The organism is Thermoflavimicrobium daqui (assembly GCF_003313465.1).
GTDB classification, from domain to species: domain Bacteria; phylum Bacillota; class Bacilli; order Thermoactinomycetales; family Thermoactinomycetaceae; genus Thermoflavimicrobium; species Thermoflavimicrobium daqui.
In genome coordinates this window covers 230,687-346,029 of record NZ_KZ845665.1, presented here as the reverse complement: position 1 = coordinate 346,029, position 115,343 = coordinate 230,687, and the positions used below count along the sequence as shown (strand labels likewise).

The window sequence follows — 115,343 nt, the reverse complement described above, 5'->3', positions numbered from 1 at the left end:
AAATGCATCTTCAAATAAACTTTACCATTGTCGACGCGCTGGTGCAAAACTTTTTCCTCTAATATTCTGCCATCTAGTCCTAATTTTAACCTCAGTTCTTCTCTAGCTCTTTGCTTCGCTAATTCAACAGCTTCAGCTAAGCTACGTCGATGCTTAATAAAGCGCATTTCGAGTCTTTCCTCATCAACTAAACCAAAAGGGAGTTTAATCCCTCCTAAGAAAAAAGAGCGAATCGTTTCGATTGTTTCATACTGATGAAATCGTGGTGCTCTCTGAAAGGGATTTCTTAAGGTTTTTGTTCCCACAAAAAAATGGGTAACTTGATCTCTTAAACCAGTATACTCTTTTTTCTGTTCTAATAAAGGTAAAGACACTTCAGAGTGATACCATACCTCTCCTATTACTTTACCCTTTGCGCCAATAAATTTTTCCGTCTCTGGCTGCTCAGGATCTCCATATTTTCCGGAAACTAATAACTGGCCTTTTTTTACAATATCATGGATCTCTACCATCGGCTTACCACGCTCTACACGCATGTCCACGATCATGGCATGTTTATTTGCAACTAAATCCACTGGTCCAGTTGACTTTACATCTTCATGATTACGTTCCACTTTTTTTTTCGTTACAATCGTAACAATAGCTCTTGTACCTTCCAATCGAAAGCCCACCCAAGCTGCTTGTGGGATCCGTTCTCTCAGTCTCTCTTGCAGCCTTTTATAACTGGGTAACCGATATTTTATTTGTCCTAAATAAATTCCTTCTTCTTTTAAAATCATTTGTACTTGTGGGATAGGTATCTCATTAGTACCCTCTATATCAATTTGCCAAATAAATGATGATAATGCGAATAAACATAATAAAAAGAAAATTGATCCGAAATAAAGCATTTTTCTTTTCCTTAACTTTTGTAGAAAAAAAGGAACACCTTTTTTCTCTAGGATTCGAAAGCGTACTCGATACTTGCGTAACAGAGGGACAATGCGAAAAAAGTCTGGTACCATCATCTTTAGCTCAATTTGATTCTTGTCCAACCAATAAATATCATCTACTTTTACCCCTACTTGCACAAGCTCATTTAACCAATTGGTTAACTCTTTACCTGTACAAGCTAATTTAATCGTTCCTTGAAATACTCTTGGCCATTCGATTTTTCTCTCCCCCTATTCCATATATATCAAATCAGTAATCGTTCCTTCAACCCATGCCATTTCAGCTGTCATCGACTTAATCTTTAATTTCTTACCGTTTATATTTAACTTTCCTTGATCTAAACGAAATTGTAATTTTTCTGAACTAAAAAAGAGAAGCCCTCGATGATTTTCAATTTGTAAAAACGATGACCCGATCATTTCAATGCGAGGGACTTCTTCAACCATATCTGGTGGTAAATCCAGCCATTTAGATAGCCGTTTTCGCATTTTTACATTTTTAAAAATTCCCATCATCTGTCCCTCCGTCCCTGTATAACAAATATGCACAAAGCATCTTGTTTATGAGACTGAAAATCGCAAATATATATCACCTTATATCACTCTATTTCGGAAAAATATTACAGCATTACTCTTATAATATAGTCTTAAAACTTCACAGAAGACCTATTCGAGATGCGGATATAGATTCATTGACAAAATAATGTATTCATTTTATAATCAGTTAATATTATCAGGTACTAATACTAAGTATTAAATATTATATAAAAGGGAGATTAGCATATGATTCCATCTCTGGCACGTATGACAGCAATTGGAACTTATGTTCCTAAGTCAACTCTTACAAATTACGACTTCGAAAAAATGATTGAAACTTCTGACGCATGGATTGTACAACGAACGGGAATTCGCGAACGAAGAGTGGCTGCTAAAGATGAATATACAAGTGATTTATGTATCGCGGCAATTAAAAACTTGTTAGAGCGTTATCCGGTCTCTATTGAAGATGTTGATTTTATTATCGTATCTACAACAACTCCCGACTTTCCTTTTCCAAGTGTAGCTTGCCAAATCCAAAAAGCCTTTGGAATTCAATCTACTGGAGCCATCGACATCTCCGCAGCCTGTGCAGGTTTTGTGTATGGACTTCAACTAGCCAATGCTTTAATTACATCAGGAATGAATCGTAAGATTTTAGTTTTAGGGAGTGAAGTATTATCCAAGGTCACAGATTACTCAGATCGATCCACATGTATTTTATTTGGCGATGGTGCTGGGGTTGCCTTGGTGGAAAAATGCGAGGAAGAATCCAGCTTTCTGTATGCAACTTCAGGAACAGATGGTAAAGGAGGCATTCATCTATATCGTACTGGTTTATCAAGTCAAATCGATACTACCACACTTTCTGGCAACACAAAAATAGTACAAAATGGTCGAGAAGTATTTAAGTTTGCTGTAAATACACTTACCAGAGAAGTACCTAAAATCATTCATCAAGCTGGATTTTCATTGGAACAATTGGATTGGTTTGTTCCACATAGTGCAAATCAACGGATTATCGATGCAGTTTGTGACCGGATTAACTTCCCGAAAGAAAAAACCTTGTTTAGTGGTGAATACTTTGGAAATACGTCTTCTGCGTCTATTCCCCTAGCACTCCAATTAGGGATGGATGCAGGGAAACTTAAGAAAGGAGATCTTATTTTACTTTCGGGATTTGGCGGTGGTCTCACCCATGCCCATTTACTTATGAAATGGACGGTATAATATCTATACCGTCCTTTTTATTTACAATAGATATATTTATTTCAGATCTTGCTGTGCTTGTGCAACCAATCTTTTCGTAATCTCTCCACCGACAGATCCGTTTCCACGTGAAGTGGTATCAGAACCTAATTTCACCCCAAATTCGGCTGCAATTTCTTCTTTAAATTGATTCAGAACTGCTGCTGCTCCTGGAACTAATAAACGGTTCGTATTTCGAGCCATAGCTTTTCCCTCCTCTACAAGCTAGTATGGAAAATCAATGCTAAACTATTTACCTCAATTCTTACCAATACGTGATATCATTTCTCAAATTTAAAAGTCATGTTCAACTGCTCCAATCAAATTTGCCTTTCTTCAACTTTATTGAAGACGTTTTACTTTTTTTATCACTTACTGATTTGTGAAACCCAGTCAAAAACGTTTCTCTAGACCCACAAGCCTTTTACCTGCTAAGCTAATTTTAAGAATGATGGTTGCTTAAGGAGAATGAAATGGAATCAAACTTCAAAAACTTAAATGAAAAAGCAGCTTGGTTAAGTATTGGAACTTATATTTTTCTATCTGCCGGAAAGCTCACAGTAGGCTATCTTACACATTCTAAAGCGCTTACTGCAGATGGGTTAAACAATACAACAGACATCTTTGCATCCATTGCTGTTTTGATTGGATTAAAATTTTCTAAAAAACCTGCTGACCATGACCATCCATATGGTCACCGCCGAGCAGAATCCATCGCCGCTTTGATTGCTTCTTTTATTATGATGTCAGTCGCTATTGAAGTATGTATCGGAGCTGGAAAAGCCATTTTTTATCAACAGACAGAAAAGCCCGACTGGATAGCTACTTGGATTTCTATCATCTGTGCTTTTATAATGTTTATTGTTTATCGTACCAACCTACAAATCGCTCGTAAAACCAATAGCCAAGCGGTTAAAGCGGCTGCAAAAGATAACCTTGCGGATGCACTCGTTAGCGTAGGAGCAGCAATTGGCATTGCCGGTTCACAATTTCAGTTACCTTGGCTCGACCCAGCCACAGCATTTCTCGTGGGAGGAATTATCGCAAAAACAGCTTGGGATATATTCTGCGAAGCTACCCATTTACTTACAGATGGGATTGAACACAATCTTCTGACAAAATTGAGTAAAGTAATAGCTGAAGTACATGGAGTTCGTAAAATCAAACGGATTAAAGGGCGTTTACATGGAGCAGAAATTTGGCTTGATGTGGATATTACCGTTGATCCTCAATTGAATGTGATCGATAGTCATCAGATCACTGAAGAAATTGAAAAAGAATTACAGAGTCGCTATGAAATGGTGCATGTGCAAATACATGTTGAGCCTGACGAGCATATAAACGAATCTAAGGATTAATTAATGAAATAAATTTACTTCTCTACCAAAAGACGTTTCTTTTTTACAGAATAATAATCTCTATAAAAAAGAAACGTCTTTTCATATCTATGAAAAACAGTCTCATTCAGGAAAATTAAATTCTATTAAACTCAAACTATAATAAAAAGCAGCGTAGAAATTACGCTGCTTAATTTAAATATTCTTGAACGAGGCGATTTACTAGTTTGCCATCTGCTTTTCCTTTTACTTTTGGCAAAATAGCTCCCATGACTTTACCCATGTCTTTTTTGGAAGAAACACCCATCTCTTGAATGACTGTCTGTACTATTGAGCGCAATTCTTCTTCTGATAATGGCTCTGGTAAATAAACAGACAGTATATCAATTTCAGCTTGCTCTTTATCAAATAAGTCTTTACGACCGGCTTTCTCATATTCAGCTTGCGAATCTTTACGTTGTTTTATTTCTTTTATAATGACTTCTAGCACTTCTTCATCTGATAAAGATTCTCTTTTATCAATCTCTACTTTTTTGATAGAAGCTCGAAGCATACGAATCGTAGTTACTTTTTGCTTCTCTTTATTTTTCATTGCCGTTTTCATATCTTGCTCGATTTGTTGTACCAGACTCACTGGTATCACACCTCACTAACGACGCTTTTTACGAGCTGCTTCTGCTTTTTTCTTCCGACGAACACTTGGTTTCTCATAGCGTTCACGCTTACGAATTTCAGACATGATACCTGACTTAGCACAAGAACGCTTGAAGCGACGTAACGCACTATCCAAGGATTCATTTTTACGAACGCGAGTTTCAGTCATGCATATCCCTCCCTCCATGGGTCAGCTAACCACTCGAACAAGCGGTGTAAAAACCCACACATTGAAGCAAGTAGTGGTCTGATCCCCAGAGTGAGGTGGTCAGCATCCACAACACCTTGCATACAATCTCTTGAAGCTTTGAGTAACCGTGTTAAAAATAGGACTTCCCTTCTCTAAGTGAAACTTCCACTTTTGTTCATAGGGCGCATATCCTCATTTTATATTATACAGAAATAGATTCCTCAATGTCAAAAATCAACCAGGTGGCCATGTTAACTGACGTCCGCCGATGATATGAAAGTGGATATGAAAGACGGTTTGTCCACCTTCTTCACCTATATTGTTTACTACTCGAAAACCTTTCTCATCGAGTCCTAATTGCTTAGCAATCTTTTTAATTCCTAGCAATATTTTACCTGCTAGAATTTCATCATTTTCTTCCAAATGAGTAAGAGAGGTAATATGTTTCTTTGGAATAACTAGAACATGTTCGGGTGCCACAGGATGAATATCTCGAAAAGCATATACGTAATCATCTTCATACACTTTGTTCGATGGAATTTTTCCTTCGATGATTTGGCAAAAAATACATTCGCTCATAGCTCAACCCTCCTTTTCTCATGCCTAATTATATCAAAGATAGGCAACAATCATAGAACATACACAACAAAAGCCTTGTAACATATAATGTATCACGATCTTAAAGGAGTGAAAATCCTTGGCTAAAGAAAAATCTATCGCAAGGGAGTCAAAGCTACGTAGAATGGTACGTCAGGTAGTTCGAGAAGAACTAGAAAGAATACAACATTCGCATTTTCAAGAACCCCCACCCTTTGTTCCACATCATTCCGAAGTCCCTAGACATCAGTATGAGCCCGAGATGAATCAGCGTCCACCTTGGGCTGTATTTGGTCCACCACAGCCTGCACCAACTAAACCATCCCAACGCTTACAAAAACAGAATAAAAATCAATCCACTTGGCAAGAGCCTTTTCATCCCGAATTTGAGGGATTTGATGCTCCCCCCTTTTATTCAAGACAACCCAAAAAATAATACCTGTCACGCGCCCTAAAAACTAAAGGGCGCATACTTGTCATTCTTGTCCTATACGTGCCATATAATAATTTTAAATAGGGGGGCATGTCATGGTCGAGATTCTAGGTAGCTTCACTCTTGGATTGATCGTGTTCTTATATGGTTTAAATCGAATGCGTACAGGTTTTGAAACTCTGGCAGGTAACCAATTAAAAGATATTTTGCTTCGCTTTACCAAAACTCCTTTTCGCGGATTTATTACTGGAACAATTACAACGGCTTTTCTACAAAGTAGTACGGCAGTAACTGTGCTCACGATTGGATTTGTTCATGCGGGACTCATTTCCTTTCCCCATTCAATCGGGATTATCTTAGGGACAAATATAGGGACAACGGTTACGACCCAAATACTAGCTCTGAAAATTGAGGACTTTGCCATTCCACTCATCATAACTGGAGTTATACTGCGTTTCTTACCATGGAAAATAATTCAACCGATTGGTCTAATTATTGCTGGATTTGGTTTTCTCTTTCTCGGCATCGATATATTCCAGTCTCTAATCGAGCCTCTTAAAGAACGTGGATGGATCGAATGGTTAGTCACAAGTAGTGGTCATCCGATTTGGACAGGAATTTTAGTGGGGAGCATTATCACAGCTTTGATCCATAGCAGTAGTGCAACGATTGCTATCACCATGGGCTTTTATGCTTCCAATTTGGTTACTCTTCCTTTCGCTCTCGCTGTTGTATTTGGAAGTAATATTGGAACTTGTGCTACCGGACTTATCGCTGCACTTCAAACCAACATTCATGCAAAAAGAGTCGCTGTTGCCCATTTCATTTTAAATGTTGCTGGTGTTGCCTTCTTTGCTCCATTTATACCGTTATATATAGACTGGATTCCCTATTTATCCGATCAACCTACAACCCAAATTGCACATGTACAAACTTTATTTAATATAATCTGTTCAATTATGGTATTGCCCTTTACCTCATCTTTTGCAAACATAGTAAAGCGAATCATTCCAGAACGAAAAAATATATGGAAATGGAGCGAGTTTCCTAAAAATACATAGGGAATCGGGTCAATTATTTAAAAAAGCTATACATCGCATTTTAACACGATACTAATCGGTTATCAGTAGGAACTAGTTCCCTTTTTACCTGTTACAATAGCAACCCCAGAACTAGTGCCAATTCGGGTAGCACCCACTTGAATCATTTGTTGTACTGTATTCAAGTCACGTACACCTCCAGAAGCTTTTACTCCCATCTCTTCGCCAACAGCTTGACGCATGAGTTCAACAGCATGTATAGTTGCACCACCTGCTAGAAATCCTGTAGATGTTTTAACAAAATGAGCTCCAGCTTCTTTGGATAACCTACTCGCTTGAACAATTTCTTCATCTGTAAGTAAACCGGTTTCTAAAATAACTTTAACGATATGACCTGATGCTGCTTCCACTACTGCAGCAATATCTCGTTTTACATCCTCTAAATTACCAGACTTTAAAGCTCCAATGTTGAGGACCATATCGATTTCAGTTGCACCATTTTGAACTGCTTTCTTTGTCTCAAACATTTTCACTTCTGTCAACGTTGCACCGAGTGGAAAACCTATAACCGTACATACTTTCACATCGGTTCCTTTCAAAAGTTCTGCCGCCTCTTGAACCCAATATGGATTAATACATACTGACGCAAAATGATGTGTTTTTGCTTCCTCACAAAGTTTAACAATTTGTTCTTTTGTAGCTTCAGGTTTTAGTAAAGTATGATCAATCATTGCAGCGATTTGGTTCATTTCTGTTTCTCCTTTCTCAAGACCTAAGGCTTGATACGCTAATTCCAATACGATTCGATTATTTTGATATCCATGATTCCAAAATAGTTCCCAAGCTATCTGAGGAGAATACCAACTCACTCCTTGAATTTCAGATAATTGTGGTGTTTCTTCTCCTTGGATAGCTTCTACTAGAAAGTATGAAACCTCTTTGTTGACTTTACCATACTCTGAATGATTATATGAATAATGTATCTTGTTTAATTTCTGGACTATTTTACCCGTAATTCCTGTTTCTTCTTGGATCTCTCGCAAAGCTGTTTGTGTATCGGTTTCGTCTGCCTCTTTCTTGCCTTTTGGTAGCGTATACTTACCAAAGCGATCCTTAATCAACAAAATCTCTGTTTGTTCTTTCCGCTTTCGAAAAACGACACCACCAGCTGAAATCTCTTTCACAAGTGACACCCTTTTCTTTATCTCTTATTTACACAGTTTACCTAAAAGCTAATTATATTATGATATCCATCTTTCTACAATGCCTAAGCAAATAGAACACTTACGATTGATAACAAGATTGCCTCAGTCTAGAAACAGTCCTACAATCAAAAAAGGCTTCTCTTTTGATACAGTGTATCAAAAGAGAAGCCTTTTTACATTTATTATTATCATTCATAATATGAGTCAAAATAATCACGATACAGCTTTTGCTGGACGCGGAACCTCATCAACAACTCTAACAAAAGTACCATGACAGTATTCTGAACCAGCTTGGTCTATACGAACTCGACAAACTTTTCCTACTAACTGTTCATTAGCTGCAAACACAACTTGTAAATAGTTATCCGAATATCCCATATAAAGTCCGCTATTTGGATCTTCCTTAAATGGACGTTCTGGAATAACTTCGACCACATCTCCAACAAATTTTTGGGCATATTTTAGTGTTAAGCGATTGGATAGTTCGATCATCCATTTAACACGTTCATGTTTTACTTCTTCAGGTACTTGATCTGTCATCCGAGCTGCTGGTGTACCTGTTCTTTTCGAATATGGAAAAACATGAAGCTGATACATATTTAACTCGTCAATAAATCGATAACCATTTTCGAATTGCTCATCGGTTTCTCCTGGGAAACCAACGATGACATCTGTTGTAATGGCTACATTCGGCATCGCTTCATGAAGTAACATAATTTTTTCATGATATTCCTCTACCGTATATTTTCGCCGCATTCGTTTTAATACAGCATTATCTCCGGCTTGGAGAGGAATGTGTAGATGGCGACACATTTTTTCTGAAGCATTTAGCACTTCGATAACGCGATGATCAATTTGACTTGCTTCAATTGAACTGATTCGAACACGTTTTAGCCCCTCTAGTTTATCTAAATCCCAAAGAAGATCAGCTAGCCGATAATTTTCAAAGTCTTCTCCATATCCTCCTGTATGAATTCCTGTTAATACGATCTCTTTGTAACCAGCTTCAACCAGTTGACGTGCTTGATCTAGCACACTTTCTGGTTTACGACTGCGAGAAAGTCCTTTAGCCCAAGGAATAATACAGAAGGTACAGAAGTTATTACAGCCTTCTTGAATCTTAAGGAAAGCTCGTGTTCGATCAGAAAATGCTGGTACATCAAGCTCTTCAAATTCGTGCTGCTTCATAATATTGGTGACAGCATGAATCGGCTGCCGCTCACGGCGAAACTGTTCTACGTACTCAATTAGTTTATCACGGCCAGATGTTCCGACAACGATATCTACACCTGGTATTGCCGCAACTTCTGCTGGCGAAGTTTGTGCATAACAACCGGTAACTGCAATAACTGCATCTGGATTGTGCCGAATCGCTCGGCGAATCACTTGTCTACTCTTTTTATCTCCGGTATTGGTTACCGTACAAGTATTGATTAAATAAACATCCGCTTCTTCTTCAAACTCAACACGAGTATACCCCGCATTTTTAAAGAGTTGCCACATGGCTTCTGTTTCATAGGCGTTTACCTTACAGCCTAATGTATGAAAAGCTACGCGATTCATTCTGTTTCACCTCCTAAGTCTTTTCGAGAAAATAAAATACAGGAAAGAGCCACGAGGGAAGCTGTTTCTGTTCTAAGAATCCTAGAACCTAGTGTAATCGGAATGGCTCCAACCGCTTTAGCCTCCTCGATTTCGTGTTCAGAAAATCCACCTTCTGGACCAATGACCAAAAGAATTCGCTTAGCTTCATGTGAAACGACATGCGAAAGAGGCACTCCGCCTTTTTCGTAAGCAATCAAAGCGAGCTCGGCTTTAGCAATCTCCTCAAGTAATTGCTTCCAGTTCATCGGTGCATATACTTGGGGTAGTTGACCACGATGAGATTGTTCTGCTGCTTCCTTTACAATCCGCTGCCAACGTTCCCACTTCTTCTGCCCTTTTTTCTCTTGCAGTTTAACAATTGTTCTTTCTGATGTAAAAGGGTAAAAAGAAACAGCCCCAATCTCTGTTCCTTTTTGTAAGATCATTTCAAGCTTATCTCCCTTTGGCAGTGACTGAGCAATGGCTACTTGTGTCATAGGCTCTCCCTGCGAAGGAGATGATCTGATTACTTGACAATAAATATATTGTGAATGGATCTCTATAATCTCTACCAAATAGTCGATTCCTTGACCATCACAACAAATAAATTGGTCACCGATCTGTGAGCGCATCACCGTTTTAATATGATGCACATCATCCCCTACAATTTGGATCTGATCTCCATTTATTTGTGTAGGTGAAATAAAATATCTTTGCATAAGACAGTCCTACCTAGTTTACCATTTTTTTGCGGCTATCGCTACCCAATCTTCTTGGTATTTAACTTCCAACACTTGAAGACCTACTTGTTCAATCGATTTTCGCACCAGTTCTTCCTTTTCCTTGATAATACCAGAACTAATAAAGATACCACCAGGAACAAGTACTCGAGGCAAATCGTATGTAAACTGCACAATAATTTCAGCTAAAATGTTTGCAACAACACAATCCGCTGTATGTGTTACACCTTGAAGCAAATTCCCTTGTTTTACACTAACCACCTGATCAACTTGATTTAAACAAACATTTTCCTTAGACTTTTCTACCGCAAGAGGATCTAAATCAAGGGCTAATACTTCTTTTGCCCCTAATTTTGCTGCTGCGATACTCAAAATTCCACTGCCACAACCTACATCGATAATCCGCCAGTTTGGAAAAAGATATTTCTCTAGCAGTTGTAGGCTCAACATGGTCGTTGGATGAGTTCCCGTTCCGAAAGCCATCCCAGGGTCTAACTCAATAATGTGTTCATCTAACAATACTGGCTCATATTCCTCCCATGTGGGTTTAATCACCAGCTTATCTGAAATACGTACTGGTTTATAATAGGCTTTCCACTTATCTGCCCAAGATTCTTCATCCACCATTCTCGTATGAACTATCGCTGGATCAGGGTCTAACCCAAACTGCTTTAACTGTTGTACTCGGTGTTGGATACGTGGAAGGAGCGATTCAAAATCTGTTTTCTCTGGAAAATAAGCTTTAATAACCACTCCATGTTCAGGATAATCTTCTTTCCTAAGTGCAATCAGTTCACCGAATCGATTCTCCCATTTTCGCCACAATACTTCAGGATCCTCAATGAGCGTACCATTCGCTCCTGATTCCTGTAGTATATGGCTTACAGCTTCGATAGCCTCATGACTTGTATGAACGCTAAGTTCAAGCCAATTCAAAATTTTTCCTCCTTCCAATAAAGAAAAACGGGCTAACGCCCGGACTTATAGACAAGCTTTTCATTCCCAGAATGGTTTTCCGCTTTAATCAGGTTAGGATTAGTCGCTTTTATAAACCACACTTCTGTATGACTAGTTGCTATCAGCCGCGAGCTAATTGCCCGTTCCTTTATTAAATCTGAGTCGCCAGATCATTATAACCATCTATTACTTTATTTATACCAGAAACTTTAATCTACTTTAAATGCTCGCCTCATTTTATCAAAAAAGCTATGGTTTTGCTCTTGAATATACTCTCCACATAAGCGGGAGAATTGTTTTAAGGCTTCACGCTGTTCCTCATTGAGTTGTGTTGGGGTAACTACACGTACTCTTACTCTTAGATCACCAACTACTCCCCGAGACTTAGGTATACCCTTGCCACGCAAACGGAATTCAGAGCCAGTTTGCGTTCCACTCGGAATTTTTAAATTTGCCTTTCCTTCCAAAGTTGGGACTACAACTTCTCCACCTAATGCTGCAATTCCAAAAGTAATCGGCAGTTCACAAATGATATCATGACCATCACGTGTAAAAATTTCATGTGGCTTCACAAACACATTAATAATTAAATCCCCTGGAGGTCCTCCATTTAAGCCTGCTTCACCTTCACCACGAAGACGTAATCGATCCCCATCATAAATACCTGGAGGAATTTTTACACTAATTTTACGTTTCTTCTTCACTTGACCTACTCCTGCACAAGTAGGACATTTATCTCTAATTACTTTTCCTTCTCCTTTACATGCAGGACATGTCCGTGAATGCTGAATTTTCCCCCAAGGTGTATTTTTGATATCTTCTACTTGTCCACGACCGTGACAAACATTACAAGTCTCTGCTCGACTACCTTGTTTAGCTCCACTTCCCATACATGTTGAACATGTTTCGGTCTTTGGAATTTGTAGCTCGATGGATGTACCAAAAACCGCTTCTTTAAAATCGATTTGAATTCGATACTCCAGATCAGCACCTTGCCTTGCGGCAAAAGGATTTCTCCGGGTACCTCCGAAAAACATATCAAATATATCTTCGATACCCCCAAAGCCTCCGCCACCAAAGCCTGAGCCATCAAAGCCTGTTCCAAAGCCTCCACTCGGATCTGTATGACCAAATTGATCATAGTGAGCTCTTTTTTGATCGTCACTTAATACTTCATAAGCTTCTTTAATCTCTTTAAATTTATCTTCGGCATCCGATTCTTTATTTACATCTGGATGATATTTACGTGCTAATTTTCTGTATGCCTTACGAATCTCATCAGCTGTAGCATTCCGATTAACCCCTAGCACTTCATAATAATCGCGTTTACTCACTAGATCACCTCCTCTTTCTCTCGCATCCAAGCAAAAAAAAGCCAAGCCAAGTCAAGGCGAACCCCGACATTGGCTTGACATTCTGTCGAGGAGACCTTACTCTCCCCCTTATTTTCTATCCTCTTTAATTTCTTCAAATTCTGCGTCTACTACCCGCTCTCCGCTATCGTCAGATTTTCCTGTTCCTTGAGCTTGTGCTGCTTGTTGAGCTTGTTCATAAAGTTTAATGGATAATTGTTGTAATGACTGTTCCAGACTTTCCGTTTTTTGTTTAATTAATTCGTAGTCTTCGCCTTCCAATGCTTTTTGTAATTCTTCTTTGAGTTGATTAGTTTGCTCAATCTCAGATGCGCTTACTTTATCCTCAAGCTCTTTTACGGTCTTTTCAGTTGTAAAAATAAGTTGATCTGCTTTATTACGTACTTCCACTTGCTCTTGACGTTTTTGGTCTTCTTCTGCATTAAGCTCTGCTTCACGAACCATACGTTCAATTTCTTCTTCACTTAAACCGCTCGAAGACTGAATAGTAATATTTTGGCTTTTCCCTGTAGCATTATCTTTTGCAGATACATTAACAATCCCATTCACATCGATTTTAAACGTTACTTCAATTTGAGGAACACCTCGTGGTGCTGGTGGAATATCTCGTAATTGGAAGCGACCTAGTGTTTTATTATCTCTTGCCATGGGTCGCTCACCTTGTAGTACATGAATATCTACAACTGTTTGATTATCTGCAGCTGTTGAAAATACCTGTGACTTTTCTACGGGAATGGCTGTATTTCTCTCGATTAGTTTCGTAAATACACCACCCAATGTCTCGATTCCCAAAGATAATGGTGTTACATCGACAAGTACAACATCTTTTACATCTTTAGAGATCACTCCACCTTGAATAGCAGCACCCATTGATACAACTTCATCTGGATTAACACCTTTTGAAGGTTCCTTTCCAATCAGCTTTTTAATGGCTTCTTGGACAGCAGGGATCCGAGTTGAACCACCCACAAGAATTACTTTATCAATATCTTGGGGTTTTAGTCCAGCATCTTGTAAAGCTTGACGTGTTGGTCCCATTGTTCGCTCAATTAAGTTTGCACTTAACTCTTCAAATTTTGCACGAGTTAAATTCATTTCTAAGTGTTTAGGTACTCCATCGACTTGAGTTAAGAAGGGGAGAGAAATCGTTGTAGTTAATACGCCAGATAAATCTTTTTTCGCTTTTTCAGCTGCATCTTTCAGACGCTGTACAGCCATACTATCTTTACTTAAATCTACACCATTTTCTTTCTTAAACTCTGCCACCATATAGTCGATAATCACTTGGTCAAAATCATCTCCACCCAAATGATTATCTCCGCTCGTTGCCTGAACTTGGAAAAAGCCATCTTCCATTTCCATTATAGATACGTCAAACGTACCCCCACCTAAGTCAAAAACTAAAATGGTTTGTGATTCTTCCTTACCTAGTCCATAAGCAAGAGCAGCAGCAGTCGGTTCGTTTATAATTCTTAAAACTTCTAGTCCAGCAATTCTTCCTGCATCTTTAGTTGCTTGACGTTGGCTATCATTAAAGTATGCTGGAACAGTAATTACAGCTTGTGTTACTTCTTCACCTAAGTACGCTTCAGCATCTGCTTTGAGCTTTTGTAAAATCATTGCAGAAATTTCTTGGGGAGTATACTCTTTACCATCAATATTGACTTTATGATTGGTACCAATATATCTTTTAATCGAGCCAATCGTTTTATTTGGATTAGTAATCGATTGGCGCTTCGCAGCTTCTCCAACTAAACGTTCTCCTGTTTTGGAAAAACCAACAACAGATGGAGTAGTACGCCCACCTTCTGCGTTAGGAATAACCACAGCTTCTGATCCTTCCATAAATGCCACGCAAGAGTTAGTGGTCCCTAGGTCAATACCAATAATTTTACCCATTTAAAGTTCCCTCCTACATACACTCCAGCAAGTTGTATATTCAATGTTAATTTAATAAGATTACCCTAAATTAGTCGCTTATCGTTTTTGAATTCACTCTCTGAACAATAATTCAGGTGAGAATGAATTATTCCTTATGGTACGATTCGCTTCTTTCATCTAGGTGATACAAGGTAACTTGCCTGATTCATATAACATGTTTTAATGACTTACTTTTACCATACTTGGGCGAATGACACGCTCTTTATAGCGATAGCCAGCCTGTAACTCTTCAACTACCATCCCTTGTTCATACTGATCACTTTCGACCTGCATCACTGCATTGTGTTCATGTGGATTAAATGGTTTCCCTTCTGCTTCGATCAAGGTTAAACCTGCTTGTGAAAGTACCTGTAGAAATTGACGATAGACCATTTCTACACCTTGTTTTAACCCACTTGCATCATTTGTTTGATCAGCAGCATCCAAAGCTCTTTCAAAATTATCCAATACTGGTAACAAGGATTCTATTAGCGGTACAGATGCATATTTAAGTGCATCTTCTCGATCCTTCTTGGCTCGACGTCGGAAGTTTTCCAACTCTGCATGAGACGTAAGTAATTGCTCATGTTTTTCAGCTAGTTGCTGATTGATGTTATTCATTAATTGTTCATAGTCGAGTAATTGCTGCTTAAGACTATGAATCTCTTCCTCAAGCTCATTTATTTTATCTTCACTTGATTCTACAATCACTTCACTCTGAATTTCTTCATTACTTACTTCAATGTCTTCAGCCGTTTCAACTTCTTCTGATTCACTAAACGTCTCACTACCAAAAATAGGCTGGTTTCCAAATTCATGTCCTTGCTCATCAACTAGCTCATTCATACTAGCTAAATCCTTACTTTCATCCATAGTAGGAATCTTATTCATTTGCTCATTATGTACAGCTTCTGTCTGAACAAGCTCTTCTTGCTCAATCAGCTCTTCTTGCTCAATTGCATTTTTCGTTTGTAAGCTCTCAGAGTCCAACTTAATTCGCTTTCGCTTTCTTTTTTTTGTAGTCACACAAACCTCCTCCTGTTCTTATAAATTGTTTCCACCTTTTAAATTACAATTTTGTAAAAAAGAATCCTCATAGTCTAGTCTTTATTTTAGAACCAATTGTCTGTTTTCTAACATGATAACTTCGTCTAATAAGTACCTATTCATTACGCTTGATTGATTAGTCAAAAAGCTGTCCGATACTCCAAGAGTATCGTCTTATCACCTATTATATAATCACTTGATCTTTCACTTCTATATCATCATACATAAAATCTCATTCTTTGTAAGTATTCGTCCGAAAACTCTAATGTAAAATCTCCACAAGATTGATACCATTTACTCATCTTCATACATCGAGCTCAATTGTTGTGAAAAAAATTGAGTGAGAATATCAATTAAGCTAATTACTCTTTGATAATCCATTCGTGTAGGCCCTAAAACGCCAATCGTACCAACAGGTTCACCATTTATCATATATGATGTAGTAATTATACTGCAATGATTGACTTCCTCCATATGGATTTCATCCCCAATCCGTACATGTACACCATCTGTATTTGGCTCAAGTAATTGAATGAGTCGTTGATCCTCTTCCAAGAAATTTAATAACATCTTCATCTTTGCTACATCTTGAAATTCGGGTTGCTCCAACATGCGTGTAGTGCCACTAGTATAAATACGTTCTTCGTGGTGTATATGCAAGATTTGGTCGAGCAAGTCAAGTGTCTGCTCATAGTGATCCATATATCGTTTTAGTTCATTGGTAAGTTCTTGGTGAACTGTCGCCTTTAATTTAGATAGTGAAATTCCTTTCAGGCGGTGATTTAATAGATTAATCAATCTTTCGATCGTAGAAACAGAAACATCTTCTGGAAGTGTAATCCGATGTTGCTGAACATATCCACGATCCGTTACAGCAATAGAAACCGCTGAGCGATCAGATAGCGGTACAACTTGCAAGTGATTTAACCTATCTATAAAAACTCGAGGTCCTAAGCAAATGGTCATATAATTTGTTAATTGTGAGAGAATATTAGAGGTATGCTGAATTGCAAGTTCTACTCGATCAATATTTTGTGAAAACAGTTGCTGAAAAGACAAAAGATCGGACGACGTCCACTTTTGCGGCATAAGTAAGTGATCAACATAGAAACGATATCCCTTTTGCGAAGGAATTCGTCCGGCAGATGTATGCGGTTGTTCCAAATAGCCCATCTCTTCTAAGTCAGCCATCTCATTCCGCACAGTAGCTGCACTAAATCCTACGCCCTCTTTTTTAGAAACGGTGCGCGAACCAACCGGTTCAGCGGAAACAATATAATTATTAATGATCGCCCAGAGAATACGCTTTTGCCGCTCAGTTAACATCTGCCTCCCTCCTTGTTAGCACTCATTATATGCGAGTGCTAAAATACTATATTTAAATTATCAAACGGTTGTATTGATGTCAATGTTCATATAAGAAAAGAAGCAAATACTTCATTACCATATATTAATCCTTTATCTGTTAATTTAATTCGATCATGATTTCGAACCAGTAATCCAAGTTGTACGAAATGCTCAATGACTGATCCATATACTTCTTCTAACGATTTATGATATAAAGAATGGAAACGTGCACGACTTACTCCTTTTAACAAACGTAAGCCTAAGATCATAAAGTTTTCCATATCCTCACGCTCACTTACTTGATAACTTTCCTGCATTGGACGTTTTTGCTCTTGAAGCTTTCGGATATATTCTTTTACTCCTTTGATATTCGCATAACGAACCTTATGGATATATCCATGCGCACCTGTACCTAGTCCATAATACTCTTCATTTAACCAATAGACAGTGTTATGCTTACTCTCTTTTCCTGGCTTTGCAAAATTACTAACTTCATATTGTTCATAGCCTTCTTTATAAAGTTGGTTACGAATCAAATTATACATTTGTAACTCATCATCTTCTGAAGGTAGTGGCAATTGTTCTCGCTCATAAAGGTGATGAAACAAAGTCCCTTCTTCAATTTTCAAGCTATAACATGAAAAATGATCTGGAGCTAACTTTACTGCTTCGCTTAGTGTCTCTTTCATATCATCAACAGTTTGATCAGGCAAACCAAACATCAAATCTAATGATAAATTATCAAATCCTGCCTGTCTTGCCTGTTCTACACTTTGTTCGATTTCTCTTACTCCGTGAATCCGCCCGATTTTCTGAAGGAGGTCATGACGGAACGTTTGCGCACCAAAACTAATCCGGTTAATACCACCTGCTCGCATGACTTGAAGTAACTCCATTCCTGTTGTCCCTGGATTTGCTTCTACCGTAAATTCGAGTGTAGGTGAACGATGTGGAAAAAATTTCGCAATACTTGTAAGTAATCGTTCCATTTGCTTAGGGGAAAGCACTGTTGGTGTTCCTCCACCAATAAAAATCGTATCAATTTCTTTGGGTGGTACTTCTCTTGTAATTAACTCCATTTCTTGCTCTAATGCGGTTATATAATCATCGACTGGCTGCCCATCTACAACATAGGCTGTAAAATCACAGTAATGACATTTATTTGTACAAAAAGGAATGTGAATATAAACTGCTTTGGGTGCCAAGATAGTTCCCTCCATATTTGATAAAAGCCATGAACGAAAAACGTTCACGGCCTTCATTAATCCCATGTATATTAGATGGTTTACTTTTCATCATCGACTCGTAGAACTGCCATAAACGCTTCTTGAGGAACTTCAACACTACCTACGCTCTTCATCCGCTTTTTCCCTTCTTTTTGCTTCTCAAGAAGTTTACGCTTCCGGCTAATGTCCCCTCCATAACACTTGGCGAGAACGTTTTTGCGCATGGCTTTAATCGTTTCTCGGGCGACTACTTTATTTCCAATCGCTGCTTGCACTGGTATTTCAAACATTTGCCGTGGAATTAGTTTCTTTAGCTTTTCTACTAAAGCACGTCCTCGATAATATGCCCGATCCTTGTGAACAATAAAAGAAAGAGCATCAACAACTTCACCATTAAGTAAAATATCCATTTTTACCAAATTCGATGTTTTATAACCAATTAACTCGTAATCCAGTGAAGCATAACCTTTCGTACCCGATTTTAATAAGTCGAAGAAGTCATACACAATCTCTGCTAATGGTAGTTCATAAATTAAGTTGACACGATGAGTATCTAAATATTTCATATCGATATATTGACCACGTTTGCTCTGACAAAGCTCCATCACAGCTCCCACAAAATCATTAGGTACCATGATGCTTGCTCGTACATAAGGTTCTTCTACATGATCAATCTTTTGCTGTGGGGGCATTAATGTTGGATTTTCAATCTCCAGTACAGTTTCATCGGTTAAATATACCTTATATACAACACTAGGTGCCGTTGTGATAAGCGGAATACCAAATTCCCGTTCAATCCGCTCTTGGATAATTTCCATATGAAGCAGTCCTAAAAATCCACAGCGAAAACCAAAGCCTAGTGCCGAAGAGGTTTCAGCTTCATACGTAAGCGAAGCATCATTTAGCTCTAACTTTTCCAAGGCTTCTCTTAAATCATCATAATCCGATGAATCGACAGGATAGAGTCCGCAGAATACCATTGGAGTAGTCTTTCGATAACCAGGTAAAGGCTCGCTAGCAGGACGATCCGCATCTGTGATGGTATCACCTACTCGCGTATCTTTTACATTTTTAATACTTGCTACAATGAAGCCAACTTCCCCTACAGACAACTCATCTACTAAAACGGGATGAGGTGCATATGCGCCGACCTCAGTCACTTCAAATGTTTTGCCCGTGGACATCATTTTAATTTTCATACCTTTGCGAACGCTTCCTTCAACCACTCGCATATAAACGATAACGCCCTTATATGAATCATACAGGGAGTCAAAAATCAAAGCACGAAGGGGAGCATCAGGATCTCCAGTCGGTGCAGGAACCTTTTCTACCACTTGCTCTAATATTTCTTCAATCCCAATTCCAGCTTTAGCTGAAGCCAAGACAGCTTCACTAGCATCAAGCCCAATTACATCTTCAACCTCTTGCTTAACTCTTTCTGGCTCTGCACTGGGTAAGTCAATTTTATTAATAACCGGTAGAATCTCCAGCTCATTTTCCAAGGCAAGGTACACATTCGCAAGTGTCTGCGCTTCTACACCTTGCGCTGCATCGACCACCAACAAAGCACCCTCACAAGCCTGTAAGCTACGAGAAACTTCATAAGCAAAGTCTACATGACCGGGTGTATCAATCAAGTTTAAAATATATTCTTGACCATCTTTGGCCTTATATTTGAGCCGGACTGATTGCAATTTAATCGTAATCCCACGCTCTTTTTCCAGTTCCATTTTATCCAAAAATTGATCCGTCATTTCACGTTCTGTGAGTGCCCCAGTATACTCCAAGATCCGGTCCGCCAGAGTAGATTTACCGTGATCAATATGGGCAATGATTGAAAAATTACGGATCATCTTCTGTCTTTCGCGTTTATCCATCCGTTAAATTCCTCCCGAACAAAGCAAGACTGCATTGCTTAATTATAACAGGATGGAGGAGTCCCTTCAATCTACTTATAGAAAAAGCTATTTTATGAGCCAAAACAAAAAAGAGGGGCGAAAAATCCCCTCTTTTTTTTCCGCCAATCGGTTTAGAATCAACTTTTCTCTTAAAGTGGTAAAAGCTTTTTAAAAAATACCTATCCCTAATCGTAGACGATTTTTAGGGATAGGTATTTTTTACAATCCATATTTCACATCGATTAAATAAGAGATTACGCATCTTACCTTAGTAGTTGACCAGCCCATCGATCTTAAAATTATCGCTTATCATTTAAAGTATGCGGCAAAATTCCGCATAGATAATTAGAGCGTAGTTAATGTGGGCGGGAGTTTGGGTTTTATTTTATTATTTTACCTTTTACCCATTTGAATCCTTTTAGATATTTTCTACGATGCTTAAAAAGGATCTTCCACCAATTAGGACCTCGAAAAGGGGGACGAGGAGTGCACAACATTTAACCCACCGCCATTCAATATATTATTAATATTATTTGTTGTTAAACTAATTTTAATATATAACTCATATAAAAGTCAATATTTTCTAAAAAAATATTCCTAATTATTTGACTTTATATCAAAAGGGATGACCTTTTGGACTCTAGGTAACTTATCGATCATCCCCAGCTAACGATTCAATCATCCCATCCTATTTAATTTAATATCGATCCAAGAAAAACATCCATGATAAACCGGGTCGTCACCTTTAGCCCCGAACTAATCCCATCGCCAATTTGGGAGAGCCAGCTTTGCTTTTCAGTAGATACTTGCCTAATTGTATCAACTTTTTTTGGTTTTGACTCTACCTGCTTAATAGGGTTTGTTGTTTGTAAAACTTCTCCTAAAACAGCAATCTCCACCTTTCCATTAACAGGTGTCACTTGAATCGCCCGTGGTGCACCTTCTACTCCTCTCATCTTCTGCATATTTTTCTCAGCAACATTGATGCCCAAGACGACACCTAATATAAAAAAAGTTATCACGATCCCCACTTTAAATGACCAACTCATCTTGATACCTCGCCTATTCTCCTTTTGTTGATACCGGAGTAGCTTGCTGGATCTTTTCACCTAGCACTTGTGCCAATACTTCAATTGATCGAAAGGCTTCTTTAAAATCATTGTCAACTCCGCCTACTTCTACTAACATACTATTCGGTGAGAGGGATTGATTATACTCACCATTGTTTCCATTTGCTCTTTTTTTAGTAATAACTCCACGAGATAGTCCAGGATATAATTGATTAATTTTGATGTGCATCTCGCGAGCCAATTGCCGGTTTTTCTCAAAGTTTTTACTTGCTTCTCCTACCACAAAAGCTAATCGAGCATATGTTTTACCGTTAATATCAATCGTTGTTTGAGCACGCCGTCTCGAATCACGATGAATATCGATTAGATAATGAATATCGTTATACTTTTTCATCATACTAACTGCCAAACTGCGAGAATGACTATAAGCACCCACCCAGCCAGAGCGTGGTAGCTTGTCTGCTACTATCGCGCCTACACCCATGCGATTTAAATGATTTGCCATATGCTTTCCGACACGCATAATATTGGTTTTTACACTATTGGCACGATTTGGATTTTTCTCGTTGAGTTCGGGTAAATACGATTCCCAAAAGTGTGTATGATAAATGAATATTTGTTTTAAGCGTGGCCCTTCAATCGCATCTTCTTGTTGTTTTTGATCCCATTGTGCTTGATTGACTCCACGTATAATTTCTCTTTCAAGCTCTGGAGGCGGTGGAGATTCAATCGGTATGGAAGTATAGTCAACATCCGCACTAGCCAAGTCAATTTCAGCATCAAAAAGGGTAAACAAAGGCAATTCTCTACCTAAAAAAGTACGAGGATCTCGTGGATTAATACTTGCTATCACTTCAAAAAATAACTGTGTAAAAAGATTATCTTGTTTAGCTATGTTTTCTCCTTCACGTAAATAAGGAAGTACTTGTCCCATTAATAAAATCAATGTTTTCGTTTGTATATGTGTTGTAACTCTTCCTAAACTAGAAGAGCGAATCGTTGTCTTGGCTTGAAACATAGCAAAAGTTCCTACCATCGCAAACGTTAAAGCAGTACTAATCAGAAGGAACACAAATACCTTACGGATATGCGGCTTGGATAAATTAAAAATTGTAAATCCACGAACTCGATTCCGCATTGCCAGCCTCCTCTAGTAATCTTTAATCTTACCTTATGAGGAGTTTAAGAGAGTTAGAACATAAATAACAGAAAGAGTAGATAAGGCTTTATGACTTTCTATTCATATCCCTAATAGAAGTGATAGAGTAAATTAAAATATAAAAACAATTTGTGGTATCATTTTGAGTAATCATGAATATTTCGGAGGCTAACATATGAATCATTTACTAATCATTGATCTTGAATCAACTTGCTATGAAAGAAAGAGCGAACAACCTCCTCACTTTATTTCCGAAATTATTGAAGTAGGTGCTGTTATATTAGATATCGAGAGATTAAAAATCGTCAGGGAATATCAGCGTTTTGTAAAGCCGACTCGCTTTCCTATCTTAAGTGGTTTTTGTAAACAATTAACCAGCATCTCTCAAGAGCAAGTAGATCAAGGCCAAGATTTAAAAACCGTATGTAAAGAGTTAAATCAATTACAAAACGAAACTGTATCTATCTTTTGTTCTTGGGGCTATTATGATAAAAAACAGTTTGTTCATGCTTGTACTTCCTCTCAAGTCCCATATCCTTTTCAATCAGACCATTTTAGTTTAAAACATGAACATGCTTCCTTTTATCAACTTCGCCGGCCACTCGGAATGAAAGGGGCACTAATGCATCATGATCTTCCTCTGGACGGAACCCATCATCGAGGGATTGATGATGCAAGAAATATCGCAAAAATAGCGATTCGAATGATTCAAGAGGGATGGCAAGTTCCGATGAGTCTGACCCAAAAGTAAAAGCGAAAGAGGGATTAACACGATATATATCAACGATTAATCCTCAGATAATCTGTATATCATAAAAAAAGGGATGACTCGCAACCTCTTGATTCATCCCCATGTGAGTTTAATTCATCCCATTTCGACTGATGAGATCTATTTATCCATTAATGCAAATGAGTGGTTGCATTATCTAATGAAACAGATTCATGCAATGCACAATTTATTCCATTCGCCACTAACTTAGCCATATCTTCTATAAATGAATCCACCTCTTTAGGAGTTACAATTAAATTTTGTCCAAGTGGTTGTAATACTTCTTGAATCAATTGACGCTTCTCATTTTCATCGAGTCCTCCAATTAACCCCATCATATGACTACGCTCTTGGGCAGAGACAGTATGCTTGTTAAGCTCTTTTACTGTCGCACGATTAAAAGGGTCTAATGGATTGGAACGAACTCCTTGCATCTCTCTACTTAGATGGGCTAACAAAAAATTTATGGTATCTAAGGCAATCGTTGCTGCATCCACAACGGTTGGAATACCGACCGCAAGCACTGGCACACCTAGTGTTTCCTTAGTTAAAGCTTTACGCCTATTCCCTACTCCTGATCCCGGATTAATACCTGTATCGGCAATTTGGATGGTTGTATTTACACGAGATAAAGCACGAGAAGCAAGTGAGTCAAAAGCGATCACAAAGTCGGGCTCTGACTTTTCTACAACTCCTCGAACAATTTCACTCGTTTCAATTCCTGTAATTCCGAGCACTCCTGGAGAAAGTGCACTCACTGATCGATATCCATCAGATACTTCATCTGGAGCCAATTTAAATAAATGGCGTGTAACCATCGAGTGCTGGATCACTAGCGGCCCCAGTGCATCTGCTGTCACATTCCAGTTACCTAATCCTACAAGTAAACAAGAATCATTGGGGCGAATCCCTACTTCCTCCAGAAAACGAGAAAATTGATTCGCAAAATGCTGGGCAACACGGTGCTGTAAAAACGAGTCTTTAGAGCGAAGTGCAGGGATTTCCAATGTAAGATAAGTACCGGGTACCTTTCCCATTTCCTTGGCTCCTGTCTCATCATCAATCCAAATCCAACTTGTCGTAATTCCATCTTCCTGTGTCTCATCCATTCGTACACCAGGGATTTGACTTGCTTGACCATGACGCTTCTGTGCAATTTCATGTGCCTCACGTGCCAAATCAGTTCGAATTGAAAATGGACTTAAGTCAAGTGGCCCACGCTTGATATCTGAATTCAATTCCGTGCTACTCCTTCCATTTATATTGCTCATATTTTGACTTGAATTTAGGACATTTATTCGCTATGTTGGTATTATTGCTTTTTCTGGGGCTCCATGTTAAAATGAACCGTGTTGCACACATGGATACGTTTATCGAAGTGTAGGAGGTGAAATCATGGCAAACATTAAATCCGCAATTAAACGTGCAAAAACGAATGAAAAACGTCGCGCACACCGCGCTGCACAAAAATCCGCTATGCGTACGGCTGTGAAAAAATTCTTACAAGCAGTTGACAATCAAAATAAAGAGCAAGCGGCAGAATTACTTAAAGTAGCTAACCGTACTTTAGATAAAGCTGTTACTAAAGGTCTTATTCATAAAAATGCTGCTGCACGTAAAAAATCCCGTCTCACCAAAAAATTTCAAGCATTCAATGCTTAATAAAAAACGACCCACTTTTTATGGGTCGCTTTTATTTTTTCCTTGATAAAATATCATGACCAATAAATTGCATAATCTCCCGCTTTATCTCTTTAGCCGATAAATTTACTTTTAAAGGATAAGGTCCATGCTTCTAAAGAAAAATAAAACAGGACATACATATTCTACTGATCTTACATCCTTAATTGATAGAAAAACTTTTCCTTTCCTCCAAAATAAATGAACCAAAACTTTTTAACTCAAAGTTAGTTCATTTCGCCTCCACCACTAACTGGTAGATAACTTCCTGTTATGTAACTACTATCATCACTAGCATAAAAAGCTATCGCTTTAGCAATATCATCGGGTTGGGCAATTCGCCCAAGTGGAAGAAAACTCGCTTGTTGTTGTTTAAATTCTTTAGGTATAGAGGCTGTCGCATCAGTCTCTACCATACCGGGTGAAACAACATTTGCTGTAATACCTTGACTACCTAGCTCTTGGGCAATATATTTGACAAAACTATTGAGAGCTCCTTTTGATGTGCCATGTGCAATGAAATGGGGTCCTGGATGATTACTTAAGCCACTCGATACATAAATGAGCTTTCCATAACTTTGCTTCTTCATATAAGGCAATACAACTTTTGTAGATACAAAAGCTGCTTGCAATTCATCGTTCGTTTTTTGTATAAATTCATCCCATGTCATATCTTCAAATGACTTCTGAACAAAATTCATACCAGCATTGTGAACGAGAATATCTATCCTTCCATATGTTTTTACAGTCTGATCTACAAGATTGCTCATTTCTTCCCTATTTCTAGCATCAGCTTGAATCGCGATTGCTTCTCCACCCTTTTTCCGGATCAATTCCACTACATCTTCTGCTGCAGCTGCACTTCTAGCATAATTCACGACTACTTTTGCTCCGCGTTCAGCTAAAATCCTTGCTGTTGCAGCACCAATTCCTCTACTTGCGCCTGTTACGATCGCTATTTTTCCATTCATCCCTTTTCTCATTCCTTATTTTTTTATTCTTATTCCTATATTTAAGAAATTAATAAACATACGCGATCAAATATAAACTCATTAAGAGACCTTACTTTGATAATGATCTGGTTTATGGTTAGGAATCAAAAATGTAACCAGAAAACTTAAGACGGCTAATCCAGCTAATATAACAAATACTCCATGAAGTCCAATAGAGAGAACGGCTGGCGGTGCTTGTCCTCCTACATGACCGATATGTTGATTTAAGAATGTACCTAACAAAGCAACTCCCAATGTTTGTCCTAAAGTTCGAAGAAATGTATTGGAAGATGTAGCTACTCCGCGCAGATTCCAATCTACAGCAGATTGAACAACAATAGTAAAAGTCGTCATCGATAATCCAAATCCAAGTCCAATCACAAATATGATGAAAAGGATAACCCAACTAGGTGTTGATATACTTATCGTAGTCAAAGAAAAAGTCCCAACTGTAAGCAAAAAGACTCCCATAAGAGAAATAGGTTTAGGACCAAATCGGATCAATAAGCGACTACCGATCGTAGCTCCAATTGGCCATCCAATAGACATGGGCATCAAGATTAATCCTGAAAAAGTGGCTCCCTTTAGAAGAACACCTTGAATCCATAAAGGAAGATAGGCTGTTATCCCAATTAGAATACCACTCGCTAAAAAAGCGGTCAAATTAGCAACCAGCACCTCACGATAACGAAACAACTGAATGGGTATCATAGGCTCTGGGTGTCGTATCTGAATAAGAAAAAAGATTAAAAGAAATAGAACAGCAACAGCAAATAGTAAGTAGATTATGGTAGAGTTCCAAGCGAATTCATTTCCACCAGATAGAAGCGCATAAAGTAACGCTGTTGTCCCAATCGTAAAGGTTACTGCCCCACCGTAATCAATCTTTCGTTCTCGTTTTTCAATTTTTTCGATTAAGTTCTTCCCTATAATCCATATAGATATTAGTCCAAATGGAACATTAATAAAAAAGATCCAATGCCAGCTTACATAGTCTACAAAAAATCCGCCAACTAACGGACCAAAAATACCAGCTATTCCCCAAATAGAACTAAATAATCCTTGAACTTTCGCACGCTGTTCAAATGTGAAAATATCTCCGATAATAGTAAATGTGATCGGAACAACAGCTCCAGCTCCAATTCCTTGAAGGGCACGAAACCAGATAAGCTGCATCATACTTTGAGAAAGTCCACACAATATAGATCCTAGTAAAAATAGAGAAGTACCTACCATAAAAACTTTCTTTCTGCCAAATAGATCAGCTAATTTCCCAAAAATAGGGGTTGTAACTGCTGACGTTAGAAGGTATACAGCAAAAACCCAACTAATCAGCTCCATACCCCCTAACTTTTTTACAATAGTCGGCATTGCTGTACTAATAATGGTTCCTTCTATCGCAGACAGAAAAGTAGCGATAAGTAGAGCGGCTGTTATTTTACGTTGATAGGAATTCATTTCTCCCTTTCCTCCGATATGTTTGATTAAAAATAACTTAAGTGAATTAAGTGCTGAAGTATGTCCTAGAAAAGTATATTATCTGAGCTCTCGTTTGCTCTTTTCTAATGTTTCCTCCCCCTTAGAGGTTATACAAGCACGAGTTAACTGCTTGTCCATCGCTTTCTGCTACTTTAAGTTCCATTTGTAGAAGTTTGCGTCTTGTAAGAGGGCATTTGAAGCAATGCATACTAGTTCAAGGAATCATCATCTAGGCTTTAATCGAATGATGCAACACACTCAATATACTAGCTATATTAGATAATTAATCAATTAATATATTGATTAATTATCTAAAGGAGAAGAAAACAAAAGCATTGCTTTACACGTTCCAATGTCTTTTGTTTCTTGATCATTTAAATATAGCCATTCTACAAGTATAACGAAGATCACTATTAAAATGAACAAGACTTTTCTATAGATAGGTTCGTTTTAGAAAAGTCTTGTTCATCCCATATAATATTCATTTACAATTGTATGATTCCCATTGCTTGTCGCATTTTACTTAACGTTTCATTGGCTACTTGATTGGCTTTTTCAGCACCATCTTTAAGCACTTCTTCCACATAGCCCGAATGACGAATTTCTTGGAATCGCTCTTGAATTGGACGCAAATAATCAATCGTCACTTCAATTAAGTCTTTCTTAAACTGGCCATAGCCTAGTCCTTCATACTTGCGCTCTAATTCACGAATCGATATACCACTAAAAGTACTATAGATTGTTAGCAAATTACTTACACCAGGTTTGGTTTCCAGATCATAACGCACTTGATTTTCGGAGTCTGTGACTGCACGCTTTAATTTCTTCTCAATTAATTTGGGGTCATCTAAAAGAGCAATACTATTCCATTTACTCTCTGCACTCTTACTCATCTTTTTTGTAGGCTCATCTAAAGCCATAATTTTGGCACCTACTTTTGGTACTAAAATTTCTGGTAAAGTAAATACTTCACCATAGTCTCGGTTGAAGCGTTCTGCGATATCACGTGTTAGCTCAATATGTTGTCTTTGATCTTCCCCAACAGGTACCTTTTCTGCTTGATACAATAAGATATCAGCAGCTTGCAGTATAGGATAAGTAAATAGCCCTACTCCGGCTGATTCTGCCGATCCTTTACTCTTTTCTTTAAACTGTACCATCCGACTTAATTCACCTACACGGGAAATACATTGTAATAACCATGCTGCTTCAGTGTGAGCGGGAACTTGAGATTGTACAAATAAAGTTGCCTTCTTCGGATCTAACCCAATCGCTAAATAAATTGCAGCTACATCAAGTGTTTTCTCCTTTAATTCTTGTGGGTCACGCGGGATCGTAAGGGCATGCATATTCACTACACAATAGTAACAATCTGTCTCATTTTGTAAATCGACATATTGTTTAAGTGCACCAAGGTAATTACCTAAATGAATAATCCCAGTCGGTTGTGCTCCAGAAAATACACGTACCATCTATATTCCTCCTTCAATAACACTTTTTCTTCATATAAAAAACTCGTCCCCAAAAAAGGGACGAGTCAACTTACTCGCGGTACCACCCTCGTTCATCTGTATAAATCAGATGCACTCATGGCTAACGGGCCATTCACCGGCTATTCCTAATAAGAAAAACTCTTCTGTTCAGAACGCAGCTCCAAAGTCCATTCACATAAGTTGCTGATTGGCTTGCACCTTCCGCCAATTCTCTGAAACAGCTACCCTATGCTACTCTTCTTTTTCATCACTTTGATATATACTTAATCTGGGTAAATTACCTAGCTTATATACTTCCTATTTTTTTACTCAGCGCTGAGAGTTTATGTATAATAATACTTTAGGAAGTAAAAATAGATTATATCTATTATTTTCATTTAATTGTTTGCTTCTGTCAAGTATCTTGTTACAGCACTATCAACACATCATAAGTGTTACGATATATAATAAGGAGGCATCGAAGATGGGTACTTTTCCAATTAATCTACATGTCATTATACCTATCGTCATCTTAACCATGGCTGTTACTGTTTTTGTATTTCGTTTACGAGCTACAAAAAAACCTACCTCTGCTAAGAAAATCCTTATGCCACCACTTGGAATGAGTACAGGCTTTTTAATGTTTCTTTATCCACCTACTCACATCCCAATTTGGTGGGCTTGCCTTGCTTTTCTAGCAGGTATTCTCTTTTTATCACTTCCGTTGATCAAAACATCTCAATTAGAAATCAAAAACAATCAAGTTTATTTGAAGCATTCTCGTGCTTTTGTTTTAGTATTGGTTGCTTTACTTATCTTACGCTTTACATTACATGGTTATATTGAGCAACATATTAGTATCTTTCAAACAGCCGGTATATTCTTCGTCTTAGCTTTTGGAATGATCCTTCCTTGGCGCTTAGCCATGTACTATCAATATAAAAAGCTAATGCAACAGGTTCAGACCTGTTCAACGTCTATACCATCTCCATAAAAAAGGCAAGTCACCGTTGACTTGTCTTTTTTATGGTTAATCATTTAAAACAATCCCTTATAAAAAACAAAATAAAAATGGATCAAAAGTTAGTAAAGAAGGGTAACGAAATTTATACAACCATTATATATAAGAAATCGAGTATACTTGAATTATGGGTTAAACTCCCATCATCTTAACTATCTGTGGGATGGGTGATCCAATTCGATCTCTATCTTGTTTTCTGAAATAACTTCAATTCCGTGTCGCCGAAAAAGAGCAGCAGTGACTCCCATTCCAGGTTGCTTTTTTCCTTGAAATGTACCATCGTAGATATAGTGACTACCACAAGAAGGACTCGATTCTTTAAGTATGGCTTGTTTTGCATCCATCGTTTTAGCAATGGCTAACGCTTCGTATGCTCCATGAATAAACTGTTTAGTTACATCATTACCTTGATTATCAATGACACGTGCTTTGCCGTCTAATACATCTTCTCCATTGCCACCTATGATCTCGGCAGGATTTCGTGGTGTTGATAATCCACCTAGCTGTTCTGGGCAGATGGGAATTGCTTCACCTCTTGTTACCAATTGTTGTATCTCTTTTACTAAACAATGCTTCTGATCATATCGACAGTGTATCCCAGTAAAACAAGCACTTACAACCTTACGATTCATCATTTCAGCCTCCTTTTATCTAATATGTAAAATTTTACGAAAATAATTAAATACTACTAGTTCATCGCTTATCTTGTTAAAATATATGATAGCTTTTTTTCATGCTAGGTGCATGTGATTCTTATAAGGAGTGTGTTTTCAGTGTCTGAAAAAATAGTTGTGGTGGGTGGAGGACTAGCAGGCCTGTCTGCAGCAGCTCGACTCGCGCACAATGGCTATCAAGTAACTCTATTAGAAAAGTCACCGAAGCTCGGCGGTCGAGCTATTACCATTCCTATGAAAGGATTTAATTTTAACTTTGGTGCGCATGCTATTTATGCCCGTGATATTTCTATATTATCTCGCTTAGAAAATGAGATTAACCTCAATGTTGATTGGAAAAACTTTTCTCCGTCTAAAGCTTTTTATGATATGGGTACGTTTACAACTCCAATGCCCACTACTTTAGAAGGAATGTATAAAACAAAGATTCTAGATGGAAGCAATAAAATTCGTTTCGGAATTGAAGTCATGAAAACTTTGGCCAATCTTGAACGTGGCGAAGAAGGTACACCCATTGGAAAATATCTCGACAAAGAGCCAGCTCAAGTCAAAGATATGTTTTTAACCTTAGCTTCATCCAATTTCTTTTCCAATGAACCAGAGAAAATTCCATCTCCATTATTTTTCCATTACTATAAACGCTTCTTTGGCAATATGGCAATGGGATCACATCGTAAAAGAGCTGTCTCTTATATTGGTGGTGGTTGGCAAGCTATCGTGGAAGCCTTTGCCAAAATAATTGAAAAAAATGGTGGACAAATTATACCAAAAGAAAAAGTTACTCGAGTTATCACGGAGGGAAACCGAGTAACTGCTATCCATGGAAAAGAAAATGTCTATGAAGCTGATCACTTTATTTTCTGTGTTCCACCCAAAGAATGTTACAATCTATTTAATGAAACACCATATCAGCATATTTTCGAAGAATTTACCAAGTACTCACCAACCATTGTGGTTGTATATGATATTGGTTTAAAAGAAAAAATTCGCAGTCCATTCACTTATGTTTATCAAAAAGGTGAACGTGTATTTATTACAGATATCTCTTATTATGATCCTACTTGTATTCCTGAAGGAGGCCAATTGTTACAAGCCATTGCTTATCTCAATGATGATGAAATCGCTGAAAATAAAGCTGATGAAAAAGTAGCTACCATTGAAACAGTATATGACAAGCACTTTCCAGGTTGGCGTGAGCAGCTTGTAGCTAAACGCTTATCCAAAAAAGCTATTGTTCAAGAAATCAAATGTATTAATGATCAACGTCTAATGCCAACTAAGTTTTATAGCTTATCCAATGCTCACTTTGCAGGGGATTGGTGTCAAGGGGAAGGTCAATTATCCGAGTTATCTTTTACATCCGCTTATCAAGTAACCAGTCACATCATGAAAAAAAATACAACTCAAGAGCATAACTAGATCAAAAAAGTCCCTTGTTATTTTCAAAAGCAAGGGACTTTTAGTTCATAGACAAAATTTTCTTGTATAGGATTTTTTCCTTTTCGTTTCCACTCTCATTCAAATCTTAATAGCTTAGAATATCTTATCGTATTAACTTACCAAAGCTACATAAATCGCTCCGATTGAACTCATAATGAGCACAACAATAGTAAATAAAATGGCAAATGTCATTTTTTCTTGTGCATACTCTCTGATCGTTTCCGCAGAGCTTTGATCCATCCGCCGAATATGAAACCGTAAATTCATATTACCGATATAAATCAATAAAATCCATGCAATAATAAAATACCATATAGGAATTCCGCTAATAAAAGGTGTTTGCTTTCCACGAAATAGTGCTTGAATGAACAAAACTAAGCCAACTGTAATCGGTAAAATCATACTAGGTGCAAAAAACTTTAACCAAGCATTTCCTAACTTATCTCGTTCGTATTTTTCTATCTCTCTCATTCCTGGAAAGATGGTTAAAAATAAATAAGGTCGTTTAGTAAAATAACGAATCACAGCTGATAAAATCAAAAAACCACCCAATACCAAAAATACAATAAGACTACTTACTCCACTAAAAACTAATACTAAAAACAGTATAGTGTATACCAAAAAAATGATATTCTGATAAATCCACTGCTTTTTCCTTAGCTCTTTTAGCAAACTGGCTTCCATAACTATCCTCTTCCTTTATCTATCGTTTGAATGTCCAATATCCTAGTTAAAAACGTTTCCATTATCGTGATTCATTCACTTGTAAAAAGAGACGTTCCACTGCTAAAGCCTTCTCCACTTTACCTGACTTTATATCTTGATCTGCTTGAAGTGCTTTCATTAAAAAAAGACGAAGTTGCTCCTCTGTATAAATGCCTCCTTGTTTTAATGCTAGTTTAACAGGATAGGGATGCACTTTTAAATGGGCTGCTATTTCCTTCTCACTTTTACCCTGCCTTGCTAAAACTTGAGTCTGAAGCATCAAACGAAATTGGCGAATAATCAAAGATAAGATACGAATAGGTTCTTCCCGCTGATATAATAAATCATACCATATACGAAGTGCTTCATCGATTTTCTGCTTACTTACACAGTCTGTCAGCTTAAATACATCTTGCTCCAAAGTACGCGGTACTAGCATGGACACTATATCCGAAGTGATTTGACCACCCTTACCTACATAAGTAGCTAACTTTACACATTCTTGGTTAATTAACCTCAGATCATTACCTAATAAATAAAGTAAAGAACGTAAAGCAGACTCTTCAAAAGTGATACCTAATTGCTTTTCTCTTTTCCGTACCCATTCCCACTGTTCTTTCTCAGTTAAGCGGGAAAAGACTACGACTCTCGCTTTTTTCTCTAACTCCTTAACTATTTTTTTACGTTTATCAATCTTTCCAGTAGGAACAGTTAAAATCACGATATTTCCAGGTAAAGGGTCTTTTAAATAATCCAGTAGTGATTCAGGTTGATGTTCCACCTCATTACGCTTCTTACTTCCTGTTAGAAAGGTTGCATTTTTGCCAACAATCACCCGGATATCCCCAAAAAAAGGAGGGGTTTCAGCTTCTTGAACCAAGGATTGAATAGGAACTTCATCTAAATCTAAAATAACCTTATTCCAAGCATCCCCTTCTTCATCGATCAATTGCTTGATCATCCACTCACATGTTTCCTCAATTAAAAAAGTTTCTTCACCATAAAAAAAGTACACAGGTTGTAGTTGCTTTTTTTTAATTTCTTGAAGGAGTTGCCTATCCATACTTTCACCTCGCTTCTAGTTTACCGATTCTTTTCACATAGTTCCATATCATTATTTAGCCAATCATTTTTTAATGTACCGTTTCAATTTGGTAATACATAGGTGAAAACACAATTGTAACTGCACCATGCTGATCTGTTCTCCAAATTCTTATTTTTCTCTCACGTAGACGTTGTAACACCTTCGGCGATGGATGACCATATCGATTATCTCTTCCTACCGAAATAATCGCATCCTTGGGTGATAATTGTTTAAGCCAAGCTTGGGTCGTCGAAGTATCACTTCCATGATGAGCTACTTTTAGAATGGGAACAGTAGGTAAATTATAGTGAGACAAAATTCGCTGTTCAGCCTGCTTTTCAATATCCCCAGTCATCATGATCTGATGCTGATAAATAGACATTAAGAAAACGACAGAATCGTTATTTGTCTCCCTTTGATCTCCCAATAAATCTTGCTGATCAGGATGTAAGAAATACCAGCTTATTCCTTTTTCTACCTCCCATTTACTTCCAAGAGGTGCAATATAAATAGGAATATCTTTTTGTCTTAAGAGATTGATTAGCTTTTGTTCCATGCCTACTTTTGGAGGATGGGGGTTACGAATCACCTTTTTCACAGGGAAGCGGTTAACGATCGAGGTCACTCCACCAATGTGGTCCCCATCACCATGTGTAAGAACAAGCAGATCAATCTGCTTGATTCCACGATATTTCAAAAATGGAACGACGACTTGTTTACCCATATCCATTTCTTTCCGCCTACGTTGCCAATCTTCTGTCTTTCGGTCCGTTTTCCCTCCACCATCTACTACAATTACCTTTCCTTTTGCTGTCTCTAAAACCATTGTATCCCCTTGTCCTACATCTAAGAAAGTCATCCGTGTTTTACGTAGCCATGCAGGTGAGTAATATGCATAGATAAGAAGAAGGACCAAACTAATACTTGCGATTATTTGATGTCGGCGACGAAAAAATAAGTCTCCTACCCAAGCAATCCAAAGATATACTACCATTCCACTATATAATAAAATCCATATCCATGAAGGTGGTGTCCAAGTTAATTTCGTCCATGTCCATTCACTTAACCCGTTTATCATCCATGTTGATATACCTAACATCCCTGAAACGATTTGTGCGAAAATCCAACCTAGCCCTTCGCTAACTACACTAAACACCATACTTAGCATCGTTAAGGGTATCACCAAACTCAGTACTGGTACTAGTAGCAAATTAGCCAAAAATGAGATGAAGGAGAATTCAGAAAAGTAATAGATAATCAAAGGAAAAGAAGCTACTTGTGCAATCAATGTCACAGCTAATGCTTGACTAAGCCACTTCGGTAGCCCTGTTAGTTTGTCTGTTAAAGGCTCTACCCCAATGATTAATGCAGCTGTAATAATATAAGTCAATTGAAAGCCAACTTCAAATACTTGATAAGGATTCCAAATACACTGAATAATCAATGCGAATGATAAAAATGATAGAACATCTCGTGTATAGCGTAAAATGATCGCAAGCAATACCAATCCTGCCATAATCGCTGCACGTAAAACCGGTGCCCCTGCTCCTGTTAATATCACATATAATGGTAAAATTCCCAGGATAACTCCAGCTGCTTTCTCCCTAGTAAGCCCAATCCCTTTTAATATGATATATAAACTTGTGACAATGATACCTATATGTAAACCAGAAATAGATAGTATATGAGTAAGACCTAAGGTAGCATATTGTTCTTCTAATACAGGATCAACTCGCTGTCTTTCTCCTAAAAGCATTCCACGCAATAATCCTGCATGTGACTCAGGATAAAGTAGATCAATTTGTTGTGCTAGCTTATAACGAACTTGATCCAACCATCTCCATAGATCCCACTGTGATGAAGGGATCATTTGAGTCTCTTCTGTAAAACTTCCAATTCCAGTCCAATGAATAAATTGTCGATGTAAATAAATGGAGTAATCAAACCCTCCCGGGTTACGTACCGAAATGGGTTTAGTCATCTGTAGGGGCAGTCGGATCTGTGATGATCGTTTTAATAAATGTGATTTCTTCCAAGCTAACTTACTTCTGAGATAAAGGGTTACCTTTATTTTTTCGTCGGGAATCATCCAAACTTTTTGCTGATAAATAAGTCTCCTAACCTTCATTTCCAATAAGATTCGATCCCCATCAATCACAGGATCATTGATGATTTTTCCTGTGACCATGGCCCAAATGGGCATTTTAGATAAAAAGATGGAATCAAAAGAGGATTGATTTTTGGCCTCTACATAGCCAAGGCGACTGGCTCCAATAAAGATTCCACAAAAAAGAAGTAGTAATAGAAGCCCTTTATTTTGATATAAATACTGCCATATTCCCACTAGCAAGACAATGATACAAATACCCATATATATCCAGATATGTTTTCCTACCATATCTGCTAACACAATCCCAGATAGAATACCACCTGCTATCCAAACAAGCGGACGATGCATTTTGTTCTTCACACCTTTTTCCAATACTAGATTATCTTTACTACACTTCCCGTGAAGCTCATGATTTTCCTTCCTATTTCGACAAATTCTATTTTAAACTGTCAAATATATATCTTTTGTATATCTATGAAATGTATTATATTTATGGTATTGTAATTTTGTGCTCTCGAACTCATATCAGTACATTGTAAAATCTCAAAAAATGGGGACAAGTCATAAAAAAATAATAGGCTATTTCATCTATCATATTACAAAATAGTAACTGCATTCAAAATATTAATAGTAAATCATACCTCTAACTATAAGAAAGGGGATTCAGCTTGCGTAAACGAAAACGCTTAAAAAATATCCTAGAGGATGAAACGACTATCCTGAAGGATGAAACATCTCTACGTAGAAAAAGACCCAACAAAATGAGTCGATCGATGTGGCCTATGATCGGAACAGCCCTACTCATACTCATTACAGCAGGATCGATCTATATATGGGCAACATCCGAGTCCAAACCAGACAAACCAACTGCTATGGGAAACACCCCAACTCCAAAAGCAAAGCCTGATGACAGCTCGACAATCAATGTACCAGCCACATTTCCTCAAGAATCTAAAAAGGTCCAAGAAAAACCAAAAGAAGTCATCATCCCTATAAAAAATGAACAGGCGAAGGTAAAAGTAGAAAAGTCATCTCCACCATCAGCCAAACAAAATCAAAGTACTCCGCCACCTAATAACAACCCGGAACCTGAGGAACAGGAAAACTCTCCTCCAAAACCCAACCCGGAGAACAAAGATAAAGATAATCCATCCACTATTAATGAATGGAAATCGAATAAACGGTACTTCAGAGGTGACAAAGTCACTTATCTAGGATTGGTATATGTAGCTGTACATCCTAATGTTGGAAAAGAGCCTGATCGCGCCTTTATACCAGGTGTAGGAAATTATTGGAAGGCAATCGGAAGCCCTTGATTTTGCTTAAATCAAGGGCTTCTTTTCATACTTGTGGTAAGGTAATTCCAACTTGCTGCTGATATTTACCCTGCTTGTCTCGATAAGAGACTTCACATACTTCATCACTTTCTAAGAATAAAACTTGACATAATCCTTCATTGGCATATATTTTGGCAGGTAATGGAGTCGTATTGGATATTTCTAATGTAACATACCCTTCCCAACCGGGTTCAAATGGCGTTACATTGGTAATAATTCCACAACGAGCATAAGTCGATTTTCCAACACAAACAGCTAAGACATTTTCCGGGATACGAAAATACTCCACAGAACGAGCAAGCGCAAATGAATTAGGTGGAATAATACATACATCCCCTTTAAAATCGATAAAAGAGTCTTTACTAATATTCTTTGGATCGATTACGGAGTTTAAAGCATTATGAAAAATCTTAAACTCATCAGCTACTCGTAGATCATATCCATAACTACTTAAACCAAAGCTAACTGCCTCTCCCTTTCCTACATTACGATCTATAAACGGTTCAATCATTTTGTTTTCTTGTGCCATCTTACGTATCCACTTATCTGATTTAATGGTCATCTTAATAGCTCCTTTATATACTGGATTCTCATTTTCCATTTTACATAATGCTAGAAGGGATACAATATGCCATTTTTTTGTGCTTATAAGAAGACATAACTAGCGTCAAATCTTTCATTAGCCTTAAACGGTTCTATAAAGAAAAGATGTCTCTCTACTTTTTTATTCTATCGACCCCTAAGCAAAGGATGTATGTATATACATCCACTCTTTAAGAAAGCATAGAAATGAAGGGTTTATCTTACCAATTAAATAAGGCTTTTTAAAATTTAAATATAAACTCTTCTAAATTAAATAAATTCACCCTTGCGATTAAACATGCATTTTATTGATTTCTAGCATTTTACAACTTACAATATATGTGAAGTATCAAGTAAAAAGGAGGATATATTATGTCTAAAAACCAAGCTTTAATTGAATTAACAGAAAAATATGGTGCACGAAATTATCATCCACTTCCTATTGTTTTAGCAAAAGGTGAAGGAATCTGGGTTGAAGATGCCGATGGCAATCGATATATGGATATGCTTAGTGCCTATTCCGCATTAAATCATGGACATCGCCATCCTCGTTTAATTCAAGCGTTAAAAGAACAAGCAGATCAAATTACCTTAACATCCCGGGCTTTCCATAATGATAAGCTGGGTATTTTTTATGAAAAAGTCGCAGCAATGACTGGAAAAGAAATGGTCCTTCCGATGAATACAGGTGCTGAAGCTGTCGAAACCGCTATCAAAGCAGCTCGTCGCTGGGCTTATGATATTAAAAAGGTACCTGACAATCAAGCAGAGATTATCGTATGTGAAGACAATTTCCACGGCCGAACAGTGACAGCGATTTCACTTTCTTCTAATGAAGAATATCAACGTGGTTTTGGTCCACTTACCCCTGGGTTTAAAGTGATTCCTTATGGTGATCTCGAAGCTTTAAAAAACGCAATTACGCCTAATACAGCAGCTTTCATGCTTGAACCTATCCAAGGTGAAGCTGGGGTTATTGTACCTCCAGAAGGCTATCTCCAAGCAGCTTATGAAATTTGTAAAGAAAACCAAGTACTATTTATCGCTGATGAAATTCAAACAGGATTCGGACGTACAGGGCAAACTTTTGCTTGTGATTGGGAAAATGTTAAGCCCGATATGGTAATCATGGGTAAAGCACTCGGTGGTGGTGTCATGCCAATTTCTGCTGTTGCTGCTGATAAAGAGATTCTTGGCGTGTTTGAACCAGGTTCTCATGGTTCGACTTTTGGTGGGAATCCACTTGCTTGTGCTGTAGCCATTGCTGCTCTTGACGTACTCGAAGAAGAAGAATTACCCAAACGCTCACGTGAACTCGGTGAATATTTTATCGAAGAGCTACGTAAAATCGAAAACCCTATCATTAAAGAAGTTCGCGGAAAAGGGCTATTTATTGGAATGGAACTTCACGAAGCAGCACGCTCATACTGTGAACAATTAATGGAAGAAGGACTTCTCTGTAAAGAAACACATGAAAATACCATTCGTTTTGCTCCACCACTAACCATTACCAAAGAAGAGCTCGATCTTGCATTGGACAAAGTGAAAAAAGTTCTAACGAAGTAATTTAAATACAGCAAGTAAAATGGTACCTTTCCTCTTATAGGGATGGTACCATTTTTATCTAAACTGTGATCTGTTCACGAAATCGATTTAGAGTCTTTTCACCAATCCCAGGTACGCCAGTCAAATCATCTACTGTACGAAATGGACCATGTTCTTCACGATATTTTATAATCGCTTTTGCTTTAGCTGGCCCTAGTCCTTCTAATTCTTCTAGTTCCTGGAGAGTGGCCTTATTGATATTTACTTTTTGGTCAGAATTTTGGGACGATCCTATATTAATTGCTGGAGCTTGTCCGATACTCGTTATTTCTTCTCCCTTCTTCGGTACATATATGACCATACCATCTTTGATCTCCTCTGCTAAATTAACCCGATTCAGGTCTGCAATATCTCTAGCTCCCCCAGCTTTTTGAATCGCTTGATAAGCACGAGCTGGTGAATTGAGTTCATATATTCCAGGCTTATAGACAGCACCTTTTACATCAACGATAAGCTGTGAAGATTTCGTTGAAGGTGATTTTTCTATTTTCTCCTTCACTGGACGATAATCTTGTAATTTTGTCTCCTCTAGAGGTGAATCAGTCTGCTCAGGTAAGAAAACGGCAATTACTGTAATTATTCCCATTACAAATAGAGAGATCAACATTTTCTTTTCTCGTGGTGTAAAATCAAAGGAAATCAATTTCTCACCCCTTCACTTCTATTTAATACTTATTATACAAAAATATACTATTTTGATAAGTCATAATTGTCCGATGTTAAAATAAACCTAGCACCTTTCTATTGGATGCTAGGTTTAAAGATCCTATTTATGAATGGCTTCATTTTGCTTCTTTGATCCATTTTTCTCCTTCCAGTTGATTTTGTTCCAATCCTGTACCCGTACAGAGTCGCTTTCCTAACTCGAGCATGGCCCCAACATTACCTGATATAGCTGCCTCTTCAAGCCAATTCTTTCCTTTAACTTCGCATTTTTCTAAGCCATGCCCCTCTAACAATCGATCTGCCAAAGTAATCATGGCCTTTACATTTCCATACTCAGCAGCTCTTTTTAGCCACTTTTCCCCTGTTTCTTTATCTGTGTCCAATCCAGTTCCATCTAAAAGGCGATTTCCAAGAATAAACATTGCTTCAACATTTCCATTAATAGCTGCTTCTTCTAACCAATTTCTACCCGCTACTTTATCTTTTTCAAGCGCTATCCCTTCAATATAGCGTATTCCCAATTCAAGCATCGCCCCTTCATTTCCTTGACTTGCGAGCTGTTCTAGCCATGCCTTTCCTTCCCATTTGTTCACCTCTAGCCCCTTTCCATCTAATAGGCGGCGACTGAGTTCCAATTTTGCTCCTGTATTCCCATCTTTCGCAGCTTTCTCCAGCCATTTCTTTCCATTTTCTTGTTCAGCCTCCAATCCTCTTCCATCTAATAAACGACGACCCAGCTCGAGCATCGCACCAGAATTTCCATTATGCGCTGCTTCTTCTAGCCACTTTCTCCCTACTATTTCTTGACGGCTTATGCCTTTTCCATCTAGAAAACGGCGCCCTAGTTCAAGCATGGCTCCTGTATGACCTCGAACAGCTGCTTTTTCCAGCCAACTTCTTCCTTCTTCTTTTCCTTTTGCTAATAAGCAACTTCCTAAAGTATACATGGCTCCAACATGTCCACACTTTATCGCTTTTTCAAGCCATTTTCTACCTAATTCTTCGTCCTTCGGTAATCCCTTTCCTTGCATAAACCGACGACCTAACTCCAGCATCGCAGCTACATGGTCCCTACGTGCTGCTTCTTTAAGCCACTTTTCTCCTTCTATTACATCACGCTTAAGTCCTCGACGATCTAACAGGCGACGAGCCAGTTTTACCATTGCTCCTGTGTGCCCACTGTAAGCCAATTTCTCTAACAAGTATTTTCCGCGCGATTCATTCCGCGGCAATCCTTTTCGATCTAACAGGCGATTCGCTAATGTTAATACTGCTTCATCATAACCACACTCAACTGCTTTTTCGAGCCATTCTCTCCCCTTGTCTATATCTCGTTCCATTCCTTTACCGTCAAGTAAGTAGTTACTCAACACCAGCATCGCTTCAGTATTTCCTTGATTTGCAGCTCTTTCCAACCACATTATACCTTCAGCAAACTTCTCTTTGCTCCTTTTCCCCCCTAATCGTTCCATTCCCATTGCCAACATAGCCGGAGCATGTCCTAAATCAGCTGATTTTCTTAAACAATGGCTAGCCAGTAATGTCATCCCTTTATCCTTTTGGATCTGTTGAAACATTCCATACAAGAGATCTGCTTCTTTTTCTTGATTCAACTGATCAACCAATTTTATCGTTATCTCAGCAAATTTCTTTTGGCGAATATTTTGTTGATTTGCCCAATGAAAGGTGAATCGACTTAAAACATCGAGCACAACCTTTGTATCAAAATACTCTTTTAACTGAAGCAACCAATGAATGATCTTTTTAAAGAACGGAATTAAGTCGAATTGATTATAATAAGTTTCACGAATATACTCAGCATACGAAGATAAGCTTAATCTAAGCATTTGTGAATTTAAACCTTCTAGCTGACCATTAAACTTTGCTAATCTTTTTTTCAGAGTTGGTTTATCGATTTGAATTCCATTTTGATATAAAAAATAATGCACGAGATCTAAATGAAGCGGGCCAACCGGCTCAAATATAGCTAACAGTTTTAATACTTTATCTAAAGCTGCTTGTTCTTTCGTATCACTTGAATGATTCCATTCTTGTATCCACTCTTCAAAAAAAATGTGAGCTTGAAAAGGCTGAATATCTTGTAGTTCTTTTCCCTCTTGCAATTGTTGGGAGACATATTGAACATATACAGGCCAACCTGCGTTCTTATGCCACCATTTGCTTACTTCACGTGCTCCTACTTTATCTTCATTAACACTTAAAACATCAAGTGCTTCCTGCTCTGTAAAATGGCCTATTCGCCATATTTCTAATGAATTTGCTTTAATATGATGATGAACCCACCTTTCAGCGAATGAGTTCGATTGAGTTGTTAGTAAAACCTTTGCACCTAGAGGTAATGATGTAGGCAGAAAAGAAAAAAGTTGGTTATCATATTTACCTATTTCATCGAAGTGATCGATAATAAGTAGCGCTTGTCCACGCTCCTTAACCATTTGCTCCAATAATTGCGTGATTAACCTGCGATACTGCTCCATTCTTTTCGAAAGTGGTTCCTTTGGCAAAATTTGTTGATGAATTGGGTTTACCATCAGTGTATTCGCTTGTTCCATTACTGAATTCATCAACGTTCCTATCCGATTCGACTGCTTCCCATCAACAAAAAGAGTAAAAGGTAACCAAGGTGCAGTTCGCTGCACATGATCAGCATAGAAACCATAAACAGGAGTCGTGTTAACTAAATTTTCGATCATTTGACTTACTAATGTAGATTTTCCACTTCCTTCAAACCCTGTTAACAAATAATATTTCCCTTGCTCCCTATTTCCGTCATTCAATTGTAATTTTTTCGTCATTTGTAAAACCAATTCTTCGCGTGTCAAGAAAGCTTTGACTTTTTGTAAACGAACACTTTCAGTCGATTGCAAAAGAGAGATCGTTTCTTCGTTTTCTATCGAATGAACAACTAAATTTCTTAGTCGTAATTGAATGGCTTCAAAATGTCGATACAATGGTGCAATGATAACAGCCATTGTCGCCTTGATCAATTGATCTTCTTTAATATCCGACAATGGTTGATCTGAATAGATCAAGCTATTTCTCATTTGATATGCCAAATCAAATAATCGATTAATTTCATCCTCAAGATCATCCGAATGAACTTGAAGTACATTCATTATCTCCCAAAGATTCATTTCAGGATAAAGAGGCTGTTTAGGAAAAACGTAGTGATATACAACTTTAAACCATTCATCTATCAATTCTAATAAAGACTTGGGATTACTTGTGGAATAAGTATGTAATCTTTCACTAAACCTATCGATAAGTCCCCAAGGAGAGATTCCTTTACCGGCTACTAACAAGCGATCTCCAAGTATTAAAGCTTGTTCTAGCTGACCTGACTTTTCTCTATATGTTCTGCTCTTTACAAAGAACTCATCGGTTACCATTTGGAAATTTTCAATCTGACTAAGAAACGGTGTTTGCAAAACCATCTACCTCTTCTTTCTAGAAATGATTTCATATGTATCTTCCACGATAATAATTCTTATTCATTATACATCTTCTTTATTTTAGAAATTACCTATGTCACATAGTTGATATAAATTGGATAAAAAAAAGACAGACTTTGCCACAGTCTATCATAGTCATTAGATGAAGGTACTTTCCTTTTCACTCCCGTCCATTAACAAAAGCAAAATTTATTGAACTGGAAAAGGAAAACCAAGTACAAACCACCTCGATATTTCATCGTCTGTCAAAAATCTTATTCCATACAAAAGGAACTTATATTCTTTGTAATATCGACTCCATTAGGTATATCCCTTATGTAGCAGGGAAATTTGGCCCTTTAACTTTTTTCTCCTTATTTGCCTCGACGGCTTCCCCTAATGGTGTTCCTTTTCTAGCTAGATAGTCATCTCGTCCTTTACTTGTTCCTTCTGAGTGAATTGGATTGGGTTTTCGTCGTTCCATCATCTTCCCTCCCTCCTTTATATAGCAATCCCCAAAGCAGATCCTTCCATACTATACTAGATAAAAAAACACCCTAGCTTTTGAATTAAGCTAGGGAAAAGTCACTCTCAAAAGCAACGAAAAACAGTAAAACCTATTTGTTTACTCTTCTGGGAACCATAGTTAACCTACAACAATATTTACAAGCCGTCCGGGTACAACAATTACTTTGCGTACTGTTTTGTTAGCAATCAACTGCTGAACTTTTTCTTGAGAGAGAGCTAGCTTTTCTATTTCAGCTCGGTCAGCTTTAGTTGGAACCATTAATTTCTCTTTCACTTTTCCATTGATCTGCACGACAATTTCAACTTCATCTTGAACCAGTGCTGCTGGATCATGAATTGGCCAGGAAACTAGATGAATACTACCCTCTTTATCCATCATTTCCCACAATTCCTCAGTAATGTGTGGCACAAAAGGAGCTAATAAAATAACAAGGGTTTCCAATCCTTCTTTGAAAGTACCACGATCTGCTTGCTCCGGATAACTATATAATCCATTTACAAGCTCCATAATAGAACTAATTGCGGTATTAAAATGATTTCGTTCACCAATTTCATGCGTAACCTTCTTAATGGTTTGATGTAAGAGACGACGTAACTCTTTCGCTTCCTTATCCGACTGCCCGTTCGGTTTTAACTCTTGATGAAATAGATCTTTATTCTGAACGATTAAGCGCCATACACGGCTTAAGAAGCGATAACTTCCTTCTACCCCTGCATCATTCCAATCTAGATCACGATCTGGTGGTGCTGCAAATAAGATAAATAATCGAGCTGTATCGGCTCCATACTTCTCAATAATCTCCAAAGGACTTACAACATTTCCTTTGGATTTAGACATTTTCGCGCCATCTTTAAGAACCATACCTTGGGTCAGCAAGCTAGTAAATGGCTCATCGACTGAAAGCATTCCAGCATCATATAGTACTTTTGTAAAGAAGCGTGAATATAGTAAATGTAATACCGCATGCTCAATCCCACCAATGTATTCATCGACAGGCATCCAGCCATCCGCATTTTCCTTTGCAAAAGGAATTTTACTATTTTTGGCATCCGTATAACGCAGGAAGTACCAAGATGAATCAATAAACGTATCCATCGTATCTGTTTCTCTTTGTGCGGTCTTACCACAGCTTGGACAAGTAGTTTGAGCGAAAGATTCCGAAGTAGTAAGTGGGTTTCGTTTCCCATCAAACACGACATCTTCTGGTAATATGACAGGCAAATCTTCTTTAGGCACAGGTACAACGCCACAGCTTTCACAATAGATCATAGGGATTGGGGCACCCCAATAGCGTTGACGAGAAATCAGCCAATCACGTAAACGATAATTGACCGTAGGTCCCCCCTTCTTCATATCTGCCAAATAGTTCGCAATCGTTTGTAGCCCTTGGCGATTTGGCATTCCGGAAAATGCCCCTGAATTCACCAAAATACCATCCTCAACAAATGCTTTGGAAAGGTTCTTTTCATCTAGTTCATCATTTTCAGGTCGAATTACCACTTGTATTGGCAACTCGTATTTCTTGGCAAACTCAAAATCACGCTCATCATGAGCAGGAACACCCATCACCGCACCCGTCCCATAGTCCATTAATACATAATTCGCTACCCAAATCGGTACCAACTTTTCAGTAAGTGGATGTTTTGCATAAGCTCCAGTAAACCAACCTATTTTCTCTGTATCTGTAGAAGTACGCTCGATGTCCGTTTGCTTTTTCATTTGCTCGATAAATGCCAAAATATCTGATTCTGTTTCTTTCCCTTTAATTAATTGAGGTACCAAAGGATGTTCTGGAGCTAGCACCATATAAGTTACCCCATATAAAGTATCAGGACGGGTAGTAAAAACGGTAACTTGTTCATTTTCTAATTCAGGAATTGTAAATGTAACATGAGCACCTTCACTCTTACCAATCCAATTACGCTGCATTGCTTTAACCTTATCAGGCCATTTAGGTAATTGTTCAAGCCCTTCTAACAAGCGTTCAGCATAATCAGTAATACGCAAAAACCATTGTTCTAGCTCTTTTTTTGTTACTTCTGTATCACAACGCCAGCACTTTCCATCTTCGACTTGCTCATTGGCCAAAACCGTACTACATGTTGGACACCAATTAACTGATGCTTTTTTACGATAAGCTAGTCCACGTTCATAAAGTAACAAGAATAGCCATTGCGTAAACTGATAATAGTCTGGTAAACATGTGCCAACATAACGATCCCAATCATAAGAAGCTCCGATTAACTTTTGCTCACTACGGATACGTTCCATATTATTGATCGTCCACTCTCTGGGGTTAATCCCCCGTGAAATGGCAGCGTTTTCAGCAGGTAAGCCAAAAGCGTCTGCTCCCATCACATGGAGTACACGATAACCATTCATCTTACGAAATCGTGCAATAACATCGCCAATCGAATAGACTCGCATATGTCCCATATGTAGCCCTTCACCCGAAGGATATGGAAACTGTTCTAATGTATAATATTTTGGCTTTTTCAGATCCTCTTCTGTTTGATGAATTCCTATTTGTTCCCAATATTTCTGCCACTTTGCTTCAATTTCATTTGCTTTATACTCTTTCATAACATCCCCTCCTACTATTAATACCGTAAAACTATAAAAACCTCCCGCCCTCAGCTTTTTTAGCTAGGGACGAGAGGTTAGCTAACATTCCCGCGGTACCACCCTAATTAGTGTCTATCAGACAAAGACAGTCTTTCTGATAAAGACACTCACTTTAATATCTGATAACGGAGATGAGCCGCCAAAAAGTACTTATTTTCCCTTTTGGAGCGATAAAGTGAGTTCATTTGCTTTCTCAGATTGGCTCACACCGAAACGCCAACTCTCTGAGCTGAGTCCACAAGTTACTACTCTTCATCATTGCCTGTTAATATTTAATAAAAATTATATGGAGAATTACGAGGTATGTCAATGGCTTTTTAGCCCTTTTTGTGTAATAACGATCCTATTTTTACTGGACTTAGTCCCCTGTTTATTTTATGCCAGCATTCATAAAAGCATGTCTACTGTACAAGAACTTGTCTAGCATCTCCCCACAGACGTTCTAAATCGTAAAAATGACGTTCATCCTTGTGGAAAACATGAACAACCACATCGCCGAGATCTATTAAAACCCAACGCGCATCACGTAATCCCTCAATTCCTTTAACCATGATGCCTTCTTTTTGGACTTTTTCTTTAACTGCTTTTACAATTGCCTGTACTTGGGTCTGTGAATTACCATGACAAATCACGAAGTAATCAGCAAATACAGACAGTCCGCGAATATCCAAGATGGTTACGCCTTGCGCTTTCTTTTCTCCGGCAGCGGTGGCTGCTATCTGCGCGATTCCCACTAGATTCAAACAGATTCCTCCCTTGCATTTATCAAAGTACACTTTCTATTTTCATTCAGGCAGTCGCTTAGGCATTTAGGATTTACTGTTTTCCTTTACTCGATCTAAATAATAATTCCGTGTTATGAATGTGAGTGGATAAACCTTCTGCTTACGTCTAATCAAAAACATAATGGTATTTTCTAGGGACTGAAGCAGCGCCTGATCTAAGTCTAGTTTGGCCCATTTTCGAATTTCGTCTATACCAGGAAACTGACGACCTGGTTCAATATAATCAGCTAAAAAGATAATTTTTTCTAAGACAGACATATTGGGACGTCCTGTCGTATGATAACGAATAGCGTTTAATACATCTTCTTCTAAAACTCCCCATTTTTCCCTAGCTACCTCAGCACCAACTGGACCATGCCAGATCTCTTTATTATAAAGTAGCAATTCTTCGGGTAAACTTTTTTCTTGAATCCAAGCCACCAATTGCTCATCGGACCAAAACTTACAGTAATCATGCAAAATCGCTGCCAGTTCAACCTGATGTGATTGGATCTCAGCTTGTTGCTCTGCTAATTCTAATGCCATATCACGAACACGGAGTGTATGTTCCCATCTGGATAAAGGCATCTGCTTTTTAGTAGCTTGGATAATTTGTTCAAGATCCATACAAATGATGCTCCTTTATATACTGTTCAACAGAGAACGGAACTAAATATCGGACCGATAGCCCTTGCTTTAGCTGTTTTCGAATATATGACGAAGAAAGACTAATTTCAACACGATCTGTAACCCAGTTTACTTTTGTCGCGATCCAAGAAGGTAGATTTTCCACCAATACATTGGGGCGTTTTAGCCCTATAATCTGTGAAAGTTCAAGGATTCTTTCTATTTTATACCAATTTGGTAAATCTTTAACCATGTCTGCCCCGATAATGATCGAAAATTGTTTATTAGGCCAGACTTTATACAGTGTTTCTAATGTATGAACAGTATAAGATGGGCTAGGTAAATGTAGTTCGATTTCTGATAAATGAAAATGAGGGTGATTGTCAATCGCTAACTTGACCATTTGTAACCGATGCTCAACCGCTGTCACTTTCTTATTTAGTTTATGCGGTGGAGAAGCTGAGGGAATAAACCATACTTGGTCTAATCCAGCTACCTCACGTGCTTGCTCAGCAATTAGCAAATGTCCCAAATGAATCGGATCAAAAGTACCACCCATGATTCCAATTTTCACGACTTGTTCACTCTTTCTTCTTAGCTGCGGATAGAGATGCCTCTAATACTTCTTTCATCAACTGAATAGGTGCTGCCTTACCTAGCCATAATTCAAAAGCGATTGCTGCTTGATGTACAAGCATTCCCAATCCATTATGGACTTGTGCCCCTAATTGTTTAGCTGTTTGAAGTAACTCGGTTTCTTTAGGGTGATAAATCAGGTCACTTACAACCAAATTTTCATGCAACCATGACTTCGGAATTGGGGCTTGAGAAGTATTTGGGTGCATACCTATTGAGGTGGTATTAATGAGTAACGTCGCTTCCTGTATCGACTGATTTGCATGTGATAGTGCAAGCGCTTCAGTGCTTGTCCATCTGGATAGATGCTTTGCCAGTTGATCAGCCTTTTGGACGGTACGATTCGCAATCGATATTTTCCTCACGCCAGCTGTCGCCAAAGCATAACCAACTGCTCTCGCTGCTCCTCCCGCTCCTAGCATCACCACTTTCTGCTCCGACAGCTTAAGTGGGATTTCTTCAACTAATGAGCGTAAATATCCAACCCCATCTGTATTATGTCCTACCCATTTTCCAGCATCTTGAACCACTGTATTTACTGCACCGATTTCTTTTGCACTATCATCTAATTCATCTAAAAAATTTATTACTTCCACTTTATAAGGAATCGTTACATTAAAACCACGAAATTTTAGAGACTTCATCCCATTTACTGCTTGCTCTAGCTTTTCAGGATCAATATCATAAGCTAAATAAACATAAGGTAAACCTAAATATTGACAAGCACGGTTCATCATATCAGGTGACTTTGAATGGGCCACAGGGTGACCAATTAAACCCATTGCCCCAGTTTGACTCGTTATTCTCATTTACTCCCTCCTCTCCGTACAAGAATAGCTCACATGAGCACTAGGATCTATATAATGGATGGGCGTGTTACCACTTGAATTCCTTCTGGAGCCCAGACATCTAGCAATCCTTTTTCTTTGCCACAAGCAATCCAACCTAGACCAGAAATGACCACATCTTGTTTTTCTTTTCCTGATAAGGCAATTCGATGTTTTTTCCATGGTGGTAATTGGGCTGGATCTTTAGGTGGAGATAACATTTTCCCATGATGTTTAGCTAAAAATTCATCCGCACTATCCACTTTTGTTCGATGCACATAGAGATGGTTGGATACATAGCAGACAAATGATTGTCGCCCCCCTGTTAAATAATCCATCCGTGCTAATCCACCAAAAAATAATGTCTGTTTTTCTTTTAATTGGTAAATTCGTGGATTTAAAGTGTTCTTCGGCATAATAACATGTAAATCAGTCGGACAAACCCATTCACTTAGCCGATCTTTACGGACGATACCAGGAGTATCGATGATTGCTTTCCCATCATCGAGTGGGATACGAATTGCATCTAAAGTTGTACCTGGATAAGGTGATGTCGTAATAATGGCATCTAAGCCAGCTACTTCTTTTAGAATTCGATTAATTAATGTGGACTTTCCAGCATTCGTTGTTCCAACGATATAGACATCACGTCCCTCACGATATTTTTCAATTGCGGCAATAGCAGTATCGATATGTACTCCCTTATTGGCACTACAAAGAATAATATCTACTGGCTTTACTCCTAGTTCATTGGCGTATTTACGTAGCCATTCTTTTAATCTCCCCCACTTCGTAGAGCGTGGAAATAGGTCGATTTTATTAGCTAATAACAATAATGGATTTTTACCGATATGTCGATGAATGCCTGAAATCCAACTCCCTGAAAAATCAAAAAGATCAACAACTTGTACTACTAAACTACGAGTGTTTGCAATTTCATCTAGCTTTTGAAGGTATACACTAGGATCTTGGTTAATGGGTGCTATTTCGTTATAATGACGAATCCGATAGCATCTTCTACAATAAATTTCATCTCGTTTTTCTAGTGCTTGTACTGGTACATATCCTAATTGTGATGGATTTTTTGTCTGTAATATAATACCACAGCCATCACAATGGAATTCTGCCTCATTCAATTTCCTTCCTCCCAACCGAGTAATCCACGTTTTTTCATCCAATGAAAAAACAATCGTTCAATTCGACGATTTATCCTTGTAAAAATACCTTCTACGTTGGATACTGGAACAACCAAAATCGTATATAACCCCATGCGATTTCCGCCAAGAACATCTGTTAAAAGCTGATCTCCAATCACTACTGTTTCTTCTTTCTTTGCTTGCAGCTGCTCTAATGCTTTTCGAAAAGCTTGTGATAAAGGCTTTTTCGCTGCATGAATAAACGGAATGTCCAATGGATAAGCAAACTTTGAAACACGTGTTTTGGTGTTATTCGATACAATGATGACTTGGATCCCCATCTGTTGAATTTCATCTAACCACTCTATTAATCTTGGTGTCGCATCTGGACGAGTGGACTCTACTAAAGTATTATCCAAATCAACGATAACGGCACGTATTCCCCGATCCTTAAGACCTTTAAAATCAATTTTATATATGGATTGCGCATAGTGGTCTGGTATAAGCATTTTAAGCACGGAGTCCACCCCGACTTTCATTATACTTTTTTGAAACATTGGTAACCCAGATTTACGCTCATAGTGCTTGCTCGATCAATTGCACCACTTTTGGATCAAGAGGATTCACGTTACTACGGAATCGGCGAATCAGCTTTCCATCTTTGGAGATCAGGAACTTCTCAAAATTCCATTTTACCTGCCCTTCTTGATCTTGGCTAGTCAGCCATCTATATAGTGAATGAATTTCATCTCCTTGGGCATGAACCTTATCAAAAACTTCAAATGTCACTCCATAATTCGTCCTACAAAACTGCCTAATTTCTTCAATAGTACCTGGTTCCTGACCTCCAAAGTCATTACTAGGAAAGGCTAAGAGCCTAAGTCCCTGGTCACGATAGGTTTGATATAACTTTTCAAGATCTTTATATTGTGGAGTGTAACCACATTTAGATGCTACATTCACAATCAATACAGGAAATCCTTTGTACTCTTGTAAGCTTTTTTCAATGCCTTGTGCAGTTCTAACAACCATATTATAGAAATCCATTTTACCTTCCTCCATATTCCTTTTTCTATTCATCCCAAATAAGATGAAAGCGATTTTCCTTACCTATAGCCTTGTGCTGTTTCATTATGCTCAGAGACAATATAACATTCCTTAATTAAATGTCTTTTTTTATACATATATCCTTATTTTAATCAAACCAACCTCATTCTCTCCACTTATTTAACAAAAGCACTGGAAAAAGGCACTGGAATACTCCAGTGCCCGCTTGTTTACAAACATTTTTATAAAATATTAACGTTTAATTTGTGCTTCAATCGTTTGATCAAGAAGGTTAGCAAGTTCGTCCTCGCTCCTCTGTAAGTCAAGGTCACTTAAGTGAACTCGTACCCATACATCTATGCTACTCTTCCAATCATTTACTTCGCGCGCTTTGCGGTCTATCTCTAATAGTATTTCCATTCCTTTTTCTTCAAGGAAAAAAATGCATTCAATTTCCTTTAACTTTCCAATATATTTACAAGAAAAATCGGGTCTAAATTCAAATTCTTGTATAAAAGGTAAACGTCGTTTAAGAAAAGGAGCATATTCACTGTCTACTATCCGTAGCTCAAATTTCCTCTGGCCCATTACTCTTAACATTTTCTCTATCCAAGGATGTGGTTGAACAACGATTTGGTCATTATCTTTTGCATCAAGACCATATTTTATATCTAAATTGGTTTTTATCCATACAGTACAAGTTCTTAAAGAGATGGGTGTATCGATAGGTAACTGAAATTGAAAAGGAAAACTTCTCGATTCACTAGGTGAAATCGTAAATCGATGTAGAACACGATGGGAATATATTTTAATTGACTGAGAATATCCTGAATCTAATTGGTAATTTGCCATCACATAGAGATCCATATCATCAATTTCTTGGGCGACTTCTCCTCCCAGAACATGGACTTTTCCTGTTACCAAATCACCGGGGCGATAGGTCGATTCGTCAAGAATAGTATCGACTTGTGCACCGCCTATTCCTAAAAGATTGGCCGAAATCTTCTTAAATAAGGACAAAAAACCACTCCCATTTAAAATAAATTATAAATTTATTATAATACCATCATATTAACAAATCAAATCTTGTTATAATAATTTGAATCGTTTTAGATCAATCCTTTTCTGGATTCAATACGAAAAGCGACACCTTACCATAAGTAAAGTGTCACATCGATTAGCCACGCTCTGTTTGTTCAGATTGTCTCTGTTTCTTTTTCATTCGCCAAATAACCACACCAACACCAATTAAGATTAGCAGAATTACTCCAGTCATATAACCAACATGTTGTAGACGGGCTAATAAACGTTGAATACTATCTAAGCTGCCTGAATGGCCCATCAACAGTAAAAACGCATTCCAAGGAAATACTCCAAAGTACGTAAATAAAAGATAACGCCAAAAACGAACTTTACACATTCCAGAAATAAATGACATGTAGTTTCCTACACTTAGTGGGCGGGTAAATATAATACTCCATTCACCATATTTCCGAAACCAATTTTGTGTTTTTTCAATTTTGGTAGGATCAAATTTCTTCTTAGTAAACCCTTCCAATTTTCTTCCGATCATATATGGAATCAAACTAAAGATCGAAAATACCACCCCATTTGCTGCAGCAATTAGAATAAGTTGCCAAGGACTAGCTGGATACATCAAACCAAAAACAAGCACAACCCAAGCCCCTGGAAAGGGTAATGCTGAGGCTTCAATCGCTGTGGCAATAAATAAGGCCAAGACTCCATATTCTTTTAAGAATTCCATTAAATACTGCAGCATGTCCCCACTCCTTAAAATAGGACGATCATCAAAACAATGAGCCCAATAAGAGATCATTGTAGAAATTATTTATAAAATCATTCTAATTATTAGAGATAAATAGCTAATTCAAAAACATTTCGGTCATTACTACCTTATTTAGTATATCGAAATGTATCATCTTTTACTATAAAACCATTTCGAATTTCTAAGGTAAGTTATGGTTTTATCAATTTTGCTCTAACTTCCATCAAAATTTTACCTAACATGTTTTTTCCCGTTCCATCTATACCACAACCCCAGTATCTATCATGCGTTGTTTTTTCGATAATCTCTTCATCACCCGTTGAAACTAAGTATTCATGAACATCACGATGTGTCATTACTTTACAAAGTACAACTTTTCGCATGACATCATCTTTTACATCTTCCCAATCAGGACGAATCGGAATTTTTCGTGAACGTCCGAGCTTTGCAGCAATCATAGGTGATTTTGTATTTCGAATCTTTTCGCTATAGGAAGGATTGATGGTAATGAACTTTTGTGCTTGAAAATAATGTTCACTCGTTGGCCAGATTTGTCCATCTAATTCAATTGGATAAGATGCGAAATTAGAAAAACAACCATATTTTTCATTCGTTCGATAGAAATAAATAGGCATTTGCATCCCTCGCTTATAATTCTTACTATTCAGTTTGTAAGAAAAATTCTCTAATATTGTAGCTGTTCAATTAAGAAAGGCACTCTCTTTTATTATCATAAAAAAAGCTCGCAAAAAAGGATACGAGCTATTTCAACAAATGACTTGTAATTCTTTAGGAAAAGAGGTAAGCGTTTCATAGCCTGTCGTTGTAATAACTACGTCATCTTCAATTCGAACACCGCATAGATTAGGTATATAAATTCCTGGTTCAATGGTAAAAGTCATACCTACCTGTAGTAGATTCTCATTGGTTGCATTAAGTGATGGGTATTCATGAAGTTCCATCCCCAAACCATGACCAACACGATGAGTAAAATACTTGCCATACCCAGCTTCTTCAATAACAGATCGTGCAGCTTGATCCAAGTTACCCACTCTGATATCAGGCTTACAATGGTTTAGCGCCTCTAGCTGTGCTTGAAGAACCACCTCATAAATTTCTTGTTGTTTCTCATCGATCGTCCCAAAAGCAACCGTACGGGTAATATCTGAACAATATCCTTTCCATTTTACACCCAAATCGAATAGGACCATGTCACCCTTGTTTAATTCTCGTAGCCCTGGAGTTCCATGTGGCAAGGCCGATTTTTCTCCAAATAAAACCATCGTATCAAAAGCCATACCTTCGATCCCTTTTTTCTTTAACTCTAACTCAATTTGACCGAGAACTTCCATCTCTGTGCAGCCTTTTTTCAAAAAGTTCATTCCTATTTCGACTCCATAATCTGCAAGCCTTGCTGCTTCTCGCATCCAATCGATCTCTTGATCTGTCTTAATTAAACGCCATTTATTTATTTCCTCATCGATGGAAACAATCTCATTTGATGCTATAACCTGTGTAAGCTGTTCTACTCGTGCATAACTTACTCGTTCTTTTTCGATAGCAATCCTTATTTGTCGATTAGGTAATCGCTTCCGAACCTCATTTCGCACAATTTCCCATGGATTTTCAACATCATCATATCCAATCACAGTATATGACCAACCTGAATCTTGAGCTTTATCCACATCCAACAATGGACAAATTAAAAAAGGTTCAGCATGTGGAAAAATAAACAGCCCCAGAAAGCGTTCATGAGGTTCACACATAAACTGTGTTAAATAGTAAACATTGGTTGAAGAATGAATCATTGCCATATCTAATTGCTCATTTTGTAACCAAGATATTACCTGATAAAGTCGTTTATCCATAACCTTTGATCCCTCACAGAATAGGATGACATAAATATTCTAACACCCTCTTCCAATAAAAACAAAAAAAGAAGTTTAAAGGATAGTGAAAAGAGGTAAATAGCTATTATTATACTCACGCGACTCTCCTGCTGATAAAAATTTTTCTATATGAATAGATATTGCATTGAAATGAGGTGAATGATATGAAAAACAAAGGATATTTGTGCGAATGTTGTGGAAAATTGACAGCAAAATATGAGGCTCGTACCTTTCTAGAAGGGAAAAATCTACTCTTATGCGCTAAATGTCTAGCTGAAACAAAATCTTTACTGACTCCATCTTTAAATAAAGGATCATATGCTTCTCACACCACCCATTCTAATAAAAGTTCTTACTAAATGTGCATCCGTATCACTTCTATAGTGATACGGATATTTTTTTGAGAAGGTCTCACTTAGTTCTTTTTCTCTAGATGAACTTCTTTTTTATTACTTTACAAAAGATTCATTGATTATTTTATTCTTTTTTAAATAACGATTAACGGTTTCTCGACTCATTCCTAAGAATTGACCAATTTCTTCTTGTGTTAATAAGTCTTCAATGGGATGATCTGGACAATATTTATATAACCAGTCACGAAATAATGGAATTCGTTTGCTTGTTGGAACGGTAGTCATACTTACCCGTTCCTGCATCCGAACTAAATTTCTCTCTAATATTTGGGCTAGCTCAAATTGCTTAGCTGGATTTTCCTTTAGCTCTTTATACCAAGAATCTGCAGGTATGACCTGCACTTCACTAGGAAGGACTGCACTCACTGTAGCATAGTAAGGTTTAGGACTAAATAACGAGTGGTGAGGAAATAATTCACCTGGAGTTAACAAGTTCAGTAATACACAAGTGCCATCTTCTTGAAAGCGAACCACTTTGAGCAAACCATTCTTCAATCGAAAAATATCACCTTGTTCACCTTGTATAAATAAAACTTCACCCTTATGAAGATTCAACTCAAGTTCACCTCTTTGTCACTTTTCATGTGATTAAAATCACAGAATCAATTTACGTATAGAAGTTAAACTATAACTAGATAATATCCTATATTCATGAAAGGCAGTGATTTAAATGCTTAGTCATCACACTAAAGAGATCATTAAATCGACTGTGCCTGTTTTAGAAGCTCATGGTGAACAGATCACTAGCCGCTTTTATCAGATGATGTTTGAAGCACATCCTGAATTAAAAAATATATTTAATCAAACCCATCAAAAGTTAAAAGATCAACCTCGAGCTCTAGCAAATGCTGTTTATGCTGCAGCTGCTAATATTGACCACTTAGAAGATATTCTTCCGGCAATTCAAGTCGTTTTCCATAAACATCGCAGTATTGGAATTAAACCTGAGCACTATCCGATCGTTGGTAAATTCCTCTTACTCGCTATTAAAGATGTGCTTGGAGATGCAGCTACAGATGAAATTATTGATGCTTGGAAACAAACCTATGGGGTGTTAGCTGATATATTTATCACTACTGAGCAAAACTTATACGATAAAGCTGAACATCAGCCAGGCGGCTGGAAAGGTTATCGTCCATTTATCGTAGATAAAAAGATACAAGAAAGTAATGTAATTACTTCTTTCTATCTTAAGCCTGCTGATGGACAAGCCATTCCAAATTACCTTCCAGGGCAATATATTAGCTTACGAGTCAACATAGAAGGCTATGATTATACCATGATTCGCCAATATAGTCTGTCAGATGCATCTGGTAACGATTATTATAGAATCTCTGTAAAACGTGAAGATGGCTCTTCAAATAAGCCGGCAGGTATTGTTTCTACCTATCTTCATCAGCAGGTTCAAGTAGGTGATCAACTTGAGATCAGTGCACCAGCTGGCGACTTTTATCTTGATCTTCAAAAAGATACACCTGTTGTACTCTTGAGTGGTGGTGTAGGAATGACCCCATTAATTAGTATGCTTAATACCATGATTCAAAAGCAACCTGAGCGGCAAATTTATTATATTCATTCAGCAATTAGCGGAGAATATCATGCGATGAAAGAATATCTTCAAAAACGTGCGGAGGAAAATAATCAACTTCATTATTATGTGGTATATGAAAAACCAACTGAAGATGATCGTTTAGCCCATCGCTTCCACAAAGAGGGTTATGTTGATTTAGACTGGTTAAAAACCGTAATTCCCAATGAGAAAGCAGATTTTTACTTCTGTGGCCCTACTCCTTATATGAAAGCTATTAAAAAATTATTAGAAATAATTGGAATTCCTGATGAAAATATTCATTTTGAATTCTTTGGTCCTAAGGGGAATTTGGAGTAAGTAAGTTTCCTTAAGAACAGCTCGAATTTGAGAGCTGTTCTTTTATTGCTTATTTTTGTAGAATGCGATATATTGCATATAAGAGAGTATAATAGATAGGAGGCATTTATACCATTATGAATAAAGCAATTCCAAATCACCATTATCGATTAAAAGGAATTTCTATGGTTATCATTAGTTGTGCTTTGTGGGGAATTTCTGGTTCGATGGTACAGTACTTAATTCAACATTACGGATTCCAGACTAACTGGCTAGTCACTATACGCTTACTAATCTCTGGAGTCGTCTTACTTTGTTTCTCCTCTTTCACAGATACAACTCATTCCATTTGGACTGTATGGAAAAATAAGTCAGATCGTTTACCTTTAATTCTTTATTCCATTTTCGGAATGTTAGCAGTACAATATACATTTTTTAAGGCAATCGAAACCAGCAATATTGCATCGGCTGCACTACTACAATATTTAGGTCCTGTCTTTATTACCGTTTATCTAGCCATTCGACTCCAACGAATGCCTAATAAATATGAAATGATCGCATTAATTCTTGCTTTATTTGGCACCTTCTTTTTAATTACAAGTGGTAAGATCGATAAGTTAAATATCCCGTTTGAGGGATTTATATGGGGGATATCATCAGCAGTTTTCTTAGCTTTTTATACCATTTATCCAAAGAAACTCATTCAACGCTGGGGCACTACTCAAGTTAACGGTTGGGCTATGCTTATCGGTGGCATCATTTTAAGCTTCATTGCTCCACCTTGGCAGCTTCCAGAAAACACATCATTCGATTCAATCTCCCTTTTAATATTTATTATTCTTTTTGGTACTGCGATTCCTTTTTCTCTCTACACACGTAGTATTCTATATATTAAACCCAATGAAACAAGCATTTTAGCAAGTTCTGAACCACTCACAGCAGCAATTATCTCCGTTATTTGGCTACATGTTCCTTTTGGTATTTTCGAATGGGTCGGAAGTTTTTGTATTATATTAGCAGCGATTATATTAGGCTCAAAAGTAAAAAGCTAAAATTTAATTATTTCTTTGAGATAGTCGTTTGATTGGAAAAGTAATGCGGATTATAAGACAGTATCAGCAGGCACTATTGTAATAAAATAGTGCCTGCTTTTCATAAGTTGACCTTCCGTTGCTCATAAAGACACAATCGGCCCATCTAGATGAAATCTTCTTAAAATAAAATCGCCCACTTCAGTTTGATAGAGTCTATATCAATACCATTAAATACTTTTACTACCTATATGCTTAACCTCCGTCCATCTTCTCAAATCTTACTTATCTCTTTGTTCAAAAGCTCGTTGGGCTAACATCTGGATCGTCATATCATCCATAGGTGGATTATGTAATCCCCCACGAACATCACGATAATATCTCTCAAGTGGAAAGCGTCGATATAAGCTATGACCTCCAACGATTCGCATAGCTAAGTCTACAATATGACATGCCGTATTTGTAACTACTAATTTCGTTGCTGCTAATTCAGGAGCTAGATGTAGTCTCTGCTGTGGATCATGATCCCAACGCTCTGCCATGGAATAAAGCAGTGTTTGTGCTGTGAAATATTCTACTTCCATTTCCCCGATGAAACGCTGTATATGTGGAAATTGTTGAATTGAACCCGATATACCATATGGGGAGTAGTCTTTAGCAAATTGGACGGCAAAACGGCGTGCAGCTTTGGCCACTCCTAAATAACAAGCCGGAATATGCAACATCCACCCACGCCCATAACTTCTTTTCTGTTTTTCAGGCATGATTCGTAGTAATGACTCCTCAGGTAGCACCACATTCTTAAGCCTTATATCATGACTAATCGTTCCACGCATACCAAGGGTATTCCATGTTTCTTCGTAGAAAACACCAGGCAATCCTTTTCGAATCAAGAATTCCGCAACTTCACCTGTTTCTTTTATCGTAGCTGTTACAAGTAAAAAATCCAGCGCTTTACTCATACTTGCAAATGTTTTGTATCCTGTGATTTCCCAACCTTTCATCGTTCTCTGGGCTATGGTCTGTGGATTTCCTCCACGTGAGGGACTGCCTGTCGTAGGTTCTGTTGCAATGCGATTAATTAATTTTTTCTGGGTGATGATCTCATGACAGATATCAGCGAATTGATCTTGAGGCCATTGACGAAGTGTTGCTTGTTCCATCAAAATACTTAAATGCCATCCCAATGATAAAGCGGTTGAGGCATCACCTTCACCTAAGTATTCTATAACCCGAACCAACTCGGATAATGTAATTTCATGTCCGCCAAACTCTTTGGGTATCGTTAATTCTAAAAAGCCTGCTTCTTTCAGATCCTTAAAATTTTTTTCTGGAAAATCTGCCTTTTCATCTACTTCTGCTGCTCTTTGTGCAAATCGTTCCGATAAAGCTCTTGCTTTTTCCAATAAAGCTGTTGCATTGCCTAAATCATTATTCAAACAAAACACCTCTGTCTTTAAATAATTCTTCTTAAAAGTTTAATCTAAGCGTATACGTACCCAAACATCTACTATTTCCCTATTTCAAAAGAGTAATTATACGATTATGAAATTTAGGAATAAGGGAAGTTCCCTATCTCCTTGGGCTAAACCTTATTCCCATCTTTAACAAAATTAAAATGACGGACTAGCACGAAATATCTTCAGTTTTCATAGGTTATGGTCTAGAAAGGAAGGGATACACATTGATTGGTAAACACTCACTTCATAGCATTTTATTTCATAATCCACCCGTTCGCGAAGCTCCTTTCCCCACGTATCCAACGATCAGTCGAAAAGCTGTCATCGGCTCTAATTCAGTAATCATTGGTGATATACGGATTGCAAAAGATGTCTTTATTGGCTTCCACAATGTGCTACGCGCTGATGCTTCCCCACCGTTTTATATTGGTCCTAGAACCAACATACAAGACTTTGTAATAATGCATTGTCATCCCGGAGAATCAATCTGCCTAAATAATGAAGCTGTAGGTGTGTATATTGAAGGAGATGTAAGTGTTTTACATCATGCCGCTGTTCATGGTCCACTCTTTATCGGACATAACACATTGATCGGTCAGCATGCTTCTATCTATGGAGCCACAATCGGTTGCAATTGTGTTATTATGCACGGAGCTGTTATTACTAATCATGTAAAAATTGCTGACAATCGCTTCGTAGCTCCTGGTCAATCTGTCTATACCCAGAGGCAAGCAGATGATCTTCCTGAGGTTCCGCAAAAATACAAAAATCTAAATCCCCAAATCGTAGACTATTATTATCGTCTTGGAAAGTCATATCATAAAAATACCCCTCTTACACTGTAGGAACATTGGATACTGTAGAACCTAAAGAATTTGAGGTAAGGGCCAACTTAGTTGCGATTTCATAAATCATTAAGAAAATCTTTCATTTTTGATAAAATATTTTCCTTCTCATAATTACTTTCCCATTCTTCTTCAATAGCTGCATAAAGGCGGCTATACTCGTCACTAGTAATGATCTTCTGTGCTAAGAGTTGGTCAAAACATTGGAGTTTCGCCTTTGTTCGATGAATGATCTCTTCATAAGTTAATCCCTTGGCAAATTGACGTTGATTATATAAAACATGACCAGCTTCATGTGCTAGAATATCGAGAAACAAACGAAAGTCCATTTGATTTTGATCTCCAAAAATATATATAATATGCCCCCCATTTCGAAACTCCACAAAACCATTCTCTGGATGCTCATGATGTATAAAGTAAACTTCACAGCCGATATATTTTTCTATCCATTGGACACACTCCTCCATCTGCTGCCAATTGCCATTCTTCCTATCATCAACCACTTAGCATCGTTCCCTTTTCCTTCCCACGACTTATGTTATTTCTCATTGAGACTGTTTTCTAGAACAGCCACTCATCATTTTCTACTCAATCTCACTGCCTAGATTTTATAATCATAGACAAGAACAACTCGATTCATTTGTATAGGCTCAATGATGAATACAGCCATACACCTTCTATTATTTTATACGAGAATAAACCTTATAAAACGATGGTTAAGTAAAATAACGAAGAAAATTTTTGTTTCAAATCACGGGAGGGAATAATTAGATTAATTAGAAATTATAGGTAATCGAAAGAATGGAGGTTTTGCAATGGATAGAAATGAGAAAAACTTTTTTGAGCTCCCCCCAATGAAACAGCTGGAGTTTTTTGCTACTGATGAACTATCCTATCGAAAAAATACCATAAAATCTCTGCTTCATAAGTTCGAAAAGTTGAAATCACCATGGCTTCCTCTTGTTACACTTAGTCTAGCTTTAGTCTCTTCAGCAACGGCTTCGGCTATGCCACCCAATTCGTCTATCTATAGCCATGTTCCTTCTCCTAGTCCTCTTCCTACACTAAAGCCAGCAATCAATGTGACACCATCATTAAAAGAAAAACATCCTTTCGTTCCTACCAAAGAAATGAAGATAGTTCAGGAGCCCATCAAACAAAAAACTCATCTAAAATCAAAAGTGATCCATAAAGTAAAAGCCACCACAAAAAAACCAACAAACTCCTCCATATTAATCACACCGACCAAAAAAATCGAGAGAAAAATTGATTTCTCAGATATTCCTACAGATTTACCTAGTACAAACCATGTCATTCCTTCTGAAGATGATGTTTTCTTATCCAAGAACAACCATGTTAAGATAGACAAAGTTCAACCCTTAAAGTTGGAGGTTTTTGGGGAGATCAATGGCAATGCAATTGATCTAAATGTAGAGGGGACCATTAGTGATGATCATTATAGCTCTACTATGCATTCGCAAAATCAATCAGAAGAAAAAGTAGAGGGAAATGTACAAACAGACTTACGCACAATCGAAAAACTAAAACCTAAAAAAAGTTATGAGCAAAACAGGGAAGCTAATTTCCATCATTCCAAACTCCAAGGATTCATTGAACAACTAGCCGAATTAGACATTGATAAAGTTACCATCGAAGCAAAAGGCAAGAAATATATTATACAAAAGATAGCGAATAGTAATTCATCGGATCCAGAACTTTAGGTAGAAATTGAAATAGAATCTTATTCACTTACAGGTATTGCGGGCTGAAAGCCCACGGTTTCAATCGTGGGATGAAAGACTGCGTTGCTCGGTAATCCCTTTTTGGGATTGCTTAGAGCAACAATTTTCTGTATAATCGAATACATGAACGGTGCTCATCCTACTTATAGTAGGTTTTGTTCCTAAGTACGTCATGGTATGGGGTTCTAGTGGCGAACAAGTCTTTCCCACTAGGTAAAATCATGAGAGTGAGTGAAAAGGAACTAGAACGCTGGTGATAGGCGTTCCGCCTATGTGGGTACATTTCTAACTGCATGGGACGGGGTGATGACACACCCCTGAACTTGGGAGTTGTTCAAAACGGAAACGGACTGCGAACGCTAACTACCCAAGAATCCCATCGGCCTCAGCCGTGGGAGTGTCAATTCCCCACCTTATTCCTGAATATAATCCCTTAAAATATTTACCATTTTTTGCTAGCCTCCACGAGGATAAAATGCCCCACCTTGATAAGAGGTAATCACACACATCATAAAAAGAGCAGATAACTCGTTCATAGGAACTCCTGCATATGGATGTAAGGAGCCTAGTACTTTGGAAGCATGTGGATGCTTAAAGCGGTTATCCAGATATTCTGCAAAAAACATCCCCATGATGTCAAACACTTTTTTAGAAATAGTTTCACTTTTCTCATAACTATTCCCAAAAATGAAATTACCTATTTGTTTGATTTCTAATAGAGTTTCTTTAATTGCTTGTTGATCTTCTGGGAACCATTTCCCCATCTTTTGAGCTAATTGATCTATATTTGCAGGTATATCATAACGATAATTTCCTAAAACCAAACGATACATCGGATCTACTTCTAAAAATTTAATCTTCTTCAGTAGCACCAGCTTGTGCTAATAATGCACCTGCTGTTAAGCCACCTAAACCTGATCCAATAATAATCACATCATATGTTTCTTCTAAGTTTCCCAATACGATAACCTCCATAAATTTATTATCTTTAAAATTGGTTAAATATCATCTGCTTTATTTTAAATTTTATTTTATGAAACTATATGTACCTCCTTTTCATTATTTCACTTCAATTCATAATAGATGTAATATTAGGTGCACAGTTGCAATTTATAGTATCCTTATTCCTTTCTTTTCTAAAAAACATGGTCTCTTTTAAATAATCAAGCCCAACTTATTAAAAAATACTAAAAATTTTTAATGATGAATATTTTTATTTATCATTTTTATATTAACTTCGTTATAAATAAAAAAGCTCCTACATGATAGGAACTAGCGAATGCATCATCTTAATGCTGTCTAAATTTATATCTATCTAATTAATCTTCAATCGAACGTTTCAAAGCTACAATTGTATCCTCTATTTCAGTTTGTTTTGTTACCCAACTCCGCATCATATCAAAAATCTGATCAAATCGTTCTACTTGGATTTTCATATTGTTATTCATTGATTCAGCCAGTGTATTTATACTCATCTGCATATTAATCATTTGCTGATTATGCTGCTTGACCTCAGTTTGGAGTTTTTGGATCTGCTTCTCTTGTTGCTTTATATCGGTTTGAATTTCCTGTACTTTTGTATCCAATTGATCAAATCTCTTATTTGTTCGCATCTCTAATCCATGAAATAAAGATTGTAGTATGACATAACCAGCCTCCGCCTTATCTTCTACCGTTGCAGCTGCTTCCTCTGAAGTACCAAGCGCTATCATTTCTAAGGTACGTGCTACTGCTTCAACTTCATCCTTTATAGCCATCGTTTCTTGTATTTCATTCATATTCATTTTTAACAAGCCCATTTCTTTAAATAAATGATCCATTTTCTCTTCCATATTTATCCTGGCCACCTCCATTCTAATATTTGCATTATACCAAAATTAACCAAATAATCGATATATTTTTTACCGATTATACTGAATAGAAAAAACTAGACTCTAAAAACAGAGTCTAGTTTTTTCATACTATGATGATTTTTGTGGATACTCAATGAGATTGACCATCAGACGATAACCACCAGGTACTTGTGATTGAATTTCACGATAAAGTACCAGACTGGTATAAATATAAGTTCCTTTTCCATAGTTTGCTACTAACACACCACTATTAAATGGCTTTTCTCCTGGATCTGACATGGAGAAGAGTGGATGATAGTTTTCCGAATCCCATGTAGATGGGAAATATACTGCTCTCTCTTGTACCCAGTTATCAAAGTCCTTAGAAGTAATTAAATTAGGGCCTTTGATAATCGGATGATTTGGATCTAGAAAGGTGACAGGCGCATTCTCATCAGTAACACGCCAGTTAATAGGTGGGTTTCCGGGAATTAGCGGGTATGGAGCTAATTCTGGTTTCCAATTATCCCCGGGCTTATGATACTGCATAACCACATGTCCACCATTTTTCACATAGTCTAGCAATCTTTGATTATTTTCTAGAAGATCTTTACGCGAGAGATAAGCACGAATCCCGACAACGATCGTATCATACTGACTTAGGTCGCCAGACTTAATATCCGTTTCAGTTAGAGAATGAATTTGAAGTCCAGCTTCTCGTAAAGCATTCGCTGTATTATCAAAACCGCTTTCGATATAGCCAATCTTTCGATCTGGATCAAATTTTAAAGAAACTCCAGTAAAAGTTATCTTAGCATCTCGAACATAATAGACCGTTCCTATATGAGGATAGGAGATGGGTTGTACTTGCTTAGAGAATGCTTTACCGTTTACTTTTGCTATGACTGGAAGTTGGACATTTTGTTCTCCAAATCCAGCTTTGGTTGTGATGGTAAAGGTTACATTTTTCTTCTCTAAAAACTTATGGAATTCGACTGTTTGCACACTTGGTTCTGCTTTCCAGCCTTTTGGTAATTCTAATTCCAGTGTTCCCTTATTGGCTCCTTGCAGGTAGTTTGTTACTTGAACTGTTACTTTTTTGATATCTTGCTGTTTCTCTGTATTAATGATCCCCGACTCTGGAGTAAGCAATAGTCCCCAATCAGGTAACAAGGCAACCGTTTGTTTTAAAGAATCTACGGAAACCCGCTTGGTAACGGTTTCGCCATATAGCTTATAGCTTACGTCAAATTGTACAGCGGATGGTTGGTAAGGCTCATAAAAAGAGTCACTTTTAGCAGGAGCCGTGATATTCGAAGAGATCGTCAGATGATCTCCAGCTTTAAGATGTCTAATAAATGATTTTGTACTTGCTTTCCATCCATTATTCGCAAAAACAGGTTTCACTTGAATATTTGCAAGTGTGGTCACACTGTGGTTTTGCACTTGTATTGAAACATTTTTGGTTGAACCTAGAGTCCAAACACCATCCCCGACATTGAGAGATACTTGTACTTTGGAAGCAACTGCACTGGCATGCTCAAGTTGCTTTTCTTTTACTTGAAGACGATATAAGAGATCGGATTGTAAATCATTTGAGAGCGGATGCTTTCTTAAATCTTTCATTAATTGACGTGTCAACTTTAAGGCCTTTTGTACGTTTTTGGTTACAGTGACATGATCAGGATAACTTTTGATTGTCGTTTCGTATTGCATTTGTAATTGAATCAGTTTACTTTTAATCTTTGTATTATTCACTTTCTTACTGTATGCTTGAAAATCATATGGAAGATGATCAAAAATCGTTTCTTCTGCTCCGACACTTCCTACTTTCGACTTCGCTAGCTGAAGCGAAACATAGTAATCAGCAATCGGAAGATCCCGTCCCATTCCTTGTGATTTATGATACTTACGAGATTCCTCACCCAATTGAGGATAAGTAAGCCCATAAATTGGATCTACTTTTCCACCAATGTTAAATTTGAGTGTGGTGGTTTTGTCCTCTCCAGGAAGATAGAGTTTTTTCACTTGCCAAGGTTGAAGACCTTGTTTCAAATGTTCCGGAAAAATATTAGGATTAGCTGCATCTTCAAATGCCTTCACAGTTAGCTGATTGATGGCCCGATGATGCCCATGTTGCGATGGTACATCGAGAAAAGAAGGCATGACAATATCAGGGCGAGTTTCACGGATCTTGCGAATTAATCGTTCATACGTAAGGTTTTCTCCCCATTTTTCAAGTGTTTCTGTTGGAGACTTGGAAAAACCAAAGTCAAAAATAGAATCATCAGGTTTCTCACTTAATTGGAGAAGATGAATATTAAGTAATTTCGAAGCCTCTTGAAGTTCTCGGGTACGAATCATCCCTAAGCCATTAAAAAGCTCTGATCCAATCTCGTTTTGCCCACCCTCTCCTCTATTGGCGATGAGACTGATAGAGCGTACCCCTTTCCCTAAAGATAAATAGGCAAGTAAAGCACTTTGTTCATCATCTGGATGAGCTCCGGTATTCATGAAACTAACCACGGTATCAAGTGGTAAAAGTGCCTTCCAAAGCTCTTGATCTTTCTCTTTAGCTGGTACGGAAGCAAAGGCTCCTGTAGGGATTAACACACTGGTAACAAGTAATAGTACGAGTAAAATGGCAATCCTAAAACGTTTTTTCCCAACTACCATAATTTTCGCCTCCTGTCAGTTTTATTATAATTAATAACCTTACTATTCTATAAAACCAAAATGGAAACGATTATTCAAATATAGAATATTACGCGAATCAAAGTAACAACGCAAAAATTGGAGAAAATTTATCCTCTACATATGAAAACGGTTACTTATTAATAAGTCATTCCTCTCAACAACCAAACCTAGTATCTCTTCCAGATGCTAGGTCTGGTTGTTGACAAAATTAACTATTATGACCAAATTGATTAGCAATCCGTACATTCTTATTTCCTATTCTGCTTTTGCTACTAGCCAATTTACTTCTTTTTTGGTTAACTCCTCTGTCCATTCTTCTGCAACGTCAACTTCACGAATCACTGTGTCAATCTCATTCAGATCAATACTTTATTGAAAAAATAAAAAAAGACTAAGAGAACATCCTAATATGATGCTGCCTTAGCCTTTCTCTTATGATTTATGCAGGTCTTCGATGCTCTGCTCGATAAATCCAAATCAGAAACACTAAAATCATTAATAAACTAATAGCTAAATATAGAATACTTCCTGTAAGCTTAAACGTTGTATATTTAGTGATAATAAGGCTATAAAAATTATTGACAAAATGAATCGACATCGTAACCCAAATGGATCGTGTCCATACATAGACCAATCCAATAATAATACCCATTAAACTCGTATAAATCAATTGATAAATGTTTGCATGCATGATCCCAAACAAAACCCCTTGAATGATCACAGCAACGATGACTGACATTTTTCTTCTTAACTCATGATAGATAAGTCCTCGTAATAATAACTCTTCATTTAATGCTGCAAATACACCGAAATATAAAGTTCCCATCCACAATGGTGCTTGAACAAAGGGCTTAAACATTTCTTCTATAGCCTTCTGCTCTTCCGCTAAGGGTAAAAGCTCCATTAAATACCCACTAAAGAAATTCATGGCGAGAGCTAATGGAATCGTTAAAAGCAGGACAGAGGTTTTTGGCTTATTCAGATAAATCGGTTCTGTAAGGCGACGACGTCTCCAAAGCACTATGGCGACTAATACGATAAAGGTGACACCATCATTTAATAAATTAACTGGCACAAAGGGTAAATTTAGTATGCTTGAAAAGATAGGGAATGTTATGATAGAAAGAAGTTCAGGAACGATCATAAAAAATATGACTAATCCTATTATTTTTAACCATGTTTTCATCTAGATGTCTCCTCATATAGCACATTTTTATGGTGTAAATTTTATTCTCTCTTTTAATATAGTAATTTATATATAATATAGTCAATTCTATTAAATTATGCTTTTCCAAGATATCCATTCATATCGGCTTTACTGAGCTGATAAAGAGTACAACAACTTGCCTAATGCCCGATACCATGCACGCATATCTCTGACTCCTAAGCCAATCAAGTCGATATGGTCATATGAACGCATAATCCCCAGATGATTCCACACTCCTTTTTGCGCATCTTTATTATAGGAAACAATCGGATCTGTGGCTGGACCATCCATCGAAGAAGTATGAACCATGCCATCATTTCGCCACCAAGCCGAGTTAATAGGGACTTTACCTTGTCCAATTTGCGTATACGACCCTAAAAAATACGATGTAGGGTGAAAAAGCGGATTCATCAGTGGCTCAGGAATCTGGTGTCCTGTTAGGATGCTTTTATAGGTTTGCTCTGCGGATACAGAAAAGTAATACACATTAGGTTGGGCTTTAACCCAATCATTTAACTCTTTGGCACCTTCTGGTTTTAAATCCCATTCAGCAGTATCTTTTGAAGTTTTCCAAAGGGAACTATTCCGAACACGCTGATAATATCTATCAAAGGGCTCATTAGGAAGTCTTTTTAATCCCCATTGATCCAATTTGAAATCGTACATGGGATTATCTTTGGAGCCTGTAGCCGATGCAGCTAATGTTACAATTTGTTGAAGATGTGGAATCAATTCTTTCACCTTATAAGTAAGTGCAGACCCATCATGTGGTGAAGCAATGGATAGGATACTATGAATCCACGGCTTATTCTCTCCATTAAACAAGGGAGATAATTCGTCTTTAGGTGTAGCATGTCTTTCATTTTCATCTCCCTGTGCCAAAAGTTGATTTAACACCCGAATCGTCTGTCCTCCCAAACTATGCCCAATTAGGTGAATTTTATAAATCATAGACGTCTCTGGATTTATTTCTCCCCACTTTGGATATAGTCCAGGGTATGTTCTACCATATCGGGCATGTCCATGTTTTTTAGAATGGGCTTCTCCATAATCAACTCTCCCACCTTTAATCTGTGCATATAGTTCAACAGCTCGATCCCAATTACTTGAAACTGGACCCACTGCAGCTGTATATGTTTCATAACCATGGCTTTTCATATCTTTTTCAATATCCTGAATACCGCCCCAATATTTGAAACCCAACATTTCATCTCTTCCCCAACCTGTCAAACCATGTACCAACACAATAGGGTAGTGATTTCTTGCTTCATCATTAGTGGGATGCGGATTGATACTCGGCTTAATCTTCAATTCCTCTTCAGCTTGCTCCGCAGTCGAATGATATTGTGGCTGTTGACTCGAACTGAAAGCTAAAGCAGTAGGGGCAAAACAAAAAGCGAATAAACAGAAAATGAGCAGAACACTATTGATCTTTTTTAGCATATACTCAAAAACACCTCCAATAATATACCTTAAATTATTTGAATATTTTATCTATATTGTATCATAATATTATACCCATTTAAACTGATATTATTAAATAATAAAAATTTTTATGATAATAAGTATAGTTATACATCTTGTTATTCTCAGATGAACCTATTTATGCAATTCCCTTTGTCGAAAGCGAGTTTATAATTAAATTTTATCCATAATAAAAACAACTCATTTCATAGAACGAGTTGTTCAACTTGTTGACAAAGTCTTTTTCTGTGGATGTTTTCCTTTTCCGTTTCACTCTCATTGCTAAAAAACCAGTAAAAGTCGTTCAATTGGAAAAGGAAAACTCGGTTTGTCAACGTTTTTTTAAGTATTCACTCAAATATATTATCCCATAAGCCTTCAACACAACTAAGCGATTCTAAAATGGACGGATGATCATTCTTAGGTGAATTGACTAACGTTGAAATTTCGAAAGCCTTCATTTCGACGGCTGGATATGGTTGTAGCAGATTCTTTAGATACTCGATATCTTGCATCTCATGGTGTAACCATATCTCATAAGCATTGGGTGGTAGTATTACTGGCATCCGATCATGTACTTTTTTGACCAACTCATTGGGTTTTGTGGTAATAATCGTACAGGTATCTAATGTTTCTCCGTTCTGCATCCATTGGTTCCATAGTCCCGCGAAAGCAAAGGGCTTTCCAGATTTTAGCTGAAACCGATATGGACGTTTTTCTTTCCCTTCCCTTTTCCATTCATAAAAGCCATCAGCTAAAATAATACATCGCCGTTTCTTGACCAATTCCTTATACATGGGTTTCTCATCAATTGTCTCCGCTCTTGCATTAATGAGTTTGTAGGCTATTTTCATATCCTTGGCCCAAGATGGAATCAGTCCCCATTTCATCGATCTTCCAACTCGCTTCCCTTCTTCAAGAACAACCGTAACAACAAGTTGAGTGGGAGCTATATTATATCGGACTTTCATCGGATCTACCATGATCATGTCAAATTGTTTTTGCAGCTGTTCCATATCATGAAATAAAGAAAAACGACCACACATATCATCACCCCTTGTTCGATACAGAGATATATTACTGCACACCATTCTGGTACTACGAATAAAATAATTCTAAAATACCCAAGGAGGACTTAGGTATGATTCATGATCATTTAGCTTGGCATGAAACCTTAGATATGCATGAATTGGTCGCTTTTCAAACAGCTGGACTCTTTATGCTTAAAAAAAGTATTAAAATGGTACACGATCCGAAGCTAAGGGAGTTATACAAATTCTCTATTCACTCCCTTAAACAGAATTTAACTGAACTCCTTGCATTTTATCCAGAAACTCCAAAGGTAATGATGGATTCGAGTAAAATAGATGAAACCCCATTTTATGCGGGAAATCTATTGGGGTTAGCAAAAACAGCGGTACGAAATTATGCAATAGCCATTACAGAAACCGCCACTCCTGCTTTGAGAAAGGTTTTAACAAAACAACTAAAAAATGCAGTTAAATTACATGGAAAAGTCTATTACTACATGTATCAAAAAGGTTATTATCCATCATACGATTTAAATCAATTACTTGCCAATGATTATATGAATGCTACGAAGGCCATTCAATTAGAATACTAACAGATATCTTAAGGGGAACAACGGGTTTGAATCGTTTCTCTCTTACTTTATAGGAGTAACGGTATGGGGTAAATTTGGATAGGATGAATAATCTTTTATTTTGAACATAGAAAAGGGCTCCTCTTTTAAATCGGGTAGAGCTTTTCATTTAAGATCATTTTTCAATTATTGTTTCGTACATCTACTCAGTTTTACATGATCCGATTGATCACCTAACTCTATCTGCTATTTTATGTCATATCCCGACCAGTTATACCTTTACTCTTCTTCAGTTACGAATGATTCTAATTTGGCACACCGCTTCATTTAAGAAAAGTGACTTTCTAACGAGCTTTACAGTCATTGCTGTCTTTCATCCCACGGCTTCAGCGTGTGGAACAGTCAAATCTTTATATAAATATGGACTGAACGACTAAAGCCGATCAGTCCATATAGCATGACATCATTCCATTAATCAATCTCTATATGAAATCATTTCTTTTATACTAAAATCACCCATAAAATCATCGTTACAATAATAGCTGTTAGTCCCTGCAATAATGTAGCCATTGTTTGTGCCTTGTATGCATCCGTTACTTTCATTCCACTAAATTGTGTAACCACCCAGAAGTAACTATCATTTACATGACTTATCGTCATGGCTCCCGCTCCAATAGCCATCACAACCAGAGCGAGCGGAATTGCACCTTCAATCCCTAACTGTTTGATCATGGGGGCGATAAGAGCAGAGGTAATAACCAAGGCTGCTGTTGATGATCCTTGTGCTGTTTTCAAAGCCGCTGCAACGATAAATGGAATCAGTAGAACTAAAGCTCCACCTAAAAGACCCCCATCAGCTAGTCCTTTAATCAAATCAGCCACGGGTGTTGCCTTAATCACGGAGCCAAAAGCTCCTCCAGCTCCCGTAATCAGAATGATTGCTGCCGAATCTTTGATTCCTTCTCCAACCCACCCTGTTAATGTTTCTTCATTCCATTTGGGTAGGAGAGTAAAAGAAACAAATACTCCGATTAACAGAGCTACAATGGGTGTACCCAGAAAAAGAAAAAAATTAGCTAAAGCTCCTTTCCATCCGACAGCAGAAATAATCGAAGCTAAACCAATAAATAAGATTGGAATGACAATCGGAGCAAATGACTTTCCAGTAGAAGGAAGGGTTCCAAACTGTTTCACAACCTCTTCGTATTGAAAGTTATGATCTTCTTCTCCTTCAATCCGAATTTTACTAGCTACCTTCATCGCCCAAATATATCCGACTAAAATAACTGGAATACATACGATAAGTCCGATAATAATAATGGTCCCTAAATAATTACTTGCACCGATATTTCCTGCTGCTGCAATCGGTCCAGGTGTAGGTGGGACGAGAGTATGAGTCGCATATAATCCAGTAGCCAGTGCAACTGCCATAGAGGCAAGAGCTACTTTGGTTCGCTTAGCAAGTGCTTTTTTCAAGCTCGACAAGATTACATATCCCGAATCACAAAAAACAGGAATACTCACAATGGCTCCTATTAAAGACATGGCCAACTGGGGTCTTTTTTCGCCTACAAGTCTTAATACGACCTCGGCCATCCGTAAAGCAGCACCCGACTTTTCTAAAATCGTTCCAATGACTGTACCCGCTACGATCACTATACCAATACTGCTCATTAGACCACCAAAGCCCTCATTTACCACTTTAACAACATTACCGAGTGGCATTCCTGTAGCTATCCCCACTCCAAAAGCTGCTATCAATAAAGCCAGAAACGGATGTAGCTTCCACTTTGCTGTTGCTAACACAATAAATCCAACACCAAGTATGATAATCAAAAACAATAACGGTCCATGTACCATAAAACTCCCCCCTCAAATTTTTTAATTTGATGACGCTTTCAACAGACGAGCAATGTTACATGCGCATATATATAAATACTTGCTTGCGCTCGCGATCGACTCTTTTATACTCAGGGGTCCTATAGCAATTGAATGACAACTAATAAATTCTTCATATAGCTGCTCAAAACCATTCCCCAAACTACCCGAAATCAGAATTGTTTTGCTATCATACTTTTTGGCAAGTTTAGCAACAAATGATGGCACTTTACCGTAAAGAGTTTGAAAGTCGCTTTGCCCTTCTCCTGTAATAACCCAATCGGCCTTTTTTATTTTTTCCTCTAATCCAGTGGCTTCAGCCAGCACCTGTGAACCTGAAAGAATCTTAGCTCCTATCGTAAGAAGTCCAAATCCAAGTCCCCCAGCCGCACCAGCACCTGCTACATACTGAATGGATTGGTCAAGTGCATTCTCAACTAAGGAAGCATAATGTGCTAAACCTTGGTCCAGCTTTTCTACTTGCTCTTTGGTGGCTCCTTTTTGCGGTCCAAAAACATACGATGCACCTGTCTTTCCACAAAGTGGATTTTTAACATCACTTGCTACTTTAATCTCACACTTAAGAACTTCGGGATGAATCGTACCAAAATCGACTTCTTTAATTTTCTCAAGTGAAGCACCAATCGGTTTGACAGCGCTTCCATCGCGATCTAAAAAAGTAATACCCAGTGCTTGTAACATTCCAAGACCACCATCATTGGTAGCACTTCCCCCCAGACCGATTATAAATTTGCGATACCCTCGCTTTAAAGCGTGGATCATTTGCTCACCTACTCCATAGGTAGTTGTCAACATAGGATTTCTCTGATTTTGAGGAATTTGGGGTAATCCTACCACTTGGGCAATTTCGATCACAACTGTTTCCTGATCACTTAAAACTCCATAGCTTGTCATAATCCGATTTCCTAATGGCCCAGTAACTTCTAGGTCAACTTTTTCTCCACCTACAGCGAACAGGATTGTCTCTAACGTTCCTTCCCCACCATCGGCCATCGGAACAACTTCGATGTCGGCTGTCGGCATTTCTTCTTGGAAGGCCTTTTGGATAATCAATCCTACTTCTTTGCTCGATAAACTACCTTTATAGGAGTCAGGTGCTATAACAATTTTCATAAACTCACCTCTTTATAAAAATGAGTGATTTAACTTTATTTAACAACAGTTTTTGATTCCTTCACAACGGATGAATCAAAAAAATGATCAATCCATTGCATTCGATTTTTTGTATGTTTGCACAAATATACCACTGCATTATCTTATAGCAGTGGCTAATCAGAACCTTTTAACTTTTTACAGTAAGGTATCCCGAAATACTATGATAAGACTTTCCTATACCTACCGAAACAGTATAATCCAACCATTCTTTTGTAATGAGTGTAGCATGAACCAGAAACCATTTCATATTTCAAATTTTTCATTGTATTGAGGATCTAGTGTTACTCTTCTATGAAACGCAACCATTATGTGGTAGGCCGAAAAAATTCAGTGATACACAGATTATTCAATGCTTGGTGTACCAATTTATAGTTTCGGTGGGCTTATATGGAAGCTAAAGCGGAATCGTTTGCAACATGCTCATCATAATATATTACATATTTAATTCTATTAAAATATAATTATAAAGCCAACCCCTTCCTTATCCTTTATCTCCTCCGTTCATTAGAAGATGAAGAACGATAATACTCATGAAATAGCTTAATCAATGCTCTTTTTTCGATCCGTGAAACATAAGAACGAGAAATCCCTAACTCTTTAGCAATTTCACGCTGTGTCTTCTCCTCTTCACCATTTAGCCCAAAACGACTGCGAATCACTTCCTGCTCCCGATCATCAAGAATATGGATATGCTGGTATATTTTATTCTTTTCAATTTTCATCTGAACGAGTTCAACCACTTCATCCGGATCTGTGCCTAGAATATCCGACAATGTTATTTCATTTCCTTCTTTATCAGTTCCAATCGGATCATGTAAAGAGACATCTTTTCGCGATTTCTTTAGTGAACGTAGGTGCATGAGAATCTCATTCTCAATACACCTTGCTGCATACGTAGCCAACTTGGTACCTTTATTTGTCTGATAAGACTCAATGGCTTTGATTAGACCAATTGTACCGATGGAGATTAAGTCTTCAGCATCTTCTCCTGTATTTTCAAACTTCTTTACAATATGGGCCACTAAACGTAAATTGTGCTCAATTAAGAGATTGCGGGCTTTCATATCTCCTTCGGCCATCAATTTAAGATTTTTTTCTTCTTCAACCTCAGATAATGGTTGTGGAAATGCATTATTTTTTATGTATGAAACAAAAAATAACATCTCTTTAAGTAGAAGGGCTACTGATGTTATCAAGCCAGCCATGGATACGCCTCCTTGATCTATTTTCTAAAACCCTCATAGATACGATATGTCTTACCCAATCATTTGGTTCCAATGTTATATAACTGCTACATTTTCTAACTTATGCTGAAATGTAATTGTCTTATGTTAAAATCAAAATTTTCTACACGGTTCTATTATTATTAATTTGTAACTATACAAAAAAGGAGAGTCGAAAATACTCTCCTTAAAGCTGACAGATCATGTTTGGTTTCATGGTTCTTCTTCTAAACTTCTACTTTGTTCATTAGGATTTTCTGGATAATGGTAGTATTTTTTTCTAAATGGGGTGGAATCAACATATCCATATGTCCTCCTGATCCATGATAAAAGTTAAAGTGTGAGGTCATGGATTGCCAGTCCTTGATCCTATCGCTGCCGTCTTCCGATTGGATCGAATGAATCGAAGCTTGTACACTTCCATCGTTCATCAATTGATTAAAATAGATGAGATAGTTCTTTACTCTTTCAAGGAACTCTTGTTTGGTAGATATGGATAAATCATTCATTAACTGATGTTGCAGAAAGGTTTCTACTGCTTCTTTAGCTTGCTTTTTCACTTCTTCCTCGGTAAAGAAAAGAATTTCTTTTCTTGGTAACCCATCGAGCAGAATAAGATCCGATACTTTATATCCTTCTTTTTCCATTTGTTTTGCTACTTCAAAAGCGAGGCAACATCCAGCCGAATAACCTAATAAACAATAAGGTCCTTCTACTTGTATACTTAGAATCTGCTCTATATATTTTGGTATCCGATCGTCCTCATGAATAAAGTCTAAACCATAGATCGTGTGTGTATGGATATGCTGAGCCAACGATGAAAATATCCCTCCATACCCTGCAATGGGTGGAAAACAGAAGATATTTGAATCGCTTTCCTGATTTAACGCGGTTAATAGTGACGATTGGTTTGACTGATGTGCTGAGGTCGAAAGATAAGCAGCAAGATCTCGAATGGTTCGATGTTTAAACATGACAGATAAGTTAACATTCTTATGCAGAATATCATTGATTCTACTGATCACTGAAATGGCTTTTAATGAGTGACCACCCATCTGAAAAAAGTCATCAGTTACACTGATCTGATCCATACCTAATACTTCCTGCCATATACAAACCAATTGTTTTTCCAGATTGGTAATAGGTGCTACATACTCACTCTGCATATGCATCGTATTTGGTTTTGGTAATTGTTTGTGCTCTACCTTACCATTGGAATTTAGTGGTATCCGATCCAGTTTGATTATAAAAGATGGGAGCATGTACTGAGGAAGCTTTTTGGCTAAATCATTCTTTAGTTCAGTATTTGATACAGATGCATCTTCTACAATATAGGCACATAGATAAACTTCATTTTGCTCATCGGTCCAGTCACATACCACTGCGTCTTTCACTTTTGCATGGTCTAAGAGTATCGTTTCAATCTCACTCGGTTCGATACGATAACCACGCACTTTGACTTGATGATCGATTCGACCCAAAAATTCAATATTTCCATCGGATCGATAACGGGCTAAGTCCCCTGTACGATACATACGTTCTCCAGGTATAAAGGGATTGGGGATAAATCTCTCAGCCGTTAGCTCTGGCTTTCCAAGGTACCCTCTACTTACACTATCTCCCGATATATAAATTTCCCCTACCACTCCTTGAGGTTGTAGTTGTTGATTCTTGTTGAGCAAATAGATTTTTGTGTTGGCAATCGGCTTTCCGATCGGAGGATGTTCGACCTTTTTTGTTCGTGAAGAAATAGTGTAAGTCGTTACCACATGTGTCTCCGATGGACCATAGTGATTATGTAAGTACACATCACTTTGACTGATATACTGCTGTAATGATGATGATAGGACAAGTTGTTCACCTGCTGTAATCACATGTTGAATCGATCCTGGCAGCTGATCTACCCATTGGAACACAGCTTTCAGATAAGAAACAGGCCAGAAGATAACGGTAATGGCTTGCTCTTCCATATATTGTAATAGCTGTCTCATATTTTGTTTCATTTGATTGTCAATCACATATAAACATCCACCTGAACATAGGGTAGAGAAAATTTCTTGGAAGCTTACATCAAAGCTGATGGTATTAAATTGCAATACATTTCTATCAAAAGGAATCGATGTATTTAATAATTGATCTTGTAATAAATTGAGTAGCTGACGGTGCTCCATCATCACTCCCTTGGGTTGACCTGTCGTTCCTGAAGTATAGATGACATAAGCTAGATGGCTGTTTGTACAGATATGGGGTAGATTGGAAGAGTCCAGATCTGAGCATGTAGCTTGCTTGACATTGAGCCACTCTATGGCTGTATTCCATTCTGTTTCTTTAAATTGGCTCATCACTACATCATCACTGATAACGATCTGTGCTCCACTATCTGACAACATGTATTCGATTCGCTGAGTTGGATATGCAGGGTCAATGGGTACATAAGCTCCACCCGCCTTTAAAATGGCAAGCATCCCAACAATCATTTCCAAAGAACGTTCCATCAGTAGACCGACACGATCATCTGGCTTGATTCCATGCTTACGTAACAATCTTGCCAAGCGATTAGATTGGTTATTTAACTCATGATAAGTCAGCTGTTCCTCTTTGAATACCACTGCTATTTTGTTCGATGTTTGGATTACTTGTTCCTCAAATAACCCGTGTATCGTCTTTTCGTACAGATCTTGTACACTCGTCGTATCGTTCCATTCCACTAACAGTCGCTGCTTCTCCTGTTCTGTCAACATTTCCATTTCGGCAATACATTTATCAGGATCATTGACCATTTCTTGAACGATCTGTATAAAATGTTGGGTCATCCGCTGAATCGTTTCTGGCATGAACAAAGAAGTTGCATATTCCAATCGACACTCTATTTTATTTTGTCTCTCGGTTGCAAATAATAAGAGATCAAATTTCGAAATGGCATAATCTAGCTCATAGGGTGTTACTTGCACACCGTCCAACTGAAGTAAGTCTCGACCAAAGTCTTGAACGGTTATCATTGCTTGAAACAATGGATTACGACCTGTATCTCGCTGAAGAGAAAGCTTATCTACTAAAACCTCAAAGGGATAATCAGCGTGATCGTAAGCAGCTACTGCGCTCTCTTTTACTTCTTGAATAAAGTCAATCCATCTTTTTTGTCCTTCTGGATAATTACGTATCGCCAATGTATTGACAAACATCCCCACAACAGATTGCACATCCGCATGTGACCGACCAACGACAGGCGATCCCACAATGATATCTGATTGACCAGTATATCTGTGAAGCAAAGCATTGTAGGCAGTAAGTAGTAGCATATAGATGGTGGTTTCCGTTTTAGATGCCAGTCGTTTTAAGGAATGGGTTAAATCAGAGTCTAAAACAAAGTCCCAATAACTCCCTTTAAAACTTTGCATCTCTGGCCGAACATAGTCAGTCGGTAAATCCAAAACAGGAATTTCACCTGCGTAAATATTTAACCAATAGGTTTCTTGTCGTTTCCATTCATCTGATTTCATCCATTCTTGTTGCCAAACAGAAAAATCTTTATATTGAATGTGTAATTTAGGTAAATTCTCACCCTGATAGATCTTAGAGAGTTCATCAAGTAACAGATCAACGGATACACCATCTGCGATAATATGGTGAAGGTCAATCAAAAGTAGATGCTCTTCCGGCTCTAGCTGAATTAATTCAGCACGAAATAGTGGGGCTTGGTCTAGTGAAAAAGGCTGAATGAACTGATTCACCCAATTCTTTGCTCCTTCTTTGCTTCCCTTGCGAACACGTAGCTGAAAGTCGACTTCAGTATGAACATATTGCATAGGCTCGCCATTGATAACTTGAAATGAAGTTCGAAGTGATTCATGACGTTGGATCAGTTTTTGGAATGCTTGCTCCAAACGCACTCTATCAAGTGATCCGTTAAGCATCAATGCACCAGACATATTATAGTGGGTTGCGTTTCGCTCCAATTGTTGTAGGATATAAATCCGTTTTTGTGCGGAAGAGACAGGATAATACCTCTGAACAGGAGCAGGCTGAATCGAGCGGAACGCTGTCATTTCTTGATCTCGCAAATAGGTAGCCAGTTGTTGGATGGTTGGTTGTTCAAAAATCGCTCGTACTGGAACCTCTACTTCTAGCTTTTGATGGATCATCGACATCAACTGAATCGCTTTTAATGAGTGTCCGCCAATCTGAAAAAAGTCATCCGTTATCCCAATCGGATCAATACCTAATAATTCTTGCCATATCTTTACCAACTGCTTTTCCAGTTGGGTTACAGGTGGTACATAATTTTCTACTATGGTTGACTCATCCGGTTTGGGTAAAGCTGCTTTATCCACTTTACCGTTTTGGGTCAAGGGAATTTCATCCACCTCTATGATAAAAGAAGGAATCATGTAGGCTGGTAGCTTTTGACTTAAATACTTTTTTAGCTCATGACTCACTCCCGTTTCATCTAAGATGACATAGGCAGCGAGATAAATTTCACCTTGTGCATCTTTCCAATCTTGTACCGTTGCGCTTTTGACTTTGGTATGTGTTAGAAGAATAGATTCAATCTCTCCCAGCTCAATCCGATATCCACGTACTTTTACCTGTTGATCGATCCGACCCAAAAACGCTAGATTGCCATCAGGCAAATAGTGTACTAGATCACCTGTGCGATACAGGCGCTCTCCAGGAACGAATGGATTGGGAATAAACTTTTCTTCTGTCAATTTTGGTTTTCCGAGATATCCACGAGCTAGCCCCACTCCACCGATACATAGTTCTCCTGGAGCACCAAATGGTTGCAGCTGTAAGTGTTGATTGATGATATAAACCTGTACATTGGGAATGGGCTTTCCGATTGGTACAGAGGAAACAGGGAGATTTTTATCCGCTCTCCACATGGTGGCAGTAACCGTTGTTTCGGTAGGTCCGTAGGAGTTGATACAAATTTTTTTCCATCTCTCCACTAAAGGACATGGCGCTAAAGATCCTCCCAAAATAAAATGACGAAGTGAAGATGGCTCCTCGTATTTTAGGTACTTAGCATAAGATGGAGGCAAATGGAGAATCGTTAGCTGATTTTGCTTGATATAGTTTTCTAGCTCCACTACATCATAAATCAGCTCAGGAGTTAGGATATAAAGGCATGCTCCTGTCAGTAGACTCATCCCCAATTCTTCTACGGAAACATCAAACGAAACGCTAGCAAATTGTCCAATCCGGTCATCTTCCTGAATGTCCAACTGTTTGTTCCAATGATATAAAAAATTGATCACGCTCCGATGTTCAATCATCACTCCTTTGGGTTGTCCTGTCGTTCCCGAAGTATACATTACATAGGCCAAATCAGTTGACTGATTGACATCGGATAAGTTGGAAACATCCATTTCTTTTAAATCTAAAGTTTGAACATCCAACCATTCTACCGATCCAAGCTCTTCTTTGTTGAGTTTTTCCATGATCGATGATTGGCTGAGAATCAGATTAGCTCCACTATCAGCTAGCATGTATCTCATCCGTTCGACTGGATATTGGGGATCAATCGGAACATAAGCTCCCCCTGCCTTTAGAATCGCAAGAATGCCTACGATCATATCCAAGGAACGCTCTATCATCAACCCTATCCGATCATCAGGCTTTGTTCCTTTTTGACGTAACACGTAAGCCAAGCGATTCGCTTGTTCATTTAGTTCTTGGTAGGTAAGTTGGTCATCTTTGTAGACTACTGCTACCTGATGGGGTGTTTTCACTACTTGTTCCTCAAACCATTTATGAATCGTCTGCTCTTTCGGATAATCCGCCTGATTATCATTGCACGATTTGAGTAATCGTTGTTTTTCTTCTTCATCCAAGATATCGATTTGCTGAACCTTTATTTCTGGATCAGCCAACACAGCTTTAGCAACTTGCTTCATATGCTTTTCAATATTCGAAATAAACACATCCTGAAGTACAGATGAATCGTATGTAAGTTTCACCTGAATGGAACTCCCAGGCATCACAGCGATGGTCAGCGGATAATTCGTTTGCTCAAAACATTTTACATCACGAATCCGCAACTCTTGTCTCTGCCCATTGAAAAGATTTTGTACTTCTTGATCCAATGGGTAGCTTTCAAAAACCATGAGATGATCAAATAACGCTTGTTGATGGATACTTTGTTGTTGAACTTCATAAAGAGGGCAAAAGCCGTGCATTTCATAGTCAAATGCTTGTTTTTGTATTTGACTCACAAACGCTGAAAATGAACCATGACTACCTCGAATACGAACAGGAACGGTATTGATAAATAGCCCCACCATCTTCTCGATTCCATCAATCGATGCGGATCTTCCCGAATGAACCGCTCCGAAAACAACATCATCTTGATTGGTATATCTGTGTAATAAAACGCCCCAAATAGCTTGAAACGTTGTATTTAATGTTACGTGTTGCTGCTTACTAAAATGGATCAGTGCCTTGGACATTTCTTCACTAAAAGTAAAAGTAAAATCCCGGTATGTTTCATCCTCTTCTATTCGACTTTGTTTCCTTGGCAAATAGGCTAAATCTTCATACCCCTGCAAGTATTCTCTCCAATAGCTCAGAGAGTCTATATCGTCGCGCTCTTCCAACCACTCGATAAATTCTTTATAAGGTTTTATCTCTTCCAAAAGGATAGGTTGCTTATTTTTTGTAAGTGAATAGATCGAAAATAATTCTTTGACCAGACTACCCATACTCCAACCATCTAAGAGAATGTGATGAAAGCTCCAAATCACATAAACATCCTTTTCACTCCGTTTAAACAGAGCAAAACGCATTAATACATCTTTTTGCAAGTGAAAACCTTTTTGTCGATCTTCTTGTTGATACGATTCAATCACAGACTGCGATTCTTCAGCTGATAGATGAGATAGATCCTTAACATAGACAGGAACTTCACGACCTGTCAATACAACTTGTTTGGGCCTCTCTATTTTTTGATAAAAAATAGCTGTTCGTAGTAGATCATGTCTTTGTACCAATCGTTGAATACTCTGTTTAAAATTCGGCACATCTAAATTTCCTTCTATCGAAAAAGTCATTTGTTGAAAATAGGTTGCTGTTTTTTCCTGCAAGAGGGAATGGTATAGCATTCCTTCTTGCATCGGTGATAAATTATAAACCTTTTCAATTTTTATTTGATTTGACATCAAAGCCCCACTCCTTACTAGAAGCTGTTTCTAAAACGATTTTCTATCAATCGAAGCCAACCTCTATGACTAAAAACCACTTAGATGGAAACGTTAATCTCTAGTCATAGAGGTTCGGCACTTACACTTTCCCTTTAAGTCTTTTTCTATCCTTCAAGTATACTTTGCATATATTGTAAGTCTTCTAACGAAAGGTTTTTATCCCCTACATCACTTGGGGTGATTTCTGTTTCAGACTTTCCGGCGCAGTGTTTGATCAATTGTTCCAAGTTTTCCTTTAGATATTGAGTGAACTTGATGATGGTCTCTCGGTTGTATTCCTTACAGCTATAACCTACTTGCAGTGTAAACTTCCCATTGAAAATGAGTCCGTTCATCTCAATCGTGTGTCTTCGTTTCATCTGTGGGCTTACCAACTTACCTGTTTTCAATGAAGAGATCTGAAAATGACCATTTTCCTTCGTATTTGGGTCAAATTGCCCAAGATAGTTAAAAGTAATTTCTGGACGAAAATGAGTGAATTCAGTAGACCTAAGTTCAGCTTGACGCAAGTATTTCAAAATACTAAAGCCAATCCCTCGATTCGGAATCCTGCGTAAAGTTTCCTTTACTTTTTTGATACTGTCTGACAGGCGCTGATCGATCGATTCTTCAGAATCATCTTGAGCAAAATCAAAGACAACTGGATAACAGCTTGTAAACCAACCGATAGTTCGATGAAGACGAATTGTTTCTAAAATCTCCTCACGACCATGTCCTTCTAATAAAATACTTACCTGATCAGTGTTGACCCAATCTTTTACAGTTAATCCTACAGCCGTTAGTAGAATATCATTGATTTCCGTATTATAGGCGTGATGAATTTGACTCAGCAGTTGTTTCGTTTGTTCTTTGGTTAAAGATAACTCGATATAGTCACTCTCTTGTATGAAGCTTTCTTTCACCTCACGGTCCTTCGGTAGAGGCACAATCTCGGACTGACATAGCTTTTCCCAATACGGAATCTCTTTTTGTATCTGGGAACTGATTGCATATTCTCTCAAACCATTCGCCCAAGCTAAATAAGAGTCTGTCTTCAATGGAAGTTGGATAGGTTGCTGTTTCAATGCCTGTTGATAACCACTTTCAAAGTCCTCCAATAAAATCCGCCATGAAACACCATCAACAACTAAGTGATGAATAATTATTAGTAAATAGTCACCATGATCTGTTTGAAATAGCCCGACCTTCATTAGCAAGCCTTTAGTAATATCTAAGCTGCTTTGCATTTGATTTGCTAACTCTTCGATTTGGTCTCTCACATTTTTCTCATTCCGCAAGTCAAATGAATCAAGCTGGAAAGGGGTCTCTTCTAGTCCGCGATTCATCTGAATCCATTGATCTTTCTGTTTCCGATAGATCATTCGCAGTGCATCATGATGCTCTACAAGTTTCATTAACACTTTATTTAAAACATCCTCATGGAGATGTGTGGGACTATATAATAGAATAGACTGATTAAAGTGATTGACATAAGACCCTGCATGCATAAAAAACTCGGCTTGAATCGGAGTAAGAGGTACTTCACCTTGTACGAGGTCTTGCTTCACTTGCTGCTTCTTGCTCTTGATATAAGGGATCACCTTTTGAATTGTTGGCGCGCGAAAAAGATGGTTTACGCTTAGGATCAGATTTTCTTTCTGTAACATAGCAGCTATTTGAATTGCTTTGATCGAGTCTCCTCCCAATTCAAAAAAGTGATGGGTTACACCTATTTTTCTTAGACCTAATACTTGTTGCCAAATATGGGCTAACTTCTTCTCCATCTCGGTAACTGGCGCCACATATTCTGTTTGTAATTCAAGTCCATCTGGTTTTGGTAGTTGACTTCGATCTACTTTACCATGGGGTGAAATGGGAATCTCATCAATCTCCATGATAAAGGATGGAATCATATAATCAGGGAGTTTTCGCCTCAGATACTTCCTCAGTTCACTACTTGATATGTGCTCATTCAATACTACATACGCACATAAATCCATTTCATCCTGTTCATCTGTCCACTCGCGTACCGTTACATTCTTTACATTGGGGTGACTCATTAGTATAGACTCAATTTCACCTAGCTCAATTCGGTAGCCTCGTACTTTTACTTGCTCATCGATTCGCCCCAAAAATTCGATATTTCCATCTGACAAATAGCGAGCAACATCTCCCGTACGATAGATTCGCTCTCCAGGAATAAACGGATTAAGGATAAACTTTTCGGCGGTTAATTCCGGTTTGTTGAGGTACCCTCTTGCCAGCCCGTCTCCACCAATACACAGTTCTCCAGGAACTCCGATGGGTTGTAACTGTAAGTTTTCATCTAAGATGTATATCTTTGTATTGGAAATCGGTTTTCCAATTGGAACTTCCATAACATCCTCTTCTTTTGTTGGCTCCCATGTGGTAGCACAGACAGTCGTTTCGGTAGGTCCATACGCATTAGTATAGATTTCTTTCCAATGTTCTACTAAGTTCGATGAGCTTGCGGAGCCCCCAACCATTACTTTTCGTAGTGATTTCATATTTTGCTTATGAAGATAGCATAGGTAAGTAGGAGGAAGTAATAGGATACTTAGATGATGCTGATTCACATACTGTTCAAAGTCAACAGGACTTAAGACCACATCATGAGGAATCATATACAGACAAGCCCCAGATAGCAGACTAACTCCGATTTCCCAGACGGCGGCATCAAAGGAAATATTGGCAAATTGACCGACTCGGTCTTGCTCATTTATGAGAAACTCGGTTTGGAAGTGACATATGAGATGGATCAAACTTTGGTGTTCTACCATTACTCCCTTTGGTTGTCCTGTTGTTCCTGAAGTATAAATCACATACGCCAAATCAGTAGGCTTGTTCATATTCGATAGATTCGAAGAATCAACTTCTGTGGAGACAACCTCTCCTATATCTAACCATTCTCCGATCTCATTGCCTTCATCCAAAAGCTTTTCTATTATGGAAGCCTGACTTAAAACAATCATAGCCTGACTATCTTCCAACATATATCGAATCCGTTCTACTGGATAGGAGGGATCGATAGGCACATAAGCTCCACCCGCCTTTAAAATTCCTAAAATCCCCACAACCACATCAAACGAACGCGCTAATAACAATCCTACTCGATCATCTGGTTTCACTTCACGTTTTCTTAAGACATGTGCCAAACGATTGGCTCGTTCATTTAACTCTTGGTATGTCAATTTCCCATCTTTACATACCACCGCTATGTTATTTGGGGTTTTAGCTACTTGTTCTTCAAACCACTCATGGATTGTTTTTTGTTTGGGATACGGGGTTGTAGTGTGATTCCACTCTACTAACAGCTGATACTTTTCTTGATCCGTTAACATGTCAACTTCTTTTATTTTCTTATTAGGATGTGTTACCATTTCGTTTACAATCTGCTCAAAATGCTGCTTCATCCGCTCTATCGTTTCTCGCTTAAATAGAGAATGGGCATACTCGAATTGACATATAATCTGGTCTTGACTCTCTTTAGTTACCAGGGATAGGTCGAACTTCGAAATCGCATACTCCAATTCAAGTGGTTTAACCTGTAACCCATCGAGCTTAAAGGTATCACTACCAAAGTCTTGCATCGTAAACATCGCTTGGAATAGTGGATTGCGACTGGTATCACGCTTAAGGGAGAGCTTTTCTACAAGTATTTCAAAAGGATAGTCAGCATGATCATAAGCACCTAGAGCCTCTTCTTTCACCTCTCGTACAAAATCAACAACGCTCTTATGTCCTTCGGGACGGGTTCGAATCGCCAGTGTATTCACAAATAATCCCATTACTGACTGAATATCGGCATGTGATCGACCGACAACGGGCGTTCCTATAATCACTTCCGCTTGCTTCGAATATTTTTGTAACAAGATACTATAGGCAGCTAGCAGTAGCATATATAGCGTTGTACCTGTTGTAGATGCAAGCCTTTTTAGTGATTTCGTTAGCTCTTCATTTAAGACAAAGCTTTCATGGCTACCTGCAAAGTTTTGTACCTCTGGACGCATATAATCTGTTGGTAATTCCAAAACAGGAATCTCATCCGAAAAGGTTTCTAACCAGTATTTCTCTTGTTGATGGAAGGAATCTGATTCCATCCATTCCTGTTGCCAGACTGCAAAATCTTTATACTGAATTGGAAGATCTGATCGTTTCTCTCCACGATATAGTTTCGAAAGGTCATCTAACATCACATCGGTTGAAATACCATCTGTAATGATATGGTGTATATCGATCAGTAGCAAATGCTTTTTTGACTGAAGTTGGATTAATTCCACACGGAATAATGGAGCTTGTTCCAACGAAAATGGACGAACAAATTGATTGATCCTGTTTTCCGCTTCTCTTTTGGTACCCTTTTGCACAGTGATCTTAAAGGGAACCTTGGGATGAATCTTTTGCATAGGTTCTCCGTCTACTAGCTCGAATGAGGTACGTAAGGCTTCATGACGTTCAATCAGTTTTTGAAATGCTCGTTCCAAGCGCTGAATGTCTAATTCACCTTCGATCATAACCGCTCCAGGTAGATGATAGTGCGTAGAGTTTAGCTCCATTTGCTGCAATACAAACATCCGCTTTTGTGCTGAAGAGAGTGGATAATAGGGTTGAGATGGAGCTGGCTGAATCGATTGAAAATCCGTCTTCTCTCTTTCTGCAAGATAAGAAGTTAATTCCTGAATCGAAGGATACTCAAAAATTGCACGAACCGGTAATTCGATTTGTAGCTTTTGGTGGATCATGGACACTAATTGAATTATTTTTAGGGAGTGACCACCGATATGAAAAAAGTGATCTGTGATCCCAACACGATCAATCCCTAATACGTGCTGCCAAATTTCTACTAACTGTTTCTCCATTTCTGTCGTAGGTGGTACATACACTACTTGATGTTTTGATTCATTAGGGAGAGGTAATGCCTTTCGATCCACCTTACCATTCGTTGTCAAAGGAAGCTGATCCATTTCCAGAATAAAGGAGGGAATCATATAGTCAGGCAACTTTTGTTTCAAATATTTCTTTAGCTCAGAACTTGATATAGGCTCATTCAATACAACATAAGCACATAAATAAGTCTCATCTTGATCGCTTTTCCAATCTTGAACGACTACATCTTTTACCTTTGGATGCTCCAAGAATACGGAAGCAATCTCATCTAACTCTATGCGATAGCCACGAATTTTGACTTGATGATCGACCCGCCCCAAAAATTCAATATTTCCATCTGGTAAGTAGCGTCCAAGGTCTCCGGTTCGATACATTCGCTCACCTAAGACAAAGGGACTGGGCAAAAATTTGGCTGCTGTGAGTTCCGGTTTACCCAAGTAACCTCTACTTACACTATCACCCGAAATATATATTTCACCAACAACACCCGGTGGTTGTAATTGACCATTTTCATGTAGTAAATAAATCTTTGTATTCGCAATCGGTTTCCCAATTGGTGGATAATCTACGATTTCTTGATCAGACGTTAGTTTATATGTTGTTACAACATGGGTTTCTGAAGGGCCATAGTGATTATGTAATTGCACATCACTTTGACGAATACACTGTTTCAGTGAAGACGGCACAACTAACTGTTCTCCTGCTGTAATTACATGTTGAATCGACTGTGGTAATTGATCGGTTAGTTGAAACACTGCTTTCGCATAAGAGACAGGCCAGTAAACAATCGAAATGTCTTGTTCTTCAATATATGTCAATAGTTGAACAATATTTTGTCTCATTTGACTCTCAATGACATATAGGCAACCGCCAGATAAAAGGGCTGAAAAAATTTCTTGAAAGCTCACATCAAAACTAATGGAGCTAAACTGCAATACTTTCCCAGTAAAAGCAATCTCCTCACTTGAAATTTGATTGTGTAATAAGTTAACCAGTTGGCGGTGTTCCATCATAACCCCTTTGGGTCGTCCAGTCGTTCCAGAGGTATAAATGACATAAGCTAGGTCAGACGACTGATTGATATGAGGTAAGTTAGAACAATCCATCCCCTTCATATCCAAGGCTTGGACATCTAGCCATTCGACTGACTCAACTTCTTCTGGGTCGAGTCTTTCCATGATTCTAGATTGACTCAGAACAAGATTGGAACCACTATCGGCTATCATATATCGTATCCGCTCGATTGGATATTCGGGATCAATCGGAACATAAGAGCCTCCAGCTTTTAAAATGCCCAGGATGCCTATGATCATATCGAAGGAACGCTCCATGATCAGCCCTACCCGATCCTCTGGTTTAACTCCTCTTTGTCGTAGTACTCGTGCTAAACGGTTTGCTTGTTCATTTAACTCTAAATATGTTAGGCGTTTTTCCTTGAAAACCACTGCTACATGATGAGCAGCTTGATCTACTCGCTCTTCAAACCATTGATGTATCGTTTTCTCTTTTGGATATTCCATGCGAGTATCATTCCACGTATTCAAAATTTGCTGTTTCTCAGAATCTGTCAATATATCAATCTGACGAACCTGAACATTCGGACGATCCACCACTGTTTGAGTAACCTTTTTGAAGTGATTCTCAATCCGATCAATAAATTCTTGATTAATGAAGGAGTGATTATATTTCATACGAACTTCCAACGATTTTTTAGGATTTACTGAGATCGTTAGCGGATAATTCGTTTGCTCAAAACTAGTCACATCACTGATCTTTAACATAGACTCCTGATCATGTTGTAAGTTCCCAATTTCTTGATCCAAAGGGAAATTCTCAAAAGCAATAATATGATCAAACAACTCTTGTTTATGACCACTTTGTTCCTGAATTTCATAAAGGGGACAATAGCCGTGTTCTTCAGCAGCAAAAAACTGTTGCTGTAATTCTCTAGCGAACGCTATAAATGAGCCATCACTTTTTGCTATACGAACAGGTACTGTATTAATAAACAACCCCACCATTTTCTCTATCCCTTGAATGGCTGCTGATCTCCCTGATATCACTGATCCAAAAACAACATCCTCTTGATAGGTATATCTTTGCAATAGTACTCCCCAAATGGCTTGAAACAGGGTATTTAGCGTGATATGATGCTTCTTACCCAAATGGATTAGTGACTCTGTCATTTCTTCATCTAGAGTGAAGGTCACCGTTTTGTACTGATCAGGTGTCTGTACCTGACTTGGTTTCATGGGTATTAAGGGTCGATATTGATATCCTTGTAAATACTGCTTCCAATAGTTTAGTGATTTCCTATTATCTCGCACATCTAACCATTTAATAAATTCTTGATAAGGCTTCACTTTTTCGAATTGTATGGGTTGTTGTTTTTTAAGGGATAAGTAGATTTGAAGTAATTCATTCATGATAATCCCAATACTCCAACCGTCCAATAAAATATGATGATAGCTCCAAACCAAGCGAAAATTCTGGTCAGCCCTTTTGAAAATAGCAAAACGCATTAATACATCCTTACGTAAGTTAAAACCAGCTCGCCTATCATCTACTAAAAAAGATTGCATGAACTGCATAAATGCTTCATCGGATTGATTGGATAAATCTTCATAATGGACAATTACTTTTCTATGATCTAATACGACTTGCTGAGGCTTTTTGATTTTTTGATAGACAAAGTTTGTACGAAGTATATCGTGCCTTTGGATCAATTGTTGGATACTTTGTTCAAAAACGTGAATATCTAGATCACCTTGGATCGAAAAAGTCACCTGCTGAAAATACATTTCTGTGTTCTCTTGCAAGAGAGAATGATACAACATTCCCTCTTGCATTGGTGATAAATCATAAACCTTTTCTACCTTCGCCATCAAAGACACTCCTTATTCATCTGCAAAAATATCTTGAATATATGCTAACTCTTCCGCTGAAAGGCTTTCATCGCTCAATTTCCTTGATGTTCTTTCCGTTTCAATCTCTTCCAAGCAATGGTTCATCTGATCGACGGACTTCCTGTCCTCAAGATAAGGAGCCATTTTTTCTATCGTTAATGCATTAAAAAAATGATTTAAACTGAGAGTAAGCTCTTCTTTGGCAAGTAACTGGATGATCTGGATCGCCTTGATGGAGTCCCCACCGAATGCAAAAAAGTCATCACGAATACCTACTTGCTCCACCTTTAAAACTTGCTCCCATACAGATACAAGCTTCGCTTCTATCTCATTCCGTGGGCCTACATATTCGATTTGTTTGTGTGAAATTCCGGTTGGTTTGGGAAGAGCATTCCGATCAATCTTTCCATTGGGATTTAAGGGCATGCTCTCTAACTGTACAAAGTAAGCAGGAACCATATATCTGGGCAACAAACGAGTAAGCTCGTCACGCAACTCTGATCCATCGATCAACTCTTCGGCCACAAAATAAGCACCAAGCACTTTTCTACCCTCTTCCGTATCATCAACGACAACGGCCTGTGTGATCGACCACTTGGTCAGCAAGGTATTACTGATCTCTTCCAATTCCACTCGGTAACCTTGAATCTTGACCTGATGATCTTTTCGTCCTAAAAATTCGATATAGCCATCGCGATGAAGAAGCCCGTAGTCTCCTGTGCGATAGAGTCTACCTAGTTTCGGATGTTGGATAAATGCTTGCTTTGTCTTCTCTTTATCAAATAAATAACCTACCGCTAAACCACTCCCTCCAATGAACAACTCACCTTCAACTTCAATAGGACAAGGTTGCAAATGATCGTTCAATACATAATACTGCTGGTTTGCTAGCGGTCTTCCATAAGGAATACTCTTCCACTCTTGTTTTACTTCATGAATAGGATAATAGATCGACCAAATCGAAGCTTCTGTCGCTCCCCCCAGCGAAATCACTTCAGCATGTGGAAAATGTTGCGCTACCTTTGCCGGAAGGGTAAGAGGAATCCAATCACCACTTAACAAAGTTAAACGTAACGAGTTATTTTCAAAGTGTGAGTCAACGGATTCTAAAGCGAGATCCATAATCACTGGAACTGAATTCCAGATCGTGATTTCATATTGATTCACTGTTTCGACTAACTGATGTACATCACGTTGGTCTTTCACCATTACAAGGGTTGCTCCCGCACTTAACGTGCCAAAAATATCATAGACTGAAAGATCAAAACACATGGATGAAATTCCAATCACTCGATCTAGTTCGCTAACGCCAAACTTCTGGTTGATATCTTGAATGGTATTGGTTACCGCTTCATGAGAAACAACGACACCTTTTGGCTTCCCTGTACTACCCGAAGTATAGATGATATATGCCACATCTTCTGGTGTGACATCGCTTCTCACTTCATGATCTGGAACTTCATTAAGGCTTTGTTTGTGGTACAGATCTGGGGTAATCAATTCCCGACATTGACTATGATTTAAGATGTAGTCTTGTCGATCCTTTGGATAGTCTGGATCAATTGGTACATAAGCCGCTCCAGCCTTTATCACTCCCAATAGATTGACAATCGTTTCCACTTGACGGATAGCTAACACACCGATTCGATCACCGACACCCATTCCTTGTTGTTGTAAATAATAAGCTACTTGATTGGAGCGTCGATCTAGCTCCTGATAGGTGATACTTTGATGTTCAAATACTACAGCCAATTGATTTGGTGTACGCTGAACTTGCTCGACAAATAATTGATGTAAAGTTGCTTTTCGCAGTTCCTCTTTCGTTTGATTATATTGCGTAAGCAAGGTTTGCTCTGATTGGGTTAATTGTAAAGGAGTGATCTCGCCTTTTTCTGCTAGCTGGTCCATCATGGATACATATTGGTCAAACATGATTTTGATCATGTCCTGATCAAATAACTCCTCCACATAATTCCACATTATAACCAACTCGCCATTCTGCTCTGTCACTACATAATCCAGATAAACCTGAGGTGTCTGTGCCGTCATGTAGCGCAGGGTACCTATGTCATTCCAATTAAATCCATCATCATCGAGAAGCAAGGAGGTAAAGACGATTGGCATCAAAGCCCTTGTTTCTATTTGATTCACCTGCATCAGATCTCGAAGAAAGCGAACACCATCATAATAGCGATGCTCTAAGCCTTCCATCATCGTCTCTTGTGTCTTCCTGACTTTATGGACAAACGACTGATCTGGCGGCAAATCAAGATCTAACAAAATCAAGGAAGTAAAATCACCGATAATCTGCTCCACTTGAGAATGAACGGGATAACGATTAAATACCGTTGAATTGATCGCTAGTCGCCTCTGATTAGACCAATGAGCCAAGATCTCACCATATACCGTACAAAGCAGCGCTGAGGGCGTTACTTGATTTCTTTGTGCCCATTGCTTGATTTTCTTCCATTGATCTTGACTAATCGTTTGGTACAAGCTTTTAAAACGAGGCTGTGTAATATCATTCGGGTTTCTCCGCATACGTAGGATCGGCGCAGTTGGAAAGTCCTCCCGCTTACTCAACCAATAATTTTTGGCTTCCTCGTATTTCTTACTCTGTTTCATTTTCTGGTAAGCCGACATGTAATCACGGAAGGTCAAACTTAATGAAGGAAGTAGCAAGTCCGGCTGATGATATAACTCCATCAATTCTTTCCAAAAGATACGCAAACTTGCCCCATCCATAACCAGCACGTCAAAACTGCAACAAAGTAGATGTGAAGTCTCATTCAAACGGAAAGCTTTGAATTCAAATAACGGCCACTTTTCAGATGGAAATACTTGGTGTGACATACGAGAACGCTCAGCAAGTACTCGCTGCTCCTGTTCTTCAAGACTTAACCCTGTTAAATCCTCTATTTCAATCGGATAAGTCAAATCCTCAGAAAGGATCCGTTGGGTTCCATTTGGTAACACTACAGCACGTAACATGGGATGACGTCGAATAACTTGCTGTAAACATTGATTAAAGCGTCGAATATCCAAAGAGGTTTCCCATTCCAAATAGCTGTGCGTTGCTACTCCACCCAGCTCAAAATGCTGATTACGCCCAAGTAAGTAAGCCAACTGTATTTCTGTTAAGGAAAATGGTTGATAGAAGTTTTCTTCATCTTCTACAACAGTTGGTAAATAAAGCTCGTCTGACTCTTCTTCATACGCATGCAGGCTTAACTCGGCAATCGTGGGATAACGAAAAATATCCTGTACCGTAACGACAATTCGTTCTTTGCTTAGCTTATTCACCAATTGAATGGCCTTAATTGAATTTCCACCTAATTCGAAAAAGGAATGGGTTATACCGATTTTTTCTATATTCAATACTTGTTGCCAAATACGGGTTAACTGCTTTTCCATATCTGTAACAGGTGGTACATAATCCTCTTGAATTTTTGTGCTATCTGGTTTAGGTAATGCTTTTCGATCCACTTTACGATTGGGAGTCAGTGGTATTTCTTCCATCTCTATAACAAAGGATGGAATCATGTAACTGGGTAACTTTTGTCCTATATATTTCTTTAACTCACTACTTGACACTGTGTCATCCAATACCACATAAGCACACAAATATGTTTCATTCTGTTCATCTTTCCAATCTCGAACAGCAACATCTTTTACATTTGGATGTTCGAAGAGTACCGATTCTATCTCTCCTAGTTCTATCCGATAACCTCGTACTTTGACTTGATGATCCATTCGGCCCAAAAACTCAATATTTCCATCAAGTAAATACCGAGCTAAATCACCCGTCCGATATAATTTTTCACCTGGTACAAAGGGACTTGGAACAAATTTTTCAGCAGTGAGTTCTGGTTTCCCTAAGTAGCCTCGAGCCAGACCAATCCCACCAATACATAGCTCACCTGGAATACCAATCGGTTGTAATTGAATGTGTTCATTTACAATATAAACTTTAGCATTCATAATCGGTCTTCCAATTGGTGCATAAGAAAGGGAGTTGATTTCTCCATCTCCTTGCCACATGGTCGCATAAACCGTTGCTTCAGCAGGTCCATAAGCATTAACGTATTTTCCTTTCCATTTTCTAGCGAGATCCAGAGAACTAGCTGAACCAATGGCTAAGACTTTACGTAAATGCGAAAGACCCATCATTTTTTCTGAATTCAATTGGTTTAAATAGGTAGCTGAGAGAGAAAGTACTGTCAGCTTTTGTTCACTTACATAGTCCTCAAATCTTGACGTATCCTGAATTGTTTCCTTTGGAATCAAGTAGAGGCTCGCACCTGTTAATAGACTGACATACACTTCCCAAACAGAAGCATCAAAGGCAATACTCGCAACTTGTCCGATCCGATCACCAGATTGAATGCCCCATTCTTTTTGGCTATATGCAACCAGATTGATTACACCTTGATGTTCAACCATGACACCTTTTGGCTGTCCAGTTGTGCCTGAGGTATAAATCACATAGGCTAAATCGGTCGATTGATTGGTTGATAGTAGATTGGAAGCTTCAAACTCTACTTGATTGATCTCTTGAATATCCAACCACTTATTTGACCATTCACCTTTCATATTCCATCTTTCGATCAAAGAAGATTGGCTTAAAATCGTTTGTGCATGGCTGTCATCTAACATATATCGAATTCTCGTAAGTGGATACTCAGGATCAATAGGCACATATGTTCCGCCTGATTTGAGAATCGCTAGCATTCCTATAATTAAGTCAAGCGATTTCTCCATTAATAATCCAACTCGGTCACCTGGCTTCACACCCTGTTGTCTTAATACTTGCGCTACTACGTTCGATCGTTCATGTAGCTCTTGATACGTCAGTTTCTCTTTCTTGTATACAACAGCGATGTTATTTGGAGTTTTCATTACTTGTTCTACAAATCGTTCCTGAATGGTTTGATCCTTTGGAAAATCTGCTTTCGTACGATTCCATTCGACCATCTGTTTACGTTTCTCTAACTCTGTGCAAATTTCGAAGTGTGCGATCTTTTTGTAAGGATACTGAATAATCTCTTTGATAAGAGTAATTAGACGTTCAACCAGCAGTTCAATTTCATCCTCTTGATATACTTCCTGTCGATAATCAACATTTAGTACAAGTTGATCTGTCTGAATCAAATTTTTGATGTGAACATTGATCTCATAGAAGTCATATCCACTAAATATTTGATCTCCTTCTGTTGTTAACTCTTGATATTCAATACCAACTGTGAAAAGCTGTTTCACATCATGTCCTTGATGTTGTAAATCCTGAATCAATTGATTATATGGATATTTCTGATGACGGAAAATCTTCATCTGTTTACGGTTCAGGCTCTGTAGCCATTCCAAAATGGGCAGGTGGTCACTTACTGCTATACGAAAAGGTACCGTACTGACAAACATACCAAGTGCATCACGCTCATTACGCTTCCGATTACCAACATAAGTACCCAGTATGATCTCTTTTTCATTGTAAATACGAGAAAAATAAATAAAAAGTACAGACATAAACAAAGTATACATACTGGTTTTGTGTTCTTGACAAAACAACTCCATCTGTTGCTTTAAATCTGGTGGAATGACAAACGCTCTCCGATTGGCTACGATACTCTTTCTATATAATTCATCTACACGTGTTGATAAATATTCAGGAATCGTCTCAAATTCACTATGCCAAAACTGCTGATCTTTAAGAAACCGCTTAGACTCTTTGTATTCTGTCTCCGATTCGATATATTGCGTTAATCCATATGAACGAGTCATCTCGATCGAAAGACCCTGATGAAGTCGTTCATAAGTCTCTATAATCTTTTGTGCCAATAGATTAATTGAAATTCCATCTAATAGGATGTGATGGCACTTTATCAATAAAAACATTTCTGCTTTCCACTTTACTAGAACAAAATCATAGAGATTTGAATGATAAAGACAAAAAGGAGCTTTGGCTTTCTCTTGAAACCATTCTTCTAATCGCTCCTTCTTATAATCACTTAAATCCACGAGTGTTAAATCAACCGATGAATCTTCGAATATGTATTGAGTAGGCTCCATGCCCTTTTGCGGGAATAGTCTGACACGCAATATCTCATAATGAGAAATAATTAATTGAATCGCTTTCTGCATCAAATCAATCTTTACATCCTGAAACTTTATTCGTCCAACAACATTCGATACACCTGTATCAGGAAAAATCGATTCCGTATACCACATTCTTTTTTGAGCCTCGGTTAAAGGATAGCGTTTGTTCATTACCTACCTTGCCTCCTTTTAAGCATCGAAGTCTGTAATTTAATAAGTTAACTACTATTCCGCCCATTACAAAATATCTGGACTATCTTTTAATTAATAATGTTCATATAAAAGTATAACATAACTTTCTATCTTTGTTACTTATTGAGATGTAAAAAGAGGTTAATAATTAGATTAAATTTAATTTAATTAAATATTCGTTAAATGGGGTTCAAGATTCATTGTAAAATAGATATGTTACTGTATAAAGCTTAAAAAACACTCTGAACAACTAGATCAACTATAATATAATTATCAGAGGTTGTTACATAAACCAACCGCTCATCACTTTTGAACTCGCTTCCGCTATAGGCTGGTACAAAAGTCACTCGTTTCAAACACGATTTGCTCTTGGAATAGGTAGAACAAGGGTTTTAACTCGATTTATGCAACATGCTCTATAAGATTTTATCCATCATAAATCTTCTTTTTCATTATGATCTATCTATTATGATTTGTTAACGCATACAAAAAAGGAGAGCTTTTATAGCCCTCCTCTTAAGTAGCAGCTTATTATCCTTCATAAATGATAAATTAAAATATCTCTTGTCTATTCGTAACCTCTCAATGCACCTCTTAGCATTTTCCCTTATATTCCCATCTAATCAACTCTGTCCTACTGGGAGAAAGTCTCTCTTACATTAGAAATGATTTTCTCTGGTTATTAGTATGGTCGAACAGCATCCTCAGTTAATTACCTAAAAATTTTTACTAGGTACTGCAGGGAATTGGACACTTGAACTACCATTAATTAGATTAGCATCTATTACCTGATAGAAGGCATTGCCCGTATCTGCAATTTCCCAAACACCTAGAATCAAGTGGTATCCACTACGATCAGTGGGTACATTACATTCATGTGTAACCGTATTTGGAGGTCTTTTGCCACCATCATAATAGTAACAGAATACTGGATCAAGATCAGCACGAGCTAAAGGTTTATTAGGATTCCAACCTTTTTTGGTAATGTAATATTTCCATTCTTTTGTACTATGCGGAGCTGTTAAATACCATTTAAAGGTATTCTTCCCACCTGTAATATTAACTTTAGACCACCGATCTGTCGTTTGTGCATATAATTCTGGATAACGACCAGCACCAGTGATTTGACCATCTGCCGGACCTGATTGCGGGAACGATCCAGGGCCTTCTACACTCTGAGGTTCCCATTGGATTTGACCACAATTTTTGTTCTGACCTGTTTTACATAGATATGAACGACTCGCTGGAGACTCAATGTAGCCATGGGCAGAAGCAATTTGAGCGAATATCATTGTACTAGTTAACCCGAAGAGCATTCCCAAGACTACAAGCAACGGAGAGATTTTGACTTTCTTGACACTTTGTGATGCCATTACATCTACCTCCTAACCATTAATCATAATCATGTGATAAGTCCGTTATTTGGGATAATCCATTCGCTAGATATTATTAAGCAAATAGTCCACATAACGGATTCGGTAGAATATTCTACCGTAACGGAATATTAACTATATTATAGATTATAATGTTTGATTTTGAAAGAGTTCAAAGAAAAAAACCTGTCACATTTTTACCTATTGTCTCTCCAAAATATATAGTGTATTATCACAATAGTACAGTTAAATAAGAACCGAGGTGAATATGATGAATAAAAAGACTTTGTCCTATCAAATTTGTAAGTGGTTGTTCCTTTTATCTATCTTCTCCCTTTTATTTAATGGAGTTCTCTATCTTACCTTAGAAGATAAAAATCTTATTTTTAGTTTCATTGGAGCCATTGGAATTGGTATTATTTCAGGAATTGGAGCCCTAATCACTCGTAAGAACGCTTCATAGAGATAATCTTTCCTCATAGAACCATGTTCTACTTTTTTTATCCCACTGTGTACTATATTAATAGTACACTATGTAACTATAGAATATGGAGGTGACGTAAAATTGGAACCCATTCTTCAATTAAAAAATGTGAGTAAAGTAGTTAATGGGCGTGTGATTGTAGATAATCTATCTTTAGATATTTTTTCAGGAGAAGTATTTGGCTTTTTGGGACCCAATGGGGCTGGCAAAACAACCACCATTCGCATGATAGTAGGGCTTTCCTCTATAACAAAAGGTAGTATTTTTATTCAAGGCTATCATTTAGAGAAAGATTTTTCACATGCTATTTCTAAGGTAGGAGCCATTGTAGAAAATCCAGATATGTATCCATTTTTGTCCGGTTATAATAACCTATTGCATTTTGCTTGTATGAATAAAGGAGTCGCACATCAAAGAATAATGGAAGTAACTCAGCTGGTAGGCTTAGCGAACCGGATATATGAAAAAGTAGAAACCTATTCATTAGGAATGCGCCAACGTTTAGGTTTAGCTCAAGCTTTACTTCACTCTCCCTCACTCTTAATTTTAGATGAGCCTACCAATGGACTTGATTCAGCTGGAATTCGTGAACTACGTAACTATATTCGTAAGTTATCTATGGAAAATAACACAGAAAAGCAACAAATGTTTACTTTTGAGGACATTATGATAAGAACATTCAGCTTCGGTTTTCAAATTACTTTAATTCTAACTCTTATTATTTCACCGCAATTAGTGACTAGTGAATTTTCTTGGGGAACGATTAAGCTACTGTTAATCCATTCGCCTTCGCGTGCAAAAATATTGCTATCTAAATACCTGACTGCTTTAGCTTTCTCCCTCTATGGATTGCTTGTAAGCAGTATCATCGCGATCATTATCGCTACACTAGCTGCTGGAATTAACGATTCAAATCTGACTCCATTACTTTTCCCATTTCTACTACAGATCGGGCTCAAGCTATTTTCTTTTCTAATTTATATCTGTGTTGCCTTTCTTGCCGCACTACTTTCTCGAAACCATTTTCTTTCCATTTTAGTCTCAATCATTTTCATGATGGTTACCAATCCATTGATACCAGTTATTCCAGTATTCAACTTAACTATTTCTTTATTGGTTTGGCTTGTATTTTATATCGTTTTGTTATGGATATGCTGGCTTCATTTTCAACATCAAGATATATAAGAGGAAGTGTAGCAATGAATAAACAGAAGATGATTTGGATAACCATTTTAGGCTTTTTTGTTATATATCTTGGTAGTGTATTAATAGTGGGGCATTTTTTTAGCAAAAATGAGAATATCAGCAAAGTCATAGCAAGTAACACGATCCAAAAATTAAAAGTTTCAAGTGAGATTTTCCATATCCAATTCCATACCAGTAAAGATCAGCAAATCCATGTAAGTCTTTCAGGCAGAACTTCCCAATTTAGCAAACCAATACTCAATATCTCAGTAAAGAATCAGGTATTAGAAATTCATGGCTTTGATCAAAATATAGGGGCTGTCTCTTTAAGACTAACCAATTCAATTGCCCTACATATTTATTTGCCCGATCAAAAATTTCATTCTATTGAAATTGTCTCAGAGATGTCAAGCATCTCTAGTAACCAAACCTTAAAAGCTAACCTTTTAACGATCAAAAGTGGCCTAGGAAGAATTTCACTACAAGGATTTAAAGGACAGCAACTGATTGCGAGTTCGGATATCGGCACGATTACAATTGGTGAGTTAGATAGCAAAATATATATCGAGAGTAATAGCGGCAATATTAAGATAAATAATTGGACGGAGTTAAAATATGATAATCAGCTCCATACCACCCGCGGTAGCATTGAAGTTGGTGTGAAGCAAGTGCCAAACACTTATTATCTCAGCTTAGTTTCGAATGGATTCATCTCAACGAACATCAATATAAACAGAGTACTCAAGCAAACCCAATGGAAAATGACTGGAATTAATCAGATTGAAGGATATACAGGCAATATCAAAGACAATCGGACTCATATTAAAATGAATAGTGATACAGGTAAAATTGTAATATAGGAGCGACAAACATGGAGTTATATCCACTTATCCAAAATGAAAATATGAAAATTTACAGTCGAAAATCGAACAAAATCATGCTATGGATCGCTTTTGCCATTGTATTCATTTTGGGTTTATTACTTCTTTTTATAGAAGGATCATTTAGTGAATATTGGGAAACAGTGGAAATCCTATTTAGTTATCCAATCCAAATTTATATCCTCATATCCATGGTTTTCTCTACTCAGTTAATTTATGGTGAATTTTCGTGGGTACATCCAAAATGTTATTTATTCGTCCAGTTACACGATTACAAATTTTGTTTTCTAAGTATATTGCGTTCCTTTTATATACACTTTTCGTGTTAGTTGTTGTACTATTTGCATCCCTGATCACAGCTGCTATCTTTACTCAATTTAAGCAAATGAGTGATATAGAGGATTTGCTTCAGCTACTTACACTTTTAAAAATAAAAGTGACAGGATCTTTTTTAATAAATAGTATGGTTTTTGCAATTGCTGTCTACTCTAGAAATCAAGTCATTCCCATATTATTTGGCCTTATGTTTTCCGGATCAGGTGTCATCGATTTACCTATCTTTCCAAACACTAGCTTTTTGATTTCCATTCTTATCTGGCTAACTTAGCTCTACCTCTTTTTATTTTCTCTTTTTATTCCTTTGCTAAAAAAGATATATGAGTGAATGGTGCGATCATCCAGTCAAAACTGGATGATCTTTTCTTGCTTGTCTAAACTAAATATAATAGTGTATGATTTAACTCGTACAGTTGGTAAAGGTTAAGGGAGAATTATGATGAAATTTACCAATGATCAGCCAATATATCTTCAATTAAAAAATGAATTTTACCGAAAAATCTGTAAAGGTGTACTGCGTTCAGGTGATAAGCTCCCCTCCGTTCGTGAAACTGCTGTTGAAGTCGGCGTAAACCCCAACACTGTCCAACGGACGTATAGTGATATGGAACGCGACGGAATCATTGAAAAAAGGAGAGGTCAAGGATCTTTTGTAACAAATAATCAAGAAATAATTCAACAACTCAGAAAGTCCCTAGCACAAGAGCAAGTCGATCAATTCTATCACTCCATGCAACAAATGGGCTTTACAGATGAAGAAATTTTACTGCAGATCATTCAAACCATTAAGAAAGAGGGGAAGTAATGCAACATGTGGTTAACATCTCAGGGGCAACCAAACGCTTTCACAATCAAACAGTGATACAAAGCTTGTCCCTCTCTCTTCCTTCACACGGATTTATAGGCTTAGTCGGACCGAATGGGAGTGGCAAGACAACATTTCTCCGCCTATTAGCGGGGCTAATTCGCCCTGATGAGGGACAAATACAAATCAACGGGCATACCGTCTCTCGCCGAATCAATCATCAAGTTGCCTATGTAGCAGGTGATCAAGGTCTCTATGATTTTTATACCGTCCAAGAAATGTTACACTATGCAGCAAAAGTTTATCCAGACTTCCAGCCATCTAAAGCGACAGAAATCATTCAATCTCTTAAGATAAACGATCATACGAAAATCAAACACTTATCCAAAGGACAACATACTAGTTTAAACATAGCCATATCTTTATCGCGACAAGTACCACTTATTTTAATGGATGAGCCACTAGCTGGATTAGATCCAGTCGTACGTGAAGATATTTTAAAAATGTTTGTTGCCTTTGCTGAAGTGGAAAAACAAACACTGATCGTCTCTTCGCATGAAGTAAGTGAAATTGAGCCTTATTTAGACTATGTGATTTTTCTGAATCAAGGTCAGTTACATTTATTTGCTTCAGCGGAAGAGCTTCGTGAAACCAAAGGACAAAGTATGCTCCATATGATGAAGGAGGTTGCTCGGTGAATATTTGGTTTACATTATGTCAAAAAGAGCTGCACGCCTCAAAAATATGGATAACTATTCATGCTTTGATATTCACTCTAACATCCATTTTCGTAGTGATTCTTCCTTCATCAAGTGTTAAGCTAGTCATCTATTTTTCCTTTTTAGTCATCCATCTGGTTTACCTAGGTATCTGGGCAATTTATTCTGTTTTAAAAGAATGGAGAGGAAATACAGCCACTCATTGGCTTAACCTTCCCCATCATGGCTTTTTATTACTTTCTGCCAAGATGTTTACAGGTTATCTACTACTGATCATTTCGTTTATCTTAGGACATTTCATTTCTATCTTCGCTTGGAAGCTATCACCAGGATTGATCACAAACCTGTTTGGCTTTTCTATCCGTCAAGAAAACTGGGGATCTTACTTTTACGATTGGTTAGTCCATCATAGTGTTGAAATTATCCTTTTTGTTTTAACTACTTCCCTTTCTACAGGATTTCTTATACTATGTGCCGTTTTATTAGCAAAATCAGTCGAAAAAAATCATTTTCTTGCTGGATTTGGTTTTTTCCTCGCTGCTGGAATTATCAAGCCATTGTTTATTTCGAACCCAGTGCAAACTATAACTGAGTGGGGGAATATATCTTCTAATCATCAAGAACTAGCTTCTTTTGTACAAACATTCGGCGGTTTAGCTAGCTCTTTTTATATAGGAAATTTGATGATAGAAATCTTATTTACTTTACTCTTTATTTGGATTAGTAGCAAATTACTTGATCAGTACGTCCAAGCGTGAAGATCCCCACTGCTCATTGATTGGAAGTGGGGATCTTCACGCCCTATTTTATATTTAAAGTCTACACTATATCTAACTATTTCCTATTAGATAAACCGATTTTAGTACGTTTCATAAATGAGTTGACCCGTTCGTGATACATCATATCCACCTATCGCCTTTAGCTCCTGTTTAAATGCATCAGATGTAAGTATTTTTTCAATCATTTGCACTAAATGTTGATGGTGTGTCTCCTTTAAAATCACGAGATCGTATCTTTCTTTCATCAAAGGAATAAAATCCACTCCTACAACAAGGGCCGCTTTTTCAATACCAATTCCTACATCTACCTCATTACTGGCAACTGCTCCTGCCACACTAAGGTGACTATACTCTTCTCTTTCCGATCCTAAGATAGATAAAGGGGATATTCCTCTTTGGTGGAGTTGCTCATCAATAAAAACTCTAGTTCCTGATCCTTTCTCACGCTGAATCATTCGTACCCCTGGTTTTAATAAATCTTCCCATGATTGAATACTTTTTGGATTTCCTTTCTGTACGAAAAATCCAATCCAACGTGAAATAAGATTGACTACTTTATAACGGTGCCCCATCAAAATACGTCGGATATATGGAACATTATATTCACCTGTTTCCCCATCAAATAAGTGTGTACTGACTATATCACATTCTCCTTGAAACATAGCCATTAAGCTATTTAAACTTCCCGCGTAGGATCGCAAAGGGCGAAATTGATCGCTATATTTCTCCATATGTCTAGCTAAAATATCTAAGCTGATATCTTGCCCACTAATCACTACATCATGACTTGATCTAACTCTTTGTGATGGATTCGTCTCCGTGGGTATTGTAGGAGATATAACTGGACTTATGCCTTTTGCTTTCGCTTTATATCTTTCTAAGTCCTCTGGGTCAATGCGCATTTGTCTACCTACGCGGTAAGCAGGTAGTTCACCTTTTTTAATCAAATCATAAACGGTCAGCTTTGACACTTTTAAGATCTGAGCAATCTCTTCCGTTGTATATAAAACATCTTTCGACATGATGTCCTCCATATGACACTCCATTTGTTCTATTCTATCATCTAAAAACTATTTCCCTCAAATAAATAGAATGCTAAACTTTAATAAGATATAACTAATTATAACTAGTTATAATTAGTTATATCTTATTAAGTCTACAGTCGAATTCATATAGTCGGTTTGTCTTTTCGTTTTATTTCTATTGCTTATGCAAATAAAGTCCTCAAACCTGAAAAGGAAAGCCTGGATTGTCATTATTCTCTATTTATAACTAATAAGGAGACCCGATAATGAAAAAGCTTAGTTTATTATGGATGTCGATTCTATTAATTTTCACTCTTATTAGCTGTTCAGTATCCTCTACTCACTCTGATAAAAAATACTCTACAAAAGTTGAACTTCGAATTTCAGCAGCTGCTAGTCTTACCGATGCCTTAAATGAGCTAAAAGCAATCTATGAAAAAAAGCATTCAAACATCCGATTAATTTATAACTTTGGTGGTTCTGGAAAGTTAGCCAAACAAATTGAACAAGGTGCTCCTATTGATATTTTTCTTTCTGCTAGTAAAAAAGATATGGACGATTTACAAAGCAAGGATTTACTAATCAATTCTTCTCGGATCGACTTTACTAAAAATGAGTTAGTACTTATCACTAAAAAAGACTCACCATTTGTAGCAACTTCCTTTGAACAAATCAAATGGGATTCAATTAAACATTTTGCTATTGGTGAACCTGAAAGTGTTCCCGCTGGTCGATATGCAAAAGAAACATTACAAAAATTAAACCTATGGGACAAGCTAAAAAACAAATTGGTGATGGCATCGAATGTACGTCAAGTTCTTACATATGTAGAGTCTGGAAATGCGGATCTAGGTGTTATTTATATGAGTGATGCCAAAGTAGCCAAACATATTAAAATATTAGCAGAGGCCCACCCTAAGTGGCACAAACCTATCGTTTATCCTGGAGCTATGATTAAGGAGTCCACTCATTCCAAAGAAGCTCAAGCATTTTTATCTTATCTAGCAAGTGAAGAAGCAAAGAAAGTTCTCTTAAAATACGGGTTTAAATAATGAATTTTTCCAAAGAAGGGAACACGATGACACAAGACTATTCTCCTTTATTCTTATCACTCAAAGTAGCTGGAATCTCTACGGTCATTGTTTTTTTTACAGGTGTTTTCTTAGCGCGTCTTTTTTCACGAAAACAGTTTTTTGGTAAAAGTGTCATAGAAGCACTCATTACACTACCATTAGTTTTACCTCCCACAGTCGTTGGCTTTGGGTTATTATTGCTCTTTGGTAAAAATGGGTGGATCGGAAAGTGGCTTCTTGAATGGTTTCAAATTCAGGTCGTTTTCTCTTGGGTCGGTGCTGTGATTGCGTCGATTGTCGTTTCCTTCCCACTGATGTATCAAAGTGCAGTCGCAGCAATGGAAAGTATTGATCATCGACTTGAAAAAGTAGCCTATACCATGGGTGCCTCCAAATGGCGTACCTTTTGGACTATTTCTTTTCCCTTAGCTTGGCCTGGACTACTCGCTGGACTTGTTCTTTCATTTGCGAGGGGATTAGGGGAGTTTGGTGCGACATTAATGCTTGCCGGAAATATTCCAGGAAAAACAGATACCATTCCGATCGCCATCTATTTTGCTGTTGAGGCAGGTAATATGGAAAAAGCCACATTTTGGGTTATGATCATTGTGGCATTAGGTTTTAGTGCGATTATGTGGTTAAACTGGTGGAACAAGCGATCATTTCGCTATCAGACTAGACAAAAGTAAGTAATTATAAATCATGATCAAACCACTATTCATTCACAAGAAAACCGAAAAATACTTCATAAATAAAACTAAATTAGGATGATATATATGCTATCTGTAAAAATCCGCAAGCAGCTTACACAGTTTCAGTTAGATATTCAATTCGAAGTGAATCAAGAAATTCTTGTTTTATTTGGGCCTTCAGGCTCTGGTAAAACAACCATTTTAAATTGCATATCAGGGCTAATAACTCCAGATACAGGCCAAATCCAGTTCAATGATCAACTCTTTTTTCAAGATGGACTTCGATCTTTACCACCACAGGAACGTCATATCGGCTATTTATTTCAAGATTATGCCTTATTTCCACATATGAACGTTTACAAAAACATCACATATGGGATCAAAGCGAAAAAGAAAGCGATCTCCGACTCTCGCCTTCCATCATTGATTCAAGTATTAAAAATTAATCACTTATTATCTAAGTATCCCCACCAAATTTCTGGCGGGGAGAAACAACGCGTTGCCTTGGCTCGTGCGCTAGCTACAGAGCCGTCTATACTATTACTCGATGAGCCTCTATCAGCACTCGATCAGCAAACAAGGCTAGAGTGTCAAGATGAGTTATTGCGCTTACATCAAATCTGGGAGATTCCATTTATCATCGTTACTCACGACATCCATGAAGCGAAAAAACTAGGAGACGTGATTCTTTTTCTGGAAAAAGGAAAAATAATACAAGAAGAACGAAGCGAGAAAATAGGCCATAGCAGTCTTATAAAACGGATTCATTGATGAGATTTCATCTATCACATTCCCTACATGTATGAGGATGATGTACCTCACAAATACTAAATTTAAGCTTATAGGAAAGTAAGGAGGTACTCGTATGCAGCTATCTTTAGAAGAAATGAACATCCTATCTGAACGTCTCGAAAAGGAAGAAGCACGTCTACATCAACAATTTCAAAATCCTAATGCTCAAGAAGAAGCAAGGCAAAATCTTTTTATCATCAGTACACTACAAAAAAAGTTTCGCGATTTAAATGCACATTTAACTACGGATGAAAGACAAATGATTCGTCATTTATTACAAGATGAAATAAATCACATTCATGGAAATGGTACAGGTATTTATGAGTCGATCTTAAATAAAGTGAGTGAGTGAGTAAAAACTGCTGACATGATTTATGGTCAGCAGTTTTTTTAATGCAGACGATTCTCCTATGCGATATATTGCATTTGTTATAATAAAAAGTAAATCAGCTAGGAGGGATTTATATATGCCTATCCCCAATGACTTACCTAAACTACATCGCACTTCAGCCAAAAACCAAGTACTTTCTTTGCTACAAGATTGGATTACAGATGGCACCTTACAACCTGGAGAAAAAATTATTGATGCCGAACTAGCCCAAACGATTGGTGTGAGTCGTACTCCCATTCGCGAAGCATTACAAATATTAGAAACGCAAGGCTTTGTAGAAATGAAACCCGGAAAAGAAACACGAATTACTCCACTAAAGCCAGAAGATGCCCATGATATCTATCTTCCACTAACCTCTTTAGAAGTATTGGCAACTGAACTGGCAGCAAAGCAAATTAATGAACATAAAATCCAGACTCTCGAAAAACTAAATCAAGACTTTATTAAAGCAGTTCATTCGCAAAATCCACACTCCATTTTGGAAATGGACAGGCGATTTCATCAAATGATCATTGATACAGCCAAAAACCCCTATATTAGTTCATTTACTCACGTACTGCATCTACACATTAAACGATATGAACTCTTTTATTTTGAACATGCTAAGGGGATTATTGAAGAATCCATCAAAGATCATCATGAAATCATTGAATCCTTTAAATCACAGGATCACGAACGAGCCAAAAAATATATGCAAAAAAACTGGACACGTGCATTTCATGAAGTCACTTCCAACTTACAAAACAATGTATCTTCTAGTAAATAAGAAGACTAATTAACAGTTTAATCAACTAGTTAAAACCATATATTACACTTTAAATCAGCCGCTCATCGCTTCCCAACTTCTCCTTTAATCTATCGAGGAAAAAGTTATCCTTCACAATTGCGATTCGCGGCTTTTTACTTACTTACCTAGGAGTTGGATCAGCAAAAATTGATCTTGTTCTAATTATCTCAATTGTACATATGAGCGAATTAGCTAACTGGAAAAATAATCATATTTATTCAAAAATATCGCAACTTCAGAAGAAGCAAAATGAAGGCTTAAAGCTTTAATTAAAAGTAAACTTTTCTGACGTTTGATTTCATCACTTCAACATTTCTTAGCCCTAGTGCCGAAGGAGCAGATTACCATCTGCTCCTTTCAGCTTTTTTAAAATTCACCTAAATCTTCAATTTCATCAACAGCAATCATCTGTTTTTTTAAAAAAGACTTCAGATCAAAATTCCAACGTTCACTGATAAATTGAACTGCCTCATCTAATTCACGGATAACCTTTCGACCTTCAGTGTAATATATCACCCATCCAGGATTTATACCAATGATGATTCGCTCTACTTCCAAATTCTGATTTGGCTCTTTCGTGGAAAAAGTAACAATTTGACCTACACGCATATGTGTTAATTTCTGAATAATATCTTGCTCTCTAGCCATAATAAGTACTCCTTTATGCTTACATACCGAGCAAACTAACTTCTTTCTTATTGTATGTGTTTAAATCATAAAACTCAACTTTTAAAGCTTTATGAATAACAAAGTCACATCGTTTTATTATAAAAATTGTTACTATTCTGATATTATTGTTCATAAAAACACAACTTCCGTTTAGTATTTTAGATGGTACAATTACTTCATATGAATAGCAGCGGAACTGTTATTATCGAGTGATTGGAGTGACGCAAATACATGTGGGAAATATTTGTAGCTATAATACTTGCGATTGTGGAGGGGCTTACTGAGTTTGCTCCTGTCTCCTCCACTGGGCATATGGTTCTAGTTAAAAACATCCTATTGAATTACCGTGAGCCTAAAGGGGAAGTATTTATCGTTGTGATACAGCTGGGTTCCATGTTAGCAGTCACCGTTGTTTACTGGCGTCGACTACTTAGCCTAATTGGGATCAATGTAGGAGAAAAAGAAGAAAAAGAGCAAGCTATAGAGCCTAATCAAGTTCAGACACATGCTCAACATCAACATGCTGCTTCCCGTGATGAACTCCTTTTTGAAAAAGCACCAAAATCACCTCCTACATTAAGCCGGAGAAATAAAAAGAAAAAAAATAAATTAACTTTAATACATATTCTCTTAGGGATGATCCCCGCAGCAATTTGCGGTGTAACGTTTTATGATAGTATTAAATCGATCATGAAATCAACCAGTTCTGTATTACTTGCAATCGTTGTTGGCGGTATTCTAATGATTATTGCCGAAAAGCTAGGTCCAAAAACACGAACCAAAAGCCTAGATGAAGTCTCTTATGGACAAGCTCTCACGATTGGCTTATTTCAGTGTCTAGCTTTATGGTCAGGTTTTTCTCGATCAGGATCTATGATGGCAGGTGGCTTATTGGTAGGGATCGAACGTCGAGTTGCCGCTGACTTTGCGTTTATCTTAGGGCTCCCGATGATGATGGCCTCTAGTGGGAAAGATCTTTTGGAAAGCTGGCATATGTTAAATGCAAGTGATATTCCCTTCTTTGCAACTGGGTTTATAACAGCTTTCATCGTTTCCCTCTTTTCCATTAAATTCTTCCTCGCCTTACTAAAGAGAATCAACTTAACCCCTTTTGCAATTTATCGCTTTATCTTAGCTGGAGTAATCTTACTTGCAGTTTGGGCTTTTAACCTTCCTTTATAAAAACAGTAAAACTAGTCATCTATCTAAAAATAGGATAGATGACTAGTTTTACTATATTCAATTCATAATTTTCAAATATATGAGTCCAGTTATAAAGCAAATGTTAGCCTCCTTTTCGGAGGCCCTTTCGGTTAGCGAGAAAAAGGATATTGATTTGGCATCGAAGCAGGAGGAACTTGATTGTTTTGTTTCAGCTCTTGCTGCATATTTTCCAGTTCAAATTCAGCTTCCATTCCAAACTCCTCAAATATACGTTTACATAACTGTAGTTCATACTCCATATCTACCATATCATCACGATTCTCCGATTTCATCAGTAGATTTGAATAATGAACCAATGCATCTTCAATTAAGTCTAACTCAACCTTTGATAAATTCACCGTAATTTTCATCTCATTTACTCCTTTAACTCTTACTTTCTTATTATTATCATAATCTCTCGTTCAAAACAACTCAACATCATCCAACTTGGAATGAATATACATTTTTGGAATTCTTCCTTGAATTAATGTGATAATCTACTGGGATTATTCCTTTTTTTTATTTTATGTTTTGTTGTTTTATCCCGATTTTCATACAAAAACATTTCATCCATGACTTTTTGAAAAATCTTTTTCGCTCGTATATCATCCTCAGTTTTGATGGAGTGAATCACTACAGCTACCGCATACTTAGGGTGCGCAAAAGGTCCAAAACCAATCATCCATTTATTATATAAGCTATTATCCTTTCCTACTTGTGCTGTTCCAGTTTTACCGGCTAAGGACCATTTAGCTTGATTCAAGGATGTTGCTGTCCCACCCTTTACAACCATTCTCATCATTCGCTGCATCTCATTAATCGTTCTTGCTTTCAGTGGTTTCTGATTTGGTAAATATTGATTAACAAATGAATAGTAAATTTTACCATTTTGATCATAAATTGCTGTTACAATTCTTGGTCTAATTACTTTCCCACGATGAAAAAGTGAGGTTATCATATTCGTTGCTTGAATAGGTGTCAACTTCACATCTCTTTGACCAATTCCCGCTTGGACAACTGCCCCTAAATCTTTTTTTGCTTCGTTATTGGCAAAAATTACTCCCGTTTGCTCTTGCGGAAGTTGATGAAACTCCTTATCTTTGAAAACTTTACCAGACCAAATAACTTCTTGTCCTAGTCCTAGTCGCCTTGCATAAGCTTCTATTTTTTCTCCACCTAACTTTTCAGCCACCTGCCCAAATACAATATTACAGGATTTTGCATACGCTTCAGTGAAGGTGATCTTACCATGCCCGCTTTTATGATCATCCGTTAGCTTATACTTTTGTAAATGCCCCTTACAATGAAAAACTGTATCTGGTCTAACAACTCCTTCTTCTAATGCAGCAATCGCTACCACCGTTTTGAAGATCGAGCCAGGTGTGGCTTCCATAATGGCTCGGTTATCCCAAGGGTTTTTCATTTGAGAGCTACCATTCCCTGATGGTCGGCTACTCATCGCTAGTATATTTCCCGTTTGAATTTCTTGTATAACCACTGCTCCTTCTTCTACATGTTCCTCTTCTAATATCTTATCAATCCTAGTTTGAATATCTTTGTTTAATGTAGTTTTGATAGAATAAGAAGGGTCTAAACTGTTCTTCTCTTTAAAAAACAGTTTTGCTCCTACTAGGGCTTTTCCTCTTCCATCCGTTGTATAGTTTAATACTTTTTCCGCTTCACTATGTAAAAACGACTCAAATGCAGCTTCTAAACCAGTTACTCCTATGTATGACTGCAATGAATATTTCCCACTTTGGATCTCCTTTGAATATAGATTCTTAATCAAAGAAGGATTCCGTCCAATTCGACCAATCACTTGCTGTGCTGAAGGTTTGTTTCTTACCCGATTATCTGAATTCACAACAAAAACACCTGGAATTTTCAGTTTATTAATTTCTGTTTTTTGTACCTGGTTTAATATGAGTTCTTTCCCATTTATTGTCGTCAAAATAGTCGGTTTTGTTAAATGGGTCATCTCTCTAAACAAAACATCTTTTTGATAGCCCAACAATCGAGATAGTTGTAGAAACTGTTTTCTTCTTAAATAGAGCTGTTGCTCCGTTTGTGGAAAGACGAACAAGCGCAAATTTTCTTCTCCCACAAAAGAACGACCAACCTGATCAATGATTTCTCCACGTCCACTATTAATAATTACTTCTTTTTGATGGATTGCATCTGCTTTTTGAATCAGATCAGCCTCGAGTGCTGAAAAAGACCGAGTGGAAACTACTTGAATCATAAATAGCCGAACCATAATGAACATAAGTCCCAATACGAGTCCAGCTGATACAAACCATCCACGTATTCTCACGACACTCACCCCGCTTCAAATTCCAGCATAGACAGGAAATAGCAGGGATATACTTCGTCCTAAGAAAAGTGCTCTGATATTTTATCCCGTTTAAATTAATCTCTTTTTAGAGGATACTATCAATATATTAAAAATTCAAATGATACATTTCCTTATTAATAGAGTTAAACTTATTTATAGCTTGTTTCATTCATAGAGTGGAAAATTTTGGTAAATTTAGTTTTTAAAGCAATTTTTTTAGAAATGGGCTCAATAATAAAACAGGAATTTTATGCAACATGCTCTAACTATAAAAATAGCCTAGCTCTTGTTTAAGCTAGGCATCACTTCCTTATATCCCTTTCCCCGCTTTTGCATTCTTTTGGCTTAATTGGATAAATTTCTTATGCTCATCATACGTTTTGGCAAAATAATGTAATCCACTTCCATCATACTTTGCTGTGTAGAAATAAAAATTATGCTTTTCTGGGTGAATTGCTGCCTCCATCGCTTCTTGTGATGGGCTCCCAATCGCTCCTGGTGGCAAGCCATCCACCTTATATGTGTTATAAGGAGTGATAAGCTTATTATTCATATCACTAACTTTTGTATACTTGTTATTTTCCATTTCATTAGCAAAAACATTAGTTGCATCAATTCTTAGTCGCCGGAAGTTAGGATCGTTTGGTTTATTTAGGCGATTATAAAAAACACCTGCAATCTTTTTTAGCTCTTCCTTTTTCCTTCCTTCTCTTTCAACTAAAGACGCAATTAATACCATTTGGTCAATCGTAAATGGTTTGCTTTGGAACATGCTCTTACCTTCAATTTGCCCTTCATGCTTTTTGATAAATTTATCAAATTGCGCTAACATATCATCTACAATATGTTCACCCTGTTCTCCTTTTTTGAAAAAGTAAGTCTCTGGAAACAAATATCCTTCATATTTATAATACCGTTTAGGATCATTCGGAATTTGTTTTTCAAATTCATACTTAGGTTGCCGATTTTTTAATGCTGTTAAAAAGCCTTGACCATCGAGTCCATTTTTCTCCAAGATCTCAGCAATATTTTTAACATTTTTTCCAGGTGGAATAATAATTTTAATTCCATCCTGCTTTCCAGTCATTAGCTTTTGTAATATATCACTAAGCTTTTCATTTGGTTGAATTCGATAATCCCCTGCTTTTATAGCTATTCCTTTGATCTTCATATAATAAGCAAAGAACCAATCCTGATGAATCACTTTGCTCTTTTCTAAAATCTCACCTACTTTTTTTACTGAACTTTTTTCAGGTATGGTAATATATATCTCTTCATTTCTTTTAGGTGAGTCCAGCGTATAGTATATATAAAGATAGCCAGTAATTATCCATGCTAAAGCTAAAAAAACTGCATAATAAATCCGCCACTTTTTCATTAAAGGCCTCCCCTCTTTATCCTTAATTATTTTCAGATAAAGAACTAATATAATCAATCCAATTCATTTTTATCACAGTTGGCACTTTATTGTATAAAATTACTGTCTATTCTTTTAAGCAAAAACAGATGAAGTTTATCATAAGAAATATCTATCCCTATCACACTTTGGGTATAAAGGTATGTCTATATTAACATAAATCGATTTTATTTTTTAAAAGAAGATTTTTCATTTGTTAGAACAAATTACATCTATAGGAAGACTATTTTTCCAACTAAAAAACGAGGATTCCTCCTCATACGTTTCTGAAGAGTTCTCCTCGTTATTATTCCATTATTTCTCTTATTTTCCTGCTTTTATTCCTAATGCTGTATTGTTCCTTCATCTTGATAAAATGCTTCATCGATTGCTTCAGCCACTTTTTCCCACTCTGTTTCATCTTCAATTTCTTGAACTGTTTGTTCATGAATCCGGAACAATGAAGCCTCATCAGGATGATCATCTTTTCTTTGCATAATAGCATAGCGTTGACCATTTAATTCTAATTCATGTAAGATTTTATATTCCACAGAACCTTGATCATTTTGCTGTATTAAATAAGATCCTTTTCCATTTGCATCTCGTAGAATATTTTCTTCTTTCACACTCATATCATCGAATGGCTCCATCTTCATCACCTATTAAATAACTTCCTCATCAACAAGTGTATTTAGTGTCTCCTCAACCATATTCCACTCTTCATCACTTTCAATTTCTTCTAGAGTGATATTTTCGCCTTCTTCATAATAGCGATACGCAAACACATCTTGTTCTCCATCTTCATTCTGGGTATCCTCATGGGTTAAAAGAACGTATTTTTTTCCAGTCTCTTTTAGCTCGAAATAACCTAAAACTTGAAACTCTTCTTTTTTACCATCTTCCGTATCCAAAACGATCGTCTCTACCAGCTCCGTACCTTGTTTTTTTTCCGTCATTTCTTTATTTTCCTCCTTGGGCGTCTAAATAACCTTGTAATATCCAAGATGCTGCCATCTGGTCTATTACTTTCTTTCGCTTTTTACGACTTAGATCTGCTGAAATTAAAGTACGCTCAACTGCTGTTGTGGATAATCGTTCATCCCAAAGGTGAACTGGTAGTCCATAGCGCTCTTCTAATTCCTTTGCAGTTTGTTTACATGCTTCTCCTCGAAATCCAATACTTCCATCCATATTTCGGGGAAGTCCGACAACAATTGCTTTGATTTCATACTGATGAATTAATTCATCCAGTCGGCTAAGCCAACTGGATGATTC

The 115,343-nt window shown here is 37.6% G+C and carries 95 protein-coding genes, 2 pseudogenes and 2 other annotated features (2 of these 99 running past the window's edge); of the genes and pseudogenes, 28 read left to right on the top strand and 69 right to left on the bottom strand.

The features are described 5' to 3' along the window. Together yqfD and yqfC are read right to left on the bottom strand one after the other, a co-directional pair. A protein-coding gene (gene yqfD / locus DL897_RS07215; RefSeq protein WP_113658472.1) for a sporulation protein YqfD crosses the window boundary here: on the bottom strand, positions 1-1,151 show its 5' portion. It extends 52 nt beyond the left edge of the window; the window shows 1,151 of its 1,203 coding nt (coding positions 1-1,151); it begins with the start codon at positions 1,149-1,151; its stop codon lies beyond the left edge, outside the window. 12 nt (positions 1,152-1,163) lie between these two features. Further along, positions 1,164-1,445: a sporulation protein YqfC gene (yqfC, locus tag DL897_RS07210; protein ID WP_168188695.1), complete on the bottom strand. Its 282-nt coding sequence runs from the start codon at positions 1,443-1,445 to the stop codon at positions 1,164-1,166. 270 nt (positions 1,446-1,715) lie between these two features. Between yqfC and DL897_RS07205 the strand changes: the two genes are divergently transcribed. After that, positions 1,716-2,699: a ketoacyl-ACP synthase III gene (locus tag DL897_RS07205; protein ID WP_113658470.1), complete on the top strand. Its 984-nt coding sequence runs from the start codon at positions 1,716-1,718 to the stop codon at positions 2,697-2,699. Positions 2,700-2,735: 36 nt separating this feature from the next. Here the strand turns inward: DL897_RS07205 and DL897_RS07200 are convergent, their stop codons facing one another. Then, positions 2,736-2,921, bottom strand: a complete 186-nt coding sequence (locus DL897_RS07200) for an alpha/beta-type small acid-soluble spore protein (protein ID WP_113658469.1) — start codon at positions 2,919-2,921, stop codon at positions 2,736-2,738. Between the two features lie 269 nt (positions 2,922-3,190). On the opposite strand from DL897_RS07200, the gene DL897_RS07195 reads away from it, so the two are divergent. Beyond that, entirely contained in the window at positions 3,191-4,075 is an 885-nt protein-coding gene (locus tag DL897_RS07195) for a cation diffusion facilitator family transporter (protein ID WP_113658468.1), read from the top strand. A 169-nt stretch (positions 4,076-4,244) separates the two neighbouring features. Here DL897_RS07195 and DL897_RS07190 read toward each other — a convergent pair whose 3' ends face one another. The 3 genes from DL897_RS07190 to DL897_RS07180 form a co-directional block, all read right to left on the bottom strand. Next, on the bottom strand, positions 4,245-4,688 hold the full coding sequence (locus tag DL897_RS07190) for a GatB/YqeY domain-containing protein (protein ID WP_113658467.1): 444 nt from the start codon (positions 4,686-4,688) through the stop codon (positions 4,245-4,247). A gap of 15 nt (positions 4,689-4,703) precedes the next feature. Then, positions 4,704-4,877, bottom strand: a complete 174-nt coding sequence (gene rpsU / locus DL897_RS07185) for a 30S ribosomal protein S21 (RefSeq protein ID WP_113658466.1) — start codon at positions 4,875-4,877, stop codon at positions 4,704-4,706. A gap of 255 nt (positions 4,878-5,132) precedes the next feature. After that, positions 5,133-5,477, bottom strand: a complete 345-nt coding sequence (locus DL897_RS07180; RefSeq protein WP_113658465.1) for a histidine triad nucleotide-binding protein — start codon at positions 5,475-5,477, stop codon at positions 5,133-5,135. 118 nt (positions 5,478-5,595) lie between these two features. Here DL897_RS07180 and DL897_RS07175 point away from each other — a divergent pair, with 118 nt between their 5' ends. Beyond that, complete coding sequence (locus DL897_RS07175; RefSeq protein ID WP_113658464.1) at positions 5,596-5,931, top strand: hypothetical protein; 336 nt, start codon at positions 5,596-5,598, stop codon at positions 5,929-5,931. Between the two features lie 92 nt (positions 5,932-6,023). Then, positions 6,024-6,989, top strand: coding sequence for a Na/Pi cotransporter family protein (locus tag DL897_RS07170; protein ID WP_113658463.1), 966 nt, complete (start codon positions 6,024-6,026; stop codon positions 6,987-6,989). A 62-nt stretch (positions 6,990-7,051) separates the two neighbouring features. Here DL897_RS07170 and deoC read toward each other — a convergent pair whose 3' ends face one another. The 13 genes and pseudogenes from deoC to spoIIP all read right to left on the bottom strand — a co-directional run bounded on the left by deoC (position 7,052) and on the right by spoIIP (position 22,473). After that, on the bottom strand, positions 7,052-7,717 hold the full coding sequence (gene deoC / locus DL897_RS18610) for a deoxyribose-phosphate aldolase (protein WP_240627307.1): 666 nt from the start codon (positions 7,715-7,717) through the stop codon (positions 7,052-7,054). A 105-nt stretch (positions 7,718-7,822) separates the two neighbouring features. Next, positions 7,823-8,152: pseudogene (locus DL897_RS18605) on the bottom strand (NUDIX hydrolase); the annotation flags it as partial. 234 nt (positions 8,153-8,386) lie between these two features. After that, the gene (mtaB, locus tag DL897_RS07160) at positions 8,387-9,736 is read right to left on the bottom strand and encodes a tRNA (N(6)-L-threonylcarbamoyladenosine(37)-C(2))-methylthiotransferase MtaB (protein ID WP_113658461.1); all 1,350 of its coding nucleotides are present in this window, start codon (positions 9,734-9,736) and stop codon (positions 8,387-8,389) included. Next, complete coding sequence (locus tag DL897_RS07155) at positions 9,733-10,476, bottom strand: 16S rRNA (uracil(1498)-N(3))-methyltransferase (protein ID WP_113658460.1); 744 nt, start codon at positions 10,474-10,476, stop codon at positions 9,733-9,735. The genes mtaB and DL897_RS07155 overlap by 4 nt, the downstream gene beginning before the upstream one ends. Positions 10,477-10,494: 18 nt before the next feature. Beyond that, a complete protein-coding gene (gene prmA, locus DL897_RS07150) occupies positions 10,495-11,433 on the bottom strand; it encodes a 50S ribosomal protein L11 methyltransferase (RefSeq protein ID WP_113658459.1) in 939 nt (312 codons plus the stop codon). A gap of 230 nt (positions 11,434-11,663) precedes the next feature. After that, a complete protein-coding gene (gene dnaJ, locus DL897_RS07145) occupies positions 11,664-12,788 on the bottom strand; it encodes a molecular chaperone DnaJ (protein WP_113658458.1) in 1,125 nt (374 codons plus the stop codon). 108 nt (positions 12,789-12,896) lie between these two features. Next, a complete protein-coding gene (dnaK, locus tag DL897_RS07140; RefSeq protein ID WP_113658457.1) occupies positions 12,897-14,726 on the bottom strand; it encodes a molecular chaperone DnaK in 1,830 nt (609 codons plus the stop codon). A 201-nt stretch (positions 14,727-14,927) separates the two neighbouring features. Next, the gene (gene grpE / locus DL897_RS07135; RefSeq protein ID WP_113658456.1) at positions 14,928-15,773 is read right to left on the bottom strand and encodes a nucleotide exchange factor GrpE; all 846 of its coding nucleotides are present in this window, start codon (positions 15,771-15,773) and stop codon (positions 14,928-14,930) included. A 315-nt stretch (positions 15,774-16,088) separates the two neighbouring features. Then, positions 16,089-17,120, bottom strand: coding sequence for a heat-inducible transcriptional repressor HrcA (hrcA, locus tag DL897_RS07130; protein ID WP_113658455.1), 1,032 nt, complete (start codon positions 17,118-17,120; stop codon positions 16,089-16,091). An 86-nt stretch (positions 17,121-17,206) separates the two neighbouring features. Beyond that, on the bottom strand, positions 17,207-18,361 hold the full coding sequence (hemW, locus tag DL897_RS07125) for a radical SAM family heme chaperone HemW (RefSeq protein WP_113658659.1): 1,155 nt from the start codon (positions 18,359-18,361) through the stop codon (positions 17,207-17,209). A gap of 65 nt (positions 18,362-18,426) precedes the next feature. Beyond that, positions 18,427-20,244: a translation elongation factor 4 gene (lepA, locus tag DL897_RS07120; protein WP_113658454.1), complete on the bottom strand. Its 1,818-nt coding sequence runs from the start codon at positions 20,242-20,244 to the stop codon at positions 18,427-18,429. 713 nt (positions 20,245-20,957) lie between these two features. After that, positions 20,958-21,314, bottom strand: coding sequence for a DUF3679 domain-containing protein (locus DL897_RS07115; RefSeq protein WP_113658453.1), 357 nt, complete (start codon positions 21,312-21,314; stop codon positions 20,958-20,960). Positions 21,315-21,327: 13 nt separating this feature from the next. Further along, on the bottom strand, positions 21,328-22,473 hold the full coding sequence (gene spoIIP / locus DL897_RS07110) for a stage II sporulation protein P (protein WP_113658452.1): 1,146 nt from the start codon (positions 22,471-22,473) through the stop codon (positions 21,328-21,330). Positions 22,474-22,669: 196 nt separating this feature from the next. Between spoIIP and DL897_RS07105 the strand changes: the two genes are divergently transcribed. Next, complete coding sequence (locus tag DL897_RS07105) at positions 22,670-23,245, top strand: 3'-5' exonuclease (protein WP_113658451.1); 576 nt, start codon at positions 22,670-22,672, stop codon at positions 23,243-23,245. 149 nt (positions 23,246-23,394) lie between these two features. On the opposite strand, the gene gpr is transcribed toward DL897_RS07105, so the two are convergent. Continuing rightward, positions 23,395-24,534, bottom strand: a complete 1,140-nt coding sequence (gpr, locus tag DL897_RS07100; protein WP_113658450.1) for a GPR endopeptidase — start codon at positions 24,532-24,534, stop codon at positions 23,395-23,397. Positions 24,535-24,658: 124 nt separating this feature from the next. On the opposite strand from gpr, the gene rpsT reads away from it, so the two are divergent. Further along, positions 24,659-24,925: a 30S ribosomal protein S20 gene (gene rpsT / locus DL897_RS07095; RefSeq protein ID WP_113658449.1), complete on the top strand. Its 267-nt coding sequence runs from the start codon at positions 24,659-24,661 to the stop codon at positions 24,923-24,925. Positions 24,926-25,170: 245 nt separating this feature from the next. Here the strand turns inward: rpsT and DL897_RS07090 are convergent, their stop codons facing one another. From DL897_RS07090 to trpS, 3 genes are all read right to left on the bottom strand, one after another. Beyond that, positions 25,171-25,914 (bottom strand): SDR family NAD(P)-dependent oxidoreductase, encoded by a 744-nt coding sequence (locus DL897_RS07090; RefSeq protein WP_113658448.1) that lies wholly within the window; start codon positions 25,912-25,914, stop codon positions 25,171-25,173. An 81-nt stretch (positions 25,915-25,995) separates the two neighbouring features. Beyond that, positions 25,996-27,393, bottom strand: a complete 1,398-nt coding sequence (locus DL897_RS07085; RefSeq protein ID WP_113658447.1) for an MDR family MFS transporter — start codon at positions 27,391-27,393, stop codon at positions 25,996-25,998. 506 nt (positions 27,394-27,899) lie between these two features. Further along, positions 27,900-28,886, bottom strand: coding sequence for a tryptophan--tRNA ligase (trpS, locus tag DL897_RS07080; protein WP_113658446.1), 987 nt, complete (start codon positions 28,884-28,886; stop codon positions 27,900-27,902). 53 nt (positions 28,887-28,939) lie between these two features. Continuing rightward, positions 28,940-29,164 (bottom strand) — a binding site (T-box leader). Between the two features lie 206 nt (positions 29,165-29,370). Here trpS and DL897_RS07075 point away from each other — a divergent pair. After that, entirely contained in the window at positions 29,371-29,880 is a 510-nt protein-coding gene (locus DL897_RS07075) for a CcdC family protein (protein ID WP_113658445.1), read from the top strand. A 179-nt stretch (positions 29,881-30,059) separates the two neighbouring features. Here the strand turns inward: DL897_RS07075 and DL897_RS07070 are convergent, their stop codons facing one another. Then, positions 30,060-30,539 carry a 2-thiouracil desulfurase family protein gene (locus tag DL897_RS07070; protein WP_476718218.1) on the bottom strand — a complete coding sequence of 160 codons (480 nt, stop codon included), beginning with the start codon at positions 30,537-30,539 and terminating at the stop codon, positions 30,060-30,062. A gap of 141 nt (positions 30,540-30,680) precedes the next feature. Between DL897_RS07070 and DL897_RS07065 the strand changes: the two genes are divergently transcribed. Next, entirely contained in the window at positions 30,681-32,000 is a 1,320-nt protein-coding gene (locus DL897_RS07065; protein ID WP_113658443.1) for a phytoene desaturase family protein, read from the top strand. A gap of 132 nt (positions 32,001-32,132) precedes the next feature. On the opposite strand, the gene DL897_RS07060 is transcribed toward DL897_RS07065, so the two are convergent. From DL897_RS07060 to DL897_RS07050, 3 genes are all read right to left on the bottom strand, one after another. Further along, positions 32,133-32,705 (bottom strand): hypothetical protein, encoded by a 573-nt coding sequence (locus tag DL897_RS07060; RefSeq protein ID WP_113658442.1) that lies wholly within the window; start codon positions 32,703-32,705, stop codon positions 32,133-32,135. Between the two features lie 61 nt (positions 32,706-32,766). Next, a complete protein-coding gene (holA, locus tag DL897_RS07055) occupies positions 32,767-33,789 on the bottom strand; it encodes a DNA polymerase III subunit delta (protein ID WP_113658441.1) in 1,023 nt (340 codons plus the stop codon). A 70-nt stretch (positions 33,790-33,859) separates the two neighbouring features. Further along, on the bottom strand, positions 33,860-36,268 hold the full coding sequence (locus DL897_RS07050) for a DNA internalization-related competence protein ComEC/Rec2 (protein ID WP_113658440.1): 2,409 nt from the start codon (positions 36,266-36,268) through the stop codon (positions 33,860-33,862). Between the two features lie 320 nt (positions 36,269-36,588). On the opposite strand from DL897_RS07050, the gene DL897_RS07045 reads away from it, so the two are divergent. Further along, positions 36,589-37,236, top strand: a complete 648-nt coding sequence (locus DL897_RS07045; RefSeq protein WP_113658439.1) for a hypothetical protein — start codon at positions 36,589-36,591, stop codon at positions 37,234-37,236. Positions 37,237-37,261: 25 nt separating this feature from the next. Here the strand turns inward: DL897_RS07045 and dcd are convergent, their stop codons facing one another. After that, positions 37,262-37,819 (bottom strand): dCTP deaminase, encoded by a 558-nt coding sequence (gene dcd, locus DL897_RS07040; RefSeq protein ID WP_113658438.1) that lies wholly within the window; start codon positions 37,817-37,819, stop codon positions 37,262-37,264. A gap of 392 nt (positions 37,820-38,211) precedes the next feature. On the opposite strand from dcd, the gene DL897_RS07035 reads away from it, so the two are divergent. After that, positions 38,212-39,405: an ornithine--oxo-acid transaminase gene (locus tag DL897_RS07035; protein ID WP_113658437.1), complete on the top strand. Its 1,194-nt coding sequence runs from the start codon at positions 38,212-38,214 to the stop codon at positions 39,403-39,405. A 58-nt stretch (positions 39,406-39,463) separates the two neighbouring features. Here the strand turns inward: DL897_RS07035 and DL897_RS07030 are convergent, their stop codons facing one another. From DL897_RS07030 to DL897_RS06960, 16 genes are all read right to left on the bottom strand, one after another. Then, complete coding sequence (locus DL897_RS07030; RefSeq protein WP_113658436.1) at positions 39,464-40,087, bottom strand: helix-hairpin-helix domain-containing protein; 624 nt, start codon at positions 40,085-40,087, stop codon at positions 39,464-39,466. Between the two features lie 139 nt (positions 40,088-40,226). After that, on the bottom strand, positions 40,227-43,559 hold the full coding sequence (locus DL897_RS07025) for an AAA family ATPase (RefSeq protein ID WP_168188694.1): 3,333 nt from the start codon (positions 43,557-43,559) through the stop codon (positions 40,227-40,229). 337 nt (positions 43,560-43,896) lie between these two features. Next, positions 43,897-44,046, bottom strand: a complete 150-nt coding sequence (locus DL897_RS18180; protein WP_206186499.1) for a hypothetical protein — start codon at positions 44,044-44,046, stop codon at positions 43,897-43,899. A gap of 162 nt (positions 44,047-44,208) precedes the next feature. Continuing rightward, positions 44,209-46,674 (bottom strand): leucine--tRNA ligase, encoded by a 2,466-nt coding sequence (gene leuS, locus DL897_RS07020; protein WP_113658434.1) that lies wholly within the window; start codon positions 46,672-46,674, stop codon positions 44,209-44,211. A gap of 62 nt (positions 46,675-46,736) precedes the next feature. Beyond that, positions 46,737-46,984 (bottom strand) — a binding site (T-box leader). Between the two features lie 133 nt (positions 46,985-47,117). Next, a complete protein-coding gene (rsfS, locus tag DL897_RS07015; RefSeq protein ID WP_420824123.1) occupies positions 47,118-47,465 on the bottom strand; it encodes a ribosome silencing factor in 348 nt (115 codons plus the stop codon). Between the two features lie 60 nt (positions 47,466-47,525). After that, positions 47,526-48,107: a bis(5'-nucleosyl)-tetraphosphatase (symmetrical) YqeK gene (gene yqeK / locus DL897_RS07010; RefSeq protein WP_113658432.1), complete on the bottom strand. Its 582-nt coding sequence runs from the start codon at positions 48,105-48,107 to the stop codon at positions 47,526-47,528. After that, the gene (locus tag DL897_RS07005) at positions 48,097-48,681 is read right to left on the bottom strand and encodes a nicotinate-nucleotide adenylyltransferase (protein WP_240627294.1); all 585 of its coding nucleotides are present in this window, start codon (positions 48,679-48,681) and stop codon (positions 48,097-48,099) included. The genes yqeK and DL897_RS07005 overlap by 11 nt, the downstream gene beginning before the upstream one ends. A 7-nt stretch (positions 48,682-48,688) precedes the next feature. Beyond that, positions 48,689-49,552 carry a shikimate dehydrogenase gene (aroE, locus tag DL897_RS07000; RefSeq protein ID WP_113658431.1) on the bottom strand — a complete coding sequence of 288 codons (864 nt, stop codon included), beginning with the start codon at positions 49,550-49,552 and terminating at the stop codon, positions 48,689-48,691. A gap of 47 nt (positions 49,553-49,599) precedes the next feature. After that, the gene (yqeH, locus tag DL897_RS06995) at positions 49,600-50,706 is read right to left on the bottom strand and encodes a ribosome biogenesis GTPase YqeH (RefSeq protein WP_113658430.1); all 1,107 of its coding nucleotides are present in this window, start codon (positions 50,704-50,706) and stop codon (positions 49,600-49,602) included. Next, the gene (locus tag DL897_RS06990; protein ID WP_113658429.1) at positions 50,703-51,224 is read right to left on the bottom strand and encodes a YqeG family HAD IIIA-type phosphatase; all 522 of its coding nucleotides are present in this window, start codon (positions 51,222-51,224) and stop codon (positions 50,703-50,705) included. Before DL897_RS06990 ends, yqeH begins: the two co-directional genes overlap by 4 nt. Before the next feature lie 58 nt (positions 51,225-51,282). Next, on the bottom strand, positions 51,283-51,753 hold the full coding sequence (locus tag DL897_RS06985; protein ID WP_113658428.1) for a glutathione peroxidase: 471 nt from the start codon (positions 51,751-51,753) through the stop codon (positions 51,283-51,285). Between the two features lie 252 nt (positions 51,754-52,005). Continuing rightward, the gene (locus tag DL897_RS06980; protein ID WP_168188692.1) at positions 52,006-52,773 is read right to left on the bottom strand and encodes a sporulation protein; all 768 of its coding nucleotides are present in this window, start codon (positions 52,771-52,773) and stop codon (positions 52,006-52,008) included. Between the two features lie 157 nt (positions 52,774-52,930). Next, positions 52,931-53,533 carry a DedA family protein gene (locus tag DL897_RS06975; RefSeq protein WP_168188691.1) on the bottom strand — a complete coding sequence of 201 codons (603 nt, stop codon included), beginning with the start codon at positions 53,531-53,533 and terminating at the stop codon, positions 52,931-52,933. Between the two features lie 197 nt (positions 53,534-53,730). Continuing rightward, positions 53,731-54,180 (bottom strand): NADAR family protein, encoded by a 450-nt coding sequence (locus tag DL897_RS06970; protein WP_206186498.1) that lies wholly within the window; start codon positions 54,178-54,180, stop codon positions 53,731-53,733. Positions 54,181-54,306: 126 nt separating this feature from the next. Further along, the gene (locus tag DL897_RS06965; protein WP_113658424.1) at positions 54,307-55,407 is read right to left on the bottom strand and encodes a M24 family metallopeptidase; all 1,101 of its coding nucleotides are present in this window, start codon (positions 55,405-55,407) and stop codon (positions 54,307-54,309) included. Between the two features lie 470 nt (positions 55,408-55,877). Continuing rightward, positions 55,878-56,396, bottom strand: coding sequence for a Crp/Fnr family transcriptional regulator (locus DL897_RS06960; protein WP_113658423.1), 519 nt, complete (start codon positions 56,394-56,396; stop codon positions 55,878-55,880). Between the two features lie 115 nt (positions 56,397-56,511). On the opposite strand from DL897_RS06960, the gene hmpA reads away from it, so the two are divergent. Further along, complete coding sequence (hmpA, locus tag DL897_RS06955) at positions 56,512-57,729, top strand: NO-inducible flavohemoprotein (protein ID WP_113658422.1); 1,218 nt, start codon at positions 56,512-56,514, stop codon at positions 57,727-57,729. Positions 57,730-57,845: 116 nt separating this feature from the next. After that, entirely contained in the window at positions 57,846-58,760 is a 915-nt protein-coding gene (locus DL897_RS06950) for a DMT family transporter (protein WP_113658421.1), read from the top strand. A 260-nt stretch (positions 58,761-59,020) separates the two neighbouring features. Here the strand turns inward: DL897_RS06950 and DL897_RS06945 are convergent, their stop codons facing one another. Then, positions 59,021-60,178 carry an acyl-CoA dehydrogenase family protein gene (locus DL897_RS06945; RefSeq protein ID WP_113658420.1) on the bottom strand — a complete coding sequence of 386 codons (1,158 nt, stop codon included), beginning with the start codon at positions 60,176-60,178 and terminating at the stop codon, positions 59,021-59,023. Positions 60,179-60,423: 245 nt separating this feature from the next. On the opposite strand from DL897_RS06945, the gene DL897_RS06940 reads away from it, so the two are divergent. Beyond that, positions 60,424-61,044 (top strand): LbetaH domain-containing protein, encoded by a 621-nt coding sequence (locus DL897_RS06940; RefSeq protein ID WP_113658419.1) that lies wholly within the window; start codon positions 60,424-60,426, stop codon positions 61,042-61,044. 59 nt (positions 61,045-61,103) lie between these two features. Here DL897_RS06940 and DL897_RS06935 read toward each other — a convergent pair whose 3' ends face one another. After that, positions 61,104-61,547, bottom strand: coding sequence for a hypothetical protein (locus DL897_RS06935; protein WP_113658418.1), 444 nt, complete (start codon positions 61,545-61,547; stop codon positions 61,104-61,106). Between the two features lie 312 nt (positions 61,548-61,859). On the opposite strand from DL897_RS06935, the gene DL897_RS06930 reads away from it, so the two are divergent. Beyond that, positions 61,860-62,765 carry a hypothetical protein gene (locus DL897_RS06930; RefSeq protein WP_113658417.1) on the top strand — a complete coding sequence of 302 codons (906 nt, stop codon included), beginning with the start codon at positions 61,860-61,862 and terminating at the stop codon, positions 62,763-62,765. Positions 62,766-62,785: 20 nt separating this feature from the next. Here the strand turns inward: DL897_RS06930 and DL897_RS18820 are convergent, their stop codons facing one another. From DL897_RS18820 to DL897_RS06900, 7 genes are all read right to left on the bottom strand, one after another. Then, positions 62,786-62,911, bottom strand: a complete 126-nt coding sequence (locus DL897_RS18820; RefSeq protein ID WP_276308563.1) for a hypothetical protein — start codon at positions 62,909-62,911, stop codon at positions 62,786-62,788. Positions 62,912-63,241: 330 nt separating this feature from the next. Continuing rightward, the gene (locus tag DL897_RS06925; RefSeq protein WP_145962203.1) at positions 63,242-63,619 is read right to left on the bottom strand and encodes a phytoene desaturase family protein; all 378 of its coding nucleotides are present in this window, start codon (positions 63,617-63,619) and stop codon (positions 63,242-63,244) included. Between the two features lie 486 nt (positions 63,620-64,105). Next, positions 64,106-64,618, bottom strand: a complete 513-nt coding sequence (locus tag DL897_RS06920) for a hypothetical protein (RefSeq protein WP_113658415.1) — start codon at positions 64,616-64,618, stop codon at positions 64,106-64,108. Between the two features lie 129 nt (positions 64,619-64,747). Next, on the bottom strand, positions 64,748-67,294 hold the full coding sequence (locus tag DL897_RS06915) for a PIG-L family deacetylase (RefSeq protein WP_113658414.1): 2,547 nt from the start codon (positions 67,292-67,294) through the stop codon (positions 64,748-64,750). Positions 67,295-67,754: 460 nt separating this feature from the next. Beyond that, entirely contained in the window at positions 67,755-68,501 is a 747-nt protein-coding gene (locus tag DL897_RS06910; protein WP_113658413.1) for a CPBP family intramembrane glutamic endopeptidase, read from the bottom strand. Positions 68,502-68,630: 129 nt separating this feature from the next. After that, on the bottom strand, positions 68,631-69,965 hold the full coding sequence (locus DL897_RS06905; protein WP_240627292.1) for an esterase/lipase family protein: 1,335 nt from the start codon (positions 69,963-69,965) through the stop codon (positions 68,631-68,633). A gap of 371 nt (positions 69,966-70,336) precedes the next feature. Then, complete coding sequence (locus DL897_RS06900; protein ID WP_113658412.1) at positions 70,337-71,032, bottom strand: SOS response-associated peptidase; 696 nt, start codon at positions 71,030-71,032, stop codon at positions 70,337-70,339. 95 nt (positions 71,033-71,127) lie between these two features. Between DL897_RS06900 and DL897_RS06895 the strand changes: the two genes are divergently transcribed. Further along, positions 71,128-71,610 carry a spore coat protein gene (locus tag DL897_RS06895; RefSeq protein ID WP_113658411.1) on the top strand — a complete coding sequence of 161 codons (483 nt, stop codon included), beginning with the start codon at positions 71,128-71,130 and terminating at the stop codon, positions 71,608-71,610. A gap of 480 nt (positions 71,611-72,090) precedes the next feature. Here the strand turns inward: DL897_RS06895 and DL897_RS06890 are convergent, their stop codons facing one another. The 8 genes and pseudogenes from DL897_RS06890 to DL897_RS06860 all read right to left on the bottom strand — a co-directional run bounded on the left by DL897_RS06890 (position 72,091) and on the right by DL897_RS06860 (position 98,516). Further along, the gene (locus tag DL897_RS06890) at positions 72,091-73,449 is read right to left on the bottom strand and encodes a GntP family permease (protein ID WP_113658410.1); all 1,359 of its coding nucleotides are present in this window, start codon (positions 73,447-73,449) and stop codon (positions 72,091-72,093) included. Between the two features lie 21 nt (positions 73,450-73,470). Continuing rightward, a complete protein-coding gene (locus DL897_RS06885; protein ID WP_113658409.1) occupies positions 73,471-74,601 on the bottom strand; it encodes a glycerate kinase in 1,131 nt (376 codons plus the stop codon). A 530-nt stretch (positions 74,602-75,131) separates the two neighbouring features. Beyond that, on the bottom strand, positions 75,132-75,848 hold the full coding sequence (sigK, locus tag DL897_RS06880; protein WP_113658408.1) for an RNA polymerase sporulation sigma factor SigK: 717 nt from the start codon (positions 75,846-75,848) through the stop codon (positions 75,132-75,134). 245 nt (positions 75,849-76,093) lie between these two features. Beyond that, positions 76,094-83,023 carry an amino acid adenylation domain-containing protein gene (locus tag DL897_RS06875; protein ID WP_113658407.1) on the bottom strand — a complete coding sequence of 2,310 codons (6,930 nt, stop codon included), beginning with the start codon at positions 83,021-83,023 and terminating at the stop codon, positions 76,094-76,096. A 146-nt stretch (positions 83,024-83,169) separates the two neighbouring features. Next, entirely contained in the window at positions 83,170-90,837 is a 7,668-nt protein-coding gene (locus DL897_RS06870) for a non-ribosomal peptide synthetase (protein ID WP_113658406.1), read from the bottom strand. Positions 90,838-90,849: 12 nt separating this feature from the next. Further along, positions 90,850-93,984: a non-ribosomal peptide synthetase gene (locus DL897_RS19125; protein WP_476718219.1), complete on the bottom strand. Its 3,135-nt coding sequence runs from the start codon at positions 93,982-93,984 to the stop codon at positions 90,850-90,852. Positions 93,985-94,092: 108 nt separating this feature from the next. After that, positions 94,093-97,122: pseudogene (locus DL897_RS19120) on the bottom strand (non-ribosomal peptide synthetase); the annotation flags it as partial. Positions 97,123-97,859: 737 nt separating this feature from the next. Beyond that, positions 97,860-98,516, bottom strand: a complete 657-nt coding sequence (locus tag DL897_RS06860) for a lytic polysaccharide monooxygenase (RefSeq protein ID WP_113658404.1) — start codon at positions 98,514-98,516, stop codon at positions 97,860-97,862. A gap of 271 nt (positions 98,517-98,787) precedes the next feature. Here DL897_RS06860 and DL897_RS06855 point away from each other — a divergent pair, with 271 nt between their 5' ends. The 7 genes from DL897_RS06855 (at position 98,788) to DL897_RS06825 (ending at position 103,684) form a co-directional block, all read left to right on the top strand. Then, on the top strand, positions 98,788-98,979 hold the full coding sequence (locus DL897_RS06855) for a hypothetical protein (protein WP_113658403.1): 192 nt from the start codon (positions 98,788-98,790) through the stop codon (positions 98,977-98,979). A gap of 102 nt (positions 98,980-99,081) precedes the next feature. Then, on the top strand, positions 99,082-100,185 hold the full coding sequence (locus DL897_RS06850) for an ATP-binding cassette domain-containing protein (protein WP_113658402.1): 1,104 nt from the start codon (positions 99,082-99,084) through the stop codon (positions 100,183-100,185). A gap of 14 nt (positions 100,186-100,199) precedes the next feature. Beyond that, positions 100,200-101,045, top strand: coding sequence for a DUF4097 family beta strand repeat-containing protein (locus tag DL897_RS06845; RefSeq protein WP_168188690.1), 846 nt, complete (start codon positions 100,200-100,202; stop codon positions 101,043-101,045). Positions 101,046-101,295: 250 nt separating this feature from the next. Beyond that, positions 101,296-101,673, top strand: a complete 378-nt coding sequence (locus tag DL897_RS06840) for an ABC transporter permease (protein ID WP_113658400.1) — start codon at positions 101,296-101,298, stop codon at positions 101,671-101,673. Positions 101,674-101,841: 168 nt separating this feature from the next. Continuing rightward, positions 101,842-102,207, top strand: coding sequence for a GntR family transcriptional regulator (locus DL897_RS06835; protein WP_240627291.1), 366 nt, complete (start codon positions 101,842-101,844; stop codon positions 102,205-102,207). Beyond that, positions 102,207-102,905 carry an ABC transporter ATP-binding protein gene (locus DL897_RS06830; RefSeq protein ID WP_113658398.1) on the top strand — a complete coding sequence of 233 codons (699 nt, stop codon included), beginning with the start codon at positions 102,207-102,209 and terminating at the stop codon, positions 102,903-102,905. The genes DL897_RS06835 and DL897_RS06830 overlap by 1 nt, the downstream gene beginning before the upstream one ends. Then, positions 102,902-103,684: a hypothetical protein gene (locus DL897_RS06825; protein WP_113658397.1), complete on the top strand. Its 783-nt coding sequence runs from the start codon at positions 102,902-102,904 to the stop codon at positions 103,682-103,684. The genes DL897_RS06830 and DL897_RS06825 overlap by 4 nt, the downstream gene beginning before the upstream one ends. A 101-nt stretch (positions 103,685-103,785) precedes the next feature. On the opposite strand, the gene DL897_RS06820 is transcribed toward DL897_RS06825, so the two are convergent. After that, on the bottom strand, positions 103,786-104,727 hold the full coding sequence (locus DL897_RS06820; RefSeq protein ID WP_113658396.1) for a helix-turn-helix transcriptional regulator: 942 nt from the start codon (positions 104,725-104,727) through the stop codon (positions 103,786-103,788). Positions 104,728-104,996: 269 nt separating this feature from the next. Here DL897_RS06820 and modA point away from each other — a divergent pair, with 269 nt between their 5' ends. The 5 genes from modA (at position 104,997) to DL897_RS06795 (ending at position 108,444) form a co-directional block, all read left to right on the top strand. After that, positions 104,997-105,782 (top strand): molybdate ABC transporter substrate-binding protein, encoded by a 786-nt coding sequence (modA, locus tag DL897_RS06815; protein WP_113658395.1) that lies wholly within the window; start codon positions 104,997-104,999, stop codon positions 105,780-105,782. Positions 105,783-105,808: 26 nt separating this feature from the next. Then, positions 105,809-106,492, top strand: a complete 684-nt coding sequence (gene modB, locus DL897_RS06810) for a molybdate ABC transporter permease subunit (protein WP_113658394.1) — start codon at positions 105,809-105,811, stop codon at positions 106,490-106,492. An 87-nt stretch (positions 106,493-106,579) separates the two neighbouring features. Next, positions 106,580-107,266: an ATP-binding cassette domain-containing protein gene (locus DL897_RS06805; protein ID WP_113658393.1), complete on the top strand. Its 687-nt coding sequence runs from the start codon at positions 106,580-106,582 to the stop codon at positions 107,264-107,266. Between the two features lie 94 nt (positions 107,267-107,360). Beyond that, complete coding sequence (locus tag DL897_RS06800; protein ID WP_113658392.1) at positions 107,361-107,639, top strand: hypothetical protein; 279 nt, start codon at positions 107,361-107,363, stop codon at positions 107,637-107,639. A gap of 115 nt (positions 107,640-107,754) precedes the next feature. Further along, on the top strand, positions 107,755-108,444 hold the full coding sequence (locus DL897_RS06795; RefSeq protein ID WP_113658391.1) for a GntR family transcriptional regulator: 690 nt from the start codon (positions 107,755-107,757) through the stop codon (positions 108,442-108,444). 387 nt (positions 108,445-108,831) lie between these two features. On the opposite strand, the gene DL897_RS06790 is transcribed toward DL897_RS06795, so the two are convergent. Further along, positions 108,832-109,113 (bottom strand): hypothetical protein, encoded by a 282-nt coding sequence (locus tag DL897_RS06790; RefSeq protein ID WP_113658390.1) that lies wholly within the window; start codon positions 109,111-109,113, stop codon positions 108,832-108,834. 252 nt (positions 109,114-109,365) lie between these two features. Here DL897_RS06790 and DL897_RS06785 point away from each other — a divergent pair, with 252 nt between their 5' ends. After that, positions 109,366-110,316: an undecaprenyl-diphosphate phosphatase gene (locus tag DL897_RS06785; RefSeq protein ID WP_113658389.1), complete on the top strand. Its 951-nt coding sequence runs from the start codon at positions 109,366-109,368 to the stop codon at positions 110,314-110,316. A gap of 131 nt (positions 110,317-110,447) precedes the next feature. Here DL897_RS06785 and DL897_RS06780 read toward each other — a convergent pair whose 3' ends face one another. The 6 genes from DL897_RS06780 to ruvX form a co-directional block, all read right to left on the bottom strand. Continuing rightward, entirely contained in the window at positions 110,448-110,708 is a 261-nt protein-coding gene (locus tag DL897_RS06780) for a hypothetical protein (RefSeq protein ID WP_113658388.1), read from the bottom strand. 113 nt (positions 110,709-110,821) lie between these two features. Next, positions 110,822-112,651: a peptidoglycan D,D-transpeptidase FtsI family protein gene (locus DL897_RS06775; protein WP_113658387.1), complete on the bottom strand. Its 1,830-nt coding sequence runs from the start codon at positions 112,649-112,651 to the stop codon at positions 110,822-110,824. Between the two features lie 331 nt (positions 112,652-112,982). Next, complete coding sequence (gene mltG / locus DL897_RS06770; protein ID WP_113658386.1) at positions 112,983-114,050, bottom strand: endolytic transglycosylase MltG; 1,068 nt, start codon at positions 114,048-114,050, stop codon at positions 112,983-112,985. A 362-nt stretch (positions 114,051-114,412) separates the two neighbouring features. Then, positions 114,413-114,718: a DUF1292 domain-containing protein gene (locus DL897_RS06765; protein WP_168188689.1), complete on the bottom strand. Its 306-nt coding sequence runs from the start codon at positions 114,716-114,718 to the stop codon at positions 114,413-114,415. A gap of 12 nt (positions 114,719-114,730) precedes the next feature. Beyond that, positions 114,731-115,024: a DUF1292 domain-containing protein gene (locus DL897_RS06760; RefSeq protein ID WP_113658384.1), complete on the bottom strand. Its 294-nt coding sequence runs from the start codon at positions 115,022-115,024 to the stop codon at positions 114,731-114,733. 4 nt (positions 115,025-115,028) lie between these two features. Beyond that, positions 115,029-115,343, bottom strand: the 3' portion of a protein-coding gene (ruvX, locus tag DL897_RS06755) for a Holliday junction resolvase RuvX (protein ID WP_113658383.1). It continues 129 nt past the right edge of the window; the window shows 315 of its 444 coding nt (coding positions 130-444); its start codon lies off the right edge, out of view — the gene reads right to left on this strand; its stop codon occupies positions 115,029-115,031.

Excerpts from the sequence above, each read along its gene's own strand:
- yqfC (WP_168188695.1), bottom strand. The coding sequence starts at position 1,445 with ATGGGAATTTTTAAAAATGTAAAAATGCGAAAACGGCTATCTAAATGG.
- DL897_RS07205 (WP_113658470.1), top strand. The coding sequence starts at position 1,716 with ATGATTCCATCTCTGGCACGTATGACAGCAATTGGAACTTATGTTCCT.
- DL897_RS07200 (WP_113658469.1), bottom strand. The coding sequence starts at position 2,921 with ATGGCTCGAAATACGAACCGTTTATTAGTTCCAGGAGCAGCAGCAGTT.
- DL897_RS07195 (WP_113658468.1), top strand. The coding sequence starts at position 3,191 with ATGGAATCAAACTTCAAAAACTTAAATGAAAAAGCAGCTTGGTTAAGT.
- rpsU (WP_113658466.1), bottom strand. The coding sequence starts at position 4,877 with ATGACTGAAACTCGCGTTCGTAAAAATGAATCCTTGGATAGTGCGTTA.
- DL897_RS07180 (WP_113658465.1), bottom strand. The coding sequence starts at position 5,477 with ATGAGCGAATGTATTTTTTGCCAAATCATCGAAGGAAAAATTCCATCG.
- DL897_RS07170 (WP_113658463.1), top strand. The coding sequence starts at position 6,024 with ATGGTCGAGATTCTAGGTAGCTTCACTCTTGGATTGATCGTGTTCTTA.
- deoC (WP_240627307.1), bottom strand. The coding sequence starts at position 7,717 with ATGAACCAAATCGCTGCAATGATTGATCATACTTTACTAAAACCTGAA.
- mtaB (WP_113658461.1), bottom strand. The coding sequence starts at position 9,736 with ATGAATCGCGTAGCTTTTCATACATTAGGCTGTAAGGTAAACGCCTAT.
- DL897_RS07155 (WP_113658460.1), bottom strand. The coding sequence starts at position 10,476 with ATGCAAAGATATTTTATTTCACCTACACAAATAAATGGAGATCAGATC.
- dnaK (WP_113658457.1), bottom strand. The coding sequence starts at position 14,726 with ATGGGTAAAATTATTGGTATTGACCTAGGGACCACTAACTCTTGCGTG.
- hrcA (WP_113658455.1), bottom strand. The coding sequence starts at position 17,120 with ATGTTAACTGAGCGGCAAAAGCGTATTCTCTGGGCGATCATTAATAAT.
- hemW (WP_113658659.1), bottom strand. The coding sequence starts at position 18,361 with ATGGAGGGAACTATCTTGGCACCCAAAGCAGTTTATATTCACATTCCT.
- lepA (WP_113658454.1), bottom strand. The coding sequence starts at position 20,244 with ATGGATAAACGCGAAAGACAGAAGATGATCCGTAATTTTTCAATCATT.
- DL897_RS07115 (WP_113658453.1), bottom strand. The coding sequence starts at position 21,314 with ATGAGTTGGTCATTTAAAGTGGGGATCGTGATAACTTTTTTTATATTA.
- spoIIP (WP_113658452.1), bottom strand. The coding sequence starts at position 22,473 with ATGCGGAATCGAGTTCGTGGATTTACAATTTTTAATTTATCCAAGCCG.
- DL897_RS07105 (WP_113658451.1), top strand. The coding sequence starts at position 22,670 with ATGAATCATTTACTAATCATTGATCTTGAATCAACTTGCTATGAAAGA.
- gpr (WP_113658450.1), bottom strand. The coding sequence starts at position 24,534 with ATGAGCAATATAAATGGAAGGAGTAGCACGGAATTGAATTCAGATATC.
- rpsT (WP_113658449.1), top strand. The coding sequence starts at position 24,659 with ATGGCAAACATTAAATCCGCAATTAAACGTGCAAAAACGAATGAAAAA.
- DL897_RS07090 (WP_113658448.1), bottom strand. The coding sequence starts at position 25,914 with ATGAATGGAAAAATAGCGATCGTAACAGGCGCAAGTAGAGGAATTGGT.
- DL897_RS07085 (WP_113658447.1), bottom strand. The coding sequence starts at position 27,393 with ATGAATTCCTATCAACGTAAAATAACAGCCGCTCTACTTATCGCTACT.
- trpS (WP_113658446.1), bottom strand. The coding sequence starts at position 28,886 with ATGGTACGTGTATTTTCTGGAGCACAACCGACTGGGATTATTCATTTA.
- DL897_RS07075 (WP_113658445.1), top strand. The coding sequence starts at position 29,371 with ATGGGTACTTTTCCAATTAATCTACATGTCATTATACCTATCGTCATC.
- DL897_RS07070 (WP_476718218.1), bottom strand. The coding sequence starts at position 30,539 with ATGAATCGTAAGGTTGTAAGTGCTTGTTTTACTGGGATACACTGTCGA.
- DL897_RS07060 (WP_113658442.1), bottom strand. The coding sequence starts at position 32,705 with ATGGAAGCCAGTTTGCTAAAAGAGCTAAGGAAAAAGCAGTGGATTTAT.
- holA (WP_113658441.1), bottom strand. The coding sequence starts at position 33,789 with ATGGATAGGCAACTCCTTCAAGAAATTAAAAAAAAGCAACTACAACCT.
- DL897_RS07050 (WP_113658440.1), bottom strand. The coding sequence starts at position 36,268 with ATGCATCGTCCGCTTGTTTGGATAGCAGGTGGTATTCTATCTGGGATT.
- dcd (WP_113658438.1), bottom strand. The coding sequence starts at position 37,819 with ATGACCATTAAATCAGATAAGTGGATACGTAAGATGGCACAAGAAAAC.
- DL897_RS07035 (WP_113658437.1), top strand. The coding sequence starts at position 38,212 with ATGTCTAAAAACCAAGCTTTAATTGAATTAACAGAAAAATATGGTGCA.
- DL897_RS18180 (WP_206186499.1), bottom strand. The coding sequence starts at position 44,046 with ATGGAACGACGAAAACCCAATCCAATTCACTCAGAAGGAACAAGTAAA.
- leuS (WP_113658434.1), bottom strand. The coding sequence starts at position 46,674 with ATGAAAGAGTATAAAGCAAATGAAATTGAAGCAAAGTGGCAGAAATAT.
- yqeK (WP_113658432.1), bottom strand. The coding sequence starts at position 48,107 with ATGGATCTTGAACAAATTATCCAAGCTACTAAAAAGCAGATGCCTTTA.
- aroE (WP_113658431.1), bottom strand. The coding sequence starts at position 49,552 with ATGAGAATAACGAGTCAAACTGGGGCAATGGGTTTAATTGGTCACCCT.
- DL897_RS06985 (WP_113658428.1), bottom strand. The coding sequence starts at position 51,753 with ATGGATTTCTATAATATGGTTGTTAGAACTGCACAAGGCATTGAAAAA.
- DL897_RS06975 (WP_168188691.1), bottom strand. The coding sequence starts at position 53,533 with ATGCTGCAGTATTTAATGGAATTCTTAAAAGAATATGGAGTCTTGGCC.
- DL897_RS06970 (WP_206186498.1), bottom strand. The coding sequence starts at position 54,180 with ATGCAAATGCCTATTTATTTCTATCGAACGAATGAAAAATATGGTTGT.
- DL897_RS06965 (WP_113658424.1), bottom strand. The coding sequence starts at position 55,407 with ATGGATAAACGACTTTATCAGGTAATATCTTGGTTACAAAATGAGCAA.
- hmpA (WP_113658422.1), top strand. The coding sequence starts at position 56,512 with ATGCTTAGTCATCACACTAAAGAGATCATTAAATCGACTGTGCCTGTT.
- DL897_RS06950 (WP_113658421.1), top strand. The coding sequence starts at position 57,846 with ATGAATAAAGCAATTCCAAATCACCATTATCGATTAAAAGGAATTTCT.
- DL897_RS06930 (WP_113658417.1), top strand. The coding sequence starts at position 61,860 with ATGGATAGAAATGAGAAAAACTTTTTTGAGCTCCCCCCAATGAAACAG.
- DL897_RS18820 (WP_276308563.1), bottom strand. The coding sequence starts at position 62,911 with ATGTATTCGATTATACAGAAAATTGTTGCTCTAAGCAATCCCAAAAAG.
- DL897_RS06925 (WP_145962203.1), bottom strand. The coding sequence starts at position 63,619 with ATGTATCGTTTGGTTTTAGGAAATTATCGTTATGATATACCTGCAAAT.
- DL897_RS06920 (WP_113658415.1), bottom strand. The coding sequence starts at position 64,618 with ATGGAAGAGAAAATGGATCATTTATTTAAAGAAATGGGCTTGTTAAAA.
- DL897_RS06915 (WP_113658414.1), bottom strand. The coding sequence starts at position 67,294 with ATGGTAGTTGGGAAAAAACGTTTTAGGATTGCCATTTTACTCGTACTA.
- DL897_RS06910 (WP_113658413.1), bottom strand. The coding sequence starts at position 68,501 with ATGAAAACATGGTTAAAAATAATAGGATTAGTCATATTTTTTATGATC.
- DL897_RS06905 (WP_240627292.1), bottom strand. The coding sequence starts at position 69,965 with ATGCTAAAAAAGATCAATAGTGTTCTGCTCATTTTCTGTTTATTCGCT.
- DL897_RS06900 (WP_113658412.1), bottom strand. The coding sequence starts at position 71,032 with ATGTGTGGTCGTTTTTCTTTATTTCATGATATGGAACAGCTGCAAAAA.
- DL897_RS06895 (WP_113658411.1), top strand. The coding sequence starts at position 71,128 with ATGATTCATGATCATTTAGCTTGGCATGAAACCTTAGATATGCATGAA.
- DL897_RS06890 (WP_113658410.1), bottom strand. The coding sequence starts at position 73,449 with ATGGTACATGGACCGTTATTGTTTTTGATTATCATACTTGGTGTTGGA.
- DL897_RS06885 (WP_113658409.1), bottom strand. The coding sequence starts at position 74,601 with ATGAAAATTGTTATAGCACCTGACTCCTATAAAGGTAGTTTATCGAGC.
- sigK (WP_113658408.1), bottom strand. The coding sequence starts at position 75,848 with ATGGCTGGCTTGATAACATCAGTAGCCCTTCTACTTAAAGAGATGTTA.
- DL897_RS06875 (WP_113658407.1), bottom strand. The coding sequence starts at position 83,023 with ATGTCAAATCAAATAAAAATTGAAAAGGTTTATAATTTATCACCGATG.
- DL897_RS06870 (WP_113658406.1), bottom strand. The coding sequence starts at position 90,837 with ATGGCGAAGGTAGAAAAGGTTTATGATTTATCACCAATGCAAGAGGGA.
- DL897_RS06860 (WP_113658404.1), bottom strand. The coding sequence starts at position 98,516 with ATGGCATCACAAAGTGTCAAGAAAGTCAAAATCTCTCCGTTGCTTGTA.
- DL897_RS06855 (WP_113658403.1), top strand. The coding sequence starts at position 98,788 with ATGAATAAAAAGACTTTGTCCTATCAAATTTGTAAGTGGTTGTTCCTT.
- DL897_RS06845 (WP_168188690.1), top strand. The coding sequence starts at position 100,200 with ATGAATAAACAGAAGATGATTTGGATAACCATTTTAGGCTTTTTTGTT.
- DL897_RS06835 (WP_240627291.1), top strand. The coding sequence starts at position 101,842 with ATGAAATTTACCAATGATCAGCCAATATATCTTCAATTAAAAAATGAA.
- DL897_RS06830 (WP_113658398.1), top strand. The coding sequence starts at position 102,207 with ATGCAACATGTGGTTAACATCTCAGGGGCAACCAAACGCTTTCACAAT.
- DL897_RS06820 (WP_113658396.1), bottom strand. The coding sequence starts at position 104,727 with ATGTCGAAAGATGTTTTATATACAACGGAAGAGATTGCTCAGATCTTA.
- modA (WP_113658395.1), top strand. The coding sequence starts at position 104,997 with ATGAAAAAGCTTAGTTTATTATGGATGTCGATTCTATTAATTTTCACT.
- modB (WP_113658394.1), top strand. The coding sequence starts at position 105,809 with ATGACACAAGACTATTCTCCTTTATTCTTATCACTCAAAGTAGCTGGA.
- DL897_RS06805 (WP_113658393.1), top strand. The coding sequence starts at position 106,580 with ATGCTATCTGTAAAAATCCGCAAGCAGCTTACACAGTTTCAGTTAGAT.
- DL897_RS06800 (WP_113658392.1), top strand. The coding sequence starts at position 107,361 with ATGCAGCTATCTTTAGAAGAAATGAACATCCTATCTGAACGTCTCGAA.
- DL897_RS06795 (WP_113658391.1), top strand. The coding sequence starts at position 107,755 with ATGCCTATCCCCAATGACTTACCTAAACTACATCGCACTTCAGCCAAA.
- DL897_RS06790 (WP_113658390.1), bottom strand. The coding sequence starts at position 109,113 with ATGGCTAGAGAGCAAGATATTATTCAGAAATTAACACATATGCGTGTA.
- DL897_RS06785 (WP_113658389.1), top strand. The coding sequence starts at position 109,366 with ATGTGGGAAATATTTGTAGCTATAATACTTGCGATTGTGGAGGGGCTT.
- DL897_RS06780 (WP_113658388.1), bottom strand. The coding sequence starts at position 110,708 with ATGAAAATTACGGTGAATTTATCAAAGGTTGAGTTAGACTTAATTGAA.
- mltG (WP_113658386.1), bottom strand. The coding sequence starts at position 114,050 with ATGAAAAAGTGGCGGATTTATTATGCAGTTTTTTTAGCTTTAGCATGG.
- DL897_RS06765 (WP_168188689.1), bottom strand. The coding sequence starts at position 114,718 with ATGGAGCCATTCGATGATATGAGTGTGAAAGAAGAAAATATTCTACGA.
- DL897_RS06760 (WP_113658384.1), bottom strand. The coding sequence starts at position 115,024 with ATGACGGAAAAAAAACAAGGTACGGAGCTGGTAGAGACGATCGTTTTG.